General features: G+C 61.5%; 119 protein-coding genes, 1 tRNA gene and 1 pseudogene (1 of these 121 running past the window's edge). 44 read left to right on the top strand and 77 right to left on the bottom strand.

Annotated features, from left to right (window positions below; translation table 11 throughout):
* From WD767_01910 to WD767_01900, 3 genes are all read left to right on the top strand, one after another.
* Positions 1-765, top strand: partial view of a peptidoglycan -binding protein gene (locus tag WD767_01910; protein MEX2614827.1) — the 3' portion only. The gene continues 522 nt to the left of window position 1, outside the view; the window shows 765 of its 1287 coding nt (coding positions 523-1287); its start codon lies beyond the left edge, outside the window; it ends in the stop codon at positions 763-765.
* Positions 766-997: 232 nt separating this feature from the next.
* Positions 998-1225, top strand: coding sequence for a 50S ribosomal protein L31 (rpmE, locus tag WD767_01905; GenBank protein ID MEX2614826.1), 228 nt, complete (start codon positions 998-1000; stop codon positions 1223-1225).
* A gap of 267 nt (positions 1226-1492) precedes the next feature.
* Positions 1493-1951, top strand: coding sequence for an Hsp20 family protein (locus WD767_01900; protein ID MEX2614825.1), 459 nt, complete (start codon positions 1493-1495; stop codon positions 1949-1951).
* Between the two features lie 86 nt (positions 1952-2037).
* Here WD767_01900 and WD767_01895 read toward each other — a convergent pair whose 3' ends face one another.
* The 3 genes from WD767_01895 to WD767_01885 all read right to left on the bottom strand — a co-directional run bounded on the left by WD767_01895 (position 2038) and on the right by WD767_01885 (position 3961).
* Positions 2038-2472: a thioesterase family protein gene (locus WD767_01895; GenBank protein MEX2614824.1), complete on the bottom strand. Its 435-nt coding sequence runs from the start codon at positions 2470-2472 to the stop codon at positions 2038-2040.
* 351 nt (positions 2473-2823) lie between these two features.
* Entirely contained in the window at positions 2824-3606 is a 783-nt protein-coding gene (locus WD767_01890) for a 3-hydroxybutyrate dehydrogenase (protein MEX2614823.1), read from the bottom strand.
* A 172-nt stretch (positions 3607-3778) separates the two neighbouring features.
* Entirely contained in the window at positions 3779-3961 is a 183-nt protein-coding gene (locus WD767_01885; GenBank protein MEX2614822.1) for a DUF1192 domain-containing protein, read from the bottom strand.
* A gap of 204 nt (positions 3962-4165) precedes the next feature.
* Between WD767_01885 and WD767_01880 the strand changes: the two genes are divergently transcribed.
* Positions 4166-4861 (top strand): DUF1013 domain-containing protein, encoded by a 696-nt coding sequence (locus WD767_01880; GenBank protein ID MEX2614821.1) that lies wholly within the window; start codon positions 4166-4168, stop codon positions 4859-4861.
* 15 nt (positions 4862-4876) lie between these two features.
* Here the strand turns inward: WD767_01880 and WD767_01875 are convergent, their stop codons facing one another.
* The 4 genes from WD767_01875 to WD767_01860 all read right to left on the bottom strand — a co-directional run bounded on the left by WD767_01875 (position 4877) and on the right by WD767_01860 (position 9202).
* A complete protein-coding gene (locus WD767_01875) occupies positions 4877-6775 on the bottom strand; it encodes a propionyl-CoA synthetase (GenBank protein MEX2614820.1) in 1899 nt (632 codons plus the stop codon).
* 133 nt (positions 6776-6908) lie between these two features.
* A complete protein-coding gene (locus WD767_01870) occupies positions 6909-8105 on the bottom strand; it encodes a CoA transferase (GenBank protein MEX2614819.1) in 1197 nt (398 codons plus the stop codon).
* Positions 8106-8118: 13 nt separating this feature from the next.
* Positions 8119-8793 carry a nitroreductase gene (locus WD767_01865; protein ID MEX2614818.1) on the bottom strand — a complete coding sequence of 225 codons (675 nt, stop codon included), beginning with the start codon at positions 8791-8793 and terminating at the stop codon, positions 8119-8121.
* 202 nt (positions 8794-8995) lie between these two features.
* Entirely contained in the window at positions 8996-9202 is a 207-nt protein-coding gene (locus WD767_01860) for a YdcH family protein (protein ID MEX2614817.1), read from the bottom strand.
* A gap of 125 nt (positions 9203-9327) precedes the next feature.
* Between WD767_01860 and WD767_01855 the strand changes: the two genes are divergently transcribed.
* Positions 9328-9966, top strand: a complete 639-nt coding sequence (locus WD767_01855; GenBank protein MEX2614816.1) for a UbiX family flavin prenyltransferase — start codon at positions 9328-9330, stop codon at positions 9964-9966.
* On the opposite strand, the gene WD767_01850 is transcribed toward WD767_01855, so the two are convergent.
* The gene (locus WD767_01850; GenBank protein MEX2614815.1) at positions 9944-10453 is read right to left on the bottom strand and encodes a TIGR02444 family protein; all 510 of its coding nucleotides are present in this window, start codon (positions 10451-10453) and stop codon (positions 9944-9946) included. The genes WD767_01855 and WD767_01850 overlap by 23 nt on opposite strands.
* A gap of 5 nt (positions 10454-10458) precedes the next feature.
* A complete protein-coding gene (locus tag WD767_01845; GenBank protein ID MEX2614814.1) occupies positions 10459-11544 on the bottom strand; it encodes an ATP-dependent 6-phosphofructokinase in 1086 nt (361 codons plus the stop codon).
* 106 nt (positions 11545-11650) lie between these two features.
* On the opposite strand from WD767_01845, the gene WD767_01840 reads away from it, so the two are divergent.
* Positions 11651-11863 carry a DUF465 domain-containing protein gene (locus tag WD767_01840; GenBank protein ID MEX2614813.1) on the top strand — a complete coding sequence of 71 codons (213 nt, stop codon included), beginning with the start codon at positions 11651-11653 and terminating at the stop codon, positions 11861-11863.
* An 18-nt stretch (positions 11864-11881) separates the two neighbouring features.
* Here the strand turns inward: WD767_01840 and WD767_01835 are convergent, their stop codons facing one another.
* On the bottom strand, positions 11882-12649 hold the full coding sequence (locus WD767_01835; GenBank protein ID MEX2614812.1) for a GGDEF domain-containing protein: 768 nt from the start codon (positions 12647-12649) through the stop codon (positions 11882-11884).
* Between the two features lie 207 nt (positions 12650-12856).
* Between WD767_01835 and purE the strand changes: the two genes are divergently transcribed.
* The 4 genes from purE (at position 12857) to WD767_01815 (ending at position 16340) form a co-directional block, all read left to right on the top strand.
* Positions 12857-13348: a 5-(carboxyamino)imidazole ribonucleotide mutase gene (gene purE / locus WD767_01830; GenBank protein MEX2614811.1), complete on the top strand. Its 492-nt coding sequence runs from the start codon at positions 12857-12859 to the stop codon at positions 13346-13348.
* Positions 13341-14441 (top strand): 5-(carboxyamino)imidazole ribonucleotide synthase, encoded by a 1101-nt coding sequence (locus WD767_01825; protein ID MEX2614810.1) that lies wholly within the window; start codon positions 13341-13343, stop codon positions 14439-14441. Before purE ends, WD767_01825 begins: the two co-directional genes overlap by 8 nt.
* A 91-nt stretch (positions 14442-14532) precedes the next feature.
* Positions 14533-15414, top strand: coding sequence for a sulfurtransferase (locus tag WD767_01820; protein ID MEX2614809.1), 882 nt, complete (start codon positions 14533-14535; stop codon positions 15412-15414).
* 89 nt (positions 15415-15503) lie between these two features.
* Positions 15504-16340 carry an SDR family oxidoreductase gene (locus WD767_01815; protein MEX2614808.1) on the top strand — a complete coding sequence of 279 codons (837 nt, stop codon included), beginning with the start codon at positions 15504-15506 and terminating at the stop codon, positions 16338-16340.
* Between the two features lie 13 nt (positions 16341-16353).
* Here WD767_01815 and WD767_01810 read toward each other — a convergent pair whose 3' ends face one another.
* Positions 16354-16791, bottom strand: coding sequence for an aldehyde-activating protein (locus WD767_01810; protein ID MEX2614807.1), 438 nt, complete (start codon positions 16789-16791; stop codon positions 16354-16356).
* A 158-nt stretch (positions 16792-16949) separates the two neighbouring features.
* Here WD767_01810 and WD767_01805 point away from each other — a divergent pair, with 158 nt between their 5' ends.
* A complete protein-coding gene (locus WD767_01805; GenBank protein MEX2614806.1) occupies positions 16950-18284 on the top strand; it encodes an acetyl-CoA hydrolase/transferase C-terminal domain-containing protein in 1335 nt (444 codons plus the stop codon).
* 80 nt (positions 18285-18364) lie between these two features.
* Positions 18365-18799: a nitroreductase family deazaflavin-dependent oxidoreductase gene (locus WD767_01800; protein MEX2614805.1), complete on the top strand. Its 435-nt coding sequence runs from the start codon at positions 18365-18367 to the stop codon at positions 18797-18799.
* 51 nt (positions 18800-18850) lie between these two features.
* Here the strand turns inward: WD767_01800 and WD767_01795 are convergent, their stop codons facing one another.
* From WD767_01795 to groES, 4 genes are all read right to left on the bottom strand, one after another.
* Entirely contained in the window at positions 18851-19225 is a 375-nt protein-coding gene (locus tag WD767_01795; GenBank protein ID MEX2614804.1) for a nuclear transport factor 2 family protein, read from the bottom strand.
* Positions 19226-19272: 47 nt separating this feature from the next.
* Positions 19273-20325, bottom strand: coding sequence for a zinc-binding dehydrogenase (locus WD767_01790; GenBank protein MEX2614803.1), 1053 nt, complete (start codon positions 20323-20325; stop codon positions 19273-19275).
* Between the two features lie 161 nt (positions 20326-20486).
* Entirely contained in the window at positions 20487-22148 is a 1662-nt protein-coding gene (gene groL / locus WD767_01785; GenBank protein MEX2614802.1) for a chaperonin GroEL, read from the bottom strand.
* Positions 22149-22186: 38 nt separating this feature from the next.
* The gene (gene groES, locus WD767_01780; GenBank protein ID MEX2614801.1) at positions 22187-22474 is read right to left on the bottom strand and encodes a co-chaperone GroES; all 288 of its coding nucleotides are present in this window, start codon (positions 22472-22474) and stop codon (positions 22187-22189) included.
* Positions 22475-22648: 174 nt separating this feature from the next.
* Here groES and WD767_01775 point away from each other — a divergent pair, with 174 nt between their 5' ends.
* The gene (locus WD767_01775; GenBank protein MEX2614800.1) at positions 22649-23524 is read left to right on the top strand and encodes a DMT family transporter; all 876 of its coding nucleotides are present in this window, start codon (positions 22649-22651) and stop codon (positions 23522-23524) included.
* Here WD767_01775 and WD767_01770 read toward each other — a convergent pair.
* Entirely contained in the window at positions 23519-24688 is a 1170-nt protein-coding gene (locus WD767_01770) for a mandelate racemase/muconate lactonizing enzyme family protein (GenBank protein MEX2614799.1), read from the bottom strand. The genes WD767_01775 and WD767_01770 overlap by 6 nt on opposite strands.
* A gap of 120 nt (positions 24689-24808) precedes the next feature.
* Between WD767_01770 and WD767_01765 the strand changes: the two genes are divergently transcribed.
* Positions 24809-25624, top strand: a complete 816-nt coding sequence (locus WD767_01765; GenBank protein ID MEX2614798.1) for a nitroreductase family protein — start codon at positions 24809-24811, stop codon at positions 25622-25624.
* On the opposite strand, the gene WD767_01760 is transcribed toward WD767_01765, so the two are convergent.
* From WD767_01760 to WD767_01750, 3 genes are all read right to left on the bottom strand, one after another.
* Positions 25611-26825, bottom strand: a complete 1215-nt coding sequence (locus WD767_01760; protein MEX2614797.1) for an MFS transporter — start codon at positions 26823-26825, stop codon at positions 25611-25613. The two genes, WD767_01765 and WD767_01760, sit on opposite strands and share 14 nt — an antisense overlap.
* 12 nt (positions 26826-26837) lie before the next feature.
* Positions 26838-28229, bottom strand: a complete 1392-nt coding sequence (locus tag WD767_01755) for an ureidoglycolate lyase (GenBank protein ID MEX2614796.1) — start codon at positions 28227-28229, stop codon at positions 26838-26840.
* A gap of 85 nt (positions 28230-28314) precedes the next feature.
* Entirely contained in the window at positions 28315-29514 is a 1200-nt protein-coding gene (locus WD767_01750) for a HAMP domain-containing sensor histidine kinase (GenBank protein ID MEX2614795.1), read from the bottom strand.
* A 732-nt stretch (positions 29515-30246) separates the two neighbouring features.
* On the opposite strand from WD767_01750, the gene WD767_01745 reads away from it, so the two are divergent.
* Positions 30247-30717 carry a helix-turn-helix transcriptional regulator gene (locus tag WD767_01745; protein ID MEX2614794.1) on the top strand — a complete coding sequence of 157 codons (471 nt, stop codon included), beginning with the start codon at positions 30247-30249 and terminating at the stop codon, positions 30715-30717.
* On the opposite strand, the gene WD767_01740 is transcribed toward WD767_01745, so the two are convergent.
* Both WD767_01740 and WD767_01735 read right to left on the bottom strand, forming a co-directional pair.
* Positions 30709-31335 (bottom strand): gamma-glutamylcyclotransferase, encoded by a 627-nt coding sequence (locus WD767_01740; protein ID MEX2614793.1) that lies wholly within the window; start codon positions 31333-31335, stop codon positions 30709-30711. The genes WD767_01745 and WD767_01740 overlap by 9 nt on opposite strands.
* 72 nt (positions 31336-31407) lie before the next feature.
* Positions 31408-32475 (bottom strand): hypothetical protein, encoded by a 1068-nt coding sequence (locus tag WD767_01735; protein ID MEX2614792.1) that lies wholly within the window; start codon positions 32473-32475, stop codon positions 31408-31410.
* 268 nt (positions 32476-32743) lie between these two features.
* On the opposite strand from WD767_01735, the gene WD767_01730 reads away from it, so the two are divergent.
* Complete coding sequence (locus WD767_01730; GenBank protein MEX2614791.1) at positions 32744-34012, top strand: MFS transporter; 1269 nt, start codon at positions 32744-32746, stop codon at positions 34010-34012.
* 7 nt (positions 34013-34019) lie between these two features.
* Here the strand turns inward: WD767_01730 and WD767_01725 are convergent, their stop codons facing one another.
* Complete coding sequence (locus tag WD767_01725; GenBank protein ID MEX2614790.1) at positions 34020-34289, bottom strand: hypothetical protein; 270 nt, start codon at positions 34287-34289, stop codon at positions 34020-34022.
* Positions 34290-34645: 356 nt separating this feature from the next.
* Between WD767_01725 and WD767_01720 the strand changes: the two genes are divergently transcribed.
* Complete coding sequence (locus WD767_01720) at positions 34646-35128, top strand: hypothetical protein (GenBank protein ID MEX2614789.1); 483 nt, start codon at positions 34646-34648, stop codon at positions 35126-35128.
* Between the two features lie 15 nt (positions 35129-35143).
* Here WD767_01720 and WD767_01715 read toward each other — a convergent pair whose 3' ends face one another.
* Entirely contained in the window at positions 35144-36025 is an 882-nt protein-coding gene (locus WD767_01715; protein ID MEX2614788.1) for a CoA ester lyase, read from the bottom strand.
* Entirely contained in the window at positions 36022-36477 is a 456-nt protein-coding gene (locus WD767_01710) for a MaoC family dehydratase (GenBank protein ID MEX2614787.1), read from the bottom strand. The genes WD767_01715 and WD767_01710 overlap by 4 nt, the downstream gene beginning before the upstream one ends.
* 209 nt (positions 36478-36686) lie before the next feature.
* Here WD767_01710 and WD767_01705 point away from each other — a divergent pair, with 209 nt between their 5' ends.
* On the top strand, positions 36687-37535 hold the full coding sequence (locus WD767_01705; GenBank protein ID MEX2614786.1) for an isocitrate lyase/phosphoenolpyruvate mutase family protein: 849 nt from the start codon (positions 36687-36689) through the stop codon (positions 37533-37535).
* 22 nt (positions 37536-37557) lie between these two features.
* On the opposite strand, the gene WD767_01700 is transcribed toward WD767_01705, so the two are convergent.
* The 8 genes from WD767_01700 to WD767_01665 form a co-directional block, all read right to left on the bottom strand.
* Positions 37558-37875, bottom strand: a complete 318-nt coding sequence (locus tag WD767_01700; GenBank protein ID MEX2614785.1) for a type II toxin-antitoxin system RelE/ParE family toxin — start codon at positions 37873-37875, stop codon at positions 37558-37560.
* Complete coding sequence (locus WD767_01695; GenBank protein MEX2614784.1) at positions 37875-38108, bottom strand: type II toxin-antitoxin system ParD family antitoxin; 234 nt, start codon at positions 38106-38108, stop codon at positions 37875-37877. The genes WD767_01700 and WD767_01695 overlap by 1 nt, the downstream gene beginning before the upstream one ends.
* Positions 38109-38173: 65 nt before the next feature.
* Positions 38174-39367: a CoA transferase gene (locus tag WD767_01690; protein MEX2614783.1), complete on the bottom strand. Its 1194-nt coding sequence runs from the start codon at positions 39365-39367 to the stop codon at positions 38174-38176.
* A 10-nt stretch (positions 39368-39377) separates the two neighbouring features.
* Positions 39378-40331 (bottom strand): glycine/sarcosine/betaine reductase selenoprotein B family protein, encoded by a 954-nt coding sequence (locus WD767_01685; protein MEX2614782.1) that lies wholly within the window; start codon positions 40329-40331, stop codon positions 39378-39380.
* A gap of 49 nt (positions 40332-40380) precedes the next feature.
* Entirely contained in the window at positions 40381-40875 is a 495-nt protein-coding gene (locus tag WD767_01680; protein MEX2614781.1) for an aromatic-ring-hydroxylating dioxygenase subunit beta, read from the bottom strand.
* Positions 40876-40889: 14 nt separating this feature from the next.
* On the bottom strand, positions 40890-42230 hold the full coding sequence (locus WD767_01675; GenBank protein MEX2614780.1) for an SRPBCC family protein: 1341 nt from the start codon (positions 42228-42230) through the stop codon (positions 40890-40892).
* Positions 42231-42245: 15 nt separating this feature from the next.
* On the bottom strand, positions 42246-43028 hold the full coding sequence (locus WD767_01670; GenBank protein MEX2614779.1) for a class II aldolase/adducin family protein: 783 nt from the start codon (positions 43026-43028) through the stop codon (positions 42246-42248).
* Between the two features lie 94 nt (positions 43029-43122).
* Positions 43123-44922 (bottom strand): thiamine pyrophosphate-binding protein, encoded by a 1800-nt coding sequence (locus WD767_01665; protein MEX2614778.1) that lies wholly within the window; start codon positions 44920-44922, stop codon positions 43123-43125.
* Positions 44923-45148: 226 nt separating this feature from the next.
* Here WD767_01665 and WD767_01660 point away from each other — a divergent pair, with 226 nt between their 5' ends.
* A complete protein-coding gene (locus WD767_01660) occupies positions 45149-46159 on the top strand; it encodes a hypothetical protein (protein ID MEX2614777.1) in 1011 nt (336 codons plus the stop codon).
* Between the two features lie 2 nt (positions 46160-46161).
* Here the strand turns inward: WD767_01660 and WD767_01655 are convergent, their stop codons facing one another.
* The 4 genes from WD767_01655 to WD767_01640 all read right to left on the bottom strand — a co-directional run bounded on the left by WD767_01655 (position 46162) and on the right by WD767_01640 (position 50545).
* On the bottom strand, positions 46162-47667 hold the full coding sequence (locus WD767_01655; protein ID MEX2614776.1) for a radical SAM protein: 1506 nt from the start codon (positions 47665-47667) through the stop codon (positions 46162-46164).
* Positions 47664-48569: a transketolase C-terminal domain-containing protein gene (locus WD767_01650; protein MEX2614775.1), complete on the bottom strand. Its 906-nt coding sequence runs from the start codon at positions 48567-48569 to the stop codon at positions 47664-47666. Before WD767_01650 ends, WD767_01655 begins: the two co-directional genes overlap by 4 nt.
* Positions 48533-49465, bottom strand: coding sequence for a thiamine pyrophosphate-dependent enzyme (locus WD767_01645; protein MEX2614774.1), 933 nt, complete (start codon positions 49463-49465; stop codon positions 48533-48535). The genes WD767_01650 and WD767_01645 overlap by 37 nt, the downstream gene beginning before the upstream one ends.
* 147 nt (positions 49466-49612) lie before the next feature.
* Complete coding sequence (locus WD767_01640; GenBank protein ID MEX2614773.1) at positions 49613-50545, bottom strand: hypothetical protein; 933 nt, start codon at positions 50543-50545, stop codon at positions 49613-49615.
* A 256-nt stretch (positions 50546-50801) separates the two neighbouring features.
* Here WD767_01640 and WD767_01635 point away from each other — a divergent pair, with 256 nt between their 5' ends.
* Complete coding sequence (locus WD767_01635) at positions 50802-52631, top strand: radical SAM protein (GenBank protein MEX2614772.1); 1830 nt, start codon at positions 50802-50804, stop codon at positions 52629-52631.
* Here WD767_01635 and WD767_01630 read toward each other — a convergent pair.
* A pseudogene (locus tag WD767_01630) lies at positions 52628-53368 on the bottom strand (aldolase). The gene WD767_01635 and the pseudogene WD767_01630 sit on opposite strands and share 4 nt — an antisense overlap.
* Positions 53369-53469: 101 nt before the next feature.
* Between WD767_01630 and purB the strand changes: the two are divergent.
* Positions 53470-54768, top strand: a complete 1299-nt coding sequence (purB, locus tag WD767_01625) for an adenylosuccinate lyase (GenBank protein MEX2614771.1) — start codon at positions 53470-53472, stop codon at positions 54766-54768.
* Positions 54728-56515, top strand: coding sequence for a hypothetical protein (locus WD767_01620; protein MEX2614770.1), 1788 nt, complete (start codon positions 54728-54730; stop codon positions 56513-56515). Before purB ends, WD767_01620 begins: the two co-directional genes overlap by 41 nt.
* A 57-nt stretch (positions 56516-56572) precedes the next feature.
* Here WD767_01620 and WD767_01615 read toward each other — a convergent pair whose 3' ends face one another.
* Positions 56573-56899, bottom strand: coding sequence for a DUF1476 domain-containing protein (locus WD767_01615; protein ID MEX2614769.1), 327 nt, complete (start codon positions 56897-56899; stop codon positions 56573-56575).
* A 144-nt stretch (positions 56900-57043) separates the two neighbouring features.
* On the opposite strand from WD767_01615, the gene WD767_01610 reads away from it, so the two are divergent.
* The 10 genes from WD767_01610 to otnI all read left to right on the top strand — a co-directional run bounded on the left by WD767_01610 (position 57044) and on the right by otnI (position 65389).
* Positions 57044-57805: an NRDE family protein gene (locus tag WD767_01610; GenBank protein MEX2614768.1), complete on the top strand. Its 762-nt coding sequence runs from the start codon at positions 57044-57046 to the stop codon at positions 57803-57805.
* Between the two features lie 124 nt (positions 57806-57929).
* Complete coding sequence (gene purC, locus WD767_01605; GenBank protein MEX2614767.1) at positions 57930-58691, top strand: phosphoribosylaminoimidazolesuccinocarboxamide synthase; 762 nt, start codon at positions 57930-57932, stop codon at positions 58689-58691.
* Between the two features lie 27 nt (positions 58692-58718).
* Positions 58719-58961, top strand: a complete 243-nt coding sequence (gene purS, locus WD767_01600; GenBank protein ID MEX2614766.1) for a phosphoribosylformylglycinamidine synthase subunit PurS — start codon at positions 58719-58721, stop codon at positions 58959-58961.
* Positions 58958-59650, top strand: coding sequence for a phosphoribosylformylglycinamidine synthase subunit PurQ (gene purQ, locus WD767_01595; GenBank protein ID MEX2614765.1), 693 nt, complete (start codon positions 58958-58960; stop codon positions 59648-59650). Before purS ends, purQ begins: the two co-directional genes overlap by 4 nt.
* Positions 59647-61842: a phosphoribosylformylglycinamidine synthase subunit PurL gene (purL, locus tag WD767_01590; GenBank protein MEX2614764.1), complete on the top strand. Its 2196-nt coding sequence runs from the start codon at positions 59647-59649 to the stop codon at positions 61840-61842. Before purQ ends, purL begins: the two co-directional genes overlap by 4 nt.
* Before the next feature lie 27 nt (positions 61843-61869).
* Positions 61870-62109: a BolA family transcriptional regulator gene (locus tag WD767_01585; protein ID MEX2614763.1), complete on the top strand. Its 240-nt coding sequence runs from the start codon at positions 61870-61872 to the stop codon at positions 62107-62109.
* A gap of 23 nt (positions 62110-62132) precedes the next feature.
* Positions 62133-62474 carry a Grx4 family monothiol glutaredoxin gene (gene grxD, locus WD767_01580; protein MEX2614762.1) on the top strand — a complete coding sequence of 114 codons (342 nt, stop codon included), beginning with the start codon at positions 62133-62135 and terminating at the stop codon, positions 62472-62474.
* A 206-nt stretch (positions 62475-62680) separates the two neighbouring features.
* Positions 62681-63949: a 3-oxo-tetronate kinase gene (gene otnK, locus WD767_01575; protein ID MEX2614761.1), complete on the top strand. Its 1269-nt coding sequence runs from the start codon at positions 62681-62683 to the stop codon at positions 63947-63949.
* Positions 63946-64581 (top strand): 3-oxo-tetronate 4-phosphate decarboxylase, encoded by a 636-nt coding sequence (gene otnC / locus WD767_01570; protein MEX2614760.1) that lies wholly within the window; start codon positions 63946-63948, stop codon positions 64579-64581. Before otnK ends, otnC begins: the two co-directional genes overlap by 4 nt.
* Before the next feature lie 19 nt (positions 64582-64600).
* Positions 64601-65389 carry a 2-oxo-tetronate isomerase gene (gene otnI, locus WD767_01565; GenBank protein MEX2614759.1) on the top strand — a complete coding sequence of 263 codons (789 nt, stop codon included), beginning with the start codon at positions 64601-64603 and terminating at the stop codon, positions 65387-65389.
* Here otnI and WD767_01560 read toward each other — a convergent pair.
* The 4 genes from WD767_01560 to WD767_01545 form a co-directional block, all read right to left on the bottom strand.
* Complete coding sequence (locus tag WD767_01560; GenBank protein MEX2614758.1) at positions 65376-65537, bottom strand: hypothetical protein; 162 nt, start codon at positions 65535-65537, stop codon at positions 65376-65378. The two genes, otnI and WD767_01560, sit on opposite strands and share 14 nt — an antisense overlap.
* A gap of 55 nt (positions 65538-65592) precedes the next feature.
* Positions 65593-66201 (bottom strand): hypothetical protein, encoded by a 609-nt coding sequence (locus tag WD767_01555; protein ID MEX2614757.1) that lies wholly within the window; start codon positions 66199-66201, stop codon positions 65593-65595.
* Between the two features lie 155 nt (positions 66202-66356).
* The gene (gene rpsD, locus WD767_01550) at positions 66357-66971 is read right to left on the bottom strand and encodes a 30S ribosomal protein S4 (protein ID MEX2614756.1); all 615 of its coding nucleotides are present in this window, start codon (positions 66969-66971) and stop codon (positions 66357-66359) included.
* A gap of 165 nt (positions 66972-67136) precedes the next feature.
* Positions 67137-67892, bottom strand: coding sequence for an RNA methyltransferase (locus tag WD767_01545; protein MEX2614755.1), 756 nt, complete (start codon positions 67890-67892; stop codon positions 67137-67139).
* Positions 67893-68022: 130 nt separating this feature from the next.
* Between WD767_01545 and WD767_01540 the strand changes: the two genes are divergently transcribed.
* Positions 68023-68985 (top strand): hypothetical protein, encoded by a 963-nt coding sequence (locus tag WD767_01540; protein MEX2614754.1) that lies wholly within the window; start codon positions 68023-68025, stop codon positions 68983-68985.
* Positions 68986-69033: 48 nt separating this feature from the next.
* Entirely contained in the window at positions 69034-69462 is a 429-nt protein-coding gene (locus WD767_01535; GenBank protein ID MEX2614753.1) for a PaaI family thioesterase, read from the top strand.
* A 404-nt stretch (positions 69463-69866) separates the two neighbouring features.
* Here WD767_01535 and WD767_01530 read toward each other — a convergent pair whose 3' ends face one another.
* Positions 69867-70235: a hypothetical protein gene (locus tag WD767_01530; protein ID MEX2614752.1), complete on the bottom strand. Its 369-nt coding sequence runs from the start codon at positions 70233-70235 to the stop codon at positions 69867-69869.
* A gap of 98 nt (positions 70236-70333) precedes the next feature.
* Here WD767_01530 and WD767_01525 point away from each other — a divergent pair, with 98 nt between their 5' ends.
* From WD767_01525 to WD767_01515, 3 genes are all read left to right on the top strand, one after another.
* Positions 70334-70657, top strand: coding sequence for an NIPSNAP family protein (locus WD767_01525; protein ID MEX2614751.1), 324 nt, complete (start codon positions 70334-70336; stop codon positions 70655-70657).
* A 192-nt stretch (positions 70658-70849) separates the two neighbouring features.
* Entirely contained in the window at positions 70850-72022 is a 1173-nt protein-coding gene (locus WD767_01520; GenBank protein ID MEX2614750.1) for an alpha-hydroxy acid oxidase, read from the top strand.
* Between the two features lie 87 nt (positions 72023-72109).
* The gene (locus WD767_01515; protein ID MEX2614749.1) at positions 72110-73687 is read left to right on the top strand and encodes a hypothetical protein; all 1578 of its coding nucleotides are present in this window, start codon (positions 72110-72112) and stop codon (positions 73685-73687) included.
* A gap of 55 nt (positions 73688-73742) precedes the next feature.
* On the opposite strand, the gene WD767_01510 is transcribed toward WD767_01515, so the two are convergent.
* Entirely contained in the window at positions 73743-74609 is an 867-nt protein-coding gene (locus WD767_01510; GenBank protein ID MEX2614748.1) for an endonuclease/exonuclease/phosphatase family protein, read from the bottom strand.
* A 297-nt stretch (positions 74610-74906) separates the two neighbouring features.
* Between WD767_01510 and WD767_01505 the strand changes: the two genes are divergently transcribed.
* Entirely contained in the window at positions 74907-76409 is a 1503-nt protein-coding gene (locus WD767_01505; protein ID MEX2614747.1) for a phospholipase D family protein, read from the top strand.
* Here WD767_01505 and WD767_01500 read toward each other — a convergent pair.
* The gene (locus WD767_01500; protein ID MEX2614746.1) at positions 76366-77379 is read right to left on the bottom strand and encodes a UPF0104 family protein; all 1014 of its coding nucleotides are present in this window, start codon (positions 77377-77379) and stop codon (positions 76366-76368) included. The two genes, WD767_01505 and WD767_01500, sit on opposite strands and share 44 nt — an antisense overlap.
* A 117-nt stretch (positions 77380-77496) precedes the next feature.
* Positions 77497-78018 carry a superoxide dismutase family protein gene (locus WD767_01495; GenBank protein MEX2614745.1) on the bottom strand — a complete coding sequence of 174 codons (522 nt, stop codon included), beginning with the start codon at positions 78016-78018 and terminating at the stop codon, positions 77497-77499.
* A 344-nt stretch (positions 78019-78362) separates the two neighbouring features.
* On the opposite strand from WD767_01495, the gene WD767_01490 reads away from it, so the two are divergent.
* Both WD767_01490 and WD767_01485 read left to right on the top strand, forming a co-directional pair.
* Positions 78363-79529 (top strand): FAD-binding oxidoreductase, encoded by a 1167-nt coding sequence (locus WD767_01490; GenBank protein MEX2614744.1) that lies wholly within the window; start codon positions 78363-78365, stop codon positions 79527-79529.
* A 43-nt stretch (positions 79530-79572) separates the two neighbouring features.
* Complete coding sequence (locus tag WD767_01485) at positions 79573-80592, top strand: Ldh family oxidoreductase (GenBank protein ID MEX2614743.1); 1020 nt, start codon at positions 79573-79575, stop codon at positions 80590-80592.
* A gap of 78 nt (positions 80593-80670) precedes the next feature.
* Here WD767_01485 and WD767_01480 read toward each other — a convergent pair.
* The 11 genes from WD767_01480 to WD767_01430 all read right to left on the bottom strand — a co-directional run bounded on the left by WD767_01480 (position 80671) and on the right by WD767_01430 (position 88824).
* Positions 80671-80746 (bottom strand) — tRNA-Phe (locus tag WD767_01480).
* Positions 80747-80809: 63 nt separating this feature from the next.
* On the bottom strand, positions 80810-80995 hold the full coding sequence (gene yacG, locus WD767_01475; GenBank protein ID MEX2614742.1) for a DNA gyrase inhibitor YacG: 186 nt from the start codon (positions 80993-80995) through the stop codon (positions 80810-80812).
* Positions 80992-82380, bottom strand: coding sequence for a ribonuclease E/G (locus WD767_01470; protein MEX2614741.1), 1389 nt, complete (start codon positions 82378-82380; stop codon positions 80992-80994). The genes yacG and WD767_01470 overlap by 4 nt, the downstream gene beginning before the upstream one ends.
* On the bottom strand, positions 82377-82967 hold the full coding sequence (locus WD767_01465) for a Maf family nucleotide pyrophosphatase (protein MEX2614740.1): 591 nt from the start codon (positions 82965-82967) through the stop codon (positions 82377-82379). Before WD767_01465 ends, WD767_01470 begins: the two co-directional genes overlap by 4 nt.
* 2 nt (positions 82968-82969) lie before the next feature.
* Complete coding sequence (infA, locus tag WD767_01460) at positions 82970-83188, bottom strand: translation initiation factor IF-1 (GenBank protein ID MEX2614739.1); 219 nt, start codon at positions 83186-83188, stop codon at positions 82970-82972.
* Positions 83189-83249: 61 nt separating this feature from the next.
* On the bottom strand, positions 83250-83693 hold the full coding sequence (locus WD767_01455; GenBank protein ID MEX2614738.1) for an arsenate reductase ArsC: 444 nt from the start codon (positions 83691-83693) through the stop codon (positions 83250-83252).
* Between the two features lie 4 nt (positions 83694-83697).
* Positions 83698-84171 (bottom strand): UPF0262 family protein, encoded by a 474-nt coding sequence (locus tag WD767_01450; protein ID MEX2614737.1) that lies wholly within the window; start codon positions 84169-84171, stop codon positions 83698-83700.
* Between the two features lie 13 nt (positions 84172-84184).
* A complete protein-coding gene (gene hisD / locus WD767_01445; protein ID MEX2614736.1) occupies positions 84185-85489 on the bottom strand; it encodes a histidinol dehydrogenase in 1305 nt (434 codons plus the stop codon).
* The gene (gene hisG / locus WD767_01440) at positions 85479-86141 is read right to left on the bottom strand and encodes an ATP phosphoribosyltransferase (protein ID MEX2614735.1); all 663 of its coding nucleotides are present in this window, start codon (positions 86139-86141) and stop codon (positions 85479-85481) included. Before hisG ends, hisD begins: the two co-directional genes overlap by 11 nt.
* Positions 86142-86235: 94 nt before the next feature.
* Positions 86236-87798, bottom strand: coding sequence for a gamma-glutamyltransferase (locus WD767_01435; protein MEX2614734.1), 1563 nt, complete (start codon positions 87796-87798; stop codon positions 86236-86238).
* A gap of 87 nt (positions 87799-87885) precedes the next feature.
* Positions 87886-88824: a TIGR03619 family F420-dependent LLM class oxidoreductase gene (locus WD767_01430; GenBank protein MEX2614733.1), complete on the bottom strand. Its 939-nt coding sequence runs from the start codon at positions 88822-88824 to the stop codon at positions 87886-87888.
* A 152-nt stretch (positions 88825-88976) separates the two neighbouring features.
* On the opposite strand from WD767_01430, the gene mazG reads away from it, so the two are divergent.
* Positions 88977-89780, top strand: a complete 804-nt coding sequence (mazG, locus tag WD767_01425) for a nucleoside triphosphate pyrophosphohydrolase (GenBank protein ID MEX2614732.1) — start codon at positions 88977-88979, stop codon at positions 89778-89780.
* Here the strand turns inward: mazG and WD767_01420 are convergent.
* The 15 genes from WD767_01420 to ccsA form a co-directional block, all read right to left on the bottom strand.
* Positions 89777-90385 carry a pyridoxamine 5'-phosphate oxidase family protein gene (locus WD767_01420; protein MEX2614731.1) on the bottom strand — a complete coding sequence of 203 codons (609 nt, stop codon included), beginning with the start codon at positions 90383-90385 and terminating at the stop codon, positions 89777-89779. The genes mazG and WD767_01420 overlap by 4 nt on opposite strands.
* A 37-nt stretch (positions 90386-90422) precedes the next feature.
* Positions 90423-91328, bottom strand: a complete 906-nt coding sequence (locus WD767_01415) for an NAD(P)-dependent oxidoreductase (GenBank protein MEX2614730.1) — start codon at positions 91326-91328, stop codon at positions 90423-90425.
* Positions 91329-91365: 37 nt separating this feature from the next.
* Entirely contained in the window at positions 91366-92121 is a 756-nt protein-coding gene (locus WD767_01410; GenBank protein MEX2614729.1) for an inositol monophosphatase, read from the bottom strand.
* Between the two features lie 144 nt (positions 92122-92265).
* The gene (locus WD767_01405) at positions 92266-92553 is read right to left on the bottom strand and encodes a co-chaperone GroES (GenBank protein ID MEX2614728.1); all 288 of its coding nucleotides are present in this window, start codon (positions 92551-92553) and stop codon (positions 92266-92268) included.
* Positions 92554-92692: 139 nt separating this feature from the next.
* A complete protein-coding gene (gene hflX, locus WD767_01400) occupies positions 92693-93982 on the bottom strand; it encodes a GTPase HflX (GenBank protein ID MEX2614727.1) in 1290 nt (429 codons plus the stop codon).
* Between the two features lie 25 nt (positions 93983-94007).
* The gene (gene hfq / locus WD767_01395) at positions 94008-94259 is read right to left on the bottom strand and encodes an RNA chaperone Hfq (GenBank protein MEX2614726.1); all 252 of its coding nucleotides are present in this window, start codon (positions 94257-94259) and stop codon (positions 94008-94010) included.
* Between the two features lie 207 nt (positions 94260-94466).
* Positions 94467-95120 carry an HAD family hydrolase gene (locus WD767_01390; protein ID MEX2614725.1) on the bottom strand — a complete coding sequence of 218 codons (654 nt, stop codon included), beginning with the start codon at positions 95118-95120 and terminating at the stop codon, positions 94467-94469.
* 3 nt (positions 95121-95123) lie between these two features.
* The gene (locus WD767_01385; protein MEX2614724.1) at positions 95124-95987 is read right to left on the bottom strand and encodes a D-amino-acid transaminase; all 864 of its coding nucleotides are present in this window, start codon (positions 95985-95987) and stop codon (positions 95124-95126) included.
* A gap of 129 nt (positions 95988-96116) precedes the next feature.
* The gene (trkA, locus tag WD767_01380) at positions 96117-97490 is read right to left on the bottom strand and encodes a Trk system potassium transporter TrkA (protein MEX2614723.1); all 1374 of its coding nucleotides are present in this window, start codon (positions 97488-97490) and stop codon (positions 96117-96119) included.
* A complete protein-coding gene (locus WD767_01375; GenBank protein ID MEX2614722.1) occupies positions 97491-98900 on the bottom strand; it encodes a sigma-54 dependent transcriptional regulator in 1410 nt (469 codons plus the stop codon). It abuts the gene before it with no gap.
* Positions 98890-101154 (bottom strand): PAS domain-containing sensor histidine kinase, encoded by a 2265-nt coding sequence (locus tag WD767_01370; GenBank protein MEX2614721.1) that lies wholly within the window; start codon positions 101152-101154, stop codon positions 98890-98892. Before WD767_01370 ends, WD767_01375 begins: the two co-directional genes overlap by 11 nt.
* Positions 101155-101236: 82 nt before the next feature.
* On the bottom strand, positions 101237-102700 hold the full coding sequence (gene ntrC, locus WD767_01365; protein ID MEX2614720.1) for a nitrogen regulation protein NR(I): 1464 nt from the start codon (positions 102698-102700) through the stop codon (positions 101237-101239).
* Positions 102693-103790 carry an ATP-binding protein gene (locus WD767_01360; GenBank protein ID MEX2614719.1) on the bottom strand — a complete coding sequence of 366 codons (1098 nt, stop codon included), beginning with the start codon at positions 103788-103790 and terminating at the stop codon, positions 102693-102695. Before WD767_01360 ends, ntrC begins: the two co-directional genes overlap by 8 nt.
* An 8-nt stretch (positions 103791-103798) precedes the next feature.
* The gene (gene dusB / locus WD767_01355) at positions 103799-104785 is read right to left on the bottom strand and encodes a tRNA dihydrouridine synthase DusB (GenBank protein MEX2614718.1); all 987 of its coding nucleotides are present in this window, start codon (positions 104783-104785) and stop codon (positions 103799-103801) included.
* Positions 104786-104862: 77 nt separating this feature from the next.
* Complete coding sequence (ccsA, locus tag WD767_01350; GenBank protein MEX2614717.1) at positions 104863-105672, bottom strand: cytochrome c biogenesis protein CcsA; 810 nt, start codon at positions 105670-105672, stop codon at positions 104863-104865.
* Positions 105673-105788: 116 nt separating this feature from the next.
* Between ccsA and WD767_01345 the strand changes: the two genes are divergently transcribed.
* From WD767_01345 to WD767_01335, 3 genes are read left to right on the top strand one after another with little or no spacing between them, the layout of a single operon-like run.
* Complete coding sequence (locus tag WD767_01345; GenBank protein ID MEX2614716.1) at positions 105789-106949, top strand: bifunctional 2-C-methyl-D-erythritol 4-phosphate cytidylyltransferase/2-C-methyl-D-erythritol 2,4-cyclodiphosphate synthase; 1161 nt, start codon at positions 105789-105791, stop codon at positions 106947-106949.
* Positions 106950-106954: 5 nt separating this feature from the next.
* Complete coding sequence (locus WD767_01340; GenBank protein MEX2614715.1) at positions 106955-107437, top strand: phosphatidylglycerophosphatase A; 483 nt, start codon at positions 106955-106957, stop codon at positions 107435-107437.
* 49 nt (positions 107438-107486) lie between these two features.
* Positions 107487-107996, top strand: coding sequence for a CinA family protein (locus WD767_01335; GenBank protein ID MEX2614714.1), 510 nt, complete (start codon positions 107487-107489; stop codon positions 107994-107996).
* Between the two features lie 13 nt (positions 107997-108009).
* On the opposite strand, the gene WD767_01330 is transcribed toward WD767_01335, so the two are convergent.
* From WD767_01330 to WD767_01310, 5 genes are all read right to left on the bottom strand, one after another.
* On the bottom strand, positions 108010-108723 hold the full coding sequence (locus WD767_01330) for a helix-turn-helix transcriptional regulator (protein ID MEX2614713.1): 714 nt from the start codon (positions 108721-108723) through the stop codon (positions 108010-108012).
* A 208-nt stretch (positions 108724-108931) separates the two neighbouring features.
* Positions 108932-109399 (bottom strand): type II toxin-antitoxin system RatA family toxin, encoded by a 468-nt coding sequence (locus WD767_01325; GenBank protein MEX2614712.1) that lies wholly within the window; start codon positions 109397-109399, stop codon positions 108932-108934.
* 29 nt (positions 109400-109428) lie between these two features.
* Complete coding sequence (gene lipA / locus WD767_01320) at positions 109429-110370, bottom strand: lipoyl synthase (protein ID MEX2614711.1); 942 nt, start codon at positions 110368-110370, stop codon at positions 109429-109431.
* Between the two features lie 6 nt (positions 110371-110376).
* Complete coding sequence (lpdA, locus tag WD767_01315) at positions 110377-111789, bottom strand: dihydrolipoyl dehydrogenase (protein ID MEX2614710.1); 1413 nt, start codon at positions 111787-111789, stop codon at positions 110377-110379.
* 37 nt (positions 111790-111826) lie between these two features.
* A partial coding sequence (locus WD767_01310; GenBank protein ID MEX2614709.1) for a pyruvate dehydrogenase complex dihydrolipoamide acetyltransferase occupies positions 111827-112887 on the bottom strand: 1061 nt, incomplete at its 5' end.

Here is a 112887-nt window from a genome sequence, read left to right as displayed (position 1 = left end):
GATATCGTTGCCATGACGGCGCTGCGCGAGGAACTCGCCAGGCGGATCGAGGAGGAATCGAGCCGCGCCGACGCGGCCGAGAGTGCGGTCTCCAGCGGCGCCAAATCCCTTGCCGAGGAAAGGCTCATTTCCGCCGCGGCGAAGGCGCAGGTTGCGAGGCTTAACCGCCAGCTTGCAGAGATCAGCCGTCAGATCGCGGCGTTGAACGAGGCGCTGGAGGCATCCGAAAAGAAGGAGAAGGCGCAACAGGTCCAGATCGCCAATCTGGGCCAACGCCTGAACGCCGCGCTGGCAGGCAAGGTCCAGGAACTCGCCCGCTACCGGTCTGAATTTTTCGGCCGCTTGCGGCAAGTCCTCGGCGACCGCCGCGATATCCAGATCGTCGGCGACCGGTTCGTTTTCCAGTCCGAGGTCCTGTTTGCGTCCGGATCGGACAGCCTGGCCGAAGGCGGCAAGGAACAACTGGCGCAACTGGCGACGACCCTGAAGGAAATTGCCCAGGGTATTCCGGACGATATCAACTGGGTATTGCGGGTCGACGGGCACACGGATCGTGTGCCCATTTCAACGGGCCGCTTCCCGTCCAACTGGGAATTATCGACCGCACGCGCAATTTCTGTCGTTAAATTTTTGATATCGCAGGGCATTCCGCCGTCGCGTTTCGCCGCAACCGGGTTTGGCGAGTTTCAGCCGCTGGACGAACGAGACGACGAAATCGCGTATCGACGCAACCGGCGCATAGAAATGAAGCTGGATCAGCGATAGCGCGCTTTTTCCGCGCCGGTTATTAAAGATGTAACACCTTCACAGGTTTGAATGAAACCTGTCGCGGTTCCATTCAAACCTGATGTGCTATGGCCTTGCGTCCCGCACCGGTCTCCGGTATACCCGCGCTCTGAATTTACCGAGACATACCGGCATGCCGTGCGGATCGGCGGTTTCCGTTGTTCGCGCAACAGGCGGATAACGAAACAGATAAGTTTTAAGGGGATTTGCGATGAAGAAAGATACCCATCCCGATTATCATGAAATTACGATCGAGATGACGGACGGAACGACCTACAAGACGTTTTCGACCTGGGGCGAAACCGGGGCGACCATGAAGCTCGATATCGACCCGACCTCGCATCCGGCATGGACCGGCGTCCACCGCCTGATTGACAGCGGCGGGCAACTCGCCAAATTCAACAAGCGTTTTGAAGGCTTCGGCCTGAAGTCGTCATAGACAACAGCAAATGCAGCCCCTGTGACGGGCGCCCTTCGGGGCGCCCGTTTTCGTTTCCGCCGATAGCCGACTTCCTGATTTCCACTTATATTGTTTATTTAATCGCAATAACTTGGCGTTGCAGAAATTTTCAGGTCAGCCGCTTGAAACAACCCGGTGCATTCCTAAATATGGGGCGTGCCGGAGCCGATGAGCGGGCCGGTGCTATTTGGGTTCGACCGACTGGTGAACCCGCCCACCCATGTCGCTTGCAAGGAGGATATGGCAATGCGCAGATTTGATATGACTCCCCTATTCCACAATTCCGTCGGTTTCGACCGCATGGCGCGGTTGCTCGACAATGTCGCAGGCGAACCGGCGCCAACCTACCCACCCTATAATATCGAGGTGACAGGCGAAGATTCATACCGCATCACGATGGCCGTCGCCGGATTCGACGAATCCGATCTGGACATCCAGCTGAAGGATCATCAACTGACGATTTCCGGCAAGGTTCAGAAATCCGAAGCCGAAAACGCGGAAACCAGGTTTCTTCACCGCGGTATCGCCGAACGCGTTTTCGAGCGTCGCTTCAACCTCGCCGATCATATCCACGTGGAGGGTGCGACGCTGATCAACGGCCTGTTGCATGTCGAACTGAAACGTGAACTGCCCGAGGCGATGAAGCCCCGCACGATCACAATTGGGAGCAACAAGCCCCGGGAGATCTCGAGCAAGGCCGCCTGACCTTTCCCGGTACAGAGCAGAACCTGTTCAAACCTGTTGTGCTATAGGGCGCGCCGGCGTGGTCGGCGCGCCCTTTCATTTAGCCGTTACGCCGTCAGCTTCGACAGCGCATCGCGGACCCGGTCGGGGATGGGCACGGGCCGCCGGCTTTGCCGGTCAATATAGACATGCACAAAATGCCCGAAGGCCGCCGGCCTGTCGTCGCCGTGACGAAACAGGCCGATAGCATAGGTGGCGCTGGAGGTGCCGAGCCGGGTCACGCGGATTCCCGCATCGATCACGTCGGGAAAGCCCAGTTCCTGCCGGAACTGGCATCTGGTTTCCACTACGACGCCAATAACCGGCGATTCCATGGCGCGCAGGCCGGCCTCGCGGACGAGGTGCCCCGTGACCGCCGTGTCAAAATAAGCATAATAGACGACGTTGTTTACATGGCCGTACACGTCGCAATCCTGCCACCGCGTCGGAATGGCCGTGAAATGCGGGAAATCGGCGCGGATCGGTTCGTGTACTTCAGTCATGCTGCGACACCCGGATAAAGTTCTGTGTGGCGCCCACGGCGCTTCGCCCCGTCGGCCAGACACAAAAAAAGGCCGCCATTTTCCGGCGGTCCTCGATTTTTTCTCACCTGTCCAACCTGTTAGGCGAATTTTATCCACAGGTACATTAAAGGTCAAAAGGATTCGCGGCGAGTCCTGGATAAAAAGAGAGCCGCTAAAGGCGGCTCAAGTTGGACAGGGAGGAGTCAACAGGGAGGCCATGGCCTCGTGCCGGAGCACAACAGGGGATTCCGGTTGACCTGTACAGGTTGAAACGCAATGCCTTAAAAAAAAGTTAACATATTAATTAATTTTCTCCTGTGACGAGAAAAACTACTGCGCTGTCCACCCACCGTCAATCGACATGGGCACGCCCGTGATCTGCGACGCGGCATCCGAACACAGAAAGACACACAAGGCGCCGATCTGCTCGACCGTAACGAACTCAAGGGAAGGCTGTTTTTCCTTCAAAGCGTCGACGATCGCTTCCTCGAACGTGCCGCCGATCGCGTCGGCGCGCTCCCGGATCTGCTGCTTAACCAGATCGGTCTGCACGAATCCCGGATTGATGGCGTTGCAGGTGATGCCGGTCCGCGCGTTCTCCAGCGCGACGACCTTGGTCAGACCCATTAGGCCATGTTTCGCAGAGACATACGCCGCCTTGTTCACGCTGGCAACCAGCCCGTGAACCGAAGATGTGTTGACGATCCGGCCCCAGTTCTTCTGCTTCATATGCGGCAGGGCGCAGCGGATCGCATGGAACGGCCCCGTCAACATGATGGCGATGATCCTGTCCCAGATTTCTGCCGGAAACTCCTCTACCGGCGCAGTGTGCTGGATTCCGGCGTTGTTGACGAGAATGTCGATACTGCCCAGCGTATTGACGGTATTGGTTACCATTGCGGCGATCTCGTCCGGGCGGGTAAGATCCGCACTGTCGTAGGCCACGTCGACGCCCGTTTCAGCGGCAAGGCCAGTCCTGATGGATTCGATCCCCGCGGCGTCGCCGAAGCCGTTCAGCATTACCGCGCATCCCTGCTGCGCCAGCGCCCGGGCCATCCCGAATCCGATTCCGCTTGTCGAACCGGTAACTAGCGCCGCCTTCCCTTTCAACATGGTCATCCTCGTTCCGTTGCATTCCGCCATGCGCGGCTGGATCAAATCGTGTTTGGTCGGAATCGCCTCTGGCGATCCAGCCAAACACGTGAATCTGATCTATCTTATTTAAAATAGAACAACTTCACAGGGTTAAATGGAACCTCTTGCGTTTCATTTACCCTGGTGCGCCCTATTCCTTGAAGAAGCTTTCCGCCGTACCGCGCCACGACTGCTTTGCCTCGATCGCCGCGCGGGTGCGTGCGATTTCAGCCTCCAGCTCCGCAATATAGTCATGCAGGGCCGCAATCGACATCACGTCGAGGTCGCGCGGTTTCGGGCGTGCGGTTTGCGGTTCGAGTTCCCGTTCGTCCATGAAGCCTCCGTGAAATAGCTGATTCTTACGGCAAGTGCGCGTATTGGCGGGCGGACAGGCAACCGGATAACAAACGGAAAAACACCATCCTGCCGATTGCCGAGAGGGTGTCGCAGGTATATATAGGCCCCCATACCCTTAATGAAAATTCGTCAAGAAGACGCGTATCCCGGCGCAGGGAAAACAATTGTTCGAGGATTGGTCATGAGAACGCTACTGATGCCGCAGGCGACCGCCGTCTGGCTGGTTGAACACACCACACTGACATTTCTGCAGGTCGGTGAGTTTTGCAATCTGCACGAACTGGAAGTCCAGGCGATTGCCGACGGTGAGGTCGCTGTCGGGATTGTCGGACTGGATCCGGTCGCCAATGGCCAGTTGACCCGCGACGAAATCAAGCGCTGCGAAGCGGACCCTTCCGCCCGACTGAAACTGGCGGCGTCGAATATTCCCGACCCCGTGTCCCGCCAGAAAGGCCCGCGCTATACGCCGGTATCCAAACGCGCCGACAAGCCGGACGCCATCGCCTGGCTGCTGCGCAACCAGCCTGACCTGTCAGATGCGCAGATTTCACGGCTGATCGGCACAACCAAGCCGACGATCAACGCCATTCGCGACCGCACGCACTGGAACGCCTCCAACCTTCAGCCCCGAAGCCCTGTCGAGGTCGGCCTTTGCACCCATCTCGAACTGCGCGATGCGGTAATCCTGGCAACGGAGCGCGCCGCCCGAAACAAACCGAAGCCGGATCCCAATGCGCCGGCACCCGCGGCCAAGGCGCCGACCCCGGCGGAAGAAATGGCGGCGGCCGTGGCGGATTACAGGCCGGCGGATAAAAAGCCGGCCAACCCCACCGTGGAGGACCTGTGGCCTTCCAGCGGCGATTCGGATAACGGCTGAGGGAACCCGCGCCGCCTACTGGCGCGGATAGCCCACTTCCTTCAGGGCCGCGGCGATTTCATCGAGAATGGCCGGATCGTCGATTGTCGCCGGCATCCGGTACGGCTTGCCGTCCGCGATACTGCCCATCGTGCCGCGGACGATCTTGCCCGACCGCGTCTTGGGAAGGCGTTCCACGACGGTTGCGGTCCGGAACGACGCCACGGGCCCGATCCGATCGCGGATCATGCGCACGACTTCGCTGACGATCTCGCCCCGGTCCCGCGTCACCCCGGCATTGAGCACCAGGAAACCCAGCGGCAACTGCCCCTTGAGTTGATCCTCTACTCCGATCACGGCGCATTCCGCCACGTCGGGGTGATCCGCCATGATCTCCTCCATCGCGCCGGTGGACAGCCGGTGCCCCGCGACGTTGATGATGTCGTCGGTGCGCGACATGATGTAGATGTAATCGTCCGCATCCATATATCCGGCGTCGCCGGTTTCGTAATAGCCCGGATAGGCGGTCATATAGGCGTCGAGGAATCGCTGTTCCGAGTTCCACAGGGTCGGCAGGCTGCTCGGCGGCATCGGCAGCTTGACGCAAACCGCCCCCATTTCGCCGCGCGGCAGTTCGTTGCCATCGGGGCCGAGAATCCGGATATCGTAGCCGGGTACGGCCCGCGTCGGCGACCCGTCCTTGACCGGCAGCAGTTCGATACCGACGCAGTTCGCCGCCATCGGCCAGCCGGTTTCGGTCTGCCACCAGTGGTCGATGACCGGCGTCTTCACATGCTCCTGCGCCCAGTGCAGCGTATCGGGATCGGTCCGCTCACCCGCCAGGAACAGGGTGCGGAAGCTGCTCATATCGTATTTCTTCAGAAACTCCCCATACGGGTCTTCGCGCTTGATCGCGCGGAACGCGGTCGGCGCGGTAAACATTGCCGATACCTTGTGCTGGGAAATGACCCGCCAGAAGACGCCCGCATCCGGCGTACCGATGGGCTTGCCCTCGAACAGCACCGTCGTGCAGCCATGCAGCAGCGGTGCATAGACGATATAGGAATGACCGACCACCCAGCCCACATCGGAAGCCGCCCAGTAAACCTCGCCGGGCGCCACATTGTAGACGTTCTTCATCGACCAGTTCAGCGCCACCATATGGCCGCCATTGTCCCGCACCACGCCCTTGGGCGACCCCGTCGTGCCGGAGGTGTAAAGGATGTAGAGCGGATCGGTCGCCAGCACCGGCACGCAATCGACCGGCGTCGCCGCCGCCATGGCGGCGTTCCAGTCGTGGTCCCGCCCGGGCGTCAGTTCCGCCGGCATCTGTTCGCGTTGCAGCACGACGACATTCTCGACCGTGTGCGGCGACAGTTTCATCGCCTCGTTCACCAGCGGCATGTAGGGAACGACCCGTCCCGGCTCGATCCCGCAGGATGCCGTCACAATCGCCTTTGGCGTCGAATCCGTGACCCGGGTCGCCAGTTCGTTGGCCGCGAACCCGCCAAAGACGACCGAATGGATCGCGCCGATCCGGGCGCAGGCGAGCATGGCGGCCACAGTCTGCGGCACCATCGGCATGTAGATGATGACCCGGTCGCCCTTTTCGACGCCCAGGTTGCGCAGAACGCCGCCGAAACGAGCGGTTTCGTCCCGCAGTTCACGATAGGTGATGGTGCGGATGACGCCGGTTATCGGGCTGTCATAGATGATAGCCGCCTGTTCGCCACGCCCGGCCGCGACATGGCGATCGACCGCGTTGTGGCAGGTATTGCATTCGCCGCCGACGAACCAACGATTGGTCGTCGGACCGTCCCCTTCAAAGACCTTGTCCCACTTTCTGTACCAGGACAATTCCGCCGCCGCCTCTTCCCAGAACCCTTCGGGATCGCGGAGCGAACGCTGGTAAACTGCTTCAAACGGCCCTGTCATTCGTATTTCCCCGATGGTGATATGCGTTAATCTCCGGACAGCGTACAGGCCCCTCTTAAATCAGTAAAAGCCGCCACCCGGCAAGGCCCTGAATTTGCAGTTACGGGCGCAGGACGCCCTGACTGCACCTGCGTCAGCGCCCGTCGACCGCTGCGCCTGTCCCGATCAAAGTGCTGATTTCGGCCTCGTCGTAACCCGCTTCGGCGAGAATTTCGACACTGTGTTCGCCCAGTCGCGGCGCCGGCCGACCGGGGCTACCCGGCGACCGGGAAAATCTGATCGGCACTTTGGTCTGCAGCAGTGTCCCTTCGGTCGGATGCTCCACTTCCTGCAGAAAGCCCGTTGCCCGGATATGCGGATCGTTCGGCAGGTCCTCCAGCCGGTTCATCGGCGCACACGGAATATCCGCCGCCCTCAGGGCCTCCAGCAGCTCTTCCGATTTCCAGTTGGCCAGCGCCGGCGTCACTTTCTCATACAGTTCGCCGACCTTGCTGCTGCGCATTTGGGCATTGGTGACGCGCTCGTCGTCGATCATTTCCGGCATGCCGACGATTGCGAAAAACCGTTGCCAGTTCTTCTTCGTATAGGGAAGCGCCGCGACATAGCCGTCTGCGGTCCTGTACGGCCGGCGATGCGGCGATTTCATCCGGATATAGCCGGCCGGTCCATCGGGCGGCACGAATTGCATGCCGGACGTGTGCTCGAACAGGTTGAACTGCACCATGGTTTCGAACATCGGCACGTCGACCCGCTGGGCCTCGCCCGTGCGCTCGCGGTGCAGCAGCGCCATCGTCACCGCGTAGACCACGGTGAGGCCGACCGTCTTGTCCGCGGCCACGGAGGCCACGTAGCGCGGCTCGCCCGTCACATAGCTCTGGATATCGGCCAGGCCCGAGGCGCTCTGGATCACATCGTCATAGGCGGGTTGCCCCGCATAGGGGCCGTCCTCGCCGAATCCGTAGGCGCCGCAATAGATGATGTTCGGGTTCGTCTCCCGGCAGACCTCATAGCCCAGCCCCAGGCTCTCCAGCGTCGACGGACGCATTGAATAAATCAGCACGTCGGCGCCTTCGACCAGCCGCAGCAGCGCCGCGCGGCCGTCGGGCTTCTTCAGGTCCAGCACGATACTGCGCTTGCCGCGATTGCTGTTCAGGAAGGCCGCCCCCATTCCCCGATGGCGCGACGGCTGCACGGAACGCAGCACATCGCCGTCGGGCGACTCGACCTTGATGATTTCCGCGCCCATGTCGCCCATGATCTGCGTCGCCCCCGGCCCCATCATCACCGAAGTCAGGTCGAGGATTCTATAGCCCGCGAGCGGACCCTGCATTTCCGGCACGCCCTCAGTCGGCGTGGAAGGTGGTGAAGGCCTCGACCGGTTCGCGCACTGTTTCCAGCCTGTTGATGACGGCCGAGGTATCTTCCCTGCCCAGCGACATGCCGCAGATAATGGCTTCGGAATCAGGAATGCCGACCTCTTCGCGCACGATCTTGTGGTAATTCGCGAAGGCCGCCTGCGGGCAGGTTTCCAGCCCCTGCCCCCGCGCCGCCAGCATCACGTTCTGCAGGAACATCCCGTAATCGAGCCAGCTGCCCCAGTTCATGTCCTGGTCGATGGTGAATATCATGCCGACAGGCGCATCGAAAAAGGCGTAGTTGCGGCCGCTCTGCCGGCGCATGCCTTCCTTGTCCTCGCGGGTGACGCCGACCAGCCCGTACATGTCCCAGCCGACCTTGCGGCGGCGGCTGACATAGGGTTCGCGCCACTTCTCCATGTAGTACAGGCGCTCGTTCTGATGCGCCCCGGGGTCCTCGTAGAAAGCATCGAGGATCGCCTTCGACAGCCTTTCTTTCTTCGCGCCCGTCAGGACGTGGACTTTCCAGGGCTGGGTATTCGTCCCACTCGGCGCGCGGCTCGATACCGCAAGTATATGTTCGATGGTTTCCCGGGAAACCGGGTCCGGCAGAAAGGCGCGCACGGACCGGCGATGGAGAATGGCGTCGTCGACAGAAATCATGAAGGTGCTCTTCGGGCGTTGTTACTGCGGGATTCAACACCCCGTTGTCGCAGCCCATGGAGCGCGAATCAAGCAGCAGTCCGCCAACCGGCCCCGGCGACGCCGCCAAGCCCGCAGTTTTCCATCGCTTCCGCTGCTGATTAAGGCAGATTCACGCTCATAACCGGATACGGAAATAGCCTCCGGTTATCGGCGATCCGCCTTAGCGAAGCGTCAGGCGCTGCAGTTCATCCTTGATTGCAAGCTTCTCGCGTTTCAGATGGGCGACGGTGCCGGCATCCGGCATCGGACGCCCTACCTCGTGATCCAGCGCGGATTCGAGGGAGGCATGCCTTTTCTTCAGCGACGAAATTCTCGGTTCCGCGGACTTGGTGGAGGAACCTCGGTTTTCAGCGGTGATTTCAGTCATCCTCGTCTCCCTTGCTGTGATGCAATATGGCGAATAGTGTGGTCGCCAACTCCTGAAGATTGGATGAATAATGGTACACCTTTCCGGTCGTCCTGTCTGCCCATCGGTTACAATTTTGGTGTCGCATGACCGATTTCGAAAGTCCTGAAAAGCGCCGCCTGGTCGTCGGCATTTCCGGAGCGTCCGGTATTATCTACGGAATCCGTATGTTACAGGCGCTGCAGCGAATTCCGACCGTCGAAAGCCACCTGATTGTCAGCCCGGCGGCCGAGATCACCCTGGCCTGCGAAACCGACATCAAACTGTCGGCGCTGCACGACATGGCCGATATCAGTTACCCTGATTCGGATATCGGCGCCGCCGTCGCCAGCGGATCGTTCCAAACGGCAGGCATGGTAATCGCGCCCTGTTCGGTCCGCTCCATGTCCGAAATCGCGACCGGCGCCACGGCAACCCTGCTGACCCGGGCAGCGGACGTCGTGCTGAAGGAACGCCGGCGGCTCGTGCTGATGTTGCGGGAAACGCCCCTGCATTCAGGGCATCTGCGCAACATGCTGGCGCTCAGCGATATGGGCGCGATCATCGCGCCGCCCGTGCCCGGATTTTATGCCAGGCCCAGAAGCATCGAGGAAATGGTCGATCATTCGGTCGGCCGGGTACTCGACCTGTTCGGCATCGATACCGGTACGGTGCGCCGCTGGGGCGAAACGCCCGCGGATGGCAGCAAGCCGGTGCGGGCCGTCAGGACGGGGAAACCCCGCTGAGCGCGCCGGCGACAATCCCCAAATCCGCGCCGGCGGACGCTACATTCGAAACCCGCGCATAGCATTCAAGGTTGGCCTGCGCCAGACCGCCGATGTCCCTTCCCCCGACTGGCGCGGGTATGGGAAAAGTCTGCCACATCGCATCCTGCAACAGCCGCTCCGAATCCAGTTCCAGCCGCTGCACGTCCTTCCGCAGCGCGTCCCCGGCAGGCGCGGCGACCGGCGCGATACCGCCGCGCAGGGCGCGCCGGACGGCTCGCAGCGGCCGGATGACCTCCCGGCGCCAGGCCTTCGTACCGTCCGTAATGGCGGTGATGGCAGCCGCTTCCAGCGCGACGCCCTGCCCGGCCGCCCAGCAGCAGTACAGGATGATATTGACGTCCAGGCCGTGGCGGTCCTGAAGCCGCAGACAGGCCGGCGCGACCCCGTCCCGGCCATAGAGCATCAATGAAAACCGCCAGAACGGGTTTACCGCCGCGTCCGCCATCGCGATCACTGATCGCCAAGGCAGATTCCGAGCCCCCGCGCGGTCCGCACCATGGCGCCGTCGATATCGACCACGGCAGGCGCCGCCACCGCCGTATCGATATCGAAGTCGACCACGTGTCTGTCCTGCCAGGCGACCATCCGCCCGAACCGACCCTGCTTGATCAGGTCGACCGCCTGGACACCGAAGACGGATGCCATCAACCGGTCGCGGGCATTCGGCGCGGCCCCGCGCTGCACATGTCCCAGCACCGTGACGCGGACTTCCGCATGCGTGGTCTCCGCCAGCCGTTCCCCCAGGAAATGGCCGACGCCGCCGTAGCGGGACTGGCCGCCGGCATATTTCTGGACAATCCGGTTGCCTGATTCGTTCGGCACCGCTTCGGCCACGACGACCAGCGCAAAATCGCGGCCTATTTCGTTCAACTCGCGGATCTTGCGCACGACGTGTTCGATCCGATAGGGGATCTCGGGCACCAGGATGACATCGGCGCCGCCGGCAATTCCCGCATTCAGCGCGATATGCCCCGCATCGCGCCCCATGACTTCCAGGATCATGACCCGCCGATGGCTGGCCGCGGTCGGCTGCAACCGGTCAAGTGCTTCCGTCGCAATAGCGACCGCCGTATCATAGCCGATCGACACTTCCGTTACGCCGATATCGTTATCAATCGTCTTGGGAACGCCGACGAAGTTGATCCCGCCCTGTTTCGCCAGCCGGTTCAGGATCGCAAGGCTGCCATCGCCGCCGATCCCGATCAGGGCGTCCAGACCCAATGCATTGTATCCGGCGACGACTTCCTCGGAACGGTCAATCGGCTCCCCGTCGAGCTGTGGAAAGGCAAAGGGATCGCCTGTATTGGTCGTGCCCAGTATCGTGCCGCCGCGCCGCAGAATTGTGCCATCGAAGAATGCGGGCTCCAGCAATCGGGCGCGCGGCGGCGATTCCATCAGCCCCAGTGTACCCTGCTCGATTCCGAAGACCTGCCAACCGTAGCCCGACGCACGTTGCACGACCGCACGCAACAATGCATTAAGACCGGCACAGTCTCCTCCGCTGGTCAGCACCCCGATCCGCTTTCTTTCAATCATCCCGCTACTCCTGACAAATCAGAAACATGACAACCGATTGCCGGTGTAGCAAGCCGCCGGTTTCTGATAGAATACCCCCCTTTAAGCAACTATGTATCGACCGGCCATGAACGAAACAGACGATGAAATCGCAGATCTGCGCCGCAGACTCGCAGAACTTCGAACAGAACATCGCGACCTCGACGACGTCATAGCACAACTGATCGAGAATGCGCCGTTTGACCAGTTACAGTTACAGCGGTTCAAGAAACGGAAACTCGGCCTTAAAGATGCGATTGCGCGGATCGAGGACGAACTGGAACCCGATATCATCGCCTGAACGCGGCGCCGACAACATTCAGGCGGCGGAATCGTCGGCGGCGTCACGCGCTATTCCGGGGTGACGCAATGCGCGGTCGGTCGCGTTCATCGCGGCACTGGCGTCCTCGTTTGGCTGCAGCGGATGGATGCCGGTACGCAAGGCAAGCCAGATTTCGTGCCCTTCCCAGAATAACGGCTGCGCCGCAACCGCCGCCGCAAGGGCATTGCCCCGCAACCGCGCATCATCCGGCTGCTCGCCGATCAAGATCAGCCCGAACTCCGCCCCGCCGAGCCGGCCGACGACCGCGCCGTCCGTCAGCCGGTCCTGCAGGATCGCGGCGACATACTCGATCGCGGCATCGCCCGCCGCCAGGCCGTACCGGATATTGAGTTCCTTGAGATCCTCAATCTCCAGGAACATCAGCGAACTCCCGGAATCATGCTGGCGCGCGATTGTCAGCGCCCGCGACAGCTCCCGCACGAAAGCGCGCCTGTTTAGCGTTGCCGACAGCGAATCCTGATCCGCCAGGGCATTGAGGTAATCCAGCCGTCGCCCGCTCTGCGCCAGAGATTCGCGTAGCGACGCCACTTCGGCGATCAGTTCTCCGATAGCCGCGCGCACTTCCGGCGTCAGGTCGTTTTCGTCAATGCCGTGCAATGCCGCCATGTCGTGCGGTTCCCCGGAGTCCCGGCGCCGTTCCTCCCGTCCCTCCGGCGATGTCGCCGTGGCATCGGGCGGCGGAACCGAACGTTCGGTACCGATCCGCCGGGCGGACGAAATCGGCGGTGTTTCTTCAACTTTCATACTGAGCTCCCTCACACGTCAATTTGCGCGAAAGACAGTGTTGAGTTTCCGGAACGATACCGGAAAACGCCCAAAATGGCGAATATCCGCTATTGGGTGCTTTTAGTCCCAGCGTTTCGCCATTGCCTCCTTGCATGCCGCATTGCGATTCCTATACTGCGCTGCTTCCGCGCCGGCATTAACAGGCGCATAGCATTTGGAACCGCCATGCCCGAAACAGCCAGGGTCGGCATCATCATGGGTAGCCAGTCGGACTGGGACACCATGCGGCACGCCGCCGATATCCTGTCGGCGCTTGACGTCGCCCATGAAACCCGGATTGTGTCCGCCCACCGCACGCCCAAACGCCTGGTCGAATATGCGGAAACCGCAAAGAGCCGAGGTTTACAGGTTATCATAGCCGGCGCCGGCGGCGCCGCCCACCTGCCCGGCATGACGGCGGCAATGACCCCGTTGCCGGTATTCGGCGTTCCGGTTGAAAGCAAGGCGCTGAGCGGAATGGACAGCCTGCTGTCGATTGCACAGATGCCCGGCGGCATCCCCGTGGGCACGCTTGCCATCGGCAAGGCGGGCGCCACGAACGCCGCCCTGCTTGCCGTCGCCGTGCTGGCGCTGGGCGACCAGGCGCTGGCGCAGCGACTGGACGACTGGCGCGCCAACCTGACGGCCGGCGTCGCCGATTCGCCCCGCGATGACTGAAGCAGTTGCGAACGGCCTTCCCCCCGGCAGTGTCATCGGCATTCTGGGCGGGGGCCAACTGGGCCGGATGACCGCCCTTGCCGCGGCGCAGCTCGGCTACCGCTGCCATATCTACGACCCGGATCCGGGCGGTCCCGCCGCGCAGGTCGCGGCCTTCGAGACCAATGCGGAATATGAAGACACCATCGCCCTGGATAGCTTCGCCAGTGCGGTGGATGTGGTGACATTCGAATTCGAGAATGTGCCCGTCGACACTGCGCGGCATCTCGCCCGGCGGATCCCCGTCCGGCCCAGCCCCAAATCGCTGGAGGTCGCGCAGGACCGCATCGTCGAGAAGGCCTTTCTGAACGAGATCGGCGTGCCCACGGCCCCCTATGCGGGCATCGAAACCGTCAGGGAGCTCTCCGCCGCCCTGTCCCAGATCGGTCGGCCGGCGGTGCTGAAGACCGTGCGGCTGGGTTATGACGGTAAGGGTCAGGTCATGATCGGTCCGGAAAGCCGGGCTGCGGAAGCCTTCGCGGCGATGGGCGCTTCGCGCGGCATCCTGGAGGGATGGATCGATTTTGAAATGGAAATTTCGGTTATCGTCGCCCGGGGGCTGGACGGCGCCATGACCACCTACGACCCTTCGGAAAACCGCCACGTCAACCACATACTCAAGACCAGCCTGATTCCCGCGCAAATCACGCCGACAATTGCAACCGAAGCGCAGGACATCGCCGAACGGATCGCCACCGCGCTGGACCTTGTCGGATTGCTGGCAGTGGAACTCTTCGTCACCCGGCGCGGGACGTTGCTGGCCAACGAGATCGCGCCGCGCCCGCATAATTCGGGGCATTGGACGATGGATGCCTGCGCCACGGGCCAGTTCGAGCAGTTCGTGCGCGCTATCTGTGGCCTGCCGCTCGGCGCGGTCACCCGCCATGCGGACGTGACCATGACAAACCTGATCGGCGACGAGGTCTATGACAGCTACAGCGTGCTGGCCGAACCCAACGCGCGGTTGCACCTGTACGGAAAGAACGAGCCCCGGACTGGCCGCAAGATGGGCCACGTCAACCGGCTCTATCCGCCGGGCGGCCTGCCACGCTGATTCGCCGTCTCCCAATTGATCGCGACCGGCGCTGCGTCATAGACTGCCGCCTGCCCGCAGCTTCCCGGGTCCCGGCAGTGAGGTGAATGAAATGTCCGCTTACCGTTATCCTGACGCCATCGTGGAAACCGACTGGCTTGAAGCGAATCTCGAGAACCCGTCGCTGCGCGTTTTCGACTGCACGGTCCACCTGCTGTATGACGAGGCCCCGCCGGGAAAGCCCTACCGGGTGAAAAGCGGGCGTGAAGATTACGAGCGGGGACATATTCCGGGCGCCGGTTTCCTTGATTTGCAGGGTGAATTGTCGAACGCTGATTCCCCGTACAGTTTCACCCTGCCCACCGCGGCGCAATTCGCGGCCGCGATGGCGAAACACGGCGTCGGCAACGATACGCGGGTAATCCTGTACAGCACCGCCAATGCGCAATGGGCTTCGCGGATATGGTGGATGCTGCGCGCCTTCGGTTTCGACAATGCGGCGTTGCTGAATGGCGGCTGGCAGAAATGGATGGCGGAAGGCCGCCCGGTTTCGACCGGCCCCGCCGCCACACCAGCTCCCGGCAATTTCACCGCCTGCCCCCGGCCCGGCCTGTTTACGGGCAAGAAGGAAGTGAAGGCCGCTATCGGCAGCGCCACGGCCTGCACGATCAACGCCCTGGCGCCGGACCTGCACCGGGGCGAGAACGCGCGCTACGGGCGGCCCGGTCGGATTCCCGGCAGCGTCAATATCCCGGCGGCCAGCCTGCTGAACCCCGCTGACAACACGTTTCGCCCGGCGGACGAGGTCGCGGCGCATTTCGCATCCGTTGGCGCCGCCCCGAAGAACCGGATGATCGTCTATTGCGGCGGCGGCATCGCGGCCACGCTGGACGCCTTCCTGCTGCATCAGCTTGGCTACGAGGACGTCACCGTCTACGACGATTCGATGAGCCAATGGGCCAGCGACGAATCCCTGCCCATCGAGGTCGGATAGCGCCCGCAGGGCGCACATTGCCCGCAGCCGCGCCGGTAGCTACACTTTTTCAAGTAAGTTCATCATTTTAAGGAAAGTTGGTTCGCACCATGTCTAATGAAACCAGTAACGTCGAGGGGCCGCTTGCGGTCATCACGGGCGCGGCGCGCGGGATTGGCGCCGCGATTGCGCAGCGCCTGTCCGATGCGGGCTATGCGGTCGCCATATGGGATTTTAACGGCGGCGGTGCGGCGGAAACGGCGGCCGCGATGGTCGCCGCCGGCCGCCGCGCGGTCTCCGCGAAGGTCGACGTCGCCGACGAGAAAATGGTCGAGGCCGCCACCAAAGCGGCGGTAGCAGCATTCGGCACCCCTGCCCTGCTGGTCAATAATGCGGGTATCCGGCACCGCGAACCGCTGGAAACGCTGAAGCGCAGCAGTTGGGAACGCGAGATTGCAACGAACCTCACCGGACCGATGGTGTGCACGCAGATCATGGGACGGCTGATGCTTGCCGCCGGCAAGGGGTCCATCGTCAATATCGCATCCATGTCGGGCTCCTATGGCCAGGCGATGCGCGGCGCCTATACGCCGACCAAGGCCGGGATCATCGGCCTGACCAGCCTGACCGCCGTGGAATGGGGCGGCCGGGGAATCCGCTGCAACGCCGTCAGCCCGGGCATGATCTCGACCCCGGCGCATGTGGAGGCCTACAGCAACGAGGCGCTTTTGGCGGCGCGCGAGGCGATGATCCCCCTGGGCCGGGTCGGCGACGGCAACGACATCGCGGATGTCGTCGTCTTCCTCGCCTCGGACGCGGCGCGCTATATCAACGGCGCCAATATTCCCGTCGACGGCGGCGTGACCAAGGCGTTGCTGGCGCTGATGCCGGTGCCCACGGCCAATGGCGAAATCGAAACGACCCTGTCGCAGCTCGGCCTGCGCTAGCGGGGGCCGCGCGTCACAGCCTGTAGCGGATTTCCGTGGGCGTCCAGCGGGACTTGCGGCGCGCGAGCCGGTCATCCGTCGCTTCGCCATCATGGGTCAGCGGCACACCGGTGCGGTTGCGGAAGGCTTCAATGCCGAGGCCCCGCGCATTGGCGATCGACAGCCATTTCTCGCCGTCAGCCATGATGACGCCCGCATAGACGCCGCAGCGGGCGCAGATCAGGAACGAGGCCGTCCCCGAGCCGAAACTGTAGGTCGTCAACTGGTCCGCCGCGACGGTGATGACCGCCCGTCCGGCGGCTTCTGACACCGTCAGCGAGCCCTGCCGGATGCAGAAACCGCACTGGCAGGACCGCACCTGCATCTCCTCGGCGGGTTGGGTAAAGGCCAGATCCATCGCGATGGCGCCGCAATGGCAACTTCCTGAATGCCTGTGGCTTGGCTCGTTCATCCTGGACCTCCGGGTTTGCCGCATCGGGTATGCGGGCGAGTATCGGGCGGCTACCGGATCGACGTCAACCGGCGCAAGCCGCGTCGCTTGACAGCGTATGGCTGTCCTCAAATAGTGCCGCCCATGCGTGAAATACGCATGAACGGGAAGCGAACCTCATGACGGACCGGCGCGGCGGAAAACAGGCGAAGCATATTTCTGCGACGGCCGCTGCGCGGCTCGTGAAATCCGGCGACTGGGTCGATTACGGCATAACCCTCTCGCAGCCGGACGTGTTCGACATCGCCCTTGCGGCGCGCAAGGCGGAATTGCGGGACGTGAGGTTCCGCTCCTGCATCACGATGAAGCCCCGCGCGGTGCTCGAATGCGACCCGGCGGGCGAGCATTTTTTCTGGTTCAGCTGGCATTTTTCGGGATACGACCGCAAAAAGCACGATGCCGGCATCAGCCACTATATTCCGGTCAATCTGGGCGAAATTCCGGACTACTACCGCCGCTTTATCGACCGGGTCGATGTCGCCGTCATCAAGGTCTGCCCGATGGATGCCGACGGGTACTTCAACTTCAGCGGCGCCGGACTCTGGCATCGCGCGGTGGTCGAGCGCGCCACCATTGTCATCGTCGAGGTGACAAAAGGCCTGCCCCATTGCCATGGCGAGAACAACGCCGTCCACGTCAGCGAGGTGGATTATGTGATCGACGGCGACGATGCGCCGGCCCCGGAACTGCCCGGCGCCCCGGTCACCGATGTCGACCGCGCGGTCGGGTGGCTCATCGCGAATGAAATCGAGGACGGCGCCTGCCTGCAGATCGGCATCGGCGGCATGCCCAACGCGGTCTGCGCCGCGCTACGGGAAAGCGGGGCCGGGAAACTTGGCATCCATTCCGAAATGCTGACGGACGGGATGATCGACCTGTATAAATCCGGCCAGGTCACCGGCTCGGAGAAAACGCTGCACAAGGGCAAGGTCGTTTACAGCTTTGCGCTGGGTTCGCGGTCGCTATACGAGACAATCGACCGCAATCCCGATTTCCTGTGTTGCCAGGTGGACCGGACCAATCCGCCGCACGTCATCATGCGGAACGATCGCGTCGTCGCGATCAATAACACGACGCAGATCGACCTGCAGGGCCAGGCGGCATCGGAATCCGACGGGCACCGCCATATCAGCGGCACCGGCGGGCAGTTGCAGTTTGTCCGGGGCGCGTACGCCTCGTCCGGCGGCAAATCGTTCATCTGCCTCGCATCGGTTTTCGAGCGGCGGGGAATCCGCAAGAGCCGAATCGTCCTGAACCTGACGCCCGGCAACGTCGTCACGACGCCCCGCTCCGACGTGATGTATGTGGTGACCGAACACGGCATGGTGAACCTGAAGGGTAAATCCGTGGCGGACCGTGCCCGGGCGCTCATTTCCATCGCGCATCCGGACTACAGGGACGACCTGGAACGCCAGGCACGTGAAAACGGCCTGATACCAAAGGGCTATGGCTGACGGGAAGCAGGCGTTTCCGAGCCACGCCGCCTTCGTGTATCGTGGCGGCAACGGGTCTGTAACAGGATTGGGAGAATGTCATGGCCGAATATATTCCGCCCGCGCTGGACTGGGTGCGCGAACAGGTTGAACTGTATGAAGGCAGCGGCGGCACGAAGGGCACCACGCTGCGCGATACCGGATTGCCCTGCATCATCGTCACACACAGGGGCAACAAGACAGGCGCCATCCGCAAGATCCCGGTTATGCGGGTCAAGGTCGGCGACGGCTATGTGATCGTCGGATCCTATGGCGGCCGCGAGAAGAATCCGGTCTGGGTCTATAACCTGCGGGCCAACCCGGATGTGGAAATCCGTGACGCAACCGAGGTCTTCAACATGCGGGTACGCGAGGTCGAGGAGGATCCCGAACGCAAGGCGCTGTGGGACGCGGCCGCCAGGGCCTTTCCGCCCTATCTCGACTATGAGAAAAAGGCGCCGCGCAAGATCCCCGTCTTCATCGCCGAGCCGGTCTGAACCGGGACAACGCAAGCTGGCAACCCCGCCGCCGGCTTGCGCCCGCCCGGTTTAGGCGGGCAGCTTCGTCGACTGCCAGGTGACCATGCGCCAGGTCCCGTTCTGGTTCTGGTAGACATCGGTGAACCGGACACCGAACGTGTTCGGCGTGCCGTTCGACAGGACGCTGATCGTCGCCACCCCCGTCAGCACCACCGCATCGCCCAGATCCTGCGCCACGACATCCGACGGCACTACCGAGGTATAGACCGTGGCGCCCGATTCCATATTGCCGATCAGGCTGTCCTTGGTATCCATGCGCGCCGAGGAATGGGTATAGATCAGCCCCTTGCACAGCATGTTCTTCAGCTTGGCGATGTCCTTGTCCGCCATGGCCTGCATACGCTCCCTGTCGAGCGCAATAATCCGCGCGCCGTTGTCACTCATGGGTCTTCTCCGTTTCTGGGTTGTCAAATACGATGCGCCGGAAGGCCTCAGTTCGGCAGGATCACCGCCTTGCCGTCGACCTGCCTGTCGAACAGCCTGTAGGCTTCATCGGCCTGGTCGAGCGTCCAGCGATGGGTGAACAGCCGCTCCACGTCGATATTGCGGTCGGCGACGAATTCGGCGCATTCAGCCTGGATGTTCTTGGAAAAGGTCCAGGACGCCATCAGGGTGATCTGGCGGCGCAGCATGTCCGGGCTGACCTCCAGCGTCACTTCGCCGCCCTCGCCCACATAGCAGGCCGTCCCCCAGGACCGGGTCGCCTGCACCGCGGCGCGGCGGGCCTGCGGCGCCGATGAGCAATCCATCGTCTTGTGCGCGCCTTCGCCGTGGGTCAGTTCGCGAATGGCTTCGACCGGATCGTTGCTGCCCGGATTGATGACCTCGTCGGCGCCGAATTCGCGCGCCCGTTCGCAGCGCTCGGGCGAGATATCCAGGGCGATGACCCGGGCGCCCATCGCCTTTGCCAGTTGCGTCGCCGAAAGACCGACCGGACCCTGGCCGAATATCGCAATGGTTTCCTCGCCATGCAGCGACAGGCGCTTCAGCGCCCCATAGGCCGTGCCCGTACCGCAGGAAATCGCGGCGCCGGTTTCGAAGGACAGCGCATCCGGCAGCGGCACCAGCGTCGAAACCGGCACCTTCATGTAATTGGCATGGCCGCCATTACCGCCGGACCCGAAGACGATGGCCCCATCCAGACACATCTGCGCCCAGCCGGCGCTGCAATGCTTGCAGGTGCCGCAGCCCTGATAGTGGTGATCCATCACCCGCTGGCCGACACGGGCCTCCTGCGGGGTCACGGCCGAACCGACGGCGACGACGACGCCGCAGGGCTCATGCCCCGCGATCACCGGCACGTCGCTGCGCTTGATCCCGCCGCTGACCGCGCCCGAAGTCCAGGTATTGCGATACAGCTTGAGGTCGCTGCCGCACATGCCCGACGCCCTGATTTCCAGCACGACTTCGCGCGGACCGGGTTCAGGATCGGGAAATTCCCGGACCTCGATCTGCCGGTCACCCAAAAAAACTACGCCCCGCATGACACGCCTCCCGTGTGTGATTGTATTCGAACGACCGGCATGCCGGGTTCGATACATCCACTATTCCCCAATTCTGCCGGCAATTCCAGCCGAGCCCCCGCAAGAAAAGGCCGCGCCCCGGAGGGCACGGCCTTTCCACGAAACAGTGTGAGAGCGCAGTATCAGAAACCCATACCGCCCATGTCACCCATGCCGCCCATACCGCCCATATCGGGCATGCCGCCGCCCGCCGCACCCTTCTTCTCGGGCTTGTCGGCGACCATGGCTTCCGTCGTGATCAGCAGGCCCGCCACCGAGGCGGCATCCTGCAGCGCGACGCGGACAACCTTGACCGGATCGATGATGCCGGCCTTGACCATGTCGCAATACTTCGCGGTCTGTGCATCGAAGCCCCAATTGGGGTCGTTGTTTTCCAGCAGCTTGCCGGCAATCACCGAGCCGTCTTCGCCCGCATTGCTGGCGATCTGACGGCACGGGGTCTGGATCGCCCTGCGGACGATGTTGATGCCGACATTCTGGTCTTCATTGACGCCCTTGAGGTTCTTCAGCGCCTTGATCGAGCGCAGCAACGCAACGCCGCCCCCGGCAACGATGCCTTCCTCGACCGCGGCACGGGTCGCATTCATCGCGTCTTCGACGCGATCCTTGCGTTCCTTCACCTCAATCTCGGTCGAACCGCCGACATGGATGACCGCAACGCCGCCGGCCAGTTTGGCCAGCCGTTCCTGCAGCTTTTCCTTGTCGTAATCGGACGTGGTTTCCTCGACCTGCGCGCGAATCTGGTCGCAGCGGGCCTGGATTTCCTTCTTCTTGCCGGCGCCGTCGACGATAACGGTGTTGTCCTTGTCGATCTCGACCCGCTTGGCGCGGCCCAGCATGTCCAGCGAGACGTTTTCCAGCTTGATCCCCAGATCTTCGGAAATCACCTGACCGCCGGTCAGCACCGCGATATCGGCCAGCATGGCCTTGCGGCGGTCACCGAAGCCCGGCGCCTTGACAGCGGCAACCTTCAACCCGCCGCGCAGACGGTTGACCACGAGGGTCGCCAGCGCTTCGCCTTCGATGTCTTCGGCGATGATCAGCAGCGGCCGCGAGGACTGCACCACGGCTTCGAGCAGCGGCAGCATCGGCTGCAGGCCCGAAAGCTTCGATTCATGGATCAGGATGTACGGATCGTCGAGCACCACCTTCATCTTTTCCGCGTTGGTCACGAAATAGGGCGACAGGTAGCCACGGTCGAACTGCATGCCCTCGACGACTTCAAGGGAGGTGTCGAGCGACTTGGCTTCCTCGATCGTGATAACACCGGTATTGCCGACTTTCGCCATCGCTTCCGCCAGCATCTTGCCGACTTCGCTGTCGCCATTGGCGGAAATCGAACCGACCTGGGCGATTTCGGCGTTCGTGGTGACTTTCTTGGAGCGCTTGGCAAGGTCCGCGACAACCGCCGAAACAGCAGCGTCGATACCACGGCGCAGGTCCATCGGGTTCATGCCGGCGGCAACGGAACGCAGGCCTTCGCGCACAATGGCCTGGGCCAGAATGGTTGCCGTCGTCGTGCCGTCACCGGCAATATCGTTCGTCTTCGACGCGACTTCACGCACCATCTGGGCGCCCATGTTTTCGAACTTGTCTTCCAGTTCGATTTCCTTGGCGACCGTCACGCCGTCCTTCGTAATACGCGGGGCGCCGAACGACTTGTCGATAATGACGTTCCGGCCTTTCGGGCCGAGCGTCACCTTGACGGCATCCGCGAGAATATCGATCCCGCGCAGCATCCGCGTGCGTGCGTCGGTTGAAAATTTGACTTCTTTGGCAGCCATTTACCTTATCCTTTTCACTTGATGTCCGTCGTACTGAATTAGTTCAGTACGCCCATGACATCGGATTCTTTCATAATCAGCAGTTCTTCGCCGTCCAGCTTGATTTCAGTGCCGGACCATTTGCCGAACAGAATGAGATCGCCGGACTTCACGTCCAACGGCACGATTTCGCCCTTTTCATTGCGAGCGCCAGAACCGACCGCGACAATTTTGCCCTGCATCGGCTTTTCTTTCGCCGTATCGGGGATGATGATGCCGCCTGCGGATTTCGTTTCCTCTTCCACGCGGCGCACCAGCACACGATCGTGCAATGGTCTGAAATTCATTTGGTCTTCCCTCCGGTGATATCTTGTCTTGATGCAATAATCGTTTAGCACTCTTTGAGCCAGAGTGCTAAGGGGACTTAATACGCCAGTTTCCACAGATCAAGAGCTAGTTTCAGGGATACCCCATATGTTCGACAAATTTTTGTCCTTTCGCCCACGGCGCACCAAAATTCGATGACGCAGCGGGGACCGCAATCGTCGTTGCGCGGCATTGCCTACATGGTGCTAGCGCTGCTTTTGCTGACGCTCGCAGACGCGGCAACCAAATGGCTGGGCGATACTTTCCCTGTCTGGCAGATCGTCTGCCTGCGCGCCATGTTCATTTTCATCCCGGTCGGCATTCTGGCGGCGCGCACCGGCGGGCTTGCCAGCCTGCGGGTCCATGACCGGCGGGGTATGTCGATCAGGGCCTTCTTCTATATCGGCTCCACAACCCTGATCGCGACCTCCATGATCCTGCTGCCGCTTGCCGATGCGGCAACGCTGCTGTTCGCCGGGCCCCTGTTCGTGACCGCCCTGGCCAAACCGATGCTGGGCGAGCATATCGGCTGGCGGCGCTGGGTGGCGGTGCTGGTCGGCTTTGTCGGCGTCGTCATCATGATGCGGCCAACGCCGGAGGCCATGCAGCCCCTGGCCCTGGTGCCGATCGTCGCGGCGCTGTTTTCCACATTTCGCGACATCGCCACCCGCCGGATCAGCGCCACCGAAAGCACCAACGCCATCATGGTGTGGTCGACCCTGGGGCTGGTCATCGTCGGGCTGCTGACGATTCCCTTCGGCTGGGTCGCGGTCGGCTGGGTCGATCTTTCCCTGCTGGCGCTTGCCGGAATCCTCGGCGGCGTCGCCCATATCCTGATGGTCGAAGCGTTCCGGGTCGCGGAAGCGGCGCTGGTCTCCCCGTTCAAGTATTCCGCCGTGATCTGGGCCGTGGCCCTGGGCTACTTCATCTGGGGCACGGTTCCGGACCAGTTCATTCTGGTCGGCGGCAGCTTCGTGATCGCCAGCGGGCTCTATATCCTGCACCGGGAAACCCGGCGCAGGAAGTCATGACCTGACCGCCACGCGATTCACGAAGTCGTAATCGACCGTCACGCCCAGCCCCGGCCGGTCCGGAATCTCGATATAGCCGTCCACGGCGATGAAGTCCTCGACCGCAAGTTCGCGAAGGATCGGGTTCGCCCCCAGCGAATACTCCAGAATGAATGCGGTGGATGCGACCGCCGATACCTGCAATCCGGCCGCGAAGGCCAGCGCCCCGCCCCAAAGATGCGCCGCGAAGCGGATCTGATGCGCGCTGGCGATGGCCTCGATCCGCATCGCCTCGGTGATCCCGCCCGCGATAGCGAGGTCGGGCTGAAATATATCCGCCGCCCGTAACAGCGCCAGGTCGCGAAAATCGAAGCGGGTAAATTCGCTCTCGCCCGTCGCAATGGGGATGTCGGTGCCGGCGCGGATTTCCGCCAGGCCGATCTTGTCGTCCGCCGTCACCGGTTCTTCGAACCAGGCGATATCGCAATCGGCGACGCCCCGACAGAACCGCTTCGCCTCGGCGACATTCATCGTGCCATGCGCGTCGCACATGATATCGATATCGTCGCCCAGCCCGGCCCGCGCGGCGCGGACACGGGCGATGGAATTCTTCACCTCGCCATCCCCCGCCCCGACGCGCATCTTCACCGCCTTGAAATTGCCGCTGTCGATGAAGCCCTGAAGTTCGGCGGCGATCCGGTCCGCCGGCGCCCAGCCGCCCGATGCATAGGCCGGCATCCGTTCGTGGCGCCGCCCGCCCAGCAGCCGCCAGACCGGCGCGTTGAGCGACTTGCCCAGGATATCCCACAGCGCCATGTCGATGCCGGCAATGCCGCAGATATTCAGCCCCTGGCGCCCCAGCACCGGGAAGACATGGCCGCGGTCCAGCGCGAAATGGGCGCGGCTGCCGTTATACATCACGTCCCACAGCCGCGAGATATCGCGCGGGTCCTCGCCAATGATCTGGGGACCCAGTTCCTTTTCGATAATGGTGCCGAGTGCATGATTCGTGCTGGCGCTGCCCACCGCCGCCTTCGCCTCGCCATGACCGACCAGGCCGCATTCCGTCTCGACTCGCACCAGGGTCGTATCGAATGAGGAAATCCGGCCGAAATCGGTAACATGCTGCCGTTCGGGCGGTATCGGCACATGCAGCCAGGTCGCGGTGACGGATTTGATTTTCATGACGGCTCTCCCTGTTTGAAGACGGCAGACTAGCCACGCCTCCGGCCTCGCGCAATCGGCCCCTCGGATGCTATGACCTGTCCGGACACTCGTCAGATAGCGGCATGGGAGAGAAGTGAAATGAAAACAATCGCGGAACTGTACAAGGCCCGGTTCGGCATCGAGCGGGATATCGGCAGGGACATGAAGGCGGAAGGCGCCGTCGCCGGGATCCTCAATCGGCGCTCGATCCGCCGCTATACCGACGAGCCTGTTTCCGACGACCTGCTGGATGTCCTGCTGGCCTGCGCGCAGTCCGCCCCGGCGAAGTCCGACCTGCAGCAATATTCCATCATCGTCGTGACCGACCCGAAATCCCGCGAGGTCATCGGCGACTGGGAGGGCAAGGCGCCGGTCTTTTTGATGTTCTGCGCCGATAACCGCCGGATCCGGCGGCTGGCCGAAATCCGGGGGCACGATTACCAGAACGACAATATCGATACCTTCATGAACGGCTGCATCGATGCGGCGCTCGCCATGCAGTGCTTCATCAACGCCGCGGAATCGGTCGGGCTCGGCTGCTGCCCGATCAGCGGGGTCCGCAACCGGATCGAACTGATGTGCGAATTGCTGGCGCTGCCGGACGGCGTCTTCCCGATCTGCGGGCTCACCGTCGGCTGGCCCGCGGTGCCAGGATTTATATCGATGCGTCTGCCGCCGGCCAGTGTCGTACACCGCGACAAATACGACGATTCCAGCCTGGAGGCGGAAACCGACGCCTATGACAGGCGGCGCCACGCCATCTACGCCATTCCGCCGGAAAAGCAGCGCCACACGGACAAATACGGCGCGCTCGACTTCTGCGGCTGGTCGGAGAATGCCACCCGTCAGTTGTCCCTGCCGGAACGCGCGGGCTTCAAGGCTTTTTTGAATTCACACGGTTTCAGACTGGACTGACCCGCGCCGCGCCGATGGCCGGGCGCAGCAGGAAGCAAAGCGGTATCGTCAAAAAGATAACGCAACCGACAACCGCAATCGTCGCCGGTATACCGATGATATCGCCAAGCAGGCCATAACCCAGCGGCGCCAGGATTCCGCAGGCGGATCCCAGCGTGTAGAACAGACCAAAGGCCCGCGACTGCCGGTCGCCTTCCACCAGATCGCCTATGGTTCCATACAGCACCGACGAGGTGCCGTTCAAGGCGACTCCGATAAACGGCAGCAGGAAGAAGGACCAGGGGCTGGGCAGGACCAGCGTCAGCAGGATGCCCACGCCCGTGGCGATTTCCGTCACGACGACCGTGCGGATGACGCCGATCCGGTCGGCCAGGTAACCGCAGGCCAGCTTACCGACCATGCCGCCCGCGAAGACCATGACCACCGCCATCGCCGCCCATCCTTCCGGCACGTCGCGGGCGATCATCAGGAAGGCGAGAAAGGTCAGGAATCCGCTGCGCGTCACGCTGTCCAGCACCGCGATACCGCATAATGCGGAAAACCCGCTGCGGTCCCGGATGCCCCAGCCCTGCCGCACCGGCAACGCCTCATGATCATGTCGCCGGGCGGGCGCGCCGGCGGCGCCGAGCGCACCGAGCGATACAAAGACGGCCAGGCCAACCGCTATTCCCGTACCGCCCGCGACAAGTACGGGCACGTTCCAGGCGAATCCGGCGCCGATCATCAGGCTGGTGAAACCGGCAAAGGCGATCTTGCCGACATCGCCAAAGAAATTATACGTGCCCAGCGCGCCGCGGCGGCCGCCGCCGTCATAGGCGCCGGAAATCAGCGACGAACAGAGCGGATGCTGTACCGCATTGCCACATCCGGCCAGGAACAGGAACGTCAGCAGGGTCAGAAACCCGGAGGACAGGCCGAGCAGCAGGAAGGCGACGCCGCTGCAGATGGTGCCAAGCGCCAGCATGCTGCGCTCGCCAAGCCGTTCGGACAGGATTCCCGCCGGCAGCTGGAAAATCGACATCGCCGCCTTGTTGGCCGCCCGGATCATACCGACTTCGGCAAAGGACAGGCCGAAGGTCTGCGCCAGCAGCGGCAGCAGCGGGTACAGCATGTCCACCATGCCGTCATGCTGGCTATGGGCCAGGTTGCAGGTGACGAGAATCCGGCGGCGCCGGCTGCGCCCCTCCGCCACGACTGTCATTCGGTCATGCCGTCATGCGGTCACCACGGGACCGTTCGCAACCTTGTGCCATTCGGTATCCACCTTCGAGCCGTCATCGAAGCGCAGCATCAGGCATTCCGCCTGTTCGTCCAGCGCCGTGAACGGATGATGCCAGACATCGGGATTATAGGTAATCCCCTGATTTACATCGCCGTGGAAGGCCAGCAATTCACCCGTGACCGGCTCGCCGTTTTTATCCGACGGCGCGACCAGCACCAGATAGCGTCCCATATTGAAGGGTACGAAGGTCTGCGACGAATACCGGTGAATTTCCAGCGCCTTGACCGTAAAGGGCATGGGTGACGGCGCGAAATACGACATGCAGGCGTTCATCTGCGCATTGTTCCGGCGATTTTCCATCCGGGCGACAAGGCTGTCGCGGGTGCCCGGGGAGCCGCCTTTGCCGGCGGGGAAGACATGGCCGTATGGCGCGAAGGCTTCCGGCGTCAGCGGCTGCGCCGTCAGCGTCTGCGCGCCGCTGGGCGGTGCGGTGAATTTGCGATTCGGCAGCGCCGCGGCATACATGGCCAGCGCCTCCTCAAGCGTCCGGTTCGGGTCTATGGTTTCCCGGGTTTCCCGGGCAATCGGCGTCTGATCCAGCAGCGTGAAGACCTCGCCCGCCGCCTGGTGAAATCCCGTCGGCAGCCCGGCACGACCGAAGGTCGCGGCGATTTCAGCCATTTCACCGATCCACCGTCCCGCATCGACGGGCAATCGCGGCACCCAGCGGCGCATCTCCGCCTCGACATCCGGACGGCTGCTCTTCAGTTCCGCCAGCAGGACATCGGAGAGCCCCATGACTTCGCCCGTGACCAGGGCAGCGGTATAGAGCGTCCACGCCCCTTTGGTGGTCGCGGCGAAGCACATTTTCAGGACCGATGCACGGCCGATTTCGGGACCGAGCGGCCGCACTGCGATGTGCTCGCTGGCCAGCACGTCCATGACTTCGGCATCGGGGCCGCTGACATAAAAACGGGTCGCAAGCGCCGTCCGCCCGGGCGGTGAACCGACGATGCCCGCATCGATAAAGGACGCGCCCGCCGCCGTGATGATTTCCGCGGTTTTCAGTGTCGTGCCGGTGGAAACCGCATTGCAGTCCGCGTAATACGGTTTGCTGCCCGCGGTCTTCATCGCGGCGCCAACCAGCTCCGCCGTGGCGATGGCCGCGGCGGGCGGCATGATGGAAAGGATCAAGTCCGCCTCCGTCACCAGGGATTCGAGCGACGGCATGTCCTCGATCCCGGCGATTTCGGATAATTTTCGAGTACGGTCGCTGCGACCGGCGAGGCAAGTGATCACGCGCAGCCCGTGCTTGCGGAGCGCGATGCCGACATTATGCCCCATATCGCCCGGGCTCAAAATCGCCACTGTCCTGATGGTCATGGATAATGCTCCCCTTTTATGCCTGCGGGTTTACCGTTCAAACGGGCAGCATACCGCAGCCGGCGGGGAAGTGGCTACAAGGGGATCATGCGGCGCGCTTTGCGGGGAAGCGCAATGTGATCGTCGTGCCCTCGTCGACGACGCTATCCAGCGTGAAGGTGCCGCCATGCAGTTCGACGAGGGACTTCGCCATGGGCAGGCCAAGTCCGGTGCCGCGATGGGTCGTATCGCGTGCGGTACCTTCCACCTGTTCAAAAGGCCGCATGACACGTGCGATGTTCCGCTGGGCGATGCCGATTCCATTGTCCTTGACCACGACCATGATGTCGCCGGTTCTGTCCTCCCGGAAAAGCGAAATGCCGATTTCACCGCCGGAGGGCGTGAACTTGACCGCATTGGACAGCAGGTTCAGCAAGATCTGGCGGATCATCCGCGTATTTGCGCGCATGTTCGGAATATCCGCTGCAATATCGAGGCTCGTTTTCAGCCCGGCTTCTTCCGCCTGATCCGCGATCATTCGCATGCAGACTTCGACGGAATCGCGCAGGTCGACGACGTCCTCGACGAATTCAAGCTGCCCCGATTCAATCTTGGACAGGTCGAGGATATCGTTGATCAGTTCCAGTAGGTACTGGCCGCTTTCCCGCACATCCTTGGCGTAGCCGACATACTGTTCGGAACCCAGCGGCCCGACCAGCTGCGACTCCATGATTTCCGCGAAACCAATGATCGCGTTCAGCGGCGTCCGCAACTCGTGGCTCATATTCGCCAGGAACTCGCTTTTCGCCTGGCTTGCCGCGCGGATATCCCGCATCGTCGTGAGCAGGCTGACCTCCACATCGCGATGGCGCGATACTTCGCGTTCCAGTTCGGTGTTGCGGCTTTTCAGCTGATTCAGTTGCGCGCGCGTCACCGTTTTCTCAGCGTCGCTTTTGGCGGTGGCGGATCTCCCCGCGCCGGTGGTTTCCGGGGTTGCCGATGCCGCTTTCGGCCGGGGCGTGTTACGCGACCTGTTTTCGATCAGTTCCATAAGCTGGAACACCGATGACTTGATGGCGTCGAGGCGTTCATCAGTGCGCGCGATCCGCCCGCTCAGTTCCTCCACTTCAGGGTTGACCGGACGGCCGGCCCCCGGCGGCGATTCCGCGCCGGTCTCGTCGGCGTCGCGGTATCCGGCGGCGAGAAGACGGTGGATGGCCGACAGTTCCCGAACAAGCGGCCCCACGGCTGACGAACTGCTACCCTGAGAGGCAACGATGACGTCCAGCGCCTTACTGAGCTGCATCGCCTCATCCAAGAGGCGATGCATGCCGGTCGAGGCCTGCCCGGGTTGTTTTCGCTCAGCCACTCTATTTCGTATCCCATCAACTCGATCACTCGTTTCGCATGGCGGAACGAATTCCGGGCGACACCTTATTTGACGCGCGGTTTTCCGCGTCGCCCAAATGGATGAACTGCCGTTGCAGGGTAATTGAGGATCGAAGCTGCTACTCCTTGCGCCATTTTCCGGACCATCGGCGAGCCGCGTTTCCGATGCCGGGAACCTGCGGCCACCACCTTCGCCGATGTAGTTATCGGACGTCGGCGCGGCACGGCCAAATGAAAAATTTTATATTTAATTTCATATAGTTATTGCAGAATTTATATGCAAATTCTAAATTGGAATTTAATCCTTCGACAATAAAGTAATTGTCGCTACAGGGATAGTAGGGAATAACGCCGACACCTTTCCGGCACAGTGTCCGGCTTGCAGAACAAGCGCCAGATATTTTTTATTAAAATGCAAACTTTCATCACAGAAATAGCAGATTTTTCTAATTAACCAGATTAATTAACAAAATTAACCAACTGTCATGATCCGCCACAACCGTATCTATCTTACAGAAAGTAAAGCACCGTCACAGGTGTGAAGGGAACCTGTCGCGGTTCCCTTCAAACCGGATGTGCTGTAGAATAGGATGCTTCGCTTAGTTGAACGGCTGTAAACAAATAATGCAGAAAAACCGGAACGGGAAACATGACCACCTCCAGAAAGTCTTTCCATCCCATTGACACACATGTTGGCAAACGCCTTCGCATCCGGCGCAAGATGCTGTCGCTGAGCCAGACGATGCTCGGCGAATCCATTGGACTCACGTTTCAGCAGATCCAGAAGTACGAGCGCGGCGCCAACCGGATCGGCGCCAGCCGGCTCTTCGAACTGAGCGAAGTTCTGGATGTGCCTGTTTCCTATTTTTTCGACGACCTCCCGGCCGACATTGCGCAGGCGACGAGTCCCGACGCCAGGGAGACGGGCGACCTTGGCACATTAACGGAAGACGCGCTGTTCGAACCGGTATCGGTGGATCTTCTGCGCGCCTACAGCTCAATCGATGACCCGCAAACCCGCAAATCGATGTTCAATCTCGCCAAGGCGCTGGCCAAGGACACGCCTTTGGCGGATAGCACGCCGAAAAGTCCGGATCAAAGACGCAAGCGGTCAGCCTGACGGCGCATCGCCCGCTGCTCGGGCAGCCTCCCGGCGCACCAGCCTTCCCAGGAGTGCAAATTCCTTGGTCGTCCCGGGGATATCCCGGAGGGCGCGTTCCGTCGCGTAAAAATACTCCCGGCAGGTGCCGAATACCCCCTCTGCCAGGGCAATATGGCGCGCGGCTTCCGCCGGCGCCAGGTCGCCGGCAAATTGCGGGTGTCGCCGGTTGACAATGAAGGCCAGCGCGGTCGCGGGGCCGTCATCCGTGATTATGGCGACCCGTTCGGGATCGTAGACGCCGGTCCACATTTCACGCTCCCACAACGCCTCCAGAATCTCGCGATGCGCGACTGCCGACAGCCGGATCAGAACGCCACCGCATCGCGCCCCCGCGTCGCGGCGCAGCCCGAGACCGAGTCCCGGTAATTCCGGAGTCCCGCGGGCATGCGCTGTCCAGACGCAGAATGAGCGCCGGTACCCCGGCAATAATGCATTTGATCGGTCAAAATTCCGGTATGCCGCATCCCACATGAGGGAGCCGTAAACGAATACGCGGATTTCGTCCTCCCCCCTTGCCAGTATCGCATCGAGACTCTGCCGCCGTACCTGCGCCGTCAGCGGCGCGAAGGGCCCCACCCGGCGCACACCTAATACCCGACCGGTGGGGGCAAAAACGGAGGACAGGTCGAACGCGCCAACCGTCGCGTCCTATTCCGCGGTTCCCGGCACCGGCACCGCGACCTCACTCGGCCCGGCGACGGCATCCGGTCGAAGAATTATTTCATCGGCGGAAAATTCGGTCAGATCCTTGGTCAACCGACCGAGGAAGATCTGCTCGTTATTCGCGCGATAGACATTGACCTTGGCATTGAAGACGGAATGCTGAAAATTATGTTTGTCGCTGAACCGGTAGCGGCAGATATTGAATTTCCCGCCGGCTTCGGCATGACCGGTCAGGTAGCACTTTATTCCGGACACTTTTTCCCGGGACAGGTTTACATCCTTGAATTCAATCAGGCGTTTCTGCGCCTTTTCCAGAAAGGCTACCGCGTCATAATTTTCCATGTCCGTATTCACGCCTGCCCCGGCTCCTGAGGTGACTTTGAAGTCACCGATCAGAATCTGGTTCTGCAGCGCAATTTCAACCATCCGGGCCAGTTGGATCGTCGCGTTACCGACGATATAGCTGCCGGTGCCCGGTCGGGCGCCTTCCGCCAGAAAATATTCAAAGCAGTCACCGACATGAAATCCCGTCCGCAATACCGGGACCGTCGTCGCAATCCCCTTGCGCTGCCCCAACGAGTTGTCGGCGAGCACGAGCATCAGAAAACAGAATAGGTCGATATTCGCATCGACTCCCTCGGCCCGGTTCCAGACATAGAAACCGTCGCCTGTCGTCGAATGGCACAGCGATACATCCAGCTTGTTCTCGACCGTCCGCTGATAGGCGACGTTGATGGAATAGGACAGACTGTTCAGCGCCGTAACCTGTTCGAGCGGCGAATACCGCGAAAACCCCACGATATCGAAAAGGACGACCGCCTTGTTCGCAAGCTTGGTAATGCCAAAACGCCGGGTCAGGTATTCCAGCGCCCGCGTGCCGATGCTGTTGCTGCGGATGGCCGGCGGAATGACGATCCGGTACGGTTCGATTTCACAGATATCCGAAATCAGCGCCAGTTCCTTGCTGCTGCGCTGCATCGCACCGACCAGTATTTCCTCATGGTTATTGAAAAGGTTGGGCAGCAGGTATTGCGGCACCGCCAGAACATCCAAGCCTTCATCCGTGGGACTCCACGCGACAATGGCGTTGCGACCGAGACGCCACAAACGAATCAGTTCGTCATCGACAAACCTCAGATATTGTCGTGAAATCTCCAACGCCACTTTAAACTGGCCCTTGCCTACCCTGTAACAGTATGATTACTAGTCATAAATTGCACCCGCATTCAAGCTTCAAATCGCAGTTGCGGCCACCGTCACCCACACCCGGTCAAACGCGGCATGATTTAAGTTGTATTCGGTTAAGGAACAGGAAAGCCGAATGCCAGATTCGTCATCAGAACGCGCCGCATTGAAACGCGCCGCCATGAAACGAAACGTCGTCCTGGGGGCGTCGCTGCTATTCATGCTCATCGGTACCGGCAGCGTTTATTTCCTGGTCGTCGCCCTCAAACTGATCAGTGCCGAATTCGACTGGCCGCGCGCCGTGCCGTCGCTTGCCTATTCCCTGCAGTATTTCGGCGCGGGCATCGGCGGCGTCTTCATGGGGTACTGGCTGGACCGGACCGGCATGACCATGCCGGCGGTAACCGGCGCCGTAATGATCGGCATCGGCGCCATGCTGACCAGTATCGTGACGAATGAATGGGAACTTTACTTTATCTACGGCGTGCTGATGGGCTTCCTCGGCCGCTCCGCGCTGTTCTCACCGCTGATGGCCAATATTACCCGCTGGTTTGAGCACAACAAGAGCATGGCCGCCGGCATGCTGGGCTCGGGACAGGCGTTGTCCGGCGCCATCTGGCCGCCGATATTCCAGTACTTCAATGACACAATCGGCTGGCGGCAGACCTCATTCTGGTACGGCGTGTTCGCGCTGGGCACGATGCTGCCGCTGGTTCTCGTGCTGCGCCAGAAACCGCCGGCGGCGCTGGCGGCACTGGCGCCTGCCGCACCGAGGGCTTCCGGCCCCGCCGAACCAGGACACACCGCCCCGGCGCCGCGTGCGCCCCTGTCACCGCGCGCAATGCAGGTGACATTGTCCATTGCGTCGATCGGGTGTTGCATCGCCATGTCGCTGCCCCTGGGCCACGTGGTATCGCATGTCAGCGACCTCGGCTATTCTCCGGCGCGCGGCGCGGAAGTCCTGTCGATCATGCTGGCATGTGCGGCAGTGAGCAGCTTCTTCGGCGTCGGTTTCCTGGGCCGCCGGCTCGGCGGTTTACGGGCGATTTTCATATTTTCCTCCGCGCAGGCGTTGTTCCTCGCCACGCTGGCATTCGTGGACAGCCTCACCGCCATCTATATTATCGCGGCGCTGTTCGGACTGGGGTATGGCGGCATCTTACCCCTTTATCCCGTTATCATCCGCGAATTCCTGCCGGCATCGGAAGCCGGAAGGCGGACCGGGATTGTCATCCTGTGCGCCGGCGGCGGCATGGCGCTGGGCGCCTGGGTCGGCGGTTATGTTTTCGACCTGACCGGTTCGTACGATACGGCATTCCTGATTGGCGCGGCTTTCAATGTCGGGAACCTGGCGATTATCGGAAGCCTTATTCTGCGAACGAGGCAGCAGGCCGTCTTCGCCTGAACTCCGCTCAGCGGCGGGCGAAATTTGCCGCGTAAATATCGCCGATGCCGTATACGCGCGCGAAGGACTTCGCCCAATTCAGTGCGTCCTCGAAGCTTTCGTCGGAATCGAACGGGTTCTTCTGAAACGATATCTCGCCGCCCGCCAGCCGGTAACGGCAAATGACATTGGTGACGATTTTCCTGGGATCGACAGGATGCGGCACCGTCAGTACCCGGATATGGTTCCCTGAATCGCCGGGAAATCCGGTGGCTGGATCGACCAGATGTATTTCCATTCCACCCCTCACAGATCATTGACACAGCAGTGTCGGGACGCAGCCGACACAAGCCGGAAGATCGCTAAAAAGCGTTAACCGACTGTTAACGGTAAACCCGGCAGGCGCCTCTTGCGGGCCTCTCAGACCGGTGCCGTTCGGTACGCCGTACATCCGCCGCCCGACCAGAAATGGGCACGATCTTCCGACATGTGCCACGAAATTTTCAGTATATTTAGTTGAAATTCGATTTAATATTTTTCATTAATTTAAATGAAATAAATATACCTATTAACTTATTTTAAATTAATAAAAAATATTTGTTACTTAGATAAGTTTTGGTTATTGCTTGGTATATACCAGAGGAAAATTGCAACATGATCGTAACCTTGTACAATCATATGAATTGCCTTCCTGCGGACCTGGGGGATCATGTTTTTGTCTTTACGGGCCGCGCGTTCGACCCAGACGGAGAACCCGAAGGCATCATTACCGTCGCGAGTTGCAGCTATCGCGTGGGCGAGCAACTGGTCAGCTTTCGGCGCAATATGGAAAGCGACTCGCAACGTTTTGAAAATACGCTGAAATGGGCGGTCAAATGCGCCGCCACCTTCGGCATTGAGAATATCCATGCCGTGTTCGAACTGAACCGGCCGATCAGCGCCCGGTACCTCGAAAAGATCTGTCCCGACGGCGTCGTCGATTTGCGGCCGCGCGCCGCTGCCCTCTGCGAGGCCCGCGCGCCGGCGGCGAACACGCGTCCGCGCGGTCAATCCGGCGCCATGCTTCCGCGACGACGCCTCGTATTCCGCAACCACAACCGAACGATCAAATCCGCCCGGCCATTCTTCAAATCCTGATCGCTTTCTCGTCGATCAGGTCTTCAGCGACGCCACAAGCGCCAGCACCGCGCGCGCCTGCTTCAGGTGCGGCATATCGATCATCATGCCGTCGATCCCGATCGTACCGGCCCCGGGGTTCCGGTCGAAGGCATCGACGATACGCTGCGCATGGGCGATTTCTTCCGCCGTCGGCGTAAACGCCCGGTTGATCGGCGCCGACTGGTCGGGATGGATCGCCATCTTGCCGAAGAAGCCGGACCGCCGCGCCTGCCCCGCTTCTTCCTCCAGCCCCTCGATATTTCGGAAATCGGTAAAGACCGTATCCACCGGCATCACCTCGGCCGCGCGGCAGGCGGCGAGGCACAATGTCCGGGCCAGCAGATAGGGGCCGTCATAACTGCCGTCGGGTAGCCGGTTGTTGCTGGCGCCGAGCGCCGCCGCCAGGTCTTCCGCGCCCCAGGTCATGCCATACAGCCGGTCGGTCGCGCCGATAAAGGTGTTCAGCGTGAACAGCGATTTCGCGGTTTCCGTCGCTACCGCCAGAATTCTCGTCGACCCGATCACCAGACCGTCCCGGGCTTCCAGCGCCGACAGGGCGTTCGCCAGGGCCACGGCATCCTTCGCCGAATAGGTTTTCGGCAGGACGATTCCGTCCGGCGCGCCGGTCATCACCGCCGCGAGGTCCGGCATTGCCTTGTCCGTGTCCAGCGGATTGATCCGCACCCAGAGCTGCTGTTTCGTCCGGTCGGCGCGCGCGGACAGGTACTCCGCCACCATGCCCCGGGCCACCGCCGTACGGTCCGGCGAGACCGAATCCTCCAGGTCCAGGATCAGGGCATCGGCTTCGTTGGTGATCGCCTTTTCCATTTTCCGTTCGCTGTCGCCGGGAACGAAAAGCATTGAACGCAGGGTCATGCGGCTTCCTTTTTCTTCATGAAGGCGGAGCGCACGCAGAAAGCGACTTCCTCGTCACGCTGGTTGAAGGACCGGTGTTCGAAGACGACGACGCCGGCATTGGGCCGGGATTTACTGTCGCGCTTGTCGATCACCGTGGTGGTGGCGCGCAGGGTATCGCCGTGAAATACCGGCTTGGGAAATTTCACATCGGTCATACCCAGATTGGCGATGGTCGTGCCCAGGGTCGTATCGTCCACCGAGACGCCGATCATCAGTCCCAGCGTATACAGACTGTTGACCAGCCGCTGCCCGAATTCGGTTTTCTTCGCGAACTCTTCATCCAGGTGCAGCGGTTGCGGGTTGTGCGTCAGCGCGCTGAACAGGACATTATCGTACTCCGATACCGTTCGCGTGATCGCATGTTCGAAAACATGCCCGATCTCGAACTCTTCGTAATACAGGCCTGCCATCAAAATCGCCTTTCTGCCTTGTTTCCTGGATATATCCTTTAACGGTGCCGCGCCGCGAATGCTTCGGCCGCCGTCTTAGCAACGCCCATCCTTTTGCCTGTAGCCAGTGTTACGGGCTGTATCCGGTTTCCATTTTCGCGGCATGTATCCGATCCGTTACTATGGCAAACCGATCCGTATTGCGAAACAGGGAGCAAAGAGGGAAACCCATGGACAAAATCGCGCAAAAAGCGAAAGCCGAGGCCTTCCTGACCCTGCATCACGCGCCGGAGATCCTCGTCCTGCCCAATTGCTGGGATGCGGGCAGCGCGCTGATCCTGGCGGAAGCGGGCTTTCCCGCCATCGCCACCACCAGCGCCGGGATTGCCTTTTCACGCGGTTTCGCCGATGGGCACCGGATCAGCCGCGCGGAAATGGCCGCCGAGGTAAAGCGATGCGCCGATGCGGTTTCCATTCCCGTTTCGGCGGATATGGAGGGCGGATACGGGCAGACGCCGGACGACGTGGCCGAAACCGTGCGCCAGGCCATCGCCGCCGGCGCAATCGGCGCGAATATCGAGGACGGCGTCTATGACGTGGGTACCGCGAAACCGCACCTGCTGGATCCGGCGCTTTGCGTGGACCGCATCCGGGCGGGGCGCGAGGTCGCGGATGCGCTGGACATCCCCTTCGTCATCAATGCCCGGGTCGACGTCTACCTGATCGCCGGCGGCGAACGGACAGGTGCGATGTTCGAAGACGCCGTCGCCCGCTGCAATGCCTGCTATGCCGCCGGCGCGCGCAGTGTCTATATCCCCGGCATCGCGGATGCGGATCTGATCGGGCGGCTGGCGCAGGCGGTCGAGGGGCCGCTCAACATCCTCGCCGGGGCGACTACGCCGCCGACGGCCCGACTGCAGGAACTCGGCGTCGCCCGCGTCTCCATCGGCGGCAGCCTCGCCCGCGCCTGCCTGAAACTGGTGCAGCACGCGGCGGCAGAACTGCGCGATGGCGGCACATTCGGGTATGCGAAGGACAGTTTTTCAAACGCGGAACTGAACCGGCGGTTCGAACCGTAACGGTCTGGACGATCAGACCGGTTCAAATCTTCCAAGGCGCGCTTAGCCACCAAGAATCGCTGAAATATCCATCCGCTCGTGCAGGACCCTGACGATCAGAATTCGGGTCATTTTCTGAGCGATATACGATCAGGTGGTTGCCATACCGACATAGCCGGACAGGTGGATCGAACTCATGGCGCTCCGGGGCGATCTCCGGATTCCCGGCCAGATTCCGGAACAGCATTTCCATGTTGGATAGATAAATACGGCGCTGCACGCGTCCCCACAGCGCCTGCGTATAACGACCGATTTCGCGGATATCGTCTCGCGCCTGCCTGCTGACACGAAACTCGGACATTAGACGCTATCGAGTTCCGCCTGGATCGCCTCCATGCTGAAATCCTCCGCGACGCCACTTTCCAGCCCTTCGGTAATCAGGGACTGTAGCTGTGCTATCTGCGCCGCGCGTTCCTGGTCCCGGCGGATCAGATCGCGGACATAGTCGCTCGCATTGCTGTAGCGTCCGGTCTGCGCCTGCGCTTCCACCCACAGCTTCATCGGGTCGGGCAGGGAAACATTCATCGTGGCCATAATACCATCTCCTTGACCGGAGAATACCATTTGACAAAATTTGCCAACAATTTCCGCCCCGAGCCCTACAGCACCTTGTCCGCGCGGAACTTCGCGATCTCTTCGGCGCTGTAGCCGGCGTCGGCGAGAATTTCATCCGTGTGCTGGCCGATGGTCGGCGGCGGGCGGTCGATGCTGCCGCCGCCATGCGCCATCTTGAAGCCCGACCCGATCATCGTCATCGGCCCCTTCGGCCCGTCGACCGTCTGGAGCACGTCGCGGTATTCCAGTTGCGGATGCGCGACGGCTTCGTCGATGGTGCGGACGCTGGCGCAGGGGGCGCCGCCCTCCTCCAGGATTTTCTCCCAGGTCTGGGCGTCGTTCTCGCTCAGCGCGTCCTCGATGATTTCCCGCATGGCCGGCTCGTTCTCGATCCGTGACGGCCAGTCCCGGAAGCGCGCGTCCTCATAAAGTTCCGGCCGTTTCAGGGTGTTGGCCAGTTTGATGTACTGGCCCTCATTGTTCACAGCCAGCAGCAGGTACCCGTTTTTCACCCGGAACAGGTTGGCCGTGGGCTTGCGGCTGATCGCCTGATTGCCGAACTGGCGCTGCCGGTGCCCCGCGACCGTGTAATCGACCACCGTCGGCGACAGGAAGCTGAGCGTTGAATCGAACATCGCCACATCGACCAGCTGCCCCTTGCCCGTGTGGGTGCGCTGGTAGATCGCGCTGGAAACGGCAAAGGCCGCCGTCATGCCCGTCAGCGCATCGCAGACCGCGAAGCCCGCGCGCAGCGGCCCGTCCCCTTCATGCCCGGTAATCGACATGACGCCGCTGAGCGCCTGAATCTTGCCGTCATAGGAGGGCGCGTTTTTCTGCGGCCCTTCCCGTCCAAATCCGGAGACGCCGCAATAGATCAGCCGCGGATTGATCTTCGACAGGTCGTCATAGCCGATACCGAGCCGGTCCATGACGCCGGGGCGGAAATTTTCCATCACCACATCGGCATCCGCGACCAGCCGCTTGACGATTTCCACCGCTGTCGGGTGCTTCAGATCGAGGGTCAGGTTGCGCTTGTTGGCGTTGACCGCCATCCAGGATGGCGCCATGCCCATATCCGCCCATTCCCTGCTGAGCGGGGTAAAGCGGGAATCCTCGCCTTCCGGGCGTTCGACCTTGATGACATCCGCCCCCAACAGGGCAAGCTGGAAACTGCTGAACGGGCCGGCGAAGACCTGGGTAAAATCCAGGATCCTCACGCCCGAGAATGGTTTGCTCATGGGTACCCGGTTACTCCGCTGCGTTGCTCCCGATGCCTTCGGCTTCCCGTTTCCTGCGGGCGATTTCCTTCTGTTCGTCGAACGCCCGGCGGCGCTTTTCAAGTTCCTCGGGCGATATCCGTTCCAGATTACTGAAATCCAGCTTCCAGTCCGGATCGTTGCTCCAGCGCTGCGGCGACTGAACCGTCGTACGCGGCCCGGGCGCGGTCTCCAGCACCTTCAGCGCCAGTTCCAGCGTCGCGGCCTGCGATGCCGGATCGTTCGGCTTGCCCGCCGCATTGCCCAGCGGAAAGTCGCTGAACAGAAAACGCGGCACGCCGACAAATTCGACGATATCCTTGGCGCAGCCCATGATGACGGTGGGAATGCCGTGTTCTTCGAGGTAGCGGGCAACCAGACTCACGGTCTGGTGGCACACCGGTCAGGTAGCGACAATGACGGCCGTATCGGCCCCGTCCTCGCGTATCCGTTCCAGCAGTTCGACGCAGTCCTGTTCGACCGTTGTCTTCTGGCTGCGGTTGGTCGGCGCCCCGTAGAAGCGCTTCGACACCGCGCCGATCCGTCCGGCCGCCGCCGCATCGTGCAGCGCCGCCAACGGAAACCAGCTGTTCATGTCTTCTGCAGTGGTGTGCAGTCGGTCATAGCCGATATGGGAAATCCGCTGATCCGGCACATGATCCGTCGTGTCGGTATAGACCCGATAGAACTTGGCGGCGGAATTGTAGGCCGCGCCCGGTCCCTGATCGCCCTTGTCCGGCTGGTACGGCGCTGACGTCGTCACCAGGGCCACGGTCGATTCCGACAGCGGCTTCTTCAGCGGCGTGAACGGCACATCGACATAGTTCGCCCAGCGGTATGGTTTTTCGTAACCCAGCGCCAGGTAATAGTCCCTGATCCGCTGCCGATAGGGGATCGGCGTATCATGCTCGGCGGCAAAATCCAGCGCATCATCCAATGCGGTCATGCGGAATCCTTTCAACAACATATTCCATAACGTTCATATAACAGAAGTATCAGACGCAGAAAACATCCAGCAGCGACGGCACGAAATCGTTCATCAGCGTGATCTTCTTGCGCCTGATGCGCCATTCATCGTCAATTCTTACCAGGCCATGCTCGTAGCGTCCGAAGAAGACATGCTGGGTCTTGTTGCGGATCATATAGACATGGCAGGCGAAGGCGGATTTTACCGTCATCGCGCACCCGGTCGCTGCACCGTCCAGAACCATGTTGCTGACCTGGTGCGATGTGCGCGGCATCGGGGTCAGCGCCGCCGCCTGCCCCGACCGGATACGCCAGACCCGGTCCTCCAGCCCGCCGCGGGCCCTGAAATAGAACATCGAGATTTCCCGGTCCGGGTCGGCGGAAAGCGTATCCTCGCTAAGCCAGCTTGGCGCCCAGAACTCGCAATCCTCGCAGTACAGCGCGATCCATTCATCCCAGCGCCGCTCATCGAGATACAGCGCCTCGCGCGCCAGCAGGTCCGCGCCCGCGCGCAGCAGGTCCATCTGGTCCAAAACCGTCACTCCGCGGCGAGCGGCAAGGCGCCGGACAGCCGCTTCACCCATTCCTGATAGGCGGAATGGTAACTCACCTCGTTCTGCATGGCGTATTTACCCACCATGCTGGCGACCGGCGAAATGCCCAGTTCCCGCGCGTGTTCGTTGGCGCCGGGTTGCAGGGCGGTGATGCCGCGTTCGAAGCATTGCAGCCAGTCGTCATCGGCGCTGACAAACCCGGCCTGACAGTCCTCATACACGATCGTGTCGTCCGGCGTCGCCAGTCCGGAGACATTGAAGAAATCCTCGTGCTGCCGGATCCGGGTGTAACGCAGGTCATCCGCCTCCCCGACGGGCGCGAGGCTGTACATCACCATCTCGGTCTTGTCGACGGCGAGCGGGGTGATCGTGCGCAGCACCAGCGAGGTCGAATCCGCGATCTGCAGGTTCGGGAAAATCGTCAGATTGCGCGCCCGCACCATCCATTTCGCCCGGACCTCCCCGACCCGTGCCGTCACTTCCTCGATCTCGCCCCAGAGCGGCTGGGTCTCCGGGTTGGGCTGGTCCGCCCACATCACCGCATGGCCGTTGCCCAGGTTGAACATGCCGGCCGGCATGGCGAAACGGCGCTGGAAATTCGGCGAGGTCACCTGCCGGTTGGCGCTTTTGCCCGCTTCACGCTGGTTCACGATATTGACGAAGCTGCGATGGGTCGACGTCAGGTGATAGAAATCGAGGCTGTTGTCGAGCTGCAGCTTCCAGTTTCCGGCATAGGTGTAGTTGGTGCGGCCGGGCACCAGTTCCATCCCGTCGCGACCCTGGTCCATGACCAGATCAAGGAACTGTTTTGCCTCGCCCAGATAGTCGGACAGTGACGGCACGTTCGGATTCAGGCTGACGAACAGCAGTCCCGCATAGCTGTCGAACCGCGCCACGGGCAACAGGTCATGGTCGCAGGCGTCGAAAGATTTGGCATAGCCGCCCGCCTTGCGGTCCTTGATGTCGAAGTTCTTCCCAGAGGAATCATAGGCCCAGCCGTGATAGTCGCAGACATGGTACTTCTTGTTGCCGCGCTCCACATGGCAGATCGCGGCGCCCCGGTGGCGGCAGGTATTGTAGAAACAGTGCAGCACGCCATCCTCGTCGCGGGACACGATGATGGAGCGGCGCCCGATTTTCGTGCAGAAAAAATCGTTCGGTTCCGGGATCTGGTTTTCCAGGCAGACATAGACCCAGCCGCCCTCGAATATCCGGCGTATTTCCAGATCGAACAGGGCCGCGTCGCCGAAAACGTCCCGATGGACCTTGAAGGTCCCGCTGTCCGGATCGTCGATGACATACCGCGCGGCATCGTCAAATCGCATGGCGTTCGCTCCGGGTCAGTCCTTGAACGAGGGGTCGAGGCGCTCGGCGAGCCGCAGGCAGGCGGCCCAGTCCTTGCCCCCCTTCAGAAAATTGCCGCCGTCCCTGAACTGGCTGTGGGCGTAGTCGCAGGCAGCCTTGTCCGGCACCAGGTAATTGCCCTCGCCCGCCGACAGGGCCGCGATCTGCCCCTGACATGCCATTTCCAGCCAGTGATGGTTGACGACGCATTCGGCGACGCTTTCGCCGCAGACCAGCACACCGTGGTTGCGCAGCATCATCAGGCTGCCGCCTTCCAGATCGCGCAGCAGTTTCGGCGTCATGTCGTGGTCGAACTCGAAGCCTTCGAATTCGTGGTATTTCAACTCACCCCAGAACCGCATCGCATGCTGGTTGATCGGCAGCAGACCGAATTTATGCGCGGCCACGCCCATCCCGGCAATGGTGTGGGTGTGCAGAGTCGCGTTCAGGTCCGGTCGCGCCTTCAACAGACCCGCGTGGATGATCAGCGCCCCGCCCTTGATCTGTTTCACATCGGTATCGAGGATGACATTGCCGGCGAAATCGACCTTCAGGAAGGACGAGGCGGTGATTTCGGCAAACATCCAGTCCGTGCGCTTGATCAGCATATGATCCGGTTCGCCCGGCACGCGCAGTCCGAAATGGTTGTAGGTCATGTCGTTGACGCCGTAATGCGCCAGCACCCGGTGCCCGGCGGCCAGCTCTACGCGCGCCTGCCATTCTTCCGGACTGACCTGATCGCGAACGGATTTTCCCCTGGTTACCAGATGAACGGTCATGGCCTCTTCTTCCTCGCCGACTGCGGTGATCCGAATAGAAAACCCGCACCGTCCCGATGTCAAATTATCCGGCCGGCTTGCACCAGGAGCGGCGCTATTTCGGCACGAAGCGCTCGCCGATCGCCGGCCTGTTGACGCCCAGCCCCGGCAGTTCCCACACACCCGCGCCCGGCGGATTCAGGTCGCCGCTAATATTGGCGTCGATCAGAAAGGGTTTGTTGGCGGCAATCGCGGCCTGGATCGCATCGCCCAGATCGCCCGCCCGGTCGATGCTGACGCCCTCGACCCCCGCCGACCGCGCCATGGCGGCAAAGTCCGGATTGTAGGGCTTGCCGGTTTCCGGGTGGTGGAAATCGGTCGCCAGTTCGCGGCTTTCCAGATAGCCGCGCTGCAGCCCCCGGATCGACCCATAGGCGTAATTGTTCCAGACCACCCAGACGGCCGGGATATTGTACTCAACCGCCGTGCCGAGCACGTTCGCATGCATGAAGAACGCGCCATCGCCACAGACCGAAACGGCGGGCCGGTCGGGCGCGGCCAGTTTGGCGCCCAGCACGCCGGCGACGCCAAATCCCATCGGGCCAAAGCCCATGGAGCCGATCAGCGAATCCGGCCGGGTCGGTTTGCAGAACTGCAGCAGCCAGTTGTGATGCACACCGATATCGCTGACCAGGATCGCGTCTTCCGGCAGCGCCTTGTCGATTTCCACGGCCGCGCGCTGCGGATTGATGGGCGATGAATCATCGGTGAAGCCCGGCGCAATAAAGGCGTCCCATTTGGCGCGGTAGGTATCGATCTCCGCCAGCCATTTCCGGCTCACCGGAGTCGGTCCCCCGGAATATCCGCGCCGATCGAGTTCGCCCAGAATCTGGCGCAGGAAGGTGCGCACATCCGCCATCAGCCCCAGGGTGACCGGATAGTTGCGGCCGATTTCCTCCGGATCGATATCCACATGGATCAGTTTGGAGGGCGGGATTGTGAAGGAATAGCCCGGTATCCACGAACTGGACGTCCGGTCATCGAAGCGCACGCCAAGCGCCAGCAGCACATCGGCCTGACGGCAGGAATGGTTCGCCTGATAGGTGCCGCCGCGCTGTACGAGGCCCAGCGACAGCGGGTGCTCGACCGGCAGGGCGCCAAGGCCGCTCGCCGAGGACGCCACCGGAATCTGCAGCCGTTCGGCCAGCGCCTTCAGTTCCTCGGCGGCGCCGCCATAGCGCACCCCCTGCCCCACGACGATCACCGGCTTCTCGGCGGACAGCAGCATATCGACCGCTTTCTCGACGCCTTCGGGATCGGCGCCGCAGCGGCAGGAGATATTCGCGCTCCATTCCTTCGGATCCGGGGTTTCCGCGGCGGATTCCTTGAAGATATCGAAAGGCACGTCCAGCACCACCGGGCCGGGCCGGCCCGTGACCATCGTCTTCCAGGCCTGCCGCACCATCAGCGGCACCTGTTCGCCGCGGGTCGGCTGGTAGACGCGTTTGCAATAGGCCTGCACGGTGGACGGAAAATCGGCCTGATAATGGCGGTAGGTTTCCTGGAAGGCGCCCCGGTTGAACTGGCTGGTCGGCACATTGCCGGTGATCGCCAGGAACGGCACGGAATCGAAGAAGGCATTGGCGAGGCAGATCGGCATATTCGCCGAGCCGGGACCGCAGGAGGTGAAGGTCGCGGTCGCCTGGCCGGAGACGCGGTAATAGACATCGGCCATGAAGCCGGAGACGCTTTCATGATGGACGGAGATAGTCTTGATATCGTCCGACCGCTCGTACATCGCATCAATCAGCCCGATATTGCCGTGCCCGCAAAGCCCGAAGACATAGGGCACATCCTCGCGGATCAGATAATCGATGATAACCTGGCCGCCATTGAGCTCATTGCTGTCCGTCATGAAAATGTCCCCTACGTCATTGATATTCAAATATTTATCGGACCATTGCATGCACCTTCGCCGACAGACTGGGAACCGTAACGGGCGCGGCAGAACCGCACAACCCGATTTTGCGCCGTTCCATTTGAAACACCTGTTCCCGACCGCCACAATGATCCGTCGACCCTACCCTGCCGCCGCCGCATTCTGCTAGGCTTATCCCCGGACACAGACGGGGAGACAGGCTATGGCGCGGAAACTGGCATTCGGGATCACCGAAAAGGGCGTGAACCACCGGGGCGGCGAGTTCGAATTCGACCTCGACACACGGTTCCGCATGGTCAAGGAATCCGGCGTCTACGATTACTACGACAAGACGCCGCCCGCCGCTGAAGAAGCCGATTACCGTCGTGCGAGCGAGAAATACGACCTGCCGATCCGTGCCGGCGGCTGGTTCTATACGCTGGGCCGGGACGAAGCCCTGCTCGACGCCAATATTGCGCTCGGCGCACGACTCGGCAGCCGGGTCCACAACACCCAGATCACCATGCGCCACGCGGACGGACACCTGATCAGCAACGAGGAAGTTGCCGAGGCCTATCTGCGCGCCTATGAAACCGGCGAGAAAGCCGGCTGCCTGCCGTGCTTCGAAGTGCATGTAAACATGTGGTCGGAGCATTACGGACGGGTCAGCGAAGTCGCCGCACTGGTCGAGGCGCGGGGCATTCCCTACCGCATGACGCTGGATCATTCGCATGTGATCTTCAAGATCGACAATCCGGGCGAACAGGACATGCTCGATATGCGCCCCGATGTGGAATCCGGCAAGGTGGTGCTCGATCCTGGCAAGCCCGGCAATGTCTGCGACGAATGGATCAGCCGCGGCTATGTCTGGCACTGCCACGCCCGCGCCGCCGTGCCGAACAATCCGAAGAACATCTGGGGCAAGCATGAGGACGGCCGCATCGGCCGCGGCATCCAGTACCCCTTCTTCCGGCCCGCCCCCGGCGAGTGGCACAGCGACTGGTCCGAAGAAAAGCTGGAACCCTGGAAAGAGGTGATGCGCAAGTTGATGCGCCATCACGCCACCGCCGAAACCAGCCCGCTCGGCCAGATTTCCACCGAATTCATTCCCGGGCCGGATTACGGCATGGGCGCGAAATACTCGCTGTTCGAACACTCTGTCGCCTGTGCGACCTGGTTGCGGGAAACCTGGGCGCGGATTTCGGCGGAAACGGACGCCGCGGCAGCGGACTGATATCAGGCAGCCGGCGTCTCGAGCAGGCGCCGTTTCAGCCGATGCGCCGTCATCTGTTTGACGTGGCCGACCGCCTCGGAGCCGAATTTGTCTTCCAGCATGGCCAGATAGGCCGGGTTGGTGAAGTACCGGTCGAAGGCATGGTCGCGGAATTCAAGAACCTGACGGGCGCTTAGCGCCATGGTCGGCAACGGCATCGCGTCGTAACCGAGCTGCGAATAACCGATCCAGCCCGGCCCACCCGGATCGTCGGGAAGCGGCCATTTATTCGCCCTCGCTTCCTCGTAAAGCGGGGAGCCCGGATACGCCATCGCGCAATAGAAATTGGCCCATTCCGTATTCAGCTCGATCGCCAGCGCCAGCGTTTCGTTCATGCTGTCCATTGTATCGTCGGGCAGGCCGAAGATGTAATTCGCGCCGACCGCGATTCCGTGATCGCGGACCATGCGGACAACGTCGCGGATATTGTCATCGGTAAAACTTCCCTTGGCCATGCCGTCACGGACGGAGGAACTGGCGGACTCGATGCCCAGCCCCAGCCAGTTGAAGCCCGCCGCTTTCAGCTTCGCCAGCATCGATTCCCGCAACGTGTCGATCCGCGCATAGGCCCAGATATTGAGGCCGTAATCGCGTTCGATCAGGACATCGCAGATTCCCGCCACATGCCGCCGGTTCAGGATGAACATTTCGTCGGGAATCTTGATGTTCCTTACCCCGTAGCGGGTGACCAGTTCGTCGATCTGCGCGACGACGTTTTCGGGACTCCAGTTCCGGACGCCGTTGCCGCCAAACGGCGTGTTGATACAACAGAATTCGCAGCGAAAGGGGCATCCAAGGCTCGTCTGGATCGACGCGTAGCTGCCGCGGCTGCCCAGGTCATGGAAGCAATGCCAGTTGTGCGCCCGGTACTGCGTCATATCCAGCAGGTCCCAAGCCTGGCGCGGCAGTTCACTGTCCAGATCCGCGATATTCGCCGCCGGCCTGTTGCCGTGTATGGCCCCCGCTTCATCCCGGTACCACAGACCCGGCACGTTCGCGAGGTCGCCGCCGTCCCGGAGCACCCGGATCAGGGCCTCCACCGTGCGCGGCCCCTCGCCCTGACAGACGAAGGAAAACGGTTCCTCCTCCAACGTACGCCGCGGCAGCGCCGATGGATGGGTTCCCAACGCAAGGCTCGGGATGCCGGCAATTTCATTGAGGCGCGCGCAGGTGATGGAGCCGCCCGGCATGCACTGGGTCGATGCCGAGGGCTGCTGCCCGTAGATGCAGAACACCGCCAGCCCTGGTTTCAACGCGGCGATCTCTGCCGCCGTGTCCGCATGGTTCAGCCCCCTGGCTTCCGCATCCAGCATGACGACCTTGTAATTCCTCTGTTGCAGGTACGCCGCGATCAAGCCCGACCAGACCGGCGGCTCGATGGCCGCCAGGTCGTTCGACAGGCCCTGATACACCGCGAGCCTGCTGGGCGGCGTCACCATGACGACATCGATGTCAGTCAATACATTCATTCAGCGAGTATATTCCTGACTTCCTTTACAATTCGTTCCGGCTGGGGCGACAGGTTCTCCAGCCTTTTTGCAACCCCGGACGGGCGGTCTTCCAATGCGAGGGCGTGGACCCTGACGCCTGTCAGATGGGTCAGTTCATAGGCGATGGAGCGCGATGCACCGCAGATTTCGAACCCGGAATCGAGGACCAGACCATTGCCGCTGGCGCGCAGCGCGGCAAGGGCGGCTTCCGGCACGTTCAGCGGCTTCAGCCAGACCAGATGGACGATGTTGACCCGAATGCCATCCTCCCGCAGCCGCGCCGCCGCTTCCGCGAGGGAAAACCGGCTCGCGGAGGCGGCAAACAGGGTGATATCGGCGCCATCCTCGATCCGGTCCGGCAGTTCCTCGGTATTGTTGTAGCTGAGCCGGTGTTCGCTGACGAACAGGGGATCGTCATGGGCCATGAAATGCGCCCAGATATCCCGGTATTCTCCCGGAGTCATGGGCGCGACAACGGTCAATCCGGGAACATACATGAATGGCGCGTGGTGGGCGCCCGAATGCACCGGGCCCATGGAATGCCCCTCATCGCCGGAAGCCCTGATGAACAGCGGGCAACCATAGCCGAAAATGGCTTTCACACGGGCGGCATGATTCACGAGCGGACTGGCGTTCAGCCATACCAGACTCTGGAACCGGAGGATGAAAATCGGCCTGCGCCCGGTCAACGCGGCTCCCACCGCGATCCCCGCGCCGGCGGTATCGGTCATCGGCAGTTCCTCGATACCCGCTTCCTGTTCCGGCACGGTATTCTGAACCCAGCCGACCGCCGACAGGCACTGACCGAGGACAAGACCGTTATTTTCAGCGATATGCCGTCGCGTCAGCTCACGGATTGTATCTGCAACCGTTTCGCCCATAATTCCTCGATTTCTGCGGTAGCTCTGTCTTCAATGCTCCGCGCATTGCGGCCAAGCCCGATATGCGCCATGGTTTCCCTCGTCAGCTGAAACCTGTCCCATTCCGGCGGACCGTCATTGCCGGTACCGACATGCCAGATTTCGCGGCAGGTCTTGACATTCATCAGCGCCGGCCGGCCCTTCAGCCGATCCGCCCAGTATGAAACCAGCCAGGGATCGTCCGCGATCTCGACGGATTCGAGCCCGAACGACGTTGCGACATCGGCAATATTCCAGTTGCGCCGGACAGAAGTCGGCGTCAGCACCGAAAGGTCGTTATCCTCGCAGACGAACAGGATATTCAGCCGCCGGGTGGCCGCGAATCCGAGAGCGGCAAGCACATAGTCCTCTTCCGCCGCGCCATCGCCGAAAAAACAGATCACCTGGTCACCGGGATTGGTCAGCGCCACGCCGGCGGCGACCGGAACCTGGTCGCCGATCAGCCCCACATGGCCGATGATTCGATTGGCGATATCGTGGATGGGCGGGGACCCGGCCATGCCGCCGCAGCATCCGCCGGGCAGGCCCAGCAATTCATCGACGAGCGGCACCCGCGCGCCGCCGAAACTGAGATAGGTTGCATGCGCCCGGTGCTGGCCCAGGATCCAGGGCTTTTGAGCGCGCAGGGCGGCGGCGACGCCGGCGGCGATACTCTCCTGCCCCAGCGATAAGTATACCAAACAATTGACATTGCCCCGTTCCGCTTCGGCCTTCACACGCCATTCGAATGCGCGCGAAAAGCAAATAAGTCTGAACAGTTCACAGGACAATTCAGGGGATGATTGATTCGCCAGACCCTCAATTTGCCCTAACGTCGCAGTGCGAGGCGTTAGTGATGACAGCTCGGGGTTTTTCATATTATCGAATGGCTCAGACTCTGGCTGAAATCATTCTGTCACTATACAGATAAACACACTGTCACGCTATTTTACCAAGGCATCGGCGACAGTTGTCGAGAGGATGACCGACAATCGCCCGCCGTGTCCAGCAACGGTAAATCGCTATCACGGCGACGGCATCGCGTCGACGAGAACCCGGAATTCCGCGCCGAGATCGCCCTTGGCGGCGTATTGCCGCTGCATCTCCCTGGCTCTGGGGACAATCGATTTGTCCAGGACGCGTTCCTGAACGACGTCGGCAAACGAACCGCGCGGGACGATTTCAACGAAGCCATCCAGTTCGCCGGGCAGTTCCGATTTTTCGCTGATAACGTATGCGCCATAGGTCAGCGCCACATGGTGCCGCATCATCGATGTAAAGGGCCACCCCTCCTTCAAATGCAGGTGCAGGAAGACCTGCGCCGACTGGATGACAGAACTGACCATGAAGGGAGGAACATTATGAGGCGTATACAACTGGACGCGCTTTTTCAGTTCCTCCAGCATTTCGATGCGAATACTCGTGTGCGTTCCCATGAAAACCGCGTCGTAAAGTTTCGGCGCGCGGAAGGTGCCGCCATTCGCCGCTTCAATCGAATCGAAACACATCGGGAGCGTCAGAATTTGTGTGTTCGGAAAATTTTTGGCGTAGCCGGGCCGCTGGTATTCCGACATCAGCCAGATTGCTTCCGCATACTCCGCCAGCATTGCAAAAGCGGTATAGCGTTCCTGCCAGTAGTTCAGGTCCGCATAGGTCGTATTGGACTGATCGCTGCCAACATCGTTGAAGCTGGAACCGGTCAACAGTTCCGTCGCCACAAGCACAAAGCGAATGCCGGCATTTTTCTTGATCGAAATAATGTTTTCCGCCGTCTTTATATTGAAATTCTCCACCAGAATATTGACGAGGTCAGCATTGTGGAAAAGCGTCGGACTGACTCCGACAGTCTGTCCCGCGAGCGAAAGACCGTTGCGCAGATAGCGGAAAACATCAGTGGCGGAATTAGGGTTTCTGCCATGGTTCCAGGAATTTATGAGAAATGAATTCTGAGCGGCCATGTCGATCCGATATTCCTGATGAGCATCCCGATTGAGACTGAAGTTACCGTGTTTGCCCCGCCGGGGAAAGCAATTGGCGCTGCTCCTGGAAACCGGGACTTAATGGTTTGGTTACCACGAATCTGATATGTTGAAGTGCGGCTGATACGGCATGCCCGTTTTCCGAAAGGCGCTTTCCATGGCTGTTGCGGCAAAATCAGAACACATAAGCCCCGTTTCGATTCTGAAAAAAGATGAACCGTTCGTCCGGCAGCGCATGGCCGGCGTCTTTGGGAAACCGGTGCAGCGCCTGCTGATGATCGCCGTTCCCGAAATCGACCGTAACCATTTCTCCATTGATGTGGCTGTCCAGGGCCGATATCCGTGCTTTCCCCCTTATGGGCCAGGTGTCCTGGTTCGCTGCGTCGAAGCCGCCGGATATACCGCCGATATCATCGACCTGCAGTTCGAAGTCCTGCGCAAGGCGTCGGAACAGGCGGGCGGCGCATTCGACTTCGATGTATGGAAGGTCCCCCTGGAAGCGAAGATAGAGGAATTCCGGCCCGATGTGATCGGGTTGAGCGGCATGTTCGAAAACTGCGCCGCCGAATTTTCCGCCATCGCGCGGCATCTGAAATGCATCCATCCGGATATTCCGATCATTTCCGGCGGCGTCTATGCATCGCTGATGGTTGACAAGGTCCTGAACGAACTTCCTGAAATCGATTTTGTCCTGTTCAACGAGGCGGAACAGACCCTGGTTCATTTCCTCGACGCCGCCAATGGCAGGGACGCCGGTATCGGCCTGAAAGGCGTCGCGACGCTCGACCCCGCCAGCGGCCCCGTCGCCACCCCGGCCGCGATTCCGCCGGCGCTCGACATCGCGCCCGACTACAAGGATTTGCCCATCGCCGATTACGCCAAATACGGCACTATCGGCGCCTATACCTTCCTGCGCGACGCCGGCACCCCGTCGGCAACCGCTATCAGCCGTCGTGGCTGCCGGGCCGCCTGCACCTTCTGCAGCGTGCGCACGGTCTCCGGCAAAGGCGTGCGGGTCCGGTCGGGACAGTCCGTCGTCGATGAAATTCAGCGCCTCCATGAGAATTACGGCGTCCGCCACATCATGTGGCTGGACGATGACCTGTTCTTCGATATCAGCGCGACGATTGCCATGTTCCGGGAAATCGCGGACCGCAAGCTTCCCGTCACCTGGGATGCCTCCAACGGCGTGATCGCCGCCGCCATGACCCATGAATTGCTGGAGGCGGCGGTTGCTTCCGGATGCATCGGCTTCAATATCGGCGTCGAATCGGGCAACGCCGAAATCCTGCGCAACATGAACAAGCCCGGCAATATCCGGACCTATCTGCGCGCCGCCAATCTGCTGACGGAATTTCCGACCATCTTCACCAAGGGCTTCCTGCTGGTCGGCTATCCGTCGGAAACTGTCGCAGCGCTTGCCGATACGGTCGATCTCGCCGGCAAGATGGATCTGGACTGGTATCCAAGCCAGATCGTCATGCCGATGGGTGGCACGCCGGTGGAGCAGATGATGCTGCAACAGGATCAGTATGGCGAAACGGTCACCAAAGCCGCAAACGGTAAAAATCCAAACAAGGCGGGCAGTTTTTCCGTCGGCGTGACCGGTTCCGTGCGCCAGCGCGAACTGGCGGAAAAGAAAAAAGCCGCCCCGTTCTTCAACCCTTTTTCAGAGACCCCCGACTACATCCCGCGGCGCGACCAGATGGTCGATGTGTGGTTCACGGTGGATTACCTCATCAACTACCGTCCGATCATCGCCGAAACGCGGCCGCACAAATTGCGCAAGAAAAAGGCGATGCTGGATGAACTGGTGCAGCGGATGGGCACCGAACATCCGCTGGCCGCACTGTTCCTCGGCATCTGCGAGCGAAAACTGGGTCATCCGGAATTAGCGGAAAGACGCCATGAAATTGTCAGCCGCGGCCTTGCGGCGTCGGAATACTGGCGCATGCGCTTCGATGCCCTGGGCATCAACGACAGTTGCACGGAATATTTCGCCGGGCAAACCGGACAGCCCGGCCCGAAGCCGGATCGGCCTTCCTACAGCCGCGGTATCCTCTAATCCCTGTAGTCGGGCTCGTCCCGGTCCAGCACCCGTTTCAGCGCCTCGAAATGCAGCGGCGCGCTGTCGGTATTCGAGCCTTCGAACTGGTCGACGGTGGCCTGGATCACCTCGTCCGGCAGGCGCCGCAGCGGCAACCCCGTTGAGCGGGCCAGCACCTGCGCCTTGCAGGCGCGTTCCAGGTAATAGAGCCAGTCATAGGTCCGCGCGATGGTCGAACCCGTAACCGTCACCCCGTGCGCGCCCATGAACATCACGCGTTTGTTGCCCATCTTTTTCGCGATCCGGTCGCCTTCGGCGAAATCCAGCGCCAGACCGTTATATTCATCGTCATAGGCGACGTGGTTCTGGAACCGCAGCGCCCCCTGCTCGATCGGTTCGATCCGGCCGCCTTCGACGAGGGTCAGCGCCGTTGCGTAGGGCATATGCGTGTGCATGACGCAGGTGGCCTGCGGACAGGCGCGGTGGATGCGGCTGTGGATATAGAACGCGGTCGCCTCGACCTCGCCGTCCCCTTCGATGATTTCGCCATCGTAATGCGCCAGGACAATTCTGGAGGCGGTAATTTCCGACCAGTGCCAGCCATAGCCGTTGATCAGGAACTGGTCGTCGCCGACCGCGAGGCTGAAATGATTGCAGATGCCTTCGTGCAACCCGTGGCGAACCGCCCAGCGGAACGCCGCCGCCATGTCGATTCGCGCCTGTTGCAGTTCTTCCGCGGTCAGTGTAGCCATTGCTGCGCCTTTCGAATGCCTGTTTCGTCTATGTTATAGTCCGGCGAAAATTGCCCCCGCAAGGGCAGCGTCGTCGCAAACCTGAAGTCTGGAGTAGCGTATTCATGATTCCTCGTTACAGCCGGCCCGATATGGTGGCCATCTGGGAGCCCGAGAGTAAATTCCGGATATGGCTGGAAATCGAGGCGCATGCCTGCGATGCACAGGCGAAACTGGGAGTCGTTCCCGAAGCCGCCGCAAAGGCGGTATGGAAGCGCGGCGCCTTCGAGATCGACCGCATCGACGAGATCGAGCGCGAAACCAGGCATGACGTTATCGCTTTCCTGACCAATGTCGCGGAACATGTCGGCGAGGAAGCCCGCTTCCTGCATCAGGGCATGACGTCTTCCGACGTGCTGGATACCTGCCTTGCGGTGCAACTGGCCCGCGCCAGCGATATTCTACTGGCCGACATGGACGCCCTGCTGGCCGCGCTGAAACGCCGGGCCGAGGAGCACAAGTACACGGTCACCATCGGCCGAAGCCACGCGATCCATGCGGAACCGACGACCTTCGGCCTGAAACTGGCGGGGCATTACGCGGCCTTCAAGCGCGGCCGGGACCGGCTGGTCGCGGCGCGGGCGGAAATTGCCACCTGCGCCATATCCGGCGCCGTCGGCACCTTCGCCAATATCGACCCCTCGGTTGAAGCCCATGTCGCCGACAAGATGGGCCTCGCCGTGGAGCCGATATCGACCCAGGTCATCCCGCGCGACCGTCACGCCATGTTCTTCGCCGTACTCGGCGTGATTGCCTCTTCGATCGAAAACATCGCCGTCGAAATCCGCCACCTGCAGCGCAGCGAGTTGCGCGAAGCCGAGGAATTTTTCTCGCCCGGGCAGAAGGGCTCTTCCGCCATGCCGCACAAGCGCAATCCGGTCCTGTCGGAAAACCTGACCGGGCTGGCGCGGATCGTTCGTTCGGCGGTGACACCGGCACTGGAAAATGTCGCGCTGTGGCACGAGCGTGATATCTCCCATTCCTCGGTCGAACGCATGATCGGCCCCGACGCGACGGTAACGCTCGATTTCGCCCTCGCCCGGCTTACCGGAATGATCGACAATATGGTCGTCTACCCCGAGCAGATGGAGCGCAACCTCAACCAGATGGGCGGCCTGCACAATTCGCAGCGCGTCCTGCTGGAACTGACCCAGGCCGGCATGAGCCGCGAGGACGCCTACCGGGTCGTTCAGCGCAATGCCATGGAAGCCTGGAAAGAACACCTGTCGTTCCTCGACCAGCTCAAGGCAGATAGCGAAATCGGCAATTACCTGACAGCCGAAACCCTGGAATCCCTGTTCGACCTTGAATATCACACCAGACATGTCGATACGATCTTCAGCCGCGTTTTCGATACTGCGTAGCGCCGCGGTCGCGCTGTGCCTGATTGCAACCGCCCTCCCGGCGGTGGCGCAGCTTGACGCAATCAGCGAGGAGGCGCGCAAGGACCCCTTCATCCTGATCCGCCTGGCGGCACTGTCGCTGGAAACGCCGGAAGAACAGGGCGAAGCGCTGTCCGGGCTGGTTCAGGCCGAACTCGCCCGTGGCGATCCCCAGGAAGCCACCAGGGAACTCGGGCGGATTACCGACGGGTACTGGCGGGCGGCGTCGCTCATCAAGCTTGCCGATTACGAGAGCGAAAAGAAACGCGCGGCGCCGGCGCTGAGCGCGCTGGACGACGCCATGCGCGCCGCCGGCAAGGCACGGGACAATCCCGAAACGGAAAAGCTCATCCGCGAAATTGCAGTGCGCCGCAATGCCCTGGGCGATGAAGCCGGGGCCGTCGCGGCGACAAAACTGATCCGCGACAGGAAGCTGCGTATTGAAACCCTGCTCGAAATCGGTCGTCCGTCGCCGCATGACAAGAACTCGAAAGGCAACAAGGCCGCTTTGATCGAAGCATCGCGACAGACAAGGGCGATCAAGGACGACGAGGCCGAAGTCGCCCGGCTGCTGTTGATCATCGGCGAAGCGCAGACCCGACTCGGCGACGCCAAGCAGTCGGACAAGACTCTGGGCGAAGCCCGCCGCATAATCCTGCAGAGCGAATTCACAGGCCGCGAACAGGCGCTGGCTGAACTGGCTGCCGCGGAGACCGAGGCCGGTGACCAGACCCGCGCCATGGTGCTGGTCCGCTCCATCGCCGATCCCGAGCGCCGGGTCCGGGCGCTCGGTTCCGTCGCCCGCGCCATCGGCGAAAAGGGCAATATGGATGCCGCTGTCACGCTGTTCACCTTTGCCGTGGAAACCGCAACCGGGATCGAGGAAGAAACGTTGCGGTACAGCCTGCTGACCCACCTTGTCGTGGAACAGGCCCGCACCGGCCGACTCGCGGACGCGTTCAAGACAGCCGGCCTGATCCGCAAGAAACGGGAACAGGCGGAGGCGCTGGCCCAGATGGGCCATGTGCTCCTGGAACAGGAAAAATATTCCGAAGCCCTTAAACTGACCGATTACATCCCCTATCTGGGTCTGCGCGGAATTATATTCGCACAGGTGGCGCTCGCCACGGGCAAACGCGGTGAACATACGGAAGCCAGCGCCCTGCTGGCCCGTGCGCTGGAATCCGTGCGGGAACCGTCCGATCCGGACCTGCAGGAACAGGCGCTCAACGAGGTTTTGGATACGCAGATACTCGTTGGCGATCCCGAAACCTCGCAGGCCCTGTTCGAACGGGCGCGGAACCTGATCGACTCGCTGCCCGAAGGGCTGGGCCGGGTACGCCTGCTCACGCTACTGGCGCGGGCGCATGCGCAAAGCGCCGACAAGGAGAAGGCAACCCAGGTTATCGACGCGGCATCGCGGATCACCTGGGGAAAATCCGGCGATCCGGATTATCCGCGCTCAGTCGCCCGGATCGTCGAGGCGCTGCTGGCTTCCGACAGGCTGCTGGAGGCCTTTAACACGGCGTCGCGCATTCCCGATACGGATGTTGTTGCCGAGGCGCGCCTGAGCCAGACGCCGCGCAACCGGTCGCTCACGCTGGTCGCGCAGGAGGCGGCCCGAATCGGCAAGGTGGAACTGGCAATTCGGGCCGCCCGAAAGATACGGGATCCCGCTTCCCGCGCGGCCGCGCTGGGCGCGGTCGCCATCGGTATTTCGCCCTCCTAATGCAACGGTAGTTCCGTCGTATTTCTCACAAACAGCGACAATTCCGCCGCGGGGCGGCTATTTCGTCTCCGCCATGATCTGGTCGCGCGCCACCCGCATAAGGCGGTCCATTTCCTTGCGGATCAGTTGCTCCGACACGTCCACGCCCTTGCCCGCGAGATCCTGCTGGACCTTACGCAGGACATCCGCGTCGCCGGGTTCATCGAAATCCGACATGACCACTTCCTTCGCATAAACCTCCGAACTGGCCGCATCGAGTCCAAGCTGTGTCGCCGCCCACTGACCCAGCAGTTTATTGCGCCGCGCCTGGACCTTGAAATCCAGCTCCTTGTCGAGCTTCAGTTTGTTTTCAAAAGCCTTTTCGCGATCATTGAACTGCGTCATAAAGAAACTTCCTTTTCCTGCCCGCGCGGAGCGCCAAAATTCAGCCCCTTATATAGTTCCTCGGGATCGGTTCTTGAATGATGAATTTGCAAAATCGTCACCCGGCAATGGCGCCATCGAGCGGGCCGTGCTATCGGGTCATCCATGTGTACCGTCGTCATTCTCCGGCGGCCAGGTCATGCCTGGCCGCTTGTTCTTGCCGCAAACCGGGACGAAATGACCGGCCGGCCCTGGCTTCCGCCCGGAAGGCACTGGCCTGACCGACCGGAAACCGTTGCCGGACAGGACCAGCTGTCAGGCGGCAGCTGGCTGGGCGTCAACGATCACGGCGTCGTCGCCGCGGTTCTGAACCGCACCGGCTCGCTCGGCCCGCAGGCCGGAAAACGCAGCCGCGGCGAACTGGTGCTCGAGGCGCTGGACCATGCCGATGCCCGCGAGGCCGCCGAAGCGCTGGGCGAAATCGACCCGCATGCCTATCGCAGCTTCAACCTCGTCATCGCCGACGACCGGGAAGCCTACTGGCTGTCCGCGCGCAACGGCGCCCTTTCTGTCGAACTGCACCCGGTCCCTGAAGGCACTTCGATCATTACGTCACAGGATATGAACGAACCGAATGCGCCCAGAACCCGCACGTTTTTGCCGAAATTTCGCCAGGCGCCGGCCCCCGAACCGGATTCGGGAGACTGGGCAGCCTGGGAAGCCCTGATGGCCACCTGCCAGGAGGACGCGCCCCCGCCTTTCGACGACACCATGTGCATCGTCACCGACCGGGGCTACGGGACCGTATCCAGTTCGCTGATCGCCCTGCCCCGCCACGCACCCGGCGCAAGGACCATATGGCGGTTTGCCGCCGGCCGCCCGGACATCACCCCTTTCGAAACCATTCTGCCTGAAAAGCCGGAATGATGCGTTCTGCGGCAAAATCCGGACAAAGTGTTCGGATCGGGATTCGTTGTACCGGGGCGGTGCAATTGCTATATGACGCTTCCTGACGCGATGCAGCGTCCGCATTCCCCCTGGGCACAATAATATGGCCAAACGCAGACGTGTTTATGAAGGCAGGGCCAAGGACATGTATGAAGGTCCCGAACCCGGTACGCTGGTGCAGCATTTCAAGGATGATGCAAGCGCCTTCAACAATACGAAACACGGTACGATTACCGGAAAAGGCGTGATCAACAACCGGATTTCGGAATTTCTGATGTCCCGCCTGCAGGAAATCGGCGTCCCGAATCATTTCATACGACGGTTGAACATGCGCGAACAACTCGTCCGCGAAGTCGAAATCATCCCCATCGGCGTCGTGATCCGCAACGTGGTGGCCGGTTCGATGGCAAAACGACTCGGCATCAAGGAAGGGACGCAACTGCCCCGTTCGATCGCCGAATATTACTGGAAAAACCAGGAACTCGGGAATCCGCTGGTCTCCGAGGAGCATATCACGGCGTTCGGTTGGGCGATGCCGCAGGACATTGACGACATGCTGTCGCTGTCCCTGCGGATCAACGATTTCCTGACCGGCCTTTTTCTCGGCGTCGGCATGCGATTGATCGACTTCAAGCTGGAATTCGGCCGCTATTACGATGAGAATGGCGATATGCGCGTCATCCTGGCCGATGAAATTTCACCGGATAATTGCCGTCTGTGGGATAGCACGACAAGCGAAAAGCTGGACAAGGACCGTTTCCGGGAGGATCTGGGCGAGGCCGCCGAGGCCTATCAGGAAGTGGCGCGGCGGCTCGGCGTACTGCCCGACGGCGGCGAACTCAACGGACCCCGCATGGTTCAGTGACCCGATTCGGGCAGGTATGGAGGAAACGTGAAGGTTAAGGTTCATATAACTCTCAAACCAGGCGTTCTGGACCCCCAGGGCAAGGCCATAGGGCATGCGCTGGAATCGCTTGGATTCAAGGGCGTTGGCGACGTGCGCCAGGGGAAGTTCATCGAACTCGATATCGCCGAAAACGACCCCGGAGCGGCCCGCGCGCAGGTCGAGGACATGTGCGCGAGGCTGCTGGCCAATACGGTAATTGAAAATTACGACATAGAATTGCAGTCATGAAGTCATCGGTCATCGTCTTTCCGGGGTCGAATTGCGATCGCGATGCCGCCGTGGCGCTGGGACGGGCCTGCGGCAGCCCCGCCGACATGGTATGGCACCGGGATACAAAACTGCCCGCGACCGACCTGATCGTGTTGCCCGGCGGGTTTTCCTATGGCGATTATCTGCGCGGCGGCGCGATTGCGGCCCGTTCGCCGATCATGCGCGACGTTGTCGCCAGGGCGGCGCAGGGCGTGCCTATTCTGGGCATCTGCAACGGGTTCCAGATACTCACGGAGTGCGGGTTGCTGCCCGGCGTGCTGATGCGTAATGCCGGGCTGAAATTCATCTGCCGGAACGTGCATGTGACCGTCGCCAATACCGATTCCGCATTCACGCGCGGTTATACGATCAATCAGGTGCTGCGTATTCCCGTTGCGCATAACGAAGGCAATTACCGCGCCCAGGAATCGACGCTGGACCGGCTGGAAGGCGAGAACCTGATCGCCTTCCGCTATACCACGCCGGAAGGCGCCGCAAACGATGCCGGCAACCCGAACGGTTCCGCCCGCAATATTGCCGGAATCTTCAATGAAACGCGCAGCATCCTTGGCCTGATGCCGCATCCGGAACGGGCGGCTGACCCGTATCTCGGCGGCACCGACGGCGCGCGCCTGTTCGATGGCCTTGTGGCGGCGCTGGCACGATGAAAAACACCGCCATCACCGAAGCAATCGTTGCCGAACACGGGCTGAGCGCCGACGAATACAGGACGCTGCTGTCGATCCTGGGCCGCGAACCGAACCTGACCGAACTCGGTATTTTTTCCGTCATGTGGTCGGAACACTGTTCCTACAAATCCTCCCGGAAATGGCTGAAGACCCTGCCGACGGAAGGACCGCAGGTCATCTGCGGTCCCGGCGAGAACGCCGGCGTTGTCGATATCGGCGGCGGGCTGGCCGCCGTATTCAAGATGGAAAGCCATAACCATCCGAGCTTCATCGAACCTTACCAGGGGGCCGCGACCGGCGTCGGCGGCATCATGCGCGATGTTTTCACCATGGGCGCGCGCCCCGTCGCCAACTTGAATGCCCTGCGGTTCGGCAGCCCCGACCATCACAAGACTCGGCACCTTGTTTCCGGCGTCGTCGCGGGGATCGGCGGCTATGGCAACTGCATGGGCGTGCCGACCGTGGGCGGCGAAACCAATTTTGACCCGGCCTATAATGGCAATATCCTGGTCAACGCCATGACCGTCGGGATCGCCGAGGCTGACAGGATTTTCTATTCGGCCGCCGCCGGTATCGGTAATCCGGTCGTTTATATCGGCTCCAGGACGGGCCGCGACGGCATCCATGGGGCGACCATGGCATCGGCTGAATTCGACGACGATTCGGACGAAAAGCGTCCCACGGTGCAGGTCGGCGATCCGTTTACCGAAAAACTGCTGCTTGAAGCGTGTCTCGAACTCATGGCCACGGACGCTATTGTCGCGATACAGGACATGGGCGCCGCCGGACTGACCAGTTCGACCGTGGAAATGGCGGACAAGGGCGGCGTCGGCATTGAGTTGAACCTTGAAAACGTGCCGGTACGCGAAGAAGGCATGACTCCGTACGAAATAATGCTTTCGGAAAGTCAGGAGCGCATGCTCATGGTACTCAAGCCCGGCCGCGAAGATGCCGCCCGGGCGATCTTCGAGAAATGGGAGCTGGATTTCGCCATTGTCGGCCATGTCACGGATACCGGGCGATTCGTCCTGAAACTGCATGATGAACTGGTCGCCGACATCCCTGTCGCGCCGCTGGTCAATGAATCGCCTCTTTACGACCGTCCCTGGAAGGCGACGCCGAAACGCGGTGTGCTGGCCGCAACCGGCGTGGCCGCCCCCAACGATCCGCTAGATGCGCTGCACCGGCTGCTCGGAACGGCGAATTTCTGCTCACGGCGCTGGATCTGGGAACAGTACGACCACATGGTCATGGGCGATACCACGCGCGGCCCGGGCGGCGATGCCGCGATTGTCCGCATCCACGGCACCACGCGGGGCCTGGCGATCACCACCGATTGCACGCCCCGCTACTGCCTGGCCGAACCGGAAACCGGCGGCAGGCAGGCCGTGGCGGAAGCCTGGCGGAACCTGACCGCGGTCGGCGCACAGCCACTGGCACTGACCAATAACCTCAATTTCGGCAACCCGCAGCGCGAAAACATCATGGGGCAGTTTGTCGGCTGCGTGACGGGCATCGGCGATGCCTCCCGCGCCTTCGATTTCCCGGTCGTTTCCGGCAATGTCTCGCTGTACAACGAAACCAACGGCGTCGGGATTCTGCCAACTCCGGTGATCGGCGGGCTGGGCCTGGTTGAAAATATGGACCGCATCACCGGCCTCGCCTTCACCGCCGCCGGCCAGAGCATCGTCGTCATCGGGGACACCGCCGGTTGGTTGGGTTGTTCCGCCTATCTCGCCGAAATCGAGCAGCGCGACGACGGGGCGCCGCCGCCGGTCGATCTGGCCCAGGAGCGCCGCAATGGCGATTTCGTACGCGGCTGCATTCATGACGGCAGTGCAACAGCCTGCCATGACGTTTCCGATGGCGGCCTGCTCGTCGCCATCGCAGAAATGGCGATGGCCGGGAATATCGGCGCCGCCATTGCCATGCCGGAGGGTTCGACACCGCTGCATGCATGGTTGTTCGGCGAGGACCAGGCGCGCTACGTTATTACAACAGAAAATCCAGATAAAATACTGGAATCGGCGAATAAAGCGGCGGTTCCCGCGACCGTGATAGGGCGAACCGGCGGCGCTTCATTGACAGTGCAATCAGCGTATACCATATCCATTGAAGAGTTGCGGACCGCGCATGAGGCATGGTTGCCGGGCTACATGACGATGTCCTGACGGCAGGCGCATTAGGGAGGGTGGACCATGGCGATGAGCCAGGCGGAAATTGAACAGATGATCAAGCAGGCTATCCCCGACGCGCAGGTGCAGATCGAGGATTTGCGCGGCGATGGCGATCATTATGCCGCCTATGTGCGCTCGGCCAGTTTCGAGGGAAAAAGTCGCGTACAGCAGCACCAGATGGTGTACAAGGCGCTTCAGGGACGCATGGGCAATGAGTTGCATGCGCTTGCATTACAGACAGCCACGCTGGAAGACAGCTAGGGCCAGAGGGAAAGGATCGAACCATGGATGACAATCCGGTATTCGCCCGCATCCAGGAGGATGTGGACGGCAATGACATCGTACTCTTCATGAAGGGGACACCGGTGTTCCCGCAATGCGGCTTTTCCGCCGCGACAGTGCAGGCGCTGACCCTGCTCGGCGTCAAGTTCAAGGGTGTCGACGTCCTGCAGGACCCCGGCCTGCGCGAGGGTATCAAACAGTACTCCAGCTGGCCGACCGTGCCGCAGCTTTACGTCAAGGGTGAATTCATCGGCGGCTGCGATATCGTGCGGGAAATGTACGAAACCGGTGAACTGGCCGAACTGATGGCGACCAAGGGCATCGCGACAGAAACCGCTGCGTAGATCAGGTTATGGTTTGTTGGAGATGCCTCTGGCGATCCAACAAGCCATGTGACGAGACTTTCGCGGACGATTCTACAGCGAACGACATGCCGGGCATCTTCGCGATGGTCCGGCATTTTTCGATCCCCGTCATGGACCTGACCCGTTACAATGCGGAACCGCAAGCAGGAGACGCCTGCTTTCATCGTTGAAACGGGTTGAATCGCATGGGCCTTCTGCTGGGATGTATTGCCGACGATTTTACCGGCGCCACCGACCTGGCGGGAACGCTGGTCCGCGAGGGTATGCGTACGGTACAGATGATCGGCGTCCCGGCGCCGGGAACGCCGCTACCCGATGTGGACGCGGTCGTCATCGCGCTCAAATCCCGAACCATCGCGCCCGCCGACGCCATTGCGCAATCCCTGGCCGCGCTGGAATGGCTGCGCGGGCATGGCTGCAGACAGTATTTCTTCAAATACTGTTCGACGTTCGATTCGACCGACGAGGGCAATATCGGCCCTGTCGCCGAAGCGCTGCTGGATGCGCTGAATTCGGATTTCACCATCGCCTGCCCCGCCTTTCCGCGCAACAACAGGACGATCTGCAAGGGTTACCTGTTCGCGGGCGATGTGCTGCTGAACGAAAGCGGCATGCAGGACCATCCCCTCACGCCGATGCGCGACCCCAATCTGGTCCGGGTGCTGGATCGTCAGACCAAAGGCGCCGTCGGGCTGGTAGCCTATGACACGATCAGGCGCGGCGCGGCGGCAACCGGAGCCGCCTTCGAAGCCGCGCGGCAGAAAGGCGACCGCTTCGCCATTACCGATGCATTGGACGAAAACGACCTGACGGTAATCGGCGAGGCCTGCGCCGATTTCCCCCTGATCACCGGGGGGTCCGGCGTGGCCATCGGCCTTCCGGAGAATTTCCGCCGCGCGGGGCTGCTGCCATCCGGCATTGCCGCAGACACGCTGCCGTCGATTGACGGATATGCCGCCGTCCTGTCCGGAAGCTGCTCGCGCGCAACAAACCAGCAGGTCGCGCTGATGGCGAAAGATCACCCGGCCTTCCAGGTCGATCCCCTGGCGCTCGCCCGGGGCGAACCGGTCGCACGGGCAGCAATCGACTGGGCGACGCCACAGCTCGCCAATGGCCCGGTCCTGATCTACGCAACCGCCGCGCCGGATGACGTGCGTAACATCCAGTCGGAACTCGGCGCCGACAGGGCGGGCGCGCTGGTCGAAGAGGCCATGGCGGCTATCGCACGCGGCCTGGTCGATGCCGGCGTTCGCCGGCTGATCGTCGCGGGCGGCGAAACCTCCGGCGCGGTCGTCGGCGCGCTGGACGTGCCCGGCCTGCGCATCGGGCCGGAAATCGACCCCGGCGTTCCCTGGACCGCCAGCCTTGGCGACCCGGCGTTGTTGCTGGCGCTGAAATCCGGCAATTTCGGCGCCCCGGACTTCTTCACCAAGGCCTTCGGAGTGCTGAAATGAGCGAATCCCGTTTGCGTGAAGAAATTGCGGCCTTCGGCAAATCCCTGTTCGACCGGGGATTGAGCGGCGGCAGTTCCGGCAATATCAGTGTGCAACTCGACGATGGCTGGTTGATGACGCCGACGGGCTCGTCTCTCGGCAATCTGGACCCGGCGCGGATTTCCAGACTGGACCGGACCGGCAGGCTGATGTCCGGCGACGCACCGACCAAGGAGGTCTTCCTGCATCAGGCAATGTACGAGGAGCGCCCGAAAGCCGGCGCCATCGTGCATCTGCATTCGACCCATTCGGTCGCGGTGTCCTGCCTGCCCAATGTCGATCCGGACAACGTCCTGCCGCCCATCACCGCCTATTACGTGATGAAAATCGGCAGGCTGCCGCTGATCCCCTACTATCGACCCGGCGACACGGCGCTGGCGGACGCGATCCGGGGCAAGGCGCGCGACCATACCGCCGTGCTGCTGGCCAATCACGGCCCTGTGGTTGCCGGCAAGACGCTGGAAGCCGCCGTTTACGCGACCGAGGAGCTTGAGGAAACCGCCAAACTGCACCTGTTGCTGCAGGCGCATAACCCCCGGATTCTGACCGAGGAACAGATCGAAGAACTGCACCGGTTTTTCCCGCCCGATTAACCCGAACCAGGATTCCGCCATGCCAAATCTCGCCGCCAATATTTCGATGATGTTCACCGAAGTGCCCTTCATGGACCGCTTCGCCGCGGCGGCTGCCGCCGGGTTCAGGGCGGTGGAATATCTGTTCCCCTACGATCATCCTGCCGAGGACATCGCCGCCGCCCTGAAGGAAAGCGGGCTGGTCAATGCCCTGTTCAACCTGCCGCCGGGGGACTGGACCCGCGGCGACCGCGGACTCGCCGCCCTGCCCGGCCGCGAGGCCGATTTCGACGGGCTGATCGAACAGGCGCTGGACTATGCCAGGATCATCGGCTGCGACCGCCTGCACGTCATGGCCGGGATTCCGCCGGAAGACGCGGACCGCGCGGAATGCGACGCGGTCTATATCCGCAATATCAGACACGCCGCCGCCAGGCTGGCGCCGCATGGCATCACGGCGCTGATCGAGCCGATCAACCAGCGCGATATTCCCGGTTTCCACCTGAACCGCCAGGACCAGGCGCTGGCGGTGCTCGCCGCCATCGGCGCGGAAAACGCGAAGGTCCAGATGGACCTGTATCACTGCCAGATCGTCGAGGGCGACGTGGCGATGAAAATCCGCGCCAATTTCGGCCATGTGGGGCACTTCCAGATCGCCGGCGTACCGGAACGCCACGAACCCGATATCGGCGAAGTGAACTATCCCTACCTGTTCGATGTCATCGACGAACTCGGTTACACCGGCTGGATCGGCTGCGAATACCGGCCAAGAGGCGAAACCCGCGCCGGACTTGGCTGGGCCGCGCCTTACGGGATCAGCGCCGCCTAACCCGCGCACGGTCCATATTCGTGCTGTCGTCAATACGGGAGAAAACCGCCTGTTCCGGCACGCTCAGGAGATGCGCCGGCAGTTTCGTCGATGCATCCCGTCGCTCACTGCCCGATACCTTCGACTTCGACGTTGTTTGTCCAGACATGATGTCCTCCTTGCCACTGTATAATTCTGCAATGCAAGAAGGTTAAGAGGACAGCTTATTTCCAGTATGAGAACTGTTCGGCAAAAAACCGTCTTTGTTCTTCGGTTAACCGGGCGGGCTCGTTATTCGAAATATGTTTCGGGTGAAGCAGCGTCACCCTGTCATACCGGTGCGGCCCGATGTCGTCAGGGTCCGGTGGGCTCATTGCATTTATCTGTTCGGATATTTGTCCCGCATCGTCGATGGAGAGCGTGATTTCCAGTATGTTCGCAATATCGAGAATGGCTTTTTCCGGATTGTTCTGAATGGTCAGGTAGTCTGTTTCCACGGCCGAGCGCGCATGCCAGTAGTTATATAGATGCATTTGCATCAGTATCTGGATGAAGAAATTATCGTCTGTCAGCCAACCCATTCTTTTTGAGGATTCGATACATTCCAGCAGGTCCCGCTTCGTCGTTAGAACCAGCGAGTAATCGAATCGAACCTGCTCGGGCGTATGGACTTTCACCAGGTGAACGGGTTCTTTCGTCGCCGGATCATAATCCGCGCACCATCCCGAATAAATCGCCGGGTACTTCCGGTTCAAGATCAGCCTGGCGGCATTGTACTGCCAGGTACTGCCGGAGCGCGGCATGCCCGCGATCAGAATGACGAATGGCTTCACGCTTCAACTTTCACATTATCGCCAACCCGGTTCCCGGACAGGTTCGCCAGCGCAATCGCGCGACCCGGAAACAACAAAAAAAGCCGCCCAACACTACGTTGAGCGGCCCTTTTGACACAACCCGCCGCGTTGGACGGCATATCGGGTAACAGGTATCAGCGCGAATAGAACTCGATAACGAGGTTCGGTTCCATCTGCACCGGATACGGCACATCGGAAAGGCCCGGCGCGCGCATGAAGGTTGCGGCCATCTTGCTGTAATCGACGGTGATGTAATCCGGCAGGTCGCGTTCGGTGGAGGCGATCGCTTCCAGCACCATCGGCAATTCGCGGCTCTTGTTCCGGACTTCGATCACGTCTCCGTCCTTTACTTCGTAGGACGGGATGTTGACGCGCTTGCCATTGACCTTCACATGACCATGGTTCACGAACTGGCGCGCGGCAAACACCGTCGGCACGAAGCGGGCGCGATAGACCACTGCGTCAAGGCGGCGTTCCAGCAGCCCGATCAGATTCTCGCCCGTATCGCCGGGGCGGCGGACGGCTTCCTTGTAATAGGAATGGAATTTCTTTTCGCCGATATTGCCGTAATAGCCCTTCAGCTTCTGCTTGCCCATCAGCTGGGTGCCGAAGTCAGAAGCCTTGCGGCGGCGCTGGCCATGCTGGCCCGGCGGGTAGTCGCGGGAATTGCTGGGGCTTTTCGCACGGCCCCAGAGATTGACGCCAAGGCGCCGGTCGATCTTGTACTTCGAACTCTGTCTCTTTGACATTTCCATATATCCCGTTGTTTACGGTGTTGTTGTTGTTCCGGTACCCGTCGAACGGAGGGACGCACCGCGCCCGCAATCCCAGAAGCGGGCGGGAGTATATGGTTTCGCGACCCGATGTCAAACGCCAAATGGCGCGAAAACGGCCGGTTTGCGCGGCTTTTACCTTTACGGGCGCCGGATCAGGCAGGACAGGATGCCATGCAGTGTCTTGACCTCCTGTTCCATCAAACCCGCGCGCTGGAAGATATTGCGAATCTGGCGCACCATTATCGCCCGCTTTTCCGCCACATGAAAAAATCCGCACTCATCCAGCGCGGCTTCGAGACGAGTGAAAAAATTGATCAGTTCTCCCTTGGTCGCGGGCTGCGTGCGCCCGGCGGGCAGGACGGCGGGCGTGGTTTCATCGGCGGACTGGAACCATTCATAGGAAATCACCGCGACCGCATGACTGAGATTGAGCGAACTGAAGCCCGGATTGAGCGGAATCTGCACGACCGTGTCGGCGCAGGCGATATCGTCATTGCTGAGCCCTGCCCGTTCGCCGCCATACATGATGCCCACCGTACCGCCCTCGGCCAGGATGCGGCGCATATCGGCAACGGCGCGGCGCGGCGTCAGGACCGGCTTGATCATGTCGCGCGGCCGTGCCGAGGCGGCGTAGACATGGGTCAGGTCCGCGATGGCGGCCGGAGTCGTCTCATAAACGCGGGCCGATTCCAGCACCATGTCGGCGCCCGATGCCGCGCTTTTGGCGCGCGGGTTGGGCCAGCCGTCGCGCGGCTGGACCAGCCGCAAGTCGCCCAATCCGTTGTTCAGCATGGCCCGCGCGCACATGCCGATATTCTCGCCAAGCTGGGATTCGACCAGAATGACCGAGGGTCCACCGGTTCCCGGCACGATAGTTCTATCCGTTCCCGACATCCCGCTACTCCGCAGCCCGCATAGATCAGATCATGGGTTGCTGGAATCGCCTTTGGCGATCCAGAAAACCATGTGAATCTGATCTATCTAATTGAAGACATAGCACCTTCACAGGTTTAAAGGGAACCTGGTGCAGTTCCCTTTAAACCTGATGTGCTATAACCTGATATACTCGCCAACCATGCGCCTCGTCCGACCTTTCGAAATCCTGTTCCTGCTGGGCGCCGTCCTGGCGGGCGTCGCCGTTTCTATCTGGCTCGCGATCTGGAGTCCCGATGCGCTGTTGCGCGATCCGCTGCCGCTGTACCGTCAGGGCGCGGCAACGTCCAGCCCGGAAATTACCGGCGACCGCACGGTCCGCGCTATCCGGTTGGTAGGTCCAGACGGCGAAACCATCTCTTTCCGGGTCAGTCAGCCAACGAAACTGCCCCTCAACCCGTTGCCGGTCCTGGTCGTCGTGACGGGATTTCCCGGTGCGCCGGATCCAATTCAGCATATCACGCATCCCGGGCAGAATGTCATCGTCTCCTACCATCCCCCCTTCGATCCGGAGATGCGGCTCGAAACGCTTTCCCTGTTCAATCTCTGGCAGACCCGTCGCGTGATATACCGTATGCCGGAGGAGGTTTCCGCCCTCCTGGCCTGGATTGGACGTCAGGAATGGGCGGACAGAAAGCGCATCAACCTGGCGGGATACGGCCTGGGTGCGGCCATACTGCCCGCGATCCGGCGACGCGCCGCCGCCACCGGGCAACCGGTGAAGGCTTCGATCTTCATCAACGGCGGCGCGGATATCGAAGCGCTCGCCAGCGCGGATCTCGGCGGCGGAATGGCCTGGCTGGCGGGACAGGTGCTCCGCCCCCTCAACCCGGCAACGCATCTGCCCGAAATCTCCGGCCCTTTCCTGGTCATCAACACCGATAACGACACAGCGATCCCCGTAACCACGCGATCCGCGCTGGAAACGCTGCTACCCGAACCAATGACGATTGCCAACGTGATGCGCGGAACGGATAGCCGGGAGGACTATATTGCGCGGATCATCCGGGTTGGCCAGAACTGGCTGGTTGCACAATCCGCTCTCACCCCCTGAGGCACTTACCGCCGTTTCACCGAAACACAGACAGAAAGACGAGACCCGATGGACGAATCAGTTCTGACGAAAATCCGCCACATTATCGGCGGCAACCTGGGCGCCAGCCTTCGTATGGTGCTGGAAGACGCCGGGGATGACCGGTGTATCCTGCAAATGCCTACCGATGGCACGGCGCTCAACGCCCGCCAGCGCGTGCATGGCGGTGCGATTGCCGCCCTGATCGATACCGCCGCCACCGGCGCCGCCTGGGCCTGTCCCGAACTCGGCCCCAACGCGCGCGGCACCACCGTGTCGATCAGCATCAATTATCAGGCCAGTCCGCAGGGAGACATGTTGCGCGCCGCCGCGCGCGTGACACGGCGCGGCCGAAGCATGGTTTTCCTGGAAATCAGCGTCACCGACTCGAACGCAACGGCGATAGCGCACGGGATCGTCAGTTACAAACTCGACCCGGGTTCGCCACAAGGCGCATGACCGAACCCGCGATCAGAATAATTTCGGAAACCGGGTTGATCAGTAAATGACCGCGTAAAATATGGCGCCGATAAGGACCCAGCAGACAGCAGCGCATAATATTACGAATAGGGAGGACCGAAATATCGACCAGCGATCGCCGCTTTCCCTGGCATTGTCGAGGACGGATGCGCCGTGGTGCATTTCACTGCCCCTCAAGTTTCAGTTATCAGGTTCATCAATAACTCATCCGACTACATTTATATAAGAGTAGAATCGAAGCAGGCAAAGTAGATCAAGTAAAAAATTCAAAAATCCGCATCTTTTTTCTGACAACTCCATCCCGTTCCTTATTTTTCACCACTCCTTATTCCGTTACAGTTGGATCGGAAAAATTTTCTCAATGAAGATAGATGATATGGCGCTCAGGATGTTTTTCCGGGACGGCTGCCCCAAAATCCGATGACCGCATACCAGCGCTTTTTCCATGCAGCGCCAGCCCGGGTGCCGGCAGCTACCACACCGGCGTTCTCAATACCGCCCATCGGGCGCAAGGCGATATGATCTTCGATGCGAATCCGGTTCGGCACGGCATGTCCTTTCCCCTGGCATTTCCCATAGGGATCCCTTCTACCATCATGCCGCTGGTCCAGACGCCGATCAACCTGGCGAAAACCTTTTGTTTCGTCCCGTTCGACCGACGTCGAGCCTGCAAAGCGTGGCGGTAAGGTCGAGACGATCACCGTCGGGACTGATGGATTATCCGCAGGCCCCGGTCTCGGCACGAAATTCAATTTCGAACCGATCCGGAGGAAAACATTGCATTTCTATCGCTGAGAGCCCGTTATACTCCGCCTACACCGAGAACGATTGCCAAAGGGGGAACAACAGCATGGCTTTCTACGAATTACGGCAATACAAGATCCTGCCCGGGAAGATGGATGACTGGCTAAAGCTCATGGAGGGGAAAATAATTCCCTTTCAGGTATCCAAGGGCATGGTGATCACCGGCAGCTTCCGCCACGAGGAAGACGAGACCGTCTATATCTGGATGCGCCGCTTCGAAAGCGAAGAAGAGCGGGTCCGGCTGTATGCCGCCGTTTACGAAAGCGACTACTGGAAGACTGAAATCTCTCCGCAGGTCCCGACCTTGATGGACCGTTCCGGGATCGTCGTGAAGCGCATCCTGCCGACTTCGCTGTCAACGACACAGTGAACCGTCACGAGGCGCGGCTTGCGGCCTGAATTGGCCCGCTTGCCATCAATTTTTCCAGCGGATAGGCTCTTGCCGTCCAACTTCAGGCATGACAATCGCACCCGACTGTTACCGTATCACGACCCTGTTCCGGATGAGATCAGTGACCGGACGGCATACTGCAGTGCGCAATTTGGGGAATAGGCAGAAAAAATGGGACTTGACCGGATCATAAACGTCGAAGACATGCATCAACTGGCCAAGAAGCGGCTGCCCAAGATCGCGTTCGATTTCATCGAAGGCGGGGTCGAGGACGAACATGGCCTGGACCGGAATGAAAGCGCCTACCGGCAGCATAATCTGGTCCCGCGATACATGGTCGATGTCAGCGACATCGATCAGAAGACCACCCTGTTCGGGCGGGAATATGACAGCCCCTTCGGCATCTCGCCAACCGGCGCCGCCGCCCTGTTCCGCCCGGGCGCGGATCTGATGCTTGCCGCGGCCGCGCGGGACGCGAATATCCCCTTCATCATGTCCGGCGCCAGCACGGCGTCCATCGAGGAACTGGCGGAAGTCGCGCCGGATCATGGCTGGTACCAGATGTATACCGCCAAGGACAAATCGATCTCGGAGGACATGATCCGGCGCGCGGACGCGGCCGGCCTGTCGACGCTGGTCATTACGGTTGACGTTCCGGTACGTCCCCGGCGCGAACGCAACATCCGAAACGGTTTTACCCGGCCCCTGAAGCTGACCATGGCGACGCGCCTTGACGCATTATGTCATCCTGGCTGGCTGATCCGGTATCTGAAGAACGGGACGCCGCTGATATCCAACTGGGCGAAATACGCGCCCAAGGGCGCCACAGCCGACGATATCGCCACTTTCGTAACCCAGCAGACCGCAGCCACGCTCACCTGGAGCGATATCGAGCGTTTTCGCAAGCTCTGGCCCCGAAAATTTGTCCTCAAGGGCATCATGCATCCCCAGGACGCGTTGCGCGCGGCGGAGCTTGGCGTCGACGGTATCATGATCTCCAACCACGGCGCACGGCAGCTGGACCGGGCCCCTGCCCCGCTGGACGTCCTGCCGGCGATACAGGCCGAGGTCGGCGACCGCATGACACTGATGATGGATGGCGGCATCCGGCGCGGCGCGGATATCGTGACCGCCTTTGCGCTGGGCGTTCAGTTCATCTTCATGGGCCGTCCCACGCTGTACGGCGCCGCCGCCGCGGGCCAGGCAGGCGCCAGCCATGTGATCGGAATCCTTCGCAACGAGATCGAGACAAATATGCGGCAGATGGGTTGCACCAGCCTTGACCGGTTGCCGGAATTTCTGATGTGGGACGATCCGGAGGACCTGCGCCGCAACAAGAACTGAACTCCGACCGGTACCGGTTTTAGCGGTCGACCTGTTTTTGTCACAACAGTTTGTGTAAATTGACCGGAACAGGAATGGCGCGATGACATGAAAATTCTGAAACAGTTGTTCAGGGCGTATCTGGTTTTTCTGTTCATTGCAGGCCACATCGTTGTCGGCATGGGCGCACTCATCGCTTATGACCGTATCGGTAAGTCGCCGCGCCAGATATTCGCGATAGCCGCCGGAAAGCTGAAATCCGTGAACCATTCGCTTGGTTCCATGGCGGAATCCCTGGTGAAAGAGGAGGCACCGAAAAGTTTTGCGCTCATAAAACTGCCCGGCCTGGAAGAATGGCGTGGTCCCGGCGCGTCGGTTCACCGCCCGGCCTGGCGACCGGCATACGGCGCGTCAGGCAAACCCGTCTCCGAAGCGGACATTGCCCTGGGCATAAAGCCCACGACTGTCGCCGGCGGATTTCCGGAGCGTATCGTCTCCGTCGACACGACCGAATCAATTTTGAATGCGGTCAGTAATGCGCAACCGGGAGACGCCATAACCCTGAAACCTGGTATATACACATTCAAAGGCCGCGGCATTCCCGCGAAAACGCCGGGCAGACCCGATGCGCCGATTGCCGTCCGCGCCGAAACGCTGGGTACCGTTACACTGCGCTTCGACATGTCGGAAGGATTCATTGTCGAGGCGCCTTACTGGATATTCGAAAACCTGCAGATCGAAGGCATCTGTACGCAGCACACCTGGTGCGAACACGGGCTTCATGTTGTGGGCAAGGCGGATTCGGTGGTAATCCGCAACAACCGCCTCTACGATTTCAATGCACAGTTAAAGGTCAATAACGGCCCTGTCTATGGCCTGAACGGGAAGCGCCACAGCGATTTTCCCGATTTCGGACTGGTCGAAGGCAACACGGTCGCCGATCGCGGCGTCCGGGAAACCGGAAACCCGGTCACCAAGCTGAATATCAACGGCGGCAACGATTGGGTGGTTCGCGCAAACCTGATCGCCGATTTTGAGAAGGGGCGCGGCGATCAGATCAGCTATGCCGCCTTCATGAAGGCAAACGGGAAAAACGGCGTCTTTGAGAATAACGCGGTTATCTGCCACATGAACCTGGAGAGCTGGGACGGGATCCGGCTTGGCCTGTCCTTCGGCGGCGGCGGGACCGGAAAAAATTACTGCCGGGACTTCAGTTGCGAAACCGAACATACCGGCGGCGTCATTCGGAACAATGTCATCATGAATTGTCCAAAGGATGTCGGAATTTACCTGAACCGCAGCAAGGACACGACAATCGTCCACAACGGCATTTATAACACAGTGGGCGTGGATGTCCGGTTTCCTACCTCCTCCGCCTATCTTGCCAACAACATTATCGATGGACGCATCAGGGAGCGCGACGGCGGCCAATCGACGGCGGAGAACAACCTGACGCCTGGCGGCGGTATTTTCGGGAGCACAGGTATTTCCGCATTATTCGCCGACCCCATCAACGCGAATTTTGACCTGATCGAGAAGGATGCGGTCATCGGACGCGGGATACCCCTGAAAGAACCGGGCGTCGACTTTTGCGCCAGGAAGCGAAAAACGGCCTCGCCCGATCTGGGTCCACTGGACTATGCGGGCCCGGCGACGTGCGACGTCCGGAATATCTGGAAGCGATAAATCGTCCGCAGCGTCGAATTCGATACCGCGCCGCGTCGCGCGTATTTGCATCAGTTCAAAGGTCGATATCCAGCCAGAGCGGCTGATGGTCTGAGCCGTCCGCCACCTCATCCACGCGAACGCCGCGGACGCGGTCCGCAAGGCCGGGGCTGACAAAGGCATAGTCGATGCGGCGGATCCGGGTTTCCTCGAACCTGGTGTGTCCGCCATCGGGCGCGCCGCCGGCGTGCAACCAGGCGTCCAGATAGCCGTCAAACGTCGTGACACGGCCGTAATTCGGATCGTCAGGTCCCGCCATCGCCGTATAGGCGGGGTCGTCCGGGGTCATGTTGAAATCGCCCAGCAGGATGGAATCGCGCGGCATGGGCGTCGGCAATCCTGCCTCGCGCCAGTTGGGTCCCGTCCCGGAGAGGACGCCGCCGTCATAAGCCGCTTCCCGCTGCAGCTCGCGCAGCCGCTGCACCTGGGCCAGCCGCTCTGCCGGCGAGGAATGCGCGAGATGTACCGACGCAATCCGGACCGGACCGCCCGGACATGCAATCACCGCGTCCAATGCCGCCCGCTGCATGCTGACCTGCGTGACCAGACCGTGTTTCGGCAGCAGATGGTTGCGGGACGACAGTATCGGATAGCGCGAGAGCAGCATGTTGCCAAACTGACGGCGGCGGTTGTGCAATCGGCCATCGGCGTCGCGAATGCTCGCGTCCAGATCGATACCGGGCCCATAAACCCAGTGATGTTCCGGCATCCGTTCGGCGATTGCCTGAGCCTGATCGCACATTCCTGACCGGGTCCAGAAGCGGTCGACTTCCTGCATCGCGACGATGTCGGCATCGCCGATTTCGCCGACGATGCGATCGATATCGACACGCCGGTCCCTACCGGTTCCGTATTGAATATTGTAACTGACGAGATTCGTCATCGGCCCTCTATCCCCCTACATAATACGCGTCGAACACCCGCCGCACCCTGCCACGATCCTGCACTTTTGTCAGCGAAAGCACCAGCTGCACCCGTTTACCCGCCATAAGGGCTGTGCACATCGCCACGATTGATTTCGGCCCCTTCGGAACAAATGAGTCCTTTTTACCGTTCATGTGTTGGCCAAGCGCTTTTACTGAGCAACAACCGACAGGACTCCATGAAAAAGCGTTGCCACAGGGTAAGGACGTCCCACCGTCTGGCCACAGGTGTCTGTTTGGCGCTGGGCATGTTCGCTATGGCGAGCCTGCCGGGCTGTTCTGGCGCCGAGGTCCCCGAAACGGGCCCCCGCGTTAAGAGTTTCGCGCTTGAGCAGCCGGAATCGACCCCGCTCGGCAAATCCGTGGCGAGGGCCTCCGGGATGAACCAGGGAGCGTCGGGATTCGAGTTGCTCACCTCCGGAAGGGATGCCTTCCAGGCAATCGTCGCCCTGGTCCGCCTGTCCAGGAAGACGCTTGATCTGCAATACTACATCTGGCGCGCCAACCGCACCGGCAGGCTCCTCATGGCGGAAGTGATCGCCGCCGCCGACCGCGGCGTCCGCGTCCGCCTGTTGCTGGACGACATGGACATCGCCTGGGAGGATGACGAACTCCGGAAACTCAGCGCTCATCCGAACATCGAAATATGCATCTTTAACCCGTTCGAGAACCGCGATGCCGGCCTGCTGGACATCCTGTTCGACTTCCAGCGCATCACGCACCGGATGCACAACAAGGCCTTCATCGCCGACAACAGCGTCGCCGTCATCGGCGGCCGCAACGTGGGCGACCGCTACTTCTCCGTGGACGATCAGTCGAACTACCGCGACCTCGACCTGTATGTCGCCGGTCCGATCGTGCGCGAGGCGTCGCGGACGTTCGACAGGTTCTGGAACAGCGAGTGGAGCATTCCCATCGCCTATATCGACGAGGACGGGAACGGCGACGGCGCGGTCTCCGCCCTGCAGGCGACCCTGCGGGAAGCGGTGGCGTTCGGCGACACTCCCTATGACCTGGTGCAGGATATCGACGCCGCGCGCGATCTTGTCGACGCCCGCTTCGAGCGCCTGATCTGGACCGAGAGCGCGCGTCTGCTGGCCGACAGGCCGAACAAGGCGAAAACGAAACGATCCCATGTCCTGACGAAAATGGAAGCGATGCTCGACGTGAGCCTGCAGCACGAACTGCTGCTTGAGATGGCCTATCTTATCCCCGGCGAAAAGGGGCTGGAATGGCTTTGCGGGTTGGTCGACGAGGGTATCAAGGTACGAGTCCTGACCAACTCGTTCCTGTCGAACGATGTGCTGACTGCCTATGCCGGGTATCGGAAATACCGCGAGGACCTCGTGGCCTGCGGCGTTGAAATTTTCGAGATGCGGCCGCATGCCGAGTTCGTGAAGCGAGACTGGAACTGGCTGAAGCCCACCTCCGCCGCCAACCTCCATACCAAAGCCGCCGTCATCGATGGCGAGCTTGTCCTGATCGGCTCATTCAACCTCGACCCCCGTTCGATCCGCCTTAACACGGAAATAGCGCTGGCCGTGCGCAACGAGCGGCTCGCCGGACAGGTGCGAAAATTCATCACGGACGGCATGAAGCCGGACAATGCCTACCGGTTGAAAGCGGTGGACGGCGACCTCGTCTGGGTCGGCGAAGTGAAGGACGGCAAGCGCCTGAAAAGGACCGAGCCTGGCATTGCCTCGTGGCGCGGCTTCATCACGATCCTATTGTCGACCCTGCCGAACGAGAGCCAGCTCTAACCGCGTTCCGGCGCCGCGAGCGCACCAGTTCCGAAAGGGCAAAAATTATTGTCCCGAGAATCAGGGGAATGAAGTAGTACGCGATCCGAAAGACGATGAGACCGCCAAGCACCGTCTCCCCGGGTATCAGCGTCAGCACGACGCTTTCGATGACGCCCAGGCCGCCAGGCACATGGCTGATCACGGCGACGAGATTGGCAAGCACATACACCGCCACAACCGCCAGATAGGGAACGTCGTGCGCGACACCAATCGCCTGGTGGACGCAACCGGCGACCAGCGCGAAATTCAGCGTTCCAACGAGGATCTGGCCGAGCGCGAGACCCGGCGAAGGCAGCGACAGGGAAAACCCGCGAACGGAAACCGGCCGCCGGATAAAACGGCACGCGGCGACATAGCCAGCAGCGATGCAGATGCAGGCGGCGCCAAGCAGGACCGCGACCCCCGTCGGCACCCCAAGCGCCCCCGACGCCAGTTGCGCGCGGCCCGCCAGCACGATACCAGCCAGCGTGATCAGGCCGAGGCCGACGGTAACGCCGCAGAAAACGATGAGCCGCGCGATATCCGCTGCCGTCAGGCCGTAGCGCGAGTAGAGGCGAAATCGGATCGTACCGCTGCTCAAGGCGGCGAAGCCGATATTATGACCCAGCGACAGACTGGTGAAAGACGTCATCGCAACATATGGGTAGGGAACGTCCTGCCGCACATAGCGCAACGCCAGGGCATCGAAGCCCGTGAGGCAGAGATAGCTGGCCACCGCGAAGAGCCCGACCGGAACGAGTTGCCCCGCGGTGAAGCCCTGCACGGATGCGACAATGGCGTCGATACCGTAGCGTTCCACCGCGCGGTGAAGCAGATACCCCGCGATTGCGATCGCGCCCAGCGCAAACAGCGACTGCCAGATACGCAATCGGGCGAGATTGTCGGTCCGTTTCAGCAATCGAGTCTGTCGCCCCGCTTCAGGATCCATGCCCGACTACCTTCATCCTTCCCGACGGTCTGATTGCGCTTTTCCCTATGGCATGTATTTTATCCAAACAAAGGTCGCGGGACGATCAGGAATTCCGTTCGCCGGCTGCATGGGGCATTAACGCTCGATTACGCCACAGGCTATCCGATTTCCTGCCGCACCGGCGGGGTCGGTTTCGTAGTCATCGGCGCCAGCATGGATCACAACGGCAGCACCGTCCGAATCGAACAACGCATTGTCGAATTGGAGGCGCTCGTTGTAAACCTCTACCTCAAGTTCACCCGATGACGGAACGTGAATATTCGGCATGTCGCCGGCATGCGGGCCGCTTCCGGATTTAAGGCCATGGGCCGTATCCTCTGGATTCGCATGCCCTCCTGCCGATTCGAAAGGCGGTTCACACTTGCCTACCTCATGGACGTGGAAGGCATGGGTTCCTTCGGGTAGTCCCCTGAGGGTCGCGTGCAGCAGCGTTCCATTTGGCGTTTCCACAAACCTGACCTCGCCGACGGGCTTGCCGTCCCTGTCTTTCAAGCTGGCGCTCGCCTCTTCCGCGGCCGCCGCGATAGAGCCGACAGATGCGATCATGGCCCCTATCACCGCGCCGGCATGCATCGATCGAATAAATTTTCCATTCATGCCTTCCTCCGTATTTCCCGCCCTCTGAAATTCCGGCTTCCATTCCGCACCGCCGGTCAGGGCGAATTTTGCATTACCGCCTTTTTCAGTTAACCGATATCGCGCTGCCGGGTTCCTGATATTCCATTAATTTGTGCTTCTTGAAGCGCCCTTCGGAGACAGTGACGCCTCATCCTGCCCGGCGCGGAGGATAGGTCGGCGTGGCAAAACGCCAGGTTTCATACAGTCAAAAGCAGAGTCCCTGGGTGACTTGAGTCCTTGCGGGAGGCTGCTGCGACGGAATGAGGCGTGGAGCCCGCAGATTGGGTTAGGCGCAACGCTTTTGTCGCGATAGTATGAGCGCTATGGCAAGGATCATTATCGTTGGCGGCGGAGTCATGGGCTCCAGCGCGGCCTATCACCTGGCGATGGCGGGCGCCGCCGCCGACGTCACGGTCATCGAGCCCGACCCGACATATGAGTTTGCAGCCACGCCCCGATCCTCGGGCGGTGTGCGGTCGTTGCATTCCCTGCCGGAGAACATCCAACTCGCCCTCTACAGTCAGCAAGTCTACGGCGATTTCGATACCCTCATGGCCGTTGACGGGGAGGTGCCGCATCTGGGATTCCGCCGACATGGCTACCTGAACATCGCAACCAAGCCGGAATCGGCTGAGATCCTGGAATCCGCCTGGAAGATCCAGACCCGCGAGGGCGCACGGGTCGACCTGCTGGATGCGGGTGCCGTGAAGGCGCGCTTCCCGTCGCTCAACACCGACGACGTTATCAACGCGGCGAACGCGATCGACGACGGTTCGCTTGACCCCTATGCGGCGCTGACCGGCTTCCGCAAGAAGGCGACCAGCCTGGGCGTGGAATACCGCAAGGACCGGGTCGTCGGCGTCGGGCACAGCGGCGGCCTCGCGCGCGGCGTCACCCTGGAATCGGGCGAAACGCTGGCCGCCGATTTCGTCGTGAACCTGACCGGCGCCTGGGCCTCGGAGATCTGCGCCATGGTGGGCATGAAGATTCCGGTCGAGCCGATGCGGCGCATGACCTTTTTCTTCGAATGCCGCGAGGAGCTCGAAGTGCTGCCCACCACCCGGGACGATTCCGGCGTGAGCGTGCGGCCCGAGGGCAAGGGCTTCATCTCCGGCTTCACCGACAAGAACGAACCCGGCGGCTGGAACTGGGAGATGGTGCCGGATTTCTTCGAGCGGGTAATCTGGGAATCGTTGGCTCACCGCGTTCCGAAGTTCGCGGCGATCAGGCTCGGCCGATCCTGGCCCGGCCATTACGCGCAGAACCGGCTGGACGGCAACGTCATCATCGGCCCCTGGGAGGGGGAGATGGAGAACTTCATCACCGCCACCGGGTTTTCAGGGGCAGGGTTGCAGAAGGCGCCCGCCATCGGGCGCGCAATCAAGGAACTGGTCATCGACGGCGGCTACCAGACCATCGATCTCACCCGCTTCTCCTATCGGCGGGTCAGGGAGAACAGACCGTTGCTGGAGGCCGGCCTCACCGCCTGAGGCGCCTGCTGGCGTGAACCGGGAGGGATGATCGTTGAGCGTCGTGATGATCACGCTGGAAGAAGTACGCGACATCGCGGACAGGGCGCTGGCCGCCGCCGGTATGAACGAGGCGAACCGCGACGCGGTGGTGGAGATCGTTGTCGCTGCCGAGCGCGATGCCTGCCACAGCCACGGGCTGCACCGCATTCCGGGCTACTGCAGCTCGATGCGCAGCGGCCGGGTAAACGGCCAGGCCGACCCAAAGCTGCACGATCTCGGCCCGAGCCTGCTGAAGGTCGATGCGGATCGCGGCTTTTCGGCGTTGGCCGTGAAACGGGCCCGCCCCACATTGGCGGAAAAGGCGCGGGCGACCGGCGTCGCCATCGCCACCCTGCAGACGGCCAACCATTTCCACGCCCTTTGGCACGATCTGGAGCCGCTGGCGAAGGACGGACTGATCGGGTTGATGTTGGTGAACTCCAGATCCTCGGTGGTGCATCCGGGCGGGCGCGAGCGGATATACGGCACCAACCCGATGGCCTTCGCCTGGCCACGGCCGGGCCGGAACCCGCTGGTCTGGGACATGGCCTCGGCTGCCATCGCGCGCGGCGAGATCGAGATCCACCGGCGCGAGGGCAAGCCGATCCCGGAAGGCTGGGCAATCGATCCGGACGGCGAACCGACAACCGATGCGGCGGCAGGGCTGGCTGGCGCGCAGCTTCCATTCGGCGACTACAAGGGCGCCAACATCGCGCTGATGGTCGAACTGATGGCGGCGGCTTTCGGCGGCGGCAAGCTGAGCGTCCAGGTCGCCGAGGAAGACAATGGCGACGGCGGCCCGCCTGACGGCGGCAACGTCATCATGGCTTTCGATCCGGAGGCATTCGCCGGCAGCGGCCCGGCGAGCGCGACCGAAACGGCCGAACGGCTGTTCGCGCGCATCGTGGGCGACGGCGATTTGCGTCTTCCCTCCGATCGGCGCTATGCCGCTCGCGAGCGAACGCCGAGTGAGGGCGTGGCCATCGAGGAGGCCTACCTGACCACGTTACGCGAGCGGCACTGTCAGGGCAAATTGCCTTGAGCTACCCCTGCCTGTCCCATAGATCAGATCGTATTCGGCCGGAATCGCCTCTGGCGATCCAACCAAACACTTGAAAAATGGTGCCCAGGGGCCGACTCGAACGACCGACACGCGGATTTTCAGTCCACTGCTCTACCAGCTGAGCTACCTGGGCATCCCCGCTTTCAACGTGAAGCGGATGGATTACATAATGAATTACGGCGCGGCTGTCCAGCACCTATAGGCGGCTGTCTTCAGGATCGACGGGGATCGGTTCGCCCGGATCGGGTTCTTCGTCCGTCATGATGCGGTAACCGCCCGTAAGCCATCGCTGCAGGTCCACATCCGCGCATCGTTTTGAGCAAAACTGCCTGAATGCCAGATCGACCGCATCGCCGCAGATAACGCATTTTTTGCCGCTCATGATGTCTCCTTTCCCGGCCGCATGGCAATTTCCCAGTCATCCGCGCCTTCCGACCGGTCAAAGCGCAATGGCTGGCCCAGCCGCCTGTTTACGGCCGCCAGCGCCGGGGCGAACGGACCGTCTTCCAGCAATTCCGCCACCTCGGGCGACGCCGTCGCACAGGGAACACCCGATCCCTTCAGGCGCTGTGCGGCCCGCAAAATGGCGCAGGCCGTCGCCTCGGGCGAGGCCGTGGCGGTGGCGCGGCGGCGCAATAAATCGTCCAGCGGCGGCGACATCCGGCGGCGCGTCAGTTCCACCAGTCCCGCAACCGTCAGGTCAAGAACATCGACCTGCAACGGGTCGTGCCGGAAAGCCTGCCGGACCGCCTGCAGGAACTGTGCACGGGCATCCTTGCGCTTCACGGAGATAAAATCCACCACGATCAACCCGGAAATATTTCGCAACCGAATCTGCCGGGCCACTTCCGGCAGGACGGCCAGATTGGTCTTGAGGCTCGCGCTATCGGAAGAACCGCGGCCGCCGGCGCCGCTGTCGACGTCAATCGCCGTCAGCGCCTCGGCGGTATCGAAAATTAACCTTGCGCCGCCCGGAAGGGACACAACCCGGTCGCAGACACCGTCTATCGCGTCGGCGATGCCGTGCGCATCGAAAATGGGGACCGTGCCCGAATGCAGATGCAAGCGCCCCTGCCGGTCCGGCATCCTCTCATCGACAAGTGTCAGGGCCTCCCGCAATACCAGCCGGTCGTCGATCACGGTGTCGCCGGTTTCCATGTCGCGCAAAGTCCTGGCCAGCAAAGACGGCGGGGCAAGCAGCACACCGGGCACGGCAGCGTCCGGTGCGGATTCCCCGAGCGCCCGCCAGGCGGCTCGCAGGCGTTCTGCTTCCATGGCGATAACCGCATCGTCGACACAGGCCGCCGCCGCCCGGACAGCCACCCCCTCTCCCTGCTGCAGGATTGCCGGCATAACGGCCTCCAGCCGCGCCCGTTCCCGGCCGTTGCCGAGCCGCGCGGAATACACGATACCGGGCCGCGACGGCGTCCAGACGAGGTAGCGTCCCGGAAGCGCGATGCGGTCGGCCAGCGCCGGTCCCTTTGAGCCGCTGCCATCCCGGCTGACCTGAACGGTGATCGCCTGCCCCTCATGCAGCCCCTTGTGCCGGCGCAGGAAGCCCTCGATCCCGGCGCCAAAATCGACGAAGGCGCCATCGAGACCGGGTTCCACGCGCCGCACCCGCCCGCGATAGATACCATCGACCATTGAGGGCCGATCGATCCTTTCGATTCGCAGTTCCACCAGCTTGCCCTTGCCGTCGACCAGCGCAATCCGGGTTTCTCCCGGCGAAACCTCGACGAGAAGATCGATTGCATCCGTCGTCATGCCCGTAATCCCATACCCTGCAGCAGTTGCGCCGTCTCGAAAAGCGGCAGGCCGACGACGTTCGAATAGGAGCCGTTGATCTGGCGCACGAATGCGGCGGCCCGCCCCTGGATTGCATAGCCCCCCGCCTTGCCGTTCCATTCCCCGCTGGAAAGATAGGATTCGATTTCATCCTGCGACAGCCGCTTGAAGACGACGGCGGTCAGGACGATCCGCGCCGATCGGCGACCGTCGGGCCCGCATAACGCGATACCACCGTAAACCCGGTGGCGTTCTCCCGACAGCAGGTTCAGGCAGTCCCGGGCAGTCTGGAGATTATCCGCCTTCGGCAGTATCCGCCGGCCACGCGCCACCACGGTATCCGCCGCGAGCACGATCGAATCCGGGTATTGCGTTGCAACGACGTCGCATTTCGCCGCCGCGATTCGCGCAGCATATTGGCGTGGCAGTTCCCGGGGCAAGGGCGTTTCGTCGATGTCTGCGGGAATGACAGCATTTGGCGGCAGGCCGATTTGCGTCAGCAGTTCAAGCCGGCGCGGCGACGCCGACGCCAGGACCAGACGCGGCGCGCGGTTACACTGCGGCATGGTTACTTGTGGCGATATATGATCCGCCCCTTGGACAGGTCGTAAGGCGTCATTTCCACAGTCACCTTGTCGCCCGCGAGGACCCGGATACGGAAACGACGCATTTTACCAGCCGTATGCGCAAGCAATTCATGACCGTTTTCCAGTGTTACCTTGAACATTGCATTGGGCAGCACTTCATTCACGGTGCCTTCGAATTCCAGAAGCTCTTCTTTTGCCATACCTTCTTCTCATCAAGCCTATGCACGGTATTATTATAACCAGTCCGTCCGGTAGCGACCATCATATGCCTATTGACGGGGCAATGGGAAAGCGGTCTTTAAGCCGGTTCATCAACTGATCGCGAATTTGCCGATAAACCGTCAGGCGCCGTTCCCGGCTGCCGTCAATCGTGCTGGGATCCAGTGTATGCCAGAACTCGACCTCAACGGCCATCGTTCTGGTCATTTCGAGCGCATGATGCTGGGCTTCGGGCGAGAGCGTAATGATCAGATCATAGGACGTGTCTTCCAGTTCATCGAATGTCTTCGGCTTATGGCGCGACAGATCGATACCGATCTCGTCCAGAACCCCGACAGCGAACTGGTCCAGTTCCCCGGCCCGCACGCCGACGGAATCGACATATACCCTGTGCCCGTGCAGGTACTTCATCATGGCTTCCGCCATCGGAGAACGCACCGCGTTCCAGGTACAGGCGAAGAGAACGGAATCCGGCATCTCAATCATCGGGTCAGCCGCGGAAATGCAGCACGCAAAGCAGCGTGAACAGACGCCGCGCGGTATCCCTGTCCATGACGGCCTTGCCTTCCAGCCGCTCCATCAGGAACTCGGAACCTTCGTTGTGCAGGCCGCGCCGGGCCATGTCGATAGTCTCGATCTGCGACGGCGACAATCGTTTGATCGCATCGAAGTAACTTTCGCAGATCTTGAAATAATCGCGGATGATACGCCGGAACGGCATCAGCGACATCGAAATACTGGCCAGCGCAACACCAAGGGTATTGCTGATATCGATGACCAGCCTGTTGGCGTCCTCGACCCTCATGCGGACCCGGTACGGTCCGTCAAAATCGCCAACCGGCGCGAAATGGTTCGCCTCGAGAAGGTCGTAGATTGCCGCCGCGCGTTCATGCTCGACTTCGGCGCTGCGGCTGACCAGCGTCTTCCGGTCGAGTTCAATATGAACGATGCGCTGATCCGACATCGCAACGGCGCGCCTATCCGTTGCGGGAGGAATTCAACCGGATTGAAACCGAACGTGCATGCGCCGCCAGCCCCTCTGCATTCGCCAGCGATACGGCAGCGGGTCCGATTGCGGCCAGACTGGCCGCGTCGCAGCCGATCAGGGTCGTCCGCTTCATGAAATCCAGCACACTCAAACCGGACGAAAACCGTGCGGTCCGTGCGGTCGGCAGGACATGGTTGGGGCCACCGACATAATCGCCAATTGCTTCGGGCGTATAACGGCCCAGGAAGATCGCCCCCGCATTGCGTACCTGTGCGGCCAGTGCATCCGGATCCGCAACCGCCAGTTCAAGATGCTCCGGCGCGATGCGGTTCACCAGCGGAATGGCGTCCGCCAGTGCGCCCACGGCGATGACAGCGCCGTTATCGCGCCAGCTGGCGGCCGCGATAACGCCACGCGCCATGGTTGTGAGCTGCCGTTCAACCGCCCCGGTCACCGCATCGGCAAAGTCCCGGTCATCGGTGATCAGGATCGACTGCGCCGCTTCGTCATGTTCCGCCTGTGACAACAGGTCTGAGGCAATCCAGTCCGGGTCGTTTTCCCGATCGGCAACCACGAGGATTTCCGATGGACCCGCGATCATGTCGATGCCGACATGGCCGAAGACCTGTCGTTTCGCCGCGGCGACATAGGCATTGCCGGGGCCGACGATCTTGCTGACCGCGGGAATGCTTTGCGTGCCATAGGCCAGGGCGGCAATCGCCTGTGCGCCGCCGATCCGATATACCTCGGTAACCCCGGCAAGGCGCGCCGCCGCCAGAACAAGCGGGTTGACCTTCCCATCCGGTGTCGGCGCAACCATGGCGATCCTTTCGGTCCCGGCAACCCGGGCGGGAATCGCGGTCATCAGCACGGAACTGGGATAGGCTGCGGTCCCGCCCGGCACATAAAGGCCAACCGCCTCCACGGCGGTCCAGCGAGCGCCCAGCCGAACGCCGGCGCTGTCTGTATAGGACAGGTCTTCCGGCACGAGCCTGCGGTGGAAATCCTCGATCCGCGCCGCGGCCTGCGCCAGCGCCGCCAGAACATCCGGGTCGCAGGCGGATGCCGCCGCCTCAAGCGCGTCATCGCCGATCCGCAATGCCGATGCTTCGAGATCGAGACGGTCGAACCGCCTGGTATATTCCAGCAGGGCGGCATCGCCGCGTCGGCGAACATCGTCCAGAATCGCCGCGACGGTGGCGCCCACATCGACGCTGGATTCCCGCTTGGCCGCCAGAAGTTCCGCGAATGCCGCCTCGAAACCCGGGTCGCCTGCGGACAGCCTAAGCGGCATCGGCGATCTCGCGGAACCGGTCGATCCAGGGCTGGACTTCCGCCGGCCGGGTCTTCAGCGCCGCCCGGTTGACGACAAAACGGCTGGTGACATCCGCGATCTTCTCGATTTCAACCAGGCCGTTTTCGCGCAGGGTCGCGCCGGTCGAGACCAGATCGACAATACGCCGGCACAGCCCCAGCCCGGGGGCCAGTTCCATCGCGCCGTTCAGCTTGATGCATTCCGCCTGCACGCCGCGTGCGGCGAAATGCTTGCGGGTAATGGCCGGATACTTGGTGGCGACACGGATATGGCTCCATCGCGTCGGGTCGTCGCTTTCCACCATATCCTTCGGCTCCGCCACGGAAAGGCGGCAGTGGCCGATATCCAGATCCACCGGCGCATACAGTTCGCCGTAATCGAATTCCATCAGCACATCATTTCCGGCAACACCGAAATGCGCGGCCCCGAAGGCGACGAACGTCGCCACGTCGAAGCTGCGAACGCGGATGATCGACAATCCCTCCACATTGGTGGAAAACTGCAACTGGCGCGCGTTCGGATCGTCGAACGCCGGTTCCGGCGTGATTCCCGCCCGGTTCACCAGCGGCATCACTTCCTTGAGGATGCGTCCCTTTGGCAGAGCCAGGATCAGCGATTGATTGGCGCGCACGACGAAAACCCCGCGTTCGGTTTGTTTGCGAAGGTTACATGACACAAGCCAACGGCCGATTCCAGTGCGTTTTCCCGAACCGCAAAGCAGCAGCCTACTCGGCGACGGCGCCGGATACCGGGTTCATCACATCGGCCATGCCCAGCGATTCACCGGTGACGGGGTCACGCATCACCCCGTTGGGTTTGGCAAAGGCGTTGGGATACGGCGTCTGCTCCTCGCGAAAGACCGGCATATGGGCCGAAACGGCGGATTCCACGTCGCTGCCGAGCCGCGTATCAAGGGTCGCCCGCCCATCGCCGCTGACATCGATCCGGGGATGGTGGAAGGCATCCTCGAAATCCATTCCGCCTTCCGCCAGCATCGACGAGACCTGCATGACGGCCGGCATGATCCGTCGCCCGCCCGACGCGCCGATCGCGAACCAGGGCCTGCCGTCGCGCGTCGCCATCACCGGGCACATATTGGTCAGCGGCCGCTTGCCGGGCTCCAGCGAATTCGGCCGTCCCGGGCGCGGATCGAACCACAGTATCCCGTTATTCATCAGGATACCCGTTGCCGGCAGCACAACCTTGCTGCCGAATACCGACAGCAGCGTCTGGGTCAGGCTGACCATATTGCCGTCTTTGTCGATCACGCAGAGATGCGTCGTGGAACCCGGGCTGCGCCGGTTATCCCGGTCGCCCATCGTCGCCAGCCGGTCGGTATAGGCCCGGTCCAGCGCCGTCGCCCACAGGGCATATTCCGCCGGCCCGGGCGCGCCCTTGCCGATCCTGCCCTTCGATTCGTCCAGCGCCTCGAACATGGTCGGTCCCGCCGTAAGGCCCGGCGCGGCAAACAGCCGTCCGTCGCCGAACGGGCGCTCCAGGGGTTCCACTTCCCGGGCGTGATAGGCGGAAAGGTCGCCAAGGGTCATCGCACTGCCGCCCGCCTGGAGGTCCGCCACGATCCGCGCGGCAATATCGCCTTCGTACAGGTCGCGATGCCCCGTGACCGCCAGCCGCCGCAGGGTATCTTTCAACTGCCCCATGGGAATATGCGGCACCGGCCTGCCCAGCATCGGCACCGGCGGCACGCCGCCGGGCAGATAGATATTCCGGCTTTCCGGATAGCGCAGCAGGTCTGGCATGGCCGCGGCAATGCGCAGCGTCGTCATCCAGTTGACCGGCAGGCCCCGCTCGGCGAGTTCGATGGCGGGCGCCAGAAGATCCACCCATGCCTTGGTTCCGTATCGTTCCCAGGCAAACCCGACGCCCTCGACCTGTCCCGGCACGGCCATGGCATGGTAGCCGTGCACATTGCGATCCTCCACCACCGCGGGCCAGGTGAATATATCGCCGCCCTCGCCCGCCGCCGGCGGGTAATCCGCCGGATCGAGGCCGGCTGGTGCTACCGCGCCGTAATCGATGCAGCGCACCCGGTCGTCCGCCGCCGTGTAGACCAGCATGTAGCCACAGCCGCCCGGGCCGCTCATCCAGGGTTCGATTACCGATATGGCGAAGGAAGCCGCCACAGCCGCATCCACCGCGTTGCCGCCGGTCCTCAGGACATCGGCGCCCGCCTCCGCCGCGGCGCGGAAATGGCTCGTCACGATACCGCCGCCGCCCCGCACGACCGGCTTTCTGACCTGCCAGTGCTGATAAAAATTCGTATCCATGGCCGGGGAGTGTTGCGTGCCGTACCCGACGTGGCAAGCACCATGTCGTGCAGCACTCCCGTCCGTGTACGACCCCGCCGTCATGCCCTACAGTTTCGGCAGGACATCGTCGGCGAACCGCGCCATCTGCGCCGTCTGCTCCACCGCGCTGTCTCCGCGATAACGGATGATGACGCTTTCGAAGCCCGCATCCAGGATGGCTTTCAGATCGTCCACAATCTGCGCCTGGGACCCGCTGCCGGGTTGCCGGTTGCCATAAACGCTCTGTTTTGGTTCGCCCGGGGCGATAAACAGCTTGTAGACCAGTTCCAGATCGTCATAGCGCCGTCCCGCCTCTTCCGCGAAGCGCTTTAGCGCCGCCAGCCGGTCCGGCACCTGCCGGGGTTCCAGCGCCGTCGCCAGCCAGCCGCCATGCCGCACGACCCGCCGCAATGCCGGATTGGAGACACCGCCGATCAGGATGGGCGGATGCGGCCGTTGGATGGATCCGGGTACCGAGTGGACCGGATCGAAACGATACGTCTCCCCTTCGAATCCAACCTCCCCACCCGCCGCCATGGCCTTGAAGATTTCCAGATATTCATCCGTCACCTTGCCGCGCAGCGCGAAATCGGCCGTGTGCAGCGCCTCGAATTCCTCCTTCAGCCAACCCACCCCTGCCCCCAGGATAACCCGCCCTCCGGAAAACTGGTCGATGGTGATCAGCTGCCGCGCGGTGACGATCGGATTGCGATAGGGAATGATCAGGACCGCCGTGCCAATGCGGATGCGTCTCGTAGCCCCGGCGAGCACCCCCATCGCGGCGATGGGTTCGAGCAACGGGTCGTCGGTCGGCGCCGGAAAATCGCCTTTGACGCTGAACGGGTAGCGCGAGGCAAACCGCGTCGGGAACACAATGTGATCCGCCAGCCAGATCGAGCCAAATCCCGCCTGTTCGGCGAATTGCGCCAGGGTCAGCACCGTATCCGGCTGCGCCAGCGGCCCGTAAATGCCCACATCGAGCCCGAATTGTCCGATATCCGCCATGTTCATACTCCCTGTTCAAATTTACCGGACCGTAATATCAGGCCAATGCCGCGTCCAGAGTCCAGGGACGACATACACCGCCGGTCGCATGTCCGAAGGCGCCGAACCGTGCTATTCTCACGCCTTCCGTCCCGGAAACACAGGATATGCCCATGACCGCCCAACTGAACCGCCTTCTCGACATCATGGCGCGGCTGCGCGATCCCGAGACAGGCTGCCCCTGGGATGTGCAGCAGGATTTCGCCAGCATCGCGCCCTATACGATCGAGGAAGCCTATGAAGTCGCCGACGCCATCGAACAGGGGGATATGGCGGCACTGCGCGAGGAACTTGGCGATCTGCTGTTGCAGGTCGTGTTCCACGCCCGCATGGCGGAGGAACAGCGCGTCTTCGATTTCAACGCCGTGGCCAAGGCCATTGCCGACAAGATGGTGCGGCGCCACCCGCATGTCTTCGGCGACGCCAGTTTCAATGACGAGAAGGCGCAGCGCGCGGGCTGGGAATCCCAGAAGGCCGAGGAACGCGCCGCCAAGGCCGCGAAGGATGGGCGAGTTCCCAGCGTACTGGACGGCGTCCCCGGCGCCCTTCCCGCGCTGATGCGCAGCGAGAAGCTGGGCAGGCGCGCGGCGCGGGTCGGTTTTGAATGGCCGGATATCGCCGGCGCGGTTGCCAAGCTGGACGAGGAAATCGCCGAACTGAAGGTGGAGGCCGCGGCCCCTGCCCCGGATACCGCGCGGCTGAAGGACGAAATCGGCGATGTGCTGTTCAGCGTCGTCAATGTCGCCCGGCATCTGGATATCGATCCCGAGGACGCGCTGCGCCACGCCAACGCGAAATTCGAAAGGCGATTCCATGCGGTGGAACAGGGTTTCACGGCAAACGGCATCGATATCGCCGACGCCGACCTGGATACGATGGAGGAACGCTGGCAGGCCGCGAAAATAAGGGGGCTTTAATACAGCTCCGTCGCGTAGCGCCTGACCATCTCGACTTCCGGTTCGACCGGATCCTGGCTGCCGGTCTGGTCGCGCAGCATTTCATTCATCGGTGGCAGGGCGGCGCTGCGTTCCGGCCAGGTTTCCGGCTTCCACAATGCGGAACGCATCAGCGACTTGGCGCAGTGCAGAAAGACTTCCTCTGTCTTCACTTTAAGGACTGTCAATGGATTACGGCCCTGATGCGCGCAAAGCGCCAGCAGTTCCGGTTCGTCGTGAATCGTCGCCGGGCCATTTACCCGCAGCGTCTCGCCCACATTCGGAACCAGGAAGATGATGCCGACGCGCGGATTGCGCAGGACATTGCGCAAGCCGTCGAGGCGCTTGTTCCCGGGCCGATCCGGAATCAGCAGTGTTTCATCGTCCAGCACCTTCACGAAGCCCGGCGCATCGCCCTTGGGCGACACGTCGAGCCGGCTGCCGTCCGAGGTGGACAGCAGCAGGAAAGGCGAATGTTCGATAAACCGGCGGCAATGCCGGTCCAGCCGGGGCATTTCCTTTTCGACCGCCCGGCCCTTGGGAAAGCCATAAAGTTCACGAAGCTGTTCTTCACTTTCGATCATCATATCGTCCTTCTGCCGGGTCGGCGAAATCGCCCGCAATTCAATCCTTCATCAGCGGCTGGATCAGCGCCGAGGTATCCCAGCGCCCGCCGCCGCGCTGTTGCACCAGCGAATAGAACTGGTCGACCAGCGCCGCCACCGGCAGGCGCGCGCCGTTGCGATTGGCCTCCTCCAGGCAGATTTTCAGATCCTTGCGCATCCAGTCGACGGCGAAGCCGAATTCGAACTCGCCCTTGATCATGGTCGAACCGCGATTGTCCATCTGCCAGGATTGCGCCGCGCCCTTGCCGATCACCTGTAGCACCTTTTCCATATCCAGCCCGGCCTTCATGCCGAAATTGACGCCTTCCGCCAGGCCCTGAACGAGGCCGGCGATGCAGAGCTGGTTCACCATCTTGGTCAACTGCCCGCTGCCGGTCTTGCCAAGCAAGACGCAGGCCTGCGCATAACAGTCGATGACCGGTTCGACGCGCTTGAAATCCTTCGCCACGCCGCCGCACATCACGGTCAGCTTGCCGTTTTCCGCGCCGGCCTGACCGCCGGAAACGGGCGCGTCGATGAACCCGATACCGAGCTTCTTCGCTTCCCCCGCCAGTTCGCGGGCGACATCGGCGGAGGCGGTCGTGTTATCGACAAACACCGTACCCTTGGCCATGCCGGCGAAGGCGCCGTCCTTGCCCAGCACGACGCTGCGCAGGTCATTGTCATTGCCCACGCAGCAGAATACGAACTCGGCGTCCTTGGCGGCCTCGCGCGGGGTCTTGGCCGACTTGCCCTTGTGCTGTTTCGTCCACTTCGCCGCTTTCGCAGTCGAACGGTTATAAACGGTCACGTCATGCCCGCCCGCGGCCAGATGTCCCGCCATCGGATAACCCATGACGCCAAGACCGATAAAAGCGACTTTTGCCATTTTGAAAGCTCCTGTTCGAAATTTTCTACAACCGATCGACCCGCCCGCAATCTAGCTGGCTGCAACCGCCGGTTCAATCAATCTGCATTTCCCGAAGCAATAGGCGCCAGGTCGGCTCGTCGCGGGCGCAGAGCAGCGCCTGAACCCGCGTCGTCGGCCGGTAAGGCGCGCCACGGATCACCCCGGCGCAACCACCCGCTTCCCGGACCAGCAACACGCCGGGCGCATGGTCCCAGGCCCATAGCTGATTGTAGAGCCGGAACTGCATCTGGCCGTCCAGCAGGGCCAGGAATTCCTGTCCCGCACACCGCATGCTCTTTTCGAGGGTAAAGGTCTCTGTGAAATGCTGTCGCAGGATGGGTCGCCGTTCCTGCGGGAACGAACCGAAATTGACGCGACCGCTGATTTTCCGGCCTTCAGGCGATGGCGGCAGATGCAGTCGCCGGTCGTTCAATTCCGCCCCGTCGCCATGTATCGCGATGGCCATCAGGTCGCGCACCGGGTCGTAAATCCATGCACCGACGGTCTTGCCCTTGTGGATATAGGCAATCATGACCGCGAAGAGCGGTCGGCCCGCCGCAAAATTTGCCGTACCGTCCACCGGGTCGATGATCCACATGGGTACATCGTCATCCAGGCGATCAAGCAGGTCCGGATTTCCATGGGTCGCTTCCTCGCCAACGACCAGTGTTCCCGGCGTCAAGCCGGACAACATGCCCGTCAGCCGTTCCTCCGCCTCGCGGTCGGCGACCGTGACGATGTCGCCGGGCTTCTTTTCGATCACCTCATGCGCCGCAAGTGCCTGAAACCGCGGCATGATATCGATCATTGCGGCTTCCCGGATAAAGTCGGCAACTCGTTGAGGATCGGGGATCATCTGCCCTCGCGCACTATGGCAAGACTATCCGGAACAAAAACGGGGGCCGCAAATCCATCGCAGCCCCCGCATCCGAATGTCACATTTGTATTTTACTCAGCCAACGATACCCATGATATCCGACTCCGACATGATCATCATCGGTTTCCCGTCGATCTGGACTTCCGTACCGGACCACTTGCCGTACAGGACCCGGTCCCCCTTCTTGACGTCCGGCGGCATGAGCTTGCCGTCCTCGTTCCGTCTGCCCGGGCCGACGGCGATCACTTTGCCTTCCTGCGGTTTTTCCTGCGCCGTGTCCGGAATAATGATCCCGCCGGCGGATTTCGTTTCGGCTTCAAGCGGCTGCACCAGCACGCGATCCTGCAAGGGCCTGACACTCATCGTTCGCTTCTCCCTGATCCACAACAAGCCGCCGCATGGGGGTCACGCGGCAACGCAAAATTCATATGACCGCGCTATAGATTTACACGCCGCACCTGTCAACCTCAGCCAGACACCAGCCGCGCGAAGGCGCCGCTGTTCAGACCGGAAACCGCTGACGGAACCGGGCTTCGTCTTCCGCTTCCAGCTGGACGGAAATCCGGACATTGCCCTCTTCGTCATCCTGTCGGTCGATTACGTTGCCATGGCTGTACAGCCAGGCGATTGCCGCGCCGTCGGAGCCGCGCAGCGAAAAGTTAAGGACACTCGCGCCCATGGCCAGCCGCTGCTCTATCGTTTCGGTCAGCAGATCGCATCCTTCGCCGGTCACGGCCGAGACCGCGACGACCGTTTCATTGCGCCGCGATTGTTCGATAATCCTGTTACGGCCATCCGGGGACAGCAGGTCGATCTTGTTCAGAACCTCTATCATGACCGGCAGATTCCTGACGTCCATATCGCTCAACACCGCTTCGACATCCGTCTTCTGCGCCTCGCTGTCCGGGTGCGAAATGTCGCGGATATGAAGCAGGATGTCCGCTTCGTATACCTCTTCCAAGGTTGCCCGAAACGCCGCAACCAGAGCCGTCGGCAAATCGGATATGAAACCGACCGTGTCAGACAGGATGACGACCCGGCCGGAAGGCAGTTCAATTCGCCGCATCGTCGGATCGAGTGTCGCAAAGAGCTGATCCCTGGCGAAGACCTCCGCCCCGGTCATCCGGTTGAACAGGGTCGATTTTCCAGCATTTGTGTAGCCTATCAGGGCGACCACCGGATAGGGAACGCGCTTGCGCGCCTCTCGGTGCAGGCCGCGGGTCCGGCGCACCTTCTCCAGCTCGCGTTTCAGCCTCCCGATCCGCTGGTCGATCAGCCGCCGGTCGATTTCGATCTGGCTTTCGCCCGGACCGCCCATGAAACCGAATCCGCCGCGCTGGCGCTCCAGATGGGTCCAGCTTCGCACCAGGCGCGATCGCTGATAGGTCAGCGCCGCCAGTTCGACCTGCAGCACCCCTTCATGAGTACGCGCGCGGGCGCCGAATATTTCCAGAATCAGGCCCGTACGGTCGATGACCTTGGTTTCAAGCGCACGCTCCAGATTGCGCTGCTGGACCGGCGTCAGCGACGCATTGACGAAGACGACATCGATGTCTTCCGCCGCGCCCACGGCGGCGATCCGTTCAACGACGCCCATGCCCAGTAGCGTAGCCGGGCGGGGCCGCGTAACGTTGACGGTCTCGCCATGCACGACCACGAGGTCGATTGCCTGCGCCAGCGAAACAGCCTCTTCCAGCCGCGCGTCCGCATCCCGAATGTTTTCAGGCGCGCCACGAAGTAGCGGATTCAGAACCAGCGCACGCCCCGTGTGCGCTTGCTGTCCTACCGCCAAATTCCTGGCCAGCGCTGACGTGCCTTCATTCCGCTTCGTCTTCGCCCAACCCGTCGAACAGTTGTACCGGTTGCGCCGGCATTACCGTTGAAATGGCGTGCTTGTATACAAGCTGGGAATGTGCGTCCCGGCGTAGCAATACACTGAAATTATCAAACCAGGTAATGATCCCCTGCAACTTGACCCCATTCACAAGAAACACGGTTACCGGCAATTTATTCTTCCGGACATGATTCAAGAATACGTCCTGAACGTTCTGTGATTTTTCCGATGCCATCTAGCGCCCCGTTCTTTTGTTGTTGCCGGAATCGGGAAAGAGCCGGTTCCGCGATTATTGAGCCTCATTCTTCCTCGGCCCATGTGCATTTTTTTTATGCACGGAGACACGTTACCGCATTTGTAACGCAGTATTCAAAGGTCAATTCACCCGAATAAACGGCACAATTGCATCAACCGGACATTCCGCAGATATGTCGACATTGTTCTACGAATCCCTTAGCAGCTTCAGCAGTGCCCGGCAATCGGCCACTTGCCGATGCGGCGGACAATTCTCGAATTCCGTCATCCCCACCGTATCCGCCCCCACCAGGACCGCGACCAGACCCGTTGCATGGGCGATTTCCATATCGACACCGGAATCGCCAATCATCCAGACCGCGTTTCCCGGCAGGACTCCGCTGCCATCCAGCGCCATGGCGACCGGATCAGGCGCCGGCTTGTCCCGCGCCGCATCGCCGGCGCCGACCATCCGGCCGAAATACCTGTCCCAACCCAGATGTGCGGCTTCGGCGCGGAGATAATGGCCTGTCTTGTTGCTGATCACTCCCAGATAAAATCCGGAGTCATGCAGCGCCGACAACAACTCGGTCGCACCATCGCAGGCGACCAGACTGCTGAGATGCAGCCGGCCGTAGGCGTCGTAAAAAACGTCGCGGGCCTCCGTCCAGCGATTGCCGAACAGAACGGGGAAGCTTTCGCGCATCGACAGCCGGACGCGCGTCTTCGTTTCCGCCAGTGTCCAGGGCGTCACCCCCATGGCGGTGAACGTCTCGAAAAGCGCGGCATGAATGGTTGGCCAGGTTTCGACCAGGGTGTTGTCCCAGTCGAACAGGATGGCCCGGGGGCGTTCTAAACGCACCGGTCAGGCCGATCCACGCAATCCGGAACAGTAGTCCAGATACCAGCGCTGCAATCGGCAGGAAAGCGATCCCGGCACGCCGTTTCCGAGTACGGTATCGTCAATCTGGACCACGGGCGTCAGGAATGACGTCGCGCTTGTGACGAAAGCCTCGCGGCACTCTTTTGCCTCTTCCACCGTAAAGGCGTCCTCCACGACCTCGATACCCTCTTCCGCAGCAATGCCGATCAGCGTATCCCGCGTTACCCCGCGCAAGATATCCGGGCCGAGCATCCTGGTCTTCAGCTTGTTGTCCCGCGTCAGAATCCAGACATTCGACGAGGTGCCCTCGGTAATTCGCCCATCGGCATCGACCTGCCATGCTTCATACGCACCAACATTGGAGGCCTGCGTCTTGCCCATGCAGTTCGCCAACAGGGAAATCGCCTTAATGTCGCACCGCGCCCAGCGAATATCGGGAATGGTGATGACCTTCACACCGTCCGACATACGCTTCTGATTCCGGAAATCGATGCGTTTCGTCGTCATCACCAGGGTCGGCTTTATTCCCGTCGGATACTTGTGATCGCGCGGCGCGACGCCCCGCGTCACCTGCAGATAGATGATGCCTTCATCGACCCTGTTCCGGGCAATGAGTTTCCGCATGATCATCGTCAGAACCGGGCGCGACAACGGCGCTGCCATATCCAGCGCATCCAGCGACCGCTGCAGGCGATCAACATGGCCTTCCAGGTCAATCATTCGGCCGCCGATAATGGAGACGACCTCATACACGCCGTCGGCGAACTGGAAACCGCGATCCTCGACATGGACGACGGCCGCGTTATGCGGCGTATAGCGCCCATCCACATATGCATACCGGGCCAAGTCTTCCTCCGTCGTTGCCTTAAAAGTTCCAGAGCGGTCCTTATTCCGGGCGTGTCCGGGTCTCGAACTGACTCCGGTCAGGCAGGTTCGAAAGCTATCCCGCGCGATTCAATCTGCCCGGCATTCTCTCTAAAAAAACTCCAGTTGAACGGAAAACAGCCGTTCGGCGCCTCTGACCGATTTCGCTGCGGCCAGCAGAACAACGATGTCATCGGTCCTGATGACCGAGTCGGCGCGCGGCATGATGACCGCGTCATCGCGCACAATCGCCCCGACGATGACATTCGGCGGAAACTTCACCTCGCTAAGCGCATTCCCCACGAGCGGCGAGGTTTCCAGCGCCTCGGCCTCGATAATTTCCGCAAAACCGTCGATCAGCGAATGCACCGAGCGGATTCGGCCGCGGCGGATATGCTGCAGGATGGTCGAAACCGTAATGGCCCGCGGGCTTACCGCCACGTCAATTCCCAGTGTCGTGATCAGGGGAGCGTAGGCGGTGCTGTTGATCAGCGTCACCGCGCGCTCGACGCCGTATCGCTTGGCCAGAAGCGACGCAAGAATATTCGTCTCGTCATCATTGGTAACGGCAATGACGGTATCCGCCGAAGCGACCCCGGCTTCATCGAGGATCACCGAATCAAGCGCATCTCCTAGGATGACATTGGTTGCGGGCAGCGCTTCGGCAACAAAACGGGCGCGTTCGCGGCTCAATTCTATCAGGCGCGCCGTGATTCCATCCTGATGTTCGATTTCCTGCGCCAGATTCAGCCCGATATTGCCGCCGCCGATAATGATGATCCGGTGCGCCTCTTCCTCCTCATGCCCGAATGCGGACAACGCACGCGGAACATGGCTCGAGTCGGCGATGAAGTAGACTTCGTCCCCCGCAACCATGTGATCGGCGGCTTTGGGAATGAAGGGCGATCCGTTGCGGTTGATGCAGACAACCGTAATGCCCAGGTCCGGAAAAAGTTCGCTCAATTGTCGAAGCGGCGTGTTGATAATCGGGCAGGATTCCGTGCAACGCACCCCGATGGCCTGCACCTTGCCCTCGGCCAGCGGAATCATGTCGATTGTTCCCGGCACCACCAGGCGCCGGCGAATAGCCCGCGCAACCTCGATTTCCGGCGAAATGATCACATCGATGGGCATGTTCTCACGGCTGAACAGGTCGGCCCAGACCGGGTTAAGATAACTTTGGTGCCGGACCCGCGCGATCTTGGTCGGCACATTGAACAACGAATGCGCCACCTGACAGGCCACCATGTTCACTTCGTCGGCAAATGTGACAGCGATCAGCATATCGGCCGCGGATGCGCCGGCGCGCTCCAGAATATCGGGATGCGACGCATAGCCGACAAACGCCTGCACATCGAGCGAATCATTGATCTTTCCGATCAACTCGGCGGACTGGTCGATGACAGTCACATCATTATTTTCCTGTGACAGGTATCCGGCAATACTGAACCCGACCTGGCCCGCGCCGCAAATGATGACTTTCATCTATTCTACCTTGGACTCTGCATCGGCGCCGATACGTTGCGGCCTGTTCTGCACGCCCAGCAGTTTCAGCTTTCGATGCAGGGCTGCCCGGTCCATCCCCACGAACTCGGCTGTCTTGCTAATGTTCCCGCTGAAGCGGGTCAAATGAAAATCAAGATATTCCCGCTCAAACGATTCACGCGCATCCCGCAACGGCTGATTCATGACGTCCATCACCATGTCGTTGCGTACCATATTCGACTCACCCAGCCCAATGGCCCTTGCAACCGCGTCGGACCGCAGCGGCACACCCGCATCGGCATGCAGCAGCAGCCGCTCCAGCACGTTGATCAGTTCCCAGATATTACCCGGCCAGTCATAAGCCTGCAGCGCCGCCAGTGCATCCGCAGCGAGGCTGCAGGAGGAATGCCCCTTGGCGCGACAGAGACGCTCCATCAGATGTGCGGCCAGTGCGGGAATATCCTGCCGCCGGTCGGACAGCGCCGGCACGGCAACCGGCACGACGTTCAACCGGTAATACAGATCCTCCCGGAACCGGCCCGCCTCGATTTCCGACTGTACGTCACGATTCGTCGTCGCCAGAACCCTGACATCTATCTCGACTTCGTTTTTTCCGCCCAACCGCTCAAAAATCTTGCGGTGTAGCACCCGCGTGATCTTGCCCTGTGTCTCCAATGGCATATCCGCCACTTCATCAAGCAGAAGCGTGCCCTTATGGGCCGCTTCCAGCACGCCGATCTTGCGCGGCCCGCCGTTTTGCGCCTCGGCGCCGAAAAGCGCGGGTTCCAGCCCTTCCGGCTCCAGCCCGGCGCAGTTGAGGACGACGAAGCGACCCTTTCTTCGAGCGGAAAGGCGGTGGACGATTCGCGCCACGACGCCCTTCCCCACCCCCGCGGGGCCCGTAAACAGGATTCGGCTATCCGTCGGTGCGACCCGTTCTATTGCCTGACGCAGTTGCACGATGGCCGGCGATTCGCCAATCAGTTCGTCGACACGATCGATGGCGTTCGCCTGCAACTCGAAATTTTCCTGACGCAGCCGCGCTTCCTCGACCGCGCGGCCGATCGTATGCAGCAGGACGTCCGTCTTGAAGGGCTTTGCGATGAAATCATATGCGCCCATCTTCGTTGCCGAGACCGCCATGTCGAACGTCCCGTGACCGCTGATCATGATGACCTGCTGGGACGGATTTTCCTTGCGGATCATTTCCAGCATCTGCAGTCCGTCATGGCTGCTTTCGCGCAACCAGACATCCAGAATGATCAGGCTCGGCTGCCGCGCGGCAATCGCGGCAAAGGCTTCCGCACTGCTGGCCGCCTGCCGCGTATCGTAGCCTTCATCGTCCAGGATGCCGGCGATCAACTGGCGGATATCATCCTCGTCGTCGACAATCAGAATGTCATGCGCCATGGCGGGTTGCCTGCTCCGTCTCTGATCCAGCGGGACGATCCGGCACCGGAACGGCTTCCGGAAACACCATCCGCACGCGGGCGCCGCCTTCGGACGAATCGTCCAGCATCAGTTGTCCCTGATGATCTTCCATGATCTTCCGGACAATAGCCAGTCCGAGGCCCGTTCCCTTGGCGCGGGACGTCACATAGGGCTCCATCAGGTTTTCACGACCGTCCTCCGGCAATCCCTTGCCGTTGTCGTCCACCGAAATTTCAATATTACCATCATACCGCGACACGGATATCACAATACGCCCCGGCGGCGGATTTTCGCTCGTCCGGCCTTCTATGGCTTCCGCCGCATTCAGCAAAAGATTCGTTATAGCCTGGCTGATCAGGCGGCCGTCGCAATCCGCAACCACCACGTCCTCCGGCAGGATTTCCTCATAGGTGATATGCGGATGGGAATTACGGTGCAGGAAAACGCCCTGCCGGCACAGGTCGTTGATATTTTCGCGTCTGATTACCGGTGCGGGCATCCGGGCAAAACTGGAGAATTCATCGACCATCCGGCCGATCGTTTCCACCTGCCGGACGATCGTATCGATACAGGTTTGGAACGTTCCGGATTCGTCGTCGACCTGTTTCAGGTAGCGTCTGGCCAGGCGTTCCGCGGAAAGCTGGATCGGCGTCAGCGGATTTTTTATTTCATGCGCGATCCGCCGCGCAACATCCGCCCAGGCCGCCTTTCGCTGCGCCGACAGCAAGGCGGAAATATCGTCGAAGGTGACAACAAAACCCGCCGTCACGTTGTCGCCCTGTACCGCACCAATGCGCACCAGCAGCGTCCGCTGATCGGCGCCCTGCTTGACCACAACCTGCTGCTCCGTCGGAATCGCGCTGGTCCGCCCCTGCGCCTCGGAGAACAACGCGCGGAATTCCGGCACCACCTCGCCCAGCGGTTCGCCCCGAAGCTGCTCCAGTTCCAGGCCCAGCAATTGCGACGCCGAACTGTTCGGCAACGTAATCCGGCCGTTGCTGTCGAGACCGATAACACCCGCGGAGACACCGGAAAGGACCGTTTCAGTGAAAATACGGCGGGCATCGATCTGCTGATTCGCTTCGAGCAGCTCCCGCCGACTGCTTTCGAGATCGTTCGTCATCCGGTTGAAGGCCCGGCCCAGCGTGTCGATTTCGTCATCGTCCGAACCGTCGACCGCAACCCGCGCGGACATATCGCCCGACCGTATCTTTTCGGTGGCGGAAATCAGGGCGCTGACCGGTCCGGAAAGGCTGGTCGCAACGTTCAGACCTACCCATACCGCCGCCAGCAACAGCAGCAGGGCGATCATCGCAAAGACCAGCACGAAGGATATCTGAATATCCGCCCGCCGCAATTCGAGGCTTTCAAACTGGTCCACGGCGTCCCGCGTCAGTTCGCTGTGGCCCAGGACAGCGGGGTCGACGAAACGGCCGACATACAGATAGCTGTCAATAAAATTATCCAGGCGCAGCAGCGCACGCACCCGGTCTTCGTTCGCGCTTGTAAGCACGGCCACCTCGCCATCCCGCGCCTTTTCCAGTGCATCCGGCGGCACGGGCTCGAATTCCAGCGCGCCGGTCAGGCCGGAACGCGCAATGACGTTGCCGCCTCCCGTGAAGATAACCGCCTCGGTCAACTTGCGGACCCGTGCCTGAATACCGACAGCCTGGATCAGGCGCTCCTGATTGTAGACCAGCGACGGCGCCTGATTGTCGATATCCCGCGCCATGCGAAGCGCGTCGGCAACGATATTGCGCTTGTGCTCCTCCAGATAGGCTTCCGCGACCGCGGAAGATTCCTGCAATGCCGTACGAACCCGTTCGCTGAACCAGGATTCGATACCGAAGTTGAAGAAAAGGGCGGAGAACAGCGCCATGATGATCGTGGGTACGACCGAAATCAGTCCAAACAAAAGGGCAAGGCGGACATGCAGGCGTGAGCCCGCCGACCCGCGGCGCCGGTCGCTCCATATCTTCACCACGTGGCGCGTAATGACGACGGCCAGCAGCAGCAGAATGACAAGATCGATATTCAGCAGGATCAGGATTGACCCCGCATCCGGCGAAAACGATGACCGGGTCAGCAGCGCATAGGTGACGACGCCGGAAACAATGGCCAGGACGACCAGCGCAATGGCGAATATCCGGCCGATCTGCCGCTGCCGAAGCCAGTGACCGGCATTGAGCAGTAAGCCCCGTAACGAGTTACTGGTCGTCTCGACTATCGTCATTCCCGTCACTAGCTACGCCGGCAACCAAGGCTCCCGGAAAACAGGCCATCGGGTTCGAACCGGAAATCCGGTTCGTTCGCGCTTACTTTACGCCCCGCATGATTTGTATGTCCAACTCGCGGATTTTCTTGCGCAGCGTGTTGCGGTTCACGCCGAGCAAATCCGCCGCCTTTATCTGGTTTCCCCGCGTGGCGCCAAGGCACAGGGTAATAAGGGGGCGCTCGACTTCGCGCAGAATCCGGTCGTACAGTCCGGATGGCGGCAATCCGTCGCTATGGGCGTCGAAATAAGACTGCAGATGCTGCTCAACCGCTTCGGACAGGCTCACACTCTGCAACCCGGGCGCATCCGAATCGGACACTTCGGCGTCAAGCAGCTCCGCTTCGATGACGTCAATGCCAATGCGTTCCTCGGCGTAGAGCGCCGCAATCCGCCGCATCAGGTTCTCCAGCTCCCGAACGTTTCCCGGCCAGCGGTATTCCCGTAGCCGGGCGAGCGCGGTCGGCTCCAGGGATTTGGTGGGCAGGCCCTCCATCTCGCCGCGGGCGAGAAAATGCCGGACCAGGTCGGGGATATCTTCCGTCCGTTGCCGCAAGGGCGGCAGGCGCAACGGCACGACGTTCAGCCGGTAATACAGATCTTCCCGGAACAGGCCCTGCGAAACGAACTGGCGCAAATCCCGGTGCGTCGCAGCGACAATCCGCACGCTGGAGCGAATCGGGGTTCGCCCGCCGACCGTCGTGAACGTACCGTCCTGCAGCACGCGCAACAGCCGCGTCTGGGCCTCGATCGGCATATCGCCGATTTCGTCCAGGAACAGTGTCCCGCCATCCGCCTGCTCGAATCGTCCGGCGCTTCGGTTCGTCGCGCCCGAAAACGATCCTTTTTCGTGGCCGAACAATTCGCTTTCGATAAGTTCGCGCGGGATCGCCGCCATATTGATGGCGACGAAGGGGCCGTTTTTTCGCTTCCCGTAATCGTGCAGCGCCCGCGCCACAAGCTCCTTGCCGGTTCCCGATTCGCCCGTGATCAGAACCGTCAGGTCGGTTCCGACCAGCCGGGCCAGGACGCGATATATGTCCTGCATCGCGGGCGACCGGCCGATCAGCGGCAGGTTTTCCTCCTCGCCCGACGCTTCATCCTGCTGGTTCTGCGGCGTGCTGCGCTCGGTCAGGGCCCGCGACACAACGCTGACCAATTCGTTCAGGTCGAAGGGTTTCGGCAGATACTCGAAGGCCCCGCGCTCATTGGCCTTGACCGCCGTCAGCAGCGTATTTTGCGCGCTCATCACAATGACCCGCAATTCGGGCCGTATCTTCCGGATTCGGAGGATAAGATCCAGCCCGTTTTCATCGGGCATGACAACATCGGTAATGACGAGGTCGCCGATCCCCTCGCTGACCCAGCGCCAGAGTGTCGCCGCATTGCCGGTTGTCCGTACGTCGCAATCCAGCCGGGCCAGCGCCCGCGTCAGGACGGTGCGGATTCCCCTGTCGTCGTCGGCGACGAGTATGGTCGAACCACTGATCGATGTCGTTTCAGTCATCTTGTTCCGTCATCATCGGCAGCATCACGCGAAAAACCGTTCGCCGATGCCGACTTTCCAGGTCGATTATGCCCCCGTGATCCCCCACAAATTTGGCGACAAGCGCCAGCCCCAGTCCCGTGCCGCCCGGCTTCGTCGTAATGAACGGATCGAACAGATGGCGGCGCAGATCCTCCGGCACGCCGTCGCCGTTATCGCGAATCGACACGACCAGGGGCAGATGTACCTGCCCCTGCCCGCTTGGCGCCATCATCCGCATCCCCTGCTGAAAGGCCGTGGATACCACGACCTCGCCGCCGTTTTCCGGGGCCGCCTCGACCGCGTTCTTCACCAGGTTCAGGAAGACCTGCACCAGTTGGTCGTGATTGCCGTATGCCGGCGGCAGCGACGGGTCATAATCCTCGATGATCCGGATCTTGCTGCCGAAACCGGTTCTGGCGAGCTTGACCACATGGTTCAGGACAATGTGGATATTGACCGCCTTGCGTTCGATGCGCGGATTGTCGGCAAAAATCTCCATCCGGTCGACCAGCGCACAGATACGGTCGGTTTCCTCGATGATTAGCCGGGTCAGTTCGTGATCCAGCGAATCCCCGGCCTGTTCGAGCAGTTGCGCCGCGCCGCGTACCCCGGACAGCGGATTCTTGATTTCATGCGCCAGCATCAGGGCCATCGCGCTGACCGACCGCGCGGCGCCGCGATGGGTCAGCGAACGATCGATCCGTCCCGCGATGGAACGCCGTTCCAAGGTCAGCACCACATGGCCCGGATGTTCGTTCAGCGTCGTGCCGTCGACATTGATCACGTGTTCGCCGATACGGGGCGTCGCCAGACCGACATCGTATTGCGACATGCTGTTGCCGTTCGATCGCACCTTGTGCACGAGCGAAAGGATCGGGCTGTCATGCGGGATTATGTCCTGAAGATTGACAATTCTGCCCTTCGACAGCGTCGTCTGCAGGAAATCTTCCGCCGACTGGTTGAGATAGACAAGATCGTCCTTTCGATCGACGACGATGACAGGGTCGGCCAATGCATTCAGGATTGCCGTCGACGTCGGATACACGCCGGCATCTGTTTCACGCGCCATCGCCATCATCAGGCCGCCAGCCGGTCGATCGCGGCACCGTAAAACGCCATCACCGCGCCCCGTATCTTACCCGGTGCGTCAAGCGCATATACGCTCTGCCGAAAATCCGCGGAATCCGGCATGCCCCGGGAATACCAGGCAATATGCTTACGGAAATTCAGGGTACCGCGATGGGCGCCGTGATGCGCCAGCATGGCGTCGAAATGGCTGAGGACGATTTCACGCTGCACGTCCAGCGGCGGCGGCGGCGACGCGCTTCCCGTCGCCATATACTCCATGGCCTGCCGGATGAACCAGGGCCGTCCACAGGCCCCGCGACCGATCATGACGCCGTCGGCGCCGGATTGCGCGAGGCAGATGCGAATATCCTCAAGGCTGACGATATCGCCGTTAGCGATTACCGGGATATCCACGGCTTCCTTGACCCTGCGGATGAACGCCCAGTCGGCATGACCCGCATACCGCTGCGCCCGCGTCCTGCCATGAACGGCGACAAGCTGAATGCCGCAATCCTGTGCGATCCGCGCCAGCCGCGGCGCGTTGCGGTCGGCGTCATCCCAGCCTGTCCGCATCTTGAGTGTGACCGGCACGTCCACCGCGCCAACGACGGCGTCGAGGATTCGCGCCGCGTGTATCTCATCGCGCATCAGCGCCGAACCGCACAGCTTGCCGACGACCTTCTTGGCCGGGCACCCGAAGTTGATATCAATGATATCCGCGCCATTGCCGGCACAGAGCTTCGCCGCCTCGGCCATCATCGACGGGTCATGGCCGGCGAGTTGAACCGCCAGCACCGCACCGTCCGCGGCACGCGCTGCTTTTTTCTGCGATGCCTCGGTCTCCAGAAGCGCTTCGCCGCTGGCCAGCATTTCCGATGTCTCCATTGCGGCACCCTGCCGGAATGCAAGCTGACGAAACGGACGGTCGGTCACGCCGGACATCGGCGCCAGAAACACCGGAACCGCAATGCGATGTTTTCCAATATTAATGCACATAATTTAGGCGCAATAAATCCATGCTCATAAAATGAGCATACTCCGGTTGTACCGGATCAATCAACGGAATTTACGGACTATACCAATAAAATATCCGTTACGAACTTGACGCCCGGATACCCCAGGGTCAGAAGCAGATAGGCCAGCAATACCAGGCGCGAGGCCCGGCGGCCGCGGATGCCTGTCCGGAAATGCGCCGCCAGCAGGACACCGATAACCACGAAAGCGACCAGCGACAGGACCGTCTTGTGGTTAAATTCCAGGACGCCGCCGGTTTCGACGACCTGTGTCGCCACCCCTGTCAGCAGACCGAAGCCGAGCACGATTTCCGTCGCGCCCAGCAGGCGCACCTGCATCGACTCCGCTTCCACGACGGAGGGCAGCAACGCCGTCAGCCGGGTCGGCCGCTTGGTTTTCAGCGCGCGCTCCTGCAACAGGACCGCCACGCCCGCCACCGCGCTAATGGTCAGCAGGCTGTAGGTCAGGACGGCGAAGACAATGTGAACCTCCACCCAGGTGGCCGGCGTATCCGAGGGCAGCGGTCGCCCCGGCGCCTGTCCCCAGACGGTCGCGATCAGCGCAACCACACAGAGATAAGGCAACAACAGCGGCGCCAGGCGCCAGATGGCGCGGGTCCACACTGCCATGGCGGCATAAAGCGCCATGCTGGCCGCGACCGTAATCCACAAGGCGGACGACAGGTCCGTATGCCAGGATCCCGAGAGTTGCGCGACGCACCAGGCGGCCGGCCCGATCAGCGCCAGACCGGTAACGGACCAGAATAAAGAATCGCGGACAGCGCCGCGCCGCCACGCGACGAAGGCTGCCGGAATCAGGCTGAACAGGGCCAATACGCTGAACAATAGCGGGTTTTCAACAAGCGTCATGACCGCGCTTATATCGCATTCATGCCCGTACCGCCATCTTGCCGGCAGGGCTTCGCGGGACTTGGCTTTTCGCGGCCGGATCGTCAAGATGCCGGCCGCAATCGAAGGGATGGACAATGAATACGGTAGCGCTAATCGTCGCGGGCGGACGCGGTGTCCGCGCCGGCGGCGGCATGCCCAAGCAGTACCGCCCCCTGGCCGGCCAGCCGCTGCTGCGGCGTACGATTGGCTGCTTCGTCCGGCATCCCGAAATAGACGCGGTTCGGGTCGTCATCCACCCCGACGACGCCGGATTATATGCGGACGCTGCAACCGGATTTGGCCTGCTTCCCCCCGTGCATGGCGGCGCATTGCGCCAGGATTCATCGCGCAACGGACTTGAAAGCCTGGCCGACCTCAAACCCTTAAATGTGCTGATCCACGATGCGGCGCGCCCCTTTGCCGACGCCGGCGTCATCAGCCGGGTCATCGCCGCCCTGTCGGACGATACGCCGGCCGCGCTGGCCGCCTTGCCGGTTTCCGATACCCTCAAGCGGGCGGATGCCCATGCCAGGGTCACCGGCACCGTCGACCGGTCCGCCCTGTGGCGGGCGCAGACGCCGCAGGGGTTCCGGTATGCGCCAATCCTCGCCGCGCACCGCGCCATGACCGGACAGGACCTGACAGACGATGCCGCGGTGGCCGAAGCCGCCGGCATGCCGGTACAACTCGTGCCGGGAAGCCCGGACAACATCAAGGTCACCATGCCGGAAGATTTCATTTACGGAGAACGCTATCTGGGCGCCGGCGCGGCGGGCGGCGAATACCGCACCGCCACGGGATTCGATGTCCACCCTTTCGCGCCAGGCGATCATGTCATGCTGTGCGGCGTGAACGTGCCGCATGATTCCGGCCTGGCCGGACACTCGGATTCGGATGTCGGCCTGCATGCCCTCACCGACGCCCTGCTGGGCACGATCGGCGCGGGGGATATCGGCAGCCATTTTCCGCCTGGCGACCCGCAATGGCGCGGCGTCGATTCCGCCGTTTTCCTGTCCCATGCCGCAGGACTGGTTCAGGACGCCGGCGCGACCCTGCGCCATGTCGATGTAACACTGATCTGCGAAGTACCGAAAATCGGGCCACACCGCGCCGCCATGCGTGAAAAACTGGCGGCTATTCTGTCCCTTTCCGTCGACCGGGTCAGCGTGAAGGCCACCACGACCGACGGGCTGGGCTTTCTCGGGCGACGCGAAGGCATTGCCGCGCAGGCCGCCGCGACGATCCTTTTCGCGTAACGGATATGCGAATTTCGGGTACATCCCTGCCGTTTTTTCATCCTGCCATGCTCCTGGCGACATGGTTCGGCGCCGGTCGGCTGCCCTTGGCGCCGGGTACATGGGGCTCACTCGCGGCGCTGCCCTTCGCCTGGGGCATGGCATCGCTGGCCGGACCGCCTGTCCTGTTCGCCGCCGCGCTTGCCGCCCTGGTGATCGGCATCTGGGCCTCGGAGGCCGTGACCCGCACGAGCGGCGTCAAGGATCCCGGCGAAATCGTCATAGACGAAGTCGCCGGCCAATGGTTGGCGCTTGCTTTCGTACCGCTGGATCCGCTCGCCTACGGGGCTGGATTCCTCCTGTTCCGGGTATTCGATATTGTCAAGCCCTGGCCGGCAAACTGGATCGACCGCGGCGTTTCCGGCGGCATGGGAATCATGCTGGACGATATAGTGGCCGGCGCTTACACTGGCATTCTGCTCTATTTCCTGCTGCCCTACCTGCCCTGAACACGGCATTCGTTACAGGCATGAACAGCAAGAGGAAGTTGCCACGACGATGTTTCCCCCGGACCTGATCGACCGCGCTACGGCGCTGCTTGACCTTTACCACGACAAGGGACTGATGCTGGCCACGGCGGAATCCTGTACGGGCGGGCTGATCATTGCCTGCCTTACGGGGATACCAGGATCTTCCTCAACGGTTGAACGCGGCTTCGTAACCTATTCGAACGAAGCGAAAAATGAAGCCATCGGCGTCGACATGAACCTGATCAGCACACATGGCGCGGTTAGCGAACCAGTGGCCGGCGCCATGGCGCTCGGCACGTTGGCCCATTCCCGTGCCGATGCGGCAGTGTCCGTCACCGGTGTGGCGGGGCCTGGCGGCGGAACCGCTGAAAAGCCGGTTGGCCTGGTCTTTATCGGCGGCGCCCGGCTGGGCACCCGCCAGCCCCATGTGGAGCGGCATATCTTCGAAGGCGACCGCCATGCTGTCCGCCATGCGACCGTGGTCGCGGCGTTCAGCATGCTCGAAAAGCTGGCGAATCGTCAGGAACCCGAAGGCTAGATCCGATCGTGTATTATATGCCGTTTCCCGCGGGAAATTGCGCCAGCAGGTCCCGCATGGGATGACCCGCCCGAGCGCCATAGGCGCTCACAAGATCGTCCCAGGAATCGATGGCATTGAAAAAGTCGCGCGGATGCTTCAGCGGCTCTCCGCCCATGCCGCGCAACCGTTCCACCGCCTCTGCGGTTTCCGTCATGGTGGTATCGTCCAGAATATCGGCGAGGTGGTGTACTGTGCGCCGGTGGAAGGTGAAGGCAGCAAGCATGACCCCCGCCACCTCCGCGACACGCGCGCCACCGGACAGGTTGAAATCCACCTGGTCGAACAGAATGGCGCGGGCCTCGCCCTCGATCAGCAGACAGACCCGCGGCCGAACATCGGGTTCGCGTCGGTTCCTGCGGGCGAAAAACAGGACCCGATGCGCCTTCAGAAGCGATTTCGGACCCATCGCTTCCAGAACCCGCTGGCTGGCGAAAAAGGTATCATACGCACTTGGCCGCGCAAGGCGGCGCAGCGTCACGGTTTCCACGGCCTCGTCGCCATGCAGTTCCACCCCCGCCCGCGCCAGAGCATGCTCGATCGCGTCCAGCGTGCTGGTACGGGGATCGCCCACGCCGCGCTCGATGTTGTTCAGCGTCGCCAATGAGATGCCGGCAGCCCTAGCCAGTTCGCTCTGTTTCGCGTTGATGATCGCTCGACCGGAACGAATCTGCGATGCCGTGATCAAATCTGAAATCCTGTATTGGCAAGGATCCCGGTATCAGAACCGGGCAAACTAGCGATTAAACCTAACCTGCTAGGCTTAACATCGCCTGCCATCGCAGTCACTGCTATATTTTGTAGGGCGGGATTCCCGACCCGCTATGGCTGGCGTGCGGTGTGCAGTACTGCCCTGGCAAAACAATTGTAACTGCCATCGCAGTTAAAACGCCCCCTCACCAGTCGGTCGAGCCCGATTCGGTGCCGGTTTTGCCGTAAAGCGCCACCGCGCGTTTCTCGAAGGCCCCGACCATGCGGCGCACGGCTTCGCCGAACAGCAACTCAATCGCCTTCTGCAGAATTCGGGATTTGAATTCGAAATCGACATAAAAATCCAGGATACAGGAACCGTCATCAGCGGGTTTAAATTTCCAGTAATTATTCAAATGCTTGAATGGACCATCTTGATATTCCACCTGAATTACAAGGTTTTGCCGGTCTAGCGAAACAATGCTGGTAAAACTTTCCCGTATCCCCTTAAAACCAATTACCAAATCCGCGACGAGAAGCGTTTCCGAGCGACTGCGAATACGGGACGCCACGCACCACGGCAGAAATTCGGGATATTTTTCCACCTCGGCGACCAGATCAAACATCTGTTCCGGCCGGTGCGGGAGTCGTCGATTTTCCTGATGCGTTGGCAAATCGGTCTTTCAGCGTGCGGAATGTCGGGTTATCGCGATTGCGCTTCGCGCGCCGCCCGCAGGCTCTCGAAATCGGAGTCGGCGTGATAGGAGGAACGGGTCAACGGCGATGACGATACCATCAGGAAACCCTTGCCGCGCGCGGCAGCCGCATAGGCCCTGAATTCGTCAGGCGTCACAAATCGGTCGATGGCGGCATGTTTCGGCGTCGGCTGCAGATACTGACCGATGGTCAGGAAATCCACATCGGCCGCGCGCAGGTCGTCCATCACCTGATGCACCTCTTCGCGGCTTTCGCCCAGCCCGACCATCAGGCCGGATTTGGTGAAAGTCAGCGGCTCCAGCCGCTTCACCCGGTGCAGCAGTTCAAGGCTGGTGAAATACCGGGCCCCCGGCCGGATTCCCGGATACAGGCGCGGCACGGTTTCCATATTGTGATTGAACACATCCGGCCGCGCCGCCGCTACAAGTTCGATCGCCCCCGGCTTATCCTTGAAATCCGGTGTCAGGATCTCGATCGTGACCCCCGGCGCGAATTCGCGCAACCGGTCGATCACCGCCGCGAAATGCGCCGCGCCGCCATCGATCAGATCATCCCGGTCGACCGACGTCACCACCACATGGTTCAGCCCCAGTTTGGCGACGGCGCCCGCCAGCTTGACCGGTTCCAGCGGGTCCAGCGGCCTGGGCATCCCCGTCGCGACATTGCAGAAGGCGCAGGCGCGCGTACAGGTATCGCCCATCACCATGAAAGTCGCGTGCTTCTGGGCCCAGCATTCGCCGATATTGGGGCATCCGGCCTCCTCGCAGACCGTTACCAGCCCGTTTTCGCGGACGATATCGCGCGTTTCGCGGTAGACCGGCGAGGTCGGCGCCTTGACCCGGATCCAGTCCGGCTTGCGCTGGATGGGGTTATCGGGCCGGTTCCGTTTTTCCGGGTGCCGCAGGGCGGGAGCGTCTGTGATTGCCATGATGACCTAGAAATGGATGGCCCGGCCATAGGCGTCAAGGACAGACTCATGCATCATTTCCGAAAGGGTCGGGTGCGCGAAGACCGTATGCATCAATTCCGCCTCGGTTGTTTCCAGCGTACGCGCAATGCCGTAGCCCTGAATCAACTCCGTCACTTCCGCGCCGACCATGTGCGCGCCCAGCAGTTCGCCGGTCTTTTCGTCGAATACCGTCTTGATCAGGCCCTCCGGTTCGCCCAGCGCGATTGCCTTGCCATTGCCGATGAACGGGAAGCGACCGACCTTGACCTTGTGTCCCGCCTTTTTGGCCGCCGCCTCGGTCAGGCCCACGCTGGCGATCTGCGGCCGGCAATAGGTGCAGCCCGGAATATTACCCGTATCGAGCGGATGCAGGTTCTTCACGCCCGCGATCTTCTCGATACAGATGACGCCTTCATGGCTCGCCTTGTGCGCCAGCCAGGGCGGCCCCGCCAGGTCGCCGATGGCGTAAATGCCCGGTTCCTTTGTCTGCGACCATTGGTCGACGACCACATGGGTGCGGTCGACTTCCACCCTGGTGCCTTCCAGGCCGAGATCCTCGACATTGCCGACGATGCCGACCGCCAGGATCACCCGGTCGACGGTCAGCGCGTTTTTTTTCCCGCCGGCTTCGATGGTCGCGGTGACGTTGTCCTTGCCGCGTTTCAGCCCGGATACCTTGGCGCTGGTGTGTATCTTGATACCCTGCTTTTCGAACTGTTTATGGGCAAACGCGGAAATTTCCTCGTCTTCCACGGGCAGTATCCGGTCGAGTACCTCCACCACCGTAACATCGGCGCCCAGGTCACTGTAAAAACTGGCGAATTCCATGCCAATGGCGCCCGATCCGACAACCAGCAGCGATTTCGGCATGGCTTCCGGCACCATCGCCTCCTTGTAGGTCCAGACCAGCTTGCCGTCGGGTTCGAGGCCCGGCAGCACCCGCGCCCGCGCGCCCGTGGCCAGCACGATATGCTTGCCGGTCAGTTCGGCGACGGCCTTGCCGTCCTTTTCAACCTTCAGCTTGTGCGCGCCGGCGCCGCCGCCATTCAGCTTGCCCGCGCCGTCGAATACGGTGACCTTGTTCTTCTTCAGCAGATGGCCGACGCCGGAATTGAGCTGTTTCGCAATCCCGCGGGAACGTTTCACCACTGCCGGCAGATCGACGCTGACGCCTTCGATCTTCAACCCGAAGGCGTTGCCGTGTGTGGCGTAATGGTAGATTTCGGACGTCCGCAGCAGCGCCTTGGTCGGAATACAGCCCCAGTTCAGGCAGATCCCGCCCAGATGCTCGCGTTCCACCAGCGCGGTCTTCATGCCAAGCTGCGCCGAGCGGATTGCCGCGACATAGCCGCCCGGCCCGCCGCCGACGATAATGACGTCGAAACTCGTATCGGCCATTCGCTTTTCCCTTCCGTAACCGCTTCCGCGGATGCTGCTAGAGCAGCATCGTCATCGGGTCTTCGATCAGCTTCCTGAAGGCGGCCAGGAACTCCGCCCCGACCGCGCCGTCGACGGCCCGGTGATCGACCGAGAGCGTCACCGACATCACCGTCGCCACCGCCAGCGCGCCGTCACGGACCACCGGCCGCTGTTCCCCCGCCCCGACCGCCAGAATGGCGCCCTGCGGCGGGTTGATGACCGCGTCGAACTGCTTGATTCCGAACATGCCCAGATTGGAAATGCTGAATGTACCGCCCTGGTACTCCTCGGGCTGCAGCTTGCCGTCGCGCGCCTTCGCCGCCAGTTCCTTCATCTCGTTGGAGATGGCCTCCAGCCCCTTGCCCGCCGCGTTGCGGATTACCGGGGTGATCAGTCCGCCCTCGATGGCCACGGCGACCGAGATATCGGCGCTGCGGTACAGTTTCACGCCATCGCCGGTCCAGGAGGCATTCGCCGCCGGAACCTTGCGCAGGGCGACGCCGCTGGCCTTGATGATCAGGTCGTTGACCGAAAGCTTGTATTCCTCCGAACGGCTGTTCAGCTCCTTGCGCAGCTTCAACAGATTGTCGATCTGGCAATCCACCGTGAGATAGAAATGAGGCACGGTCTGTTTGGATTCGGTCAGGCGCTGGGCAATGACCTTGCGCATGCCGCTCGCGGGCTGGAAATCGAAATCCGGCTCGAAACCTTCCGCTGCCGCGGTTGCTTTTGGCGTGGGAGTCGCCGCGGGCGCCGGAGCGGCGGCCCCAGACGCAACACCGCCGGCAAGCGCCGCTTCCACATCCGCCTTGACGATCCGTCCGTTCGGCCCGCTGCCTGTCACGCCGGACAGTTCGAGCCCGGCCTGTTCCGCCATCCGTCGCGCCAGCGGGCTGGCGAAGATCCGGTCGCCGCCGGATTTCGACGCCGCAGGCGCCGGCTTCTCCGCCGCAGGCGCCGGCTTCTCCGCCGCAGGCGCTGGCTTCTCCGCCGCAGGCGCTGATTTCTCCGCCGCAGGCGCCGGCTTCTCCGCCGCAGGCGCTGATTTCTCCGCCGCAGGCGCCGGCTTCTCCGCCG

It is taken from the genome of Alphaproteobacteria bacterium (assembly GCA_040905865.1).
GTDB lineage: Bacteria > Pseudomonadota > Alphaproteobacteria > UBA8366.
This window is presented reverse-complemented; position numbering and strand designations above follow the sequence as displayed.

Bases quoted from the DNA above. Each gene is read 5' to 3' on its own strand.
- WD767_01635 (MEX2614772.1), top strand. From the start codon at position 50,802: ATGGCCGGCGTCTTTGGGAAACCGGTGCAGCGCCTGCTGATGATCGCC.
- WD767_01875 (MEX2614820.1), bottom strand. From the start codon at position 6,775: ATGACAGGGCCGTTTGAAGCAGTTTACCAGCGTTCGCTCCGCGATCCC.
- WD767_01495 (MEX2614745.1), bottom strand. From the start codon at position 78,018: ATGAATGGAAAATTTATTCGATCGATGCATGCCGGCGCGGTGATAGGG.
- groL (MEX2614802.1), bottom strand. From the start codon at position 22,148: ATGGCTGCCAAAGAAGTCAAATTTTCAACCGACGCACGCACGCGGATG.
- yacG (MEX2614742.1), bottom strand. From the start codon at position 80,995: ATGAGCGGCAAAAAATGCGTTATCTGCGGCGATGCGGTCGATCTGGCA.
- lpdA (MEX2614710.1), bottom strand. From the start codon at position 111,789: ATGGCCGATACGAGTTTCGACGTCATTATCGTCGGCGGCGGGCCGGGC.
- WD767_01340 (MEX2614715.1), top strand. From the start codon at position 106,955: ATGCGAATTTCGGGTACATCCCTGCCGTTTTTTCATCCTGCCATGCTC.
- WD767_01535 (MEX2614753.1), top strand. From the start codon at position 69,034: ATGGACGAATCAGTTCTGACGAAAATCCGCCACATTATCGGCGGCAAC.
- WD767_01815 (MEX2614808.1), top strand. From the start codon at position 15,504: ATGTCTAATGAAACCAGTAACGTCGAGGGGCCGCTTGCGGTCATCACG.
- WD767_01725 (MEX2614790.1), bottom strand. From the start codon at position 34,289: ATGGAAATACATCTGGTCGATCCAGCCACCGGATTTCCCGGCGATTCA.
- WD767_01730 (MEX2614791.1), top strand. From the start codon at position 32,744: ATGCCAGATTCGTCATCAGAACGCGCCGCATTGAAACGCGCCGCCATG.
- WD767_01610 (MEX2614768.1), top strand. From the start codon at position 57,044: ATGTGTACCGTCGTCATTCTCCGGCGGCCAGGTCATGCCTGGCCGCTT.
- WD767_01885 (MEX2614822.1), bottom strand. From the start codon at position 3,961: ATGGACGAACGGGAACTCGAACCGCAAACCGCACGCCCGAAACCGCGC.
- WD767_01665 (MEX2614778.1), bottom strand. From the start codon at position 44,922: ATGACGGACAGCAATGAGCTCAATGGCGGCCAGGTTATCATCGATTAT.
- WD767_01500 (MEX2614746.1), bottom strand. From the start codon at position 77,379: ATGGATCCTGAAGCGGGGCGACAGACTCGATTGCTGAAACGGACCGAC.
- WD767_01680 (MEX2614781.1), bottom strand. From the start codon at position 40,875: ATGGACCTGCTGCGCGCGGGCGCGGACCTGCTGGCGCGCGAGGCGCTG.
- purC (MEX2614767.1), top strand. From the start codon at position 57,930: ATGGCCAAACGCAGACGTGTTTATGAAGGCAGGGCCAAGGACATGTAT.
- WD767_01645 (MEX2614774.1), bottom strand. From the start codon at position 49,465: ATGAAAAACCCCGAGCTGTCATCACTAACGCCTCGCACTGCGACGTTA.
- WD767_01675 (MEX2614780.1), bottom strand. From the start codon at position 42,230: ATGCGATTTGACGATGCCGCGCGGTATGTCATCGACGATCCGGACAGC.
- WD767_01510 (MEX2614748.1), bottom strand. From the start codon at position 74,609: ATGACGAATCTCGTCAGTTACAATATTCAATACGGAACCGGTAGGGAC.
- WD767_01700 (MEX2614785.1), bottom strand. From the start codon at position 37,875: ATGTCCGAGTTTCGTGTCAGCAGGCAGGCGCGAGACGATATCCGCGAA.
- WD767_01620 (MEX2614770.1), top strand. From the start codon at position 54,728: ATGTCGATACGATCTTCAGCCGCGTTTTCGATACTGCGTAGCGCCGCG.
- mazG (MEX2614732.1), top strand. From the start codon at position 88,977: ATGACCGCCCAACTGAACCGCCTTCTCGACATCATGGCGCGGCTGCGC.
- WD767_01470 (MEX2614741.1), bottom strand. From the start codon at position 82,380: ATGACGACGGATGCAATCGATCTTCTCGTCGAGGTTTCGCCGGGAGAA.
- WD767_01420 (MEX2614731.1), bottom strand. From the start codon at position 90,385: ATGATGATCGAAAGTGAAGAACAGCTTCGTGAACTTTATGGCTTTCCC.
- WD767_01790 (MEX2614803.1), bottom strand. From the start codon at position 20,325: ATGCGGGGCGTAGTTTTTTTGGGTGACCGGCAGATCGAGGTCCGGGAA.
- WD767_01890 (MEX2614823.1), bottom strand. From the start codon at position 3,606: ATGTTGAAAGGGAAGGCGGCGCTAGTTACCGGTTCGACAAGCGGAATC.
- WD767_01795 (MEX2614804.1), bottom strand. From the start codon at position 19,225: ATGAGTGACAACGGCGCGCGGATTATTGCGCTCGACAGGGAGCGTATG.
- WD767_01750 (MEX2614795.1), bottom strand. From the start codon at position 29,514: ATGCAGCTCAGTAAGGCGCTGGACGTCATCGTTGCCTCTCAGGGTAGC.
- WD767_01850 (MEX2614815.1), bottom strand. From the start codon at position 10,453: ATGGCGGACGCGGCGGTAAACCCGTTCTGGCGGTTTTCATTGATGCTC.
- rpsD (MEX2614756.1), bottom strand. From the start codon at position 66,971: ATGTCAAAGAGACAGAGTTCGAAGTACAAGATCGACCGGCGCCTTGGC.
- WD767_01660 (MEX2614777.1), top strand. From the start codon at position 45,149: ATGGCGCGGAAACTGGCATTCGGGATCACCGAAAAGGGCGTGAACCAC.
- dusB (MEX2614718.1), bottom strand. From the start codon at position 104,785: ATGTGCATTAATATTGGAAAACATCGCATTGCGGTTCCGGTGTTTCTG.
- WD767_01840 (MEX2614813.1), top strand. From the start codon at position 11,651: ATGAACGAAACAGACGATGAAATCGCAGATCTGCGCCGCAGACTCGCA.
- purL (MEX2614764.1), top strand. From the start codon at position 59,647: ATGAAAAACACCGCCATCACCGAAGCAATCGTTGCCGAACACGGGCTG.
- WD767_01410 (MEX2614729.1), bottom strand. From the start codon at position 92,121: ATGATCGATATCATGCCGCGGTTTCAGGCACTTGCGGCGCATGAGGTG.
- WD767_01865 (MEX2614818.1), bottom strand. From the start codon at position 8,793: ATGATTTCTGTCGACGACGCCATTCTCCATCGCCGGTCCGTGCGCGCC.
- infA (MEX2614739.1), bottom strand. From the start codon at position 83,188: ATGGCAAAAGAAGAGCTTCTGGAATTCGAAGGCACCGTGAATGAAGTG.
- WD767_01800 (MEX2614805.1), top strand. From the start codon at position 18,365: ATGGCCGAATATATTCCGCCCGCGCTGGACTGGGTGCGCGAACAGGTT.
- WD767_01820 (MEX2614809.1), top strand. From the start codon at position 14,533: ATGTCCGCTTACCGTTATCCTGACGCCATCGTGGAAACCGACTGGCTT.
- WD767_01370 (MEX2614721.1), bottom strand. From the start codon at position 101,154: ATGACGATAGTCGAGACGACCAGTAACTCGTTACGGGGCTTACTGCTC.
- WD767_01430 (MEX2614733.1), bottom strand. From the start codon at position 88,824: ATGGCGGATATCGGACAATTCGGGCTCGATGTGGGCATTTACGGGCCG.
- WD767_01525 (MEX2614751.1), top strand. From the start codon at position 70,334: ATGGCTTTCTACGAATTACGGCAATACAAGATCCTGCCCGGGAAGATG.
- WD767_01505 (MEX2614747.1), top strand. From the start codon at position 74,907: ATGGCGAGCCTGCCGGGCTGTTCTGGCGCCGAGGTCCCCGAAACGGGC.
- WD767_01545 (MEX2614755.1), bottom strand. From the start codon at position 67,892: ATGTCGGGAACGGATAGAACTATCGTGCCGGGAACCGGTGGACCCTCG.
- otnI (MEX2614759.1), top strand. From the start codon at position 64,601: ATGCCAAATCTCGCCGCCAATATTTCGATGATGTTCACCGAAGTGCCC.
- purE (MEX2614811.1), top strand. From the start codon at position 12,857: ATGCCCGAAACAGCCAGGGTCGGCATCATCATGGGTAGCCAGTCGGAC.
- WD767_01670 (MEX2614779.1), bottom strand. From the start codon at position 43,028: ATGACCGTTCATCTGGTAACCAGGGGAAAATCCGTTCGCGATCAGGTC.
- WD767_01695 (MEX2614784.1), bottom strand. From the start codon at position 38,108: ATGGCCACGATGAATGTTTCCCTGCCCGACCCGATGAAGCTGTGGGTG.
- WD767_01655 (MEX2614776.1), bottom strand. From the start codon at position 47,667: ATGAATGTATTGACTGACATCGATGTCGTCATGGTGACGCCGCCCAGC.
- WD767_01860 (MEX2614817.1), bottom strand. From the start codon at position 9,202: ATGACTGAAATCACCGCTGAAAACCGAGGTTCCTCCACCAAGTCCGCG.
- WD767_01880 (MEX2614821.1), top strand. From the start codon at position 4,166: ATGAGAACGCTACTGATGCCGCAGGCGACCGCCGTCTGGCTGGTTGAA.
- WD767_01760 (MEX2614797.1), bottom strand. From the start codon at position 26,825: ATGACAGTCGTGGCGGAGGGGCGCAGCCGGCGCCGCCGGATTCTCGTC.
- WD767_01770 (MEX2614799.1), bottom strand. From the start codon at position 24,688: ATGAAAATCAAATCCGTCACCGCGACCTGGCTGCATGTGCCGATACCG.
- WD767_01765 (MEX2614798.1), top strand. From the start codon at position 24,809: ATGAAAACAATCGCGGAACTGTACAAGGCCCGGTTCGGCATCGAGCGG.
- WD767_01775 (MEX2614800.1), top strand. From the start codon at position 22,649: ATGACGCAGCGGGGACCGCAATCGTCGTTGCGCGGCATTGCCTACATG.
- WD767_01640 (MEX2614773.1), bottom strand. From the start codon at position 50,545: ATGGCCGCTCAGAATTCATTTCTCATAAATTCCTGGAACCATGGCAGA.
- WD767_01650 (MEX2614775.1), bottom strand. From the start codon at position 48,569: ATGGGCGAAACGGTTGCAGATACAATCCGTGAGCTGACGCGACGGCAT.
- WD767_01720 (MEX2614789.1), top strand. From the start codon at position 34,646: ATGATCGTAACCTTGTACAATCATATGAATTGCCTTCCTGCGGACCTG.
- WD767_01455 (MEX2614738.1), bottom strand. From the start codon at position 83,693: ATGATTGAGATGCCGGATTCCGTTCTCTTCGCCTGTACCTGGAACGCG.
- otnC (MEX2614760.1), top strand. From the start codon at position 63,946: ATGAGCGAATCCCGTTTGCGTGAAGAAATTGCGGCCTTCGGCAAATCC.
- WD767_01705 (MEX2614786.1), top strand. From the start codon at position 36,687: ATGGACAAAATCGCGCAAAAAGCGAAAGCCGAGGCCTTCCTGACCCTG.
- WD767_01835 (MEX2614812.1), bottom strand. From the start codon at position 12,649: ATGAAAGTTGAAGAAACACCGCCGATTTCGTCCGCCCGGCGGATCGGT.
- WD767_01615 (MEX2614769.1), bottom strand. From the start codon at position 56,899: ATGACGCAGTTCAATGATCGCGAAAAGGCTTTTGAAAACAAACTGAAG.
- WD767_01845 (MEX2614814.1), bottom strand. From the start codon at position 11,544: ATGATTGAAAGAAAGCGGATCGGGGTGCTGACCAGCGGAGGAGACTGT.
- WD767_01690 (MEX2614783.1), bottom strand. From the start codon at position 39,367: ATGAGCAAACCATTCTCGGGCGTGAGGATCCTGGATTTTACCCAGGTC.
- trkA (MEX2614723.1), bottom strand. From the start codon at position 97,490: ATGAAAGTCATCATTTGCGGCGCGGGCCAGGTCGGGTTCAGTATTGCC.
- WD767_01825 (MEX2614810.1), top strand. From the start codon at position 13,341: ATGACTGAAGCAGTTGCGAACGGCCTTCCCCCCGGCAGTGTCATCGGC.
- WD767_01450 (MEX2614737.1), bottom strand. From the start codon at position 84,171: ATGTCGGATCAGCGCATCGTTCATATTGAACTCGACCGGAAGACGCTG.
- hfq (MEX2614726.1), bottom strand. From the start codon at position 94,259: ATGGCATCGGAAAAATCACAGAACGTTCAGGACGTATTCTTGAATCAT.
- lipA (MEX2614711.1), bottom strand. From the start codon at position 110,370: ATGGCAATCACAGACGCTCCCGCCCTGCGGCACCCGGAAAAACGGAAC.
- groES (MEX2614801.1), bottom strand. From the start codon at position 22,474: ATGAATTTCAGACCATTGCACGATCGTGTGCTGGTGCGCCGCGTGGAA.
- WD767_01360 (MEX2614719.1), bottom strand. From the start codon at position 103,790: ATGGCGCGTGAAACAGATGCCGGCGTGTATCCGACGTCGACGGCAATC.
- grxD (MEX2614762.1), top strand. From the start codon at position 62,133: ATGGATGACAATCCGGTATTCGCCCGCATCCAGGAGGATGTGGACGGC.
- WD767_01745 (MEX2614794.1), top strand. From the start codon at position 30,247: ATGACCACCTCCAGAAAGTCTTTCCATCCCATTGACACACATGTTGGC.
- WD767_01715 (MEX2614788.1), bottom strand. From the start codon at position 36,025: ATGACCCTGCGTTCAATGCTTTTCGTTCCCGGCGACAGCGAACGGAAA.
- ccsA (MEX2614717.1), bottom strand. From the start codon at position 105,672: ATGACGCTTGTTGAAAACCCGCTATTGTTCAGCGTATTGGCCCTGTTC.
- WD767_01520 (MEX2614750.1), top strand. From the start codon at position 70,850: ATGGGACTTGACCGGATCATAAACGTCGAAGACATGCATCAACTGGCC.
- WD767_01810 (MEX2614807.1), bottom strand. From the start codon at position 16,791: ATGAACGAGCCAAGCCACAGGCATTCAGGAAGTTGCCATTGCGGCGCC.
- WD767_01755 (MEX2614796.1), bottom strand. From the start codon at position 28,229: ATGACCATCAGGACAGTGGCGATTTTGAGCCCGGGCGATATGGGGCAT.
- WD767_01870 (MEX2614819.1), bottom strand. From the start codon at position 8,105: ATGCAGGGTCCGCTCGCGGGCTATAGAATCCTCGACCTGACTTCGGTG.
- WD767_01805 (MEX2614806.1), top strand. From the start codon at position 16,950: ATGACGGACCGGCGCGGCGGAAAACAGGCGAAGCATATTTCTGCGACG.
- WD767_01435 (MEX2614734.1), bottom strand. From the start codon at position 87,798: ATGGATACGAATTTTTATCAGCACTGGCAGGTCAGAAAGCCGGTCGTG.
- WD767_01465 (MEX2614740.1), bottom strand. From the start codon at position 82,967: ATGCCGCAGTGTAACCGCGCGCCGCGTCTGGTCCTGGCGTCGGCGTCG.
- WD767_01405 (MEX2614728.1), bottom strand. From the start codon at position 92,553: ATGAGTGTCAGGCCCTTGCAGGATCGCGTGCTGGTGCAGCCGCTTGAA.
- WD767_01560 (MEX2614758.1), bottom strand. From the start codon at position 65,537: ATGTCTGGACAAACAACGTCGAAGTCGAAGGTATCGGGCAGTGAGCGA.
- WD767_01345 (MEX2614716.1), top strand. From the start codon at position 105,789: ATGAATACGGTAGCGCTAATCGTCGCGGGCGGACGCGGTGTCCGCGCC.
- ntrC (MEX2614720.1), bottom strand. From the start codon at position 102,700: ATGACTGAAACGACATCGATCAGTGGTTCGACCATACTCGTCGCCGAC.
- WD767_01585 (MEX2614763.1), top strand. From the start codon at position 61,870: ATGGCGATGAGCCAGGCGGAAATTGAACAGATGATCAAGCAGGCTATC.
- purQ (MEX2614765.1), top strand. From the start codon at position 58,958: ATGAAGTCATCGGTCATCGTCTTTCCGGGGTCGAATTGCGATCGCGAT.
- WD767_01490 (MEX2614744.1), top strand. From the start codon at position 78,363: ATGGCAAGGATCATTATCGTTGGCGGCGGAGTCATGGGCTCCAGCGCG.
- otnK (MEX2614761.1), top strand. From the start codon at position 62,681: ATGGGCCTTCTGCTGGGATGTATTGCCGACGATTTTACCGGCGCCACC.
- hisD (MEX2614736.1), bottom strand. From the start codon at position 85,489: ATGCCGCTTAGGCTGTCCGCAGGCGACCCGGGTTTCGAGGCGGCATTC.
- WD767_01900 (MEX2614825.1), top strand. From the start codon at position 1,493: ATGCGCAGATTTGATATGACTCCCCTATTCCACAATTCCGTCGGTTTC.
- WD767_01710 (MEX2614787.1), bottom strand. From the start codon at position 36,477: ATGGCAGGCCTGTATTACGAAGAGTTCGAGATCGGGCATGTTTTCGAA.
- WD767_01515 (MEX2614749.1), top strand. From the start codon at position 72,110: ATGAAAATTCTGAAACAGTTGTTCAGGGCGTATCTGGTTTTTCTGTTC.
- rpmE (MEX2614826.1), top strand. From the start codon at position 998: ATGAAGAAAGATACCCATCCCGATTATCATGAAATTACGATCGAGATG.
- WD767_01335 (MEX2614714.1), top strand. From the start codon at position 107,487: ATGTTTCCCCCGGACCTGATCGACCGCGCTACGGCGCTGCTTGACCTT.
- WD767_01375 (MEX2614722.1), bottom strand. From the start codon at position 98,900: ATGGCGCATGACATTCTGATTGTCGACGACGAGGATGATATCCGCCAG.
- WD767_01895 (MEX2614824.1), bottom strand. From the start codon at position 2,472: ATGACTGAAGTACACGAACCGATCCGCGCCGATTTCCCGCATTTCACG.
- WD767_01855 (MEX2614816.1), top strand. From the start codon at position 9,328: ATGACCGATTTCGAAAGTCCTGAAAAGCGCCGCCTGGTCGTCGGCATT.
- purB (MEX2614771.1), top strand. From the start codon at position 53,470: ATGATTCCTCGTTACAGCCGGCCCGATATGGTGGCCATCTGGGAGCCC.